Below are 112998 nucleotides of genomic sequence, written 5' to 3' on the forward strand. Positions count from 1 at the left end.
CGGCCGCGGGCGGGATCTGGCTGAGCACGATGCCCTCGTTGTACTCGGGCCGGTACTGCCGCACCAGGACGGGGTAGGACGCCCAGGCCTCCCGGTAGGTGCCGACCGCGTAGGGGACGTCGGCGCCGCGCGAGAACCGCCGCCTCTGCCACCACCGCCCGATCGCCTCCGCCACCCTCCGCACGCTACGCGCGACCACCGACGCGGAAGCGGCGCCCGCGTGCGCAGGCGAGATCTCGAGACGCCCTCCGGGCTGCTCCATCAGCATGCGCGGCGGAAGGGACTATCCGCCCGCGCGGCGTGCTCCCGGTCGACTGGGAGCGGCGGAGCCGTCCCTCGCCTAGTGTGCGGAGTCCTGCTCGTCGATGTCCGCGATCTCGGCCTCGTCCGGCTTGAAGGTCAGCGAGAACATGGCGATCGCGACGAGCACGACGATGAAGGCGACGCCGAACGAGATGAGCGCGACGACCGGCTCGCGGGTCGAGAGCATGACGACCAGGCCGACGAAGGCCGCCATCACCGCGGAGAAGCCGATGAGCTCGAGCGGGCGCAGGCGGTCCTTGCGGGTCGGCTGGAACGTGCGGGGCGTGAACTCGCCGGGGTCGCGCGTCGGGGCGGAGTCGGCCGCCGAGGCGCGGTCGGCGGGCGAGGCGGGGTCGGGCTGCTGGCCTTCGGCGGTCATCGGTCTCCTCCGGAGGTCGGTGTCGTGGGGGCGACGGGATCGTGTCCGGTGGCTGCGTCGGCGCCGGCGGCCCATTTGAGCGAGAACGCCGCGATGGCGAGGAACACGGCGACCATCACGGCGTAGGCGCCGAGGAGGCCGACGGTGACGACGGGGTGGGGCGGGAGGAGTCCGAAGGCGGCGCCGAGGAGCATCGTGCCGACGCCGACGATCACGGAGTCGCGGGCGGCGAGGCCCTGACCGCGGTGGCCGCTCGAGAACTCGAGGAAGCCGGAGAGCAGCGCCCAGCCGGCGACGAGGGCGACGAAGGAGAGCAGGTTGGCGACCGGCAGTGCGACGAGCGCCGCGACTCCGGCGACCAGGGTGAGCACCGCGGAGCCGACGGCGAGCGGGCGGGCCCGGCCGCTCCAGCTGCGGAGCCCGAGGGCGAGCGAGACGGCGCCGGTCGCGATCGCGAAGCCGCCGAAGACGGCGAGGCCGAAGGCGGGCCCGTGGTCGGGCGAGAAGGTGACGACGCAGCCGGCGACCGCCGCGATCACGGCGCGCGCGAGGGGCAGGGTCCACAGGCGGCGGTCGGAGTCGGCGGCGATGGCCACGGTCGAGCCTCTCTGGGATGGAGGGAGAAGGCGTCCGGGAGCGGACGGCTGGGCGCGCGACGGCACGGCGACGCGGACTCCAGCGATTTTACGCTCCCGCGGCTCCGCCCAGGCCCGGAGCGGGGCCGGGGGCGCGATCCGGGGCGAAGTCGCAGGCGGCTCAGCCGAGCCAGACCTCCTCGACCCGCGGGAACACGGCGTCGGCGGAGAAGCGCTCGCGGAAGCGCGCCCCGGCCTTCTCGACGACCTCGGCCCGCGCGTCCTCGTCGGTGATGAGCTCGGTCAGTGCGGCGGCGAGGCCTTCCACGTCTCCGGGCGCGACCACGCGGCCGCAGCCGTCGCCGAGGACCTCGGGGATGCCGCCGACCGCGGTCGAGACGACGGCCGCATCGCGGGCGAGGGCCTCGAGGATGAAGATCGGCATCGCCTCGTCGCGCGAGGGCAGGACGGCGATGGACGCCTCGTCGAGCAGGGCGAGCAGGCGGGCGTTCTCGAGCGAGCCGAGGAACTCGATCCCCGGGACGCCGCGGTCGACGACCTCCGGCTCGCGGATCGGACCGGCGACCAGCAGGCGCCAGCCCTCCTTGCCCTCGACCTGCGCCCACGCCTTCTGCAGCACGTCGACGCCCTTGCGGTGGCTGACGACGCCGCCGAAGACGACGGTGCGGGTCTTCTCGCGCGGGGTGCCCTGCTCGAGCGCGTTCGGCACGAGGTGCACGCGCTCGGCGGGGACGTAGCGGCGGCAGATCGCCGAGGTCTCCTCCGAGAGCGAGATGATCTCGTCCGCGCTGCGCAGCACGTCCTTCACCAGGCGCGGGTGCGCGGCGGTGAAGGCGGCGAACTCGCTGCCGTGCAGGTGGGCGACCGTGCGCAGGCCCAGGCGGTGCGCGAGGCGGAGGAGGGACCCCTCGCGGAGGAACGAGCCGCGCTCCGAGAGGTGGACGACGATCACGGCGCCGGGCTCCCGGCGCGCGATCGCGACGATGCGGGCGGCGGCGCCGGCGGCCAGGCGGGCCGCGGCGACGTGCTCGCCCGGAGCGGTGCGGGAGGAGATGACCCGGACGTCCGAGCGCTCGAACGGCCAGCGCAGGTACCCGTTGACGACCTGCGTCATGCCTCCGGGGACCTCTCCGCTGCGGCCGACGTGGTACACCCGCGTCTTCGGGCCGGCAGGGGCTGCCGCGGCGGCCGGGCGGCTGCGGGGCGGCACGGCGAGCAGCGCCTGGATGTCGTCGCGGACGCCGCGGAGGCGCCCGCGGGCGACGAGCAGCTTCTCGAGCAGCTCGCTCCGGCGGGCGACGACGGCGGAGAAGGTCTCGACGCCGGCGGCCGGGGTCGTCCGGGACATGTCGACCGTGACGTCGTGGATCCCGATGGTCTCGAAGTGGCGCGAGGCCTTCGTCGATCCGTCCATCTGCAGGCTCACCGGGGCCGCGCCCTCGGTGAACGCCATGATGATCACGTGCAGCCGGTCGCTCATCGCGACGCGGGCCGTGCGGTAGAGCTCGCGCAGCAGGATCTCGTGCTCGTCGTGGGTGTGCGCCGGATCCCAGTCGAGGATGTCCGCGTCGAGGTCGGCGGCGAGACGGCGGGAGCGCTCGGCGTCGACGGCGACCTGCGTGACGACGACGATGTCGAGGTCCTCGCGCTCGGCGAAGCCCTTGATCGCGGCCAGCCACTCCTGCTCGGGGTAGGGGCGGGCGTCCACCTCGTGGTCCTCGCGGAGGGAGAGGACCAGAACGCGCCGCTCCTCGTCGGGCTGCGCGGCGAACGCGGTCAGCTCCGCGTCGCTCGAGCCCTCGCCGTAGCCGAGGTCGGGCATGGCGGCGCCGACGCGCATGTAGCCGGCCGTCTTGTCGTCGCGCCAGCGGGTGTAGCTCGAGAGCGCCATCGAGGGCCACATGATCGCGCGGGGCAGCGGGGCGAAGTTGCGGGTGCCCACGCCGGCGCGGATCACGCGGCCGCCGCCGAGGCGCACGAGGGCGATGCCCGGGAGCATCACGAGGTGCTCCTTCATCCCGATCAGGGTCAGCTGGATCTCTCCCGGCTTGAACACCGAGTTCGCCCGGCCGGCGAGGGCCTCGCGGGCGAGCGCCGCGTACCAGCGCAGGAGCGAGCGGTACACCGTGTCGTCCGGGCCCAGGCGCAGGCCGTCGTCGTAGCCCCACGGCGAGTGGCCCACGTAGACGTGGAGCGGACCCGACTCGCGGAGCCAGTCGAGGAGCTGGCGACGCAGGATGATGTCGCCGATGTTCTCGTACTGGCCGCGGCCGACGGCGAAGATCGATCGGGCAGGTGTCACGGGCGGGCCTTTCGGAGGGGTTCGCGTGGGGGTGACCGGTGCGGAGCGGGGAGCGTCGCGGGTCTCCCCGGTCGATCCTCCTGCCGCGCTGCCGTCGTGGGCCGGGCCGGCCGGGCTCCGCAGGAGCGGGCTCGGGGCCGATGGCGCCCCGGGCAGACTAGCGCAGGCGGGCTCGGCGGCTCGAGGAGGAGTGCTCGCGTCAACAGCCGTTGGTGACCAGGAAGGCCTTGAGGAAGGCGCCGGTCTGGTAGACGTACTGGTTCACCAGGTAGTCCAGGCCCATCGGCTCGCCCGAGGGCACCATCGAGAGCTCGCCGGAGTAGCAGCGCTCGATGATCATCTCGGCGCGCACGAGGTGGGAGGCGTTGGTGATCACGATGACGTGGTCCCAGCCGTACTGCTCGGCCATGTCGCGCAGCTGCCGGGCCTCTCCCTGGGTCGTGAGCGGGTCGGCGGAGTAGCAGAGGACGTCGCCGCCGGGCTCGTTGCACTTCTTGTACTTCTTGGCCTCGTAGGGAGCGTTCATCTCGCCGGGGCCGACCGAGAGCACCATCGTGTCCGTCGCCCCGGAGGTGATGATCCGGCGGGCGAACTCGACGCGTGCCCTCGTGGAGGGGCCCAGCACGAAGACCGCGTCCGCCTGCTCAGGGATCGGGTCGATCGGGGGCGTGACGTAGAGCGGGATCCCGGCGCCGAAGAGGGCGAGCACCACGAGGGGGACGAGCAGGAGCCGTCCGATCACGGTGCGAGCGCGGACCCGGGGGCATCTCGGGCGCTCCCGGGACGGCGGGGTGGACGGGCGGTCGCCGGTCGCGGTCGTGGCCGTGTCCATCGCGTCCTCCCTCTCGTCGGGACCGCCGCTCGCCCGCGGCGGGTGATCCGCGACGCGGGTGCGACGGCGATCACCAGTGGAGAGCCCATCATCGCAGTGTTTCGGCGAGGGGTCGGCCCGGTGAACGCCCGGTCAATTCTCTCGCCCAGCGGCCCGGCCCGGGGCCGTGTCCAGAGTCGCCGGGTAGGGTCGCCGTTCCTCGACCGAGCAGCACTCCCCCTCGTCCATTCCGCGGACGGGCATTCCCGGAGTCCCCTCCCGATCCGACATCCGCCCTCCGATCCGTCGTCGACAGCGCGTGTGACCGTTCCGTATACACGCATGCGCGGCGGTCCGCCAGTCCTTCAGCGGAATCGCTGATATAACCCCGACCACCACGCCCGAATGGGGTACTACAACCTGAATCCGTCTCATCCAGCCATCAGTCGCAAGGCCCGTCTATAGCGTCGGGAGGACCAGCACCACCCCCTTGAGCAGCCCCCTCGAACCGCCCCCGACGCCCCCTCGAAGACCCGGAGCCGATCGTGAATCCTCAGACGACGCCAGACCCGACCCGCCCTCGCCGACGACGCGCACGCCTCTCCCTCACCACCGCTCTGATCGCCGCTCTCGGCATCCTGGTCGCCCCCCTCACGGCGCCCGCCGCCTCCGCGGCCACTCTCGACCCGGGCGCCGGGCAGAGCACGCGGATCCAGGAGACGAACTCCTCGCTGACCTACAGCGGCTCGTGGCGCACGATGACGGGCGGCGACAGCGGCGGCGGGATCAAGTTCCTCAACAGCACCGGCTCCGTCTCGTTCAGCTTCCGCGGCACCGGCTTCAGCTGGGTCAGCCGCACCACCGCCTCCGCCGGCATCGCCACCGTCACGGTCGACGGCGCGAGCACCTCGGTCGACCGGTACACGAAGACCACGGCGTACCAGGTCCCGGTGTTCACGAAGAAGGACCTCGCCGACACCGTCCACACGGTCAAGATCGCCTGGAGCGGCACGGCCAACAGCTCCGCGAGCGACAAGAACCTGGTCATCGACGCGTTCGACATCACCCGCGCGACTCCCGCCACCGAGGAGCCGACCGACGAGACCGGCGGCGGCGAGGACGACGGCCCCGTGCTCGACCCCTCCGGAGCGACCAGCCTCCTCGTGCAGGAGACCGACCCCGCGCTGCAGTACACCGGCTCGTGGAGATCGATGGCCGGCGGCGACAGCGGCGGCGGGATGAAGTACCTGACCTCCGCCGGCTCGGTGAAGTTCACGTTCGTCGGCACGTCGTGGCGCTGGATCAGCCGGAAGACCTCCTCCTCCGGCATCGCCGCGGTCTCGGTCGACGGCGGACCGGTCACCAAGGTCGACCGCTACAGCTCGACCGCGCAGTACCAGGTGCCGGTCTACGAGACGACCGACCTCGCCGCGGGCACGCACACCGTGACCATCTCCTACACGGGGACGAAGAACTCCAAGTCGACCGACAAGAACCTGATCATCGACGCGTTCGTCCTCGCCGAGGACGGCCTCGCGACCGACGCCGTGGAGCTCTCCCCCCTGACCGACGGCTACACCGTCGCCTGGGACGCGCCCTTCAGCTCCCGGGTCGTCTCGTACGACGTGCACCGCTCGAACGAGGACGGCTCCGGCGACACGGTCGTCGGCACCGTCGCCGACCCGGTGCGCCAGTACCGCGACGAGACCGCCGAGGCGGGACGCGCCTACACGTACACCGTCACGGCGACCGACGACGCCGGCCGCGACTCGCGGCTGAAGGAGTCGGCCACCACCACGGCCGACCTCCTCGCCTCCCGCGCCTCGCTGCTCGCGGCCTTCGACTGCCCCGCCGCCACCAAGACGGTGTCGACCTCGGCGCAGCTCGTCACGGCCCTGACCAACCCCTCCTCCGGCGACGTCATCCGCCTGGCGGACGGCGTCTACACCGGCAAGTTCGCCCTCCGCGGCACCGCCGCCCAGCCCGGCTCGATCTGGATCTGCGGCTCGCCCAACGCGGTCCTCACCTCCGGGTCCACCTCGAGCGGTACCGCGCTCATCCTGAACACGGTGAGCGACGTGCACCTCGTGGGCTTCTCGGTCCGCAGCTCCTTCCAGGGCATCCAGGTGCTCGCCAGCAAGGGCGTCCAGATGGCCGGCCTGACGGTGAGCGAGATCGGCTACGAGGCGGTCCACTTCCGCAGCCAGACCACCGACTCCCTGATCGTCGGCAGCACCATCCGCCGCACCGGCCTCGTCTCCGCCAAGTACGGCGAGGGCGTCTACGTCGGCACCTCCGACCGCAACTGGTGCGAGTACAACAGCTGCAACCCTGACCGCACGGCCCGCATCGCGGTCGTGGACAACGCGATCAGCGACACCGGCGCCGAGCCGATCGAGGCCAAGGAGGGCACCCTCGACGGCGACATCATCGGGAACACGGTCCTCGGCGGATCGCGGCTCGCCTCGGACGTCGTCTCGCTGATCCTGGTCTCGGGCAACAGCTGGCTGGCCGCGGGCAACTCCGCCGCGGGCACCACCACCTACGGCTACCAGGTGATCACCCGCGCCGACGGCTCGGGCAACGACAACACCATCAGCGGCAACCTCGCGCTGAAGACCAGCAACGCGGTGGTCTACCTCCACCAGCCGTCCAACTGGTCCACCAGCGGCAACACGCTGAGCTGCTCCAACTCCGGGAAGGACCTGATCGGGAACGTGGCCTGCACGCCGTGACCTGATCCGCTCCCCGCGCGCAGAACCGCCGCCGTCGTCCCCTCGACGGCGGCGGTTCTGCGTGTGCCCGCCTCCCGCCGACTACGCGGGAGCCGGCGGGGTCGCGCGCGACGACCGCGACCACCGCGGACTCGCGAGGGCGCGGGCGGGCGCTCGGCGTCTCCGGGGCCGCAGGAGTGGGCCGGTCGGACGGTGACGCGATCAGAGCCCGGCTGACGCGCCCGCGCCTCTCCAGCACGCAGAAGTGGGCGGAGGAGGTCCGGAGGGGCCGGCCATGCCCTGGAGAGCCCGCACGGGCCCGCCCCGGAGAGCCCGCTGGCCTAGGACGGGGACGCCGCCTCCTCTCGAGTCCGCGGAAGTCGGCGTGCTCGCGCGCGACTACCGCGACTCGTGCGGACTCGCGGGGTGAGCGGGCTCGCGGGGGACGGAGAAGGGTCCGGTCCGGCCACGGCGGGCGTTGGAGAGGCTGGGAGGGCGGATGCGCCGGCCAGGCCTCGCAGAGCCCGCACGGGCCTGCCCCGGACAAGCGGCGCAGTCCCCGGACGCAGAAGAGCGCACCGCGGCCGGGGCCGGGGTGCGCTCTTCCGCAGCGTGCGAGGACGCGATCAGACGATCGCGGGGGCCTTCTGCAGCTTGTGGCGGGCCAGGACGACCGCGCCGACCACGGGGGTGCCGGCGGTCTCGATCCAGTGCACGTCGGCGGCGGCCTGGGGCGAGTCGACCTTGCCCTCGATCAGGACGAGGACGGCGCCGTCGGCCACGCCGCGGAAGGTCGGCGACTGCTCGGTCGCGCCGAGAGTGCCGGTGACGATCAGGACGATGTCGTAGACCTTCTCGAGCTCCTCGACCAGCGCGCGGAGGGCGTCGGTCGGCATCGGCGTGCCGGCCTGGGCGCCGCCCGCGGGGAGCAGGTCGACGCGGTCGGTCGAGCGCTTGATGATCGCGTCGTCGAGCGAGGCGGCTCCGGCGAGCACCTCGCGCAGGCCCGGGCGTCCGCCCGAGGCGGAAGCGAGAGCCGAGCCCTCGGCGGTGCCGTCCACGATCACGACGGACGAGCCGAGCACGGCCAGCGCCTTGGCGAGCAGCACCGCGCTGGCGGTGTGCGGGGTCTTCTCGGACGCCGGGGCGATCGCGAAGGAGGAGTACGAGCGGGTGCGCGCGATGGCGGAGAGCTCGAACGCGACGGCCGAGTAGCGGGCCGGGATCTCGGTCGAGTTCAGCATCTCGTCGAGCTTGGTGGCCTTGACCGGGACGATGCCCAGCAGCGGCCGGTCGATCGCGGAGCGGACGTCGTCGCCGCTGCGGAGGCGGCGGTCGAGGGCGGTCATCACGATCGCCACTCCCACGCCGACCACGGCGCCGCCGAGGATGCCGAGCGCGAGCAGGACGAGGATGCCACCGGTGACCGGCAGCTCCGGCGGGAGCGCCTGGCTGAGCACCTGGAGCTGGATCTGCGGGACGGCGACGCCGTTCGTGGTGGTCGCCGGATCGGCGCCCTTCACGGCCGCGTCGAGCTGGGCGGCGACCGCGTTGGCGATGACCGCGGCCTGCTCGGGCGAGGGGTCGGTGGCCGAGATCGTGATGACCACGGACTCCGGCTCGGCGAGGACGGTCACGCGCTTGGCGAATTCCTCGATGGGCTCGTCGATGCCGAGGCCGTCGATGACGCCCTGCAGGACGGTGTCCGAGGTGCCGAGGGCGACGGAGGTGACCGTGGCCTGGGAGGCGGCGCTGTTGGCCGCGACCCGGTCCGCGGTCGAGAGGACTCCGGACGAGGAGACCGCGACGTACACGCGTGCGTCCGCCTTGTACTGCGGGAGGAGGACGGCGTTGAGTACCAGGGCCGCCACGGCGCCGAGCAGAGCGAAGGCGACGATGTAGACCCACCTCCGGCCGATGCCGGCGAACAGTCCGTTCAAGGTCATGGTGTGTGGTGTCCCTTTCGTCGACTGCACCGGAGTGCAGGGGGTCTGACTGTAGCGTCGTGATGTGTCGTCCGCGTTGCGCGGACCCGGCCGCGAGGTTTCGCGCGGGAGCGGTGGATCAGAGGTGGGCCTGCAGGAAGGCGAGGATCGCCTTCTTGTTGTTCGGGGTGTTGTTCTGGAGCCCGTGGTGGCCGGAGCCGTCCACGCCGACCTCGGACGCCACTCCGGCGTCCTGCAGGGCGACCTGCATCGCGTCGGCCTGCTCGACCGGGACGAGCTCGTCCTCGGAGGTCAGCCAGATCTGCGGGGCGTCCGTGGAGTCGACCGAGGTGATCGGCGACGCGGGGATGCTCTGCGGGCAGGTCGTCGAGTCGATCTCGTCGCAGTCCAGGTAGGAGAGGATCTGCTCCTTCGCCTCGGGCACCGGCGTGCCCAGCGACATCCCGGTCTCGGTCATGTCGGCGACCGCCGAGAAGGCGACGACCGTCTTGACCCGCGAGCCCTCGGTGAGGGAGCCCTCGCCGAGCGTGCCCATGGTCGCTCCGATGATCGCTCCGGCGGAGCTGCCCATCACGCCGATGCGGGCGGGGTCGAGGCCGAAGCGCGTGACCTGCGCGGGCTCGCGCAGCCACTCCACGGCGGCCTGCGCGTCCTCGATCTGGCCGGGGTACCGGCTGTCCTGGAGGAGGCGGTAGTCGACGGAGACCGAGACGAAGCCGCGCTCGGCGTAGTACTCGCAGAGCTCGGTCATCCCGCCCTCGTCGCGGGCGCCGTCGACGAACCCTCCGCCGTGCAGCATCAGCAGCGCGGGGCGGTCGGTGCCGCCCGCGGTGGGGAGGCAGGCGTCGGCCTTCAGCGAGACGCCGTCGACCGAGCGGTACTCGATCGCCTTCTCCGTCGTGAAGCCGTCGGGCGTGCGGACGGGCTCGGGCTGCGAGGAGCAGCCGGCCAGCCCGAGGGCGACGGCCACGACGGCCGCCAGGACTCCGGCTCTGCGTGCTCGTGTCGTCTTCACTCGTGGGACTCCGCTCTCTTCTTCTCGTAACTGGGGGAGGTGCCGGGCTCATCGGCCGGGACCGCGACGGGATCGGAGACGACTCCGGGGCCGCGCGCAGGGACGGGCACGGGCTTGCGCCGCTTGCCGGGGCCGCCGAGGGCGGCCGGGGGGACGTAGATCCACTTGACCTTCGAGAGGTAGCGGGTCACGAAGAGCGAGAGGACGACCGCGAGCACCATCACGACCAGCAGCAGCGGCACCTCGAAGCCGCCGATCTCGGAGCGGTCCTCGGGGAGGATCACCCGCAGGATCGTGATGGCGATCACGATGAAGTAGAGGTGCAGCAGGTAGATGTGCAGGCTGCGCTCGCCGCAGATCGTGAAGAAGTTCAGGAATCGCACTCGGGAGAGGGCCCGCGACACGAGGATGCCCATCGCGACGGCGGCCATCTGGCCGGCGAGGGCGAGGAACGGCACCCAGCGGATCGGGAAGAGGAAGAGCACCGCGCTCAGCACGACGAAGACCGGAGTGACGTAGAGGAACGCGCGGCTCCCCTTCTGCTCGACGAAGTCGATGATCCTCTTCGAGTAGAGCGTGCCCACCAGGAAGAAGACGAACAGGGCGCCGATGCGGTTCCAGCCCACGTTGGTCGTGTTGAGGAGACCGGTGGTGAACATCGTCCCCATCACCGCGGCGAGGGCGACCTGCACGCGGTGGTCGACCTTGCGCAGGAGCCACGCGCCGAGCGTGAAGAGCACGAGGCCGTAGATGAACCAGTAGCTGCTGCTGGGCCAGAAGAACAGCAGGAGCAGGTTGAGCGGGTCGGTCGCGGGGAGCTCGCCGAGTCCGCCGTTCGCGAGCGGCACGACCAGGTAGAAGGCCATGCGGATCACGGACCAGACCACGTAGAGCCAGAGCAGCGGGTACAGCCTGCGGCGCCAGAGGTCGCCGAAGCTCCAGGTGCGGATGCGCGAGCCGAAGAGACCGGACACCAGGAAGAAGAGGGGCATCGGGAACAGCTCGAACACGACCTTGATGCGGCCGAGAGTGTTCTCGACCCCGATGTCACCGAGGTACAACGACGTGTGGTAGTACACGACCATCAAGATGGCGGCACCCTTGGCGAAATCCACCCATTCGCGTCGGGCCCCGCCCGCAGGCTTCAGCAGCTTCATTCTCTCCCCCTTGTGCCCGGTCGTACCGCTCGTGAATTCCATCCGAGGTGAACAAGGCTCAGAGAAGGACGCAGGCTCGGTCGCAGAATGCGACCGAGGATCAAGACTAAGGGTGTATCGTCCGCGCCGCACATTCGACGGAATAGTGACGAGGACTCGATTGCCGGGAAGCGCACTCCGGCGACTCCGCTCACCATGGAGACGACGGTCACCGGCGTCCGTTCCCGGCGCTCATCGCCGCTCGGTAGAGCGCGGGCGCCGCGGCGGCGAGCCCGAAGAGGACGGAGCGCTTGAGGTCGCGCCGGCGCACGAGCGCGACCAGGTGCCGGAGCCCCGCCTCGTCGTGCGCGGCCCGCCAGAGCCGGTCGGCCTCCTCGGGGCTGTGCGCGCCCGAGGTGGCGTCCTTGAAGCGGGAGAGCAGGGAGAAGCGCGCGCGGTAGTAGGAGTAGTCCTGCGAGTCGAGGAGGCGCGGGTCGAGCCCGCGGGCCGTCCGCTCGATCACGGCGGCGAGCCCGGCGAGCGAGTCGGCGCGCTTCGCGCCCGAGCGGATGATCGAGCCGGAGCGGAGGCGGTACTCGTAGACGGAGTCGGGGACGACGACGACCTCGTCGGCCGCGGCGAGCAGCTGCGCGACCTGCGCCTGGTCCGAGTGCTGGCGGATCCGCGTGAAGTCGATGCCGTCGAACAGCTCGCGGCGGAACAACTTGTTCCAGAGGTGCCCGGTCAGCTCCCCGACCAGGAGCGCGGTGAAGGCGCCCCGGCCCGAGAGCGCGAGCGGGCCGCGCAGGGAGCCGACGGGCGTGGATCCGGTGGCGTCGACCGTGACCGCCTGGGCGACCACCACGTCGGCGGGGCCCGCCTCCCCCGCGGTGAGCATGGCCTCGACCGCGGTCTCCGGCCACTCGTCGTCGGCGTCGACCAGCCAGACCCATTCGCCGGCGGCCTGGCCGACAGCGCGCTCGCGAACGGCCGCGACGCCCTGGTTCTCGTCCTGGCGGAGGTAGCGGATCCGTTCGTGCTCCTCGGCGAACGCGCGGCCGATCGCCTCGGTCCCGTCGGTCGAGGCGTCGTCGACCACGAGGATCTCGAGCTCGGCGTGGGTCTGCCGCAGCAGGCGCTCCAGGGCCGAGGCGAGGTGCGCCTCCTCCTGGTGCGCCGGGACCACCACCGAGACGAGGGTCACTTCTGCCCCACGACCCGGCGGAGCACCGTCTCGAGGTCGCGGCCGCTGGACTCCAGCGAGAAGCGGTCGAGCCAGCGGTCGATGCCGGTGATCTCGAGCTCGCTCGCGCGGATCAGCGCGTCGGCGAGGTCGGAGGCGGAGGGGGTGAGCGCGAGCTCGCCGGTCAGGCCGGGGACGATCGCGTCCGCGACTCCGAGCGCCCCGGACACGGCGACCGAGGGGACGCCGGCGGCGGCCGCCTCGACCAGCACGTTGCCGAAGCCCTCGCGCAGCGACGGGAGCAGCACGACGGCGTTCTCGTCGAAGTGGTGGAACCAGTCCTCGACCCAGCCCATGTCCTGGAAGTCCACGCCGCGCGCGGTCGCCTCCGCCTTCATGCTGCCGAGCAGCGGGCCGCCGCCGAAGGAGACGACCTTCGCGGGGATGCCGCGGCGCTCCAGCTCCTCGGCCGCGAGGATCGCGAGCTCGGGTCGCTTCTGGACGACGAGGCGGCAGGGCAGCACGATCTGCAGGCCCGCCGCAGTGCCGGGGGTGCGCGAGACCTGGCGGGAGCGGTCGACCTTGGCGGTCGCCGGGTTCGGCACGACGGTGCAGCGCTCGCCCGAGACGCCGAAGCCGGCGACGAGCTCGCCCGCGACGGGGTGCGAGATCGCGATGACGTGGTCGGCGCGGCGGTAGAGCGTCTTGGCGAGCCCGAGCTGCACCTTCTGGGTCCTCGAGAAGCCCGGGATGCCGAGCGAGACGAGGTTGCGCTCGCTCACGATGGTCTTCGGGCGGTCCGCCTTCGCGGTCATCTCGGCCGAGGCCAGGAGCACGATGTTCGGGTAGCCCTGCAGGGCGACCGCGACGTCGGGGGTGCGGCGGCGGAACAGCTCCTTGAGCATCCGCGCCTTGCCGACGTGGCCCTTGCCCTCGCCGATGCGGTGCAGCACCGCGCCCTCGGGGAGGTACTCGTCGGTGCCCTTCACCGAGGTGGTGACCACGTCGACGTGGTGGCCCTGCTCGAGGAGCCAGCCCATCCAGGTGCGGGCGACGAACTCGGCCCCGCCGCCGTGCAGCGACGTGACGACGAACATGATCCGCATGCGCGGTCCCTTCTCCTGCGCCGCGCTCATCGCACGACCTCCGCGCCGAGGCCGCGGGTGTTGAGCGCCGAGAGGCGGCGCACCTCGGGCATGGCCGCGTCGATGGTGGCGCGCACGCCGCCGTCGCCCGGCTCCGCGAGGATGCGGTCGATCACCGGGAGGACGCGGTCGGCGAAGCCGGGGACCGGCTCGACGCACAGCTGCGGCAGGCCGATGAGGCGCATGATGCCCTCGACCTTGCCCTGGGTGGCGAGGGTGATCGCGGGGACGCCGAGCGAGAGCGACATGATCGCGAGGTGCATCCGCCCGGTGACGGTCAGCAGGGCGTCCTCGGCGAGGCCGCGGATCTCGGCGGGCATGAGCACGCGGTCGACGACGGTGACGCCCTCGGTTCCCACGCGCTCGGCGACCGCGCGGACGGCCACCTTGTCGTCGCCGATGGGGCGGGAGACGTGCGGGAGGAGCACGACGTGAACGCCGGCCGCGCGCAGGCGGTCGACGATGCGCTCGTACTCCGGCACCTGGTCGACCATGCCGGCGACGAGGGCGCTCGCGTTCACGAGCGCGAAGGGGACGCCCTCGGGCAGTCCCAGATCCTCGCGGAAGCTGCGGTCGCGGGTGCGCGCCGAGAAGACGATGTCGGTGACCTCCTCGACGCGCTGCACGCCGATGCTCCGGGCGCGCTCCGCCGAGAGCGGGTCGCGGAGCATCGGGACGACGCCGGCGCGGGAGGCGGCGATCAGGGAGCGGCGGGCGGCGAGGCGGGCCGCCGCGTTCCAGGAGAAGCCGAGGACGCGCGTGGGCACCCCTGCCTCGGCGGCGGCCTGCGCGAGCAGGGAGCGGCGGACCGAGCCGCGGAGGCTGTACTTGCCGTCCATCATGTCGGCGCCGACGACCGAGACCGAGCGGGCGCGGCGGATCAGCGCGGCGTAGGCGCGGAGATCGGCGGCGTGCGCGTCGCCCACTCCGTAGACCAGGTGCGGGAGCTCGACGACCTCGACCCGGTCGGCCTGCTCCTCGGGGATCACGACGTCGCCGGCGTAGCGCTGGACGACCACGACGGGGCCGGTGGTGTTCTCGAGGAACGCCTCCAGCATGGCCTGGTCGCCGATGTTGCCGCTGCCGGGAGCGGCGATCACGAGGTGAGACTCGGGCTCGGGTCGGAGGTCCGCGAGGGCGGCGCGGAGCACCGCCGCGTCGCGTCGGGCGGGCAGGCGGGTCGTCGTGACGAAGTCCTTCTTCCAGGACTTGACGACGCCGAGCTTGAGTTTCATCGATCTCTTTCGGTGGGAGGAACGGCGGCGGGAGGCCGCTCGGAGTCGGGGATGCCGGCCGTGACGGCTCCGTCGACCAGCGCGCTGTCGCCGGTGGGGCTGATGGCGTCGACCGTGGCCGGGGCCGGAGCGGCGGCCGGGCGGCTGCGGCGGAAGTGGCGGCGCAGGTCGGCGAGGCTGAGGATCTGGCGGCGGAACGCGGGGAGGATCAGCATCCAGAGCCCGACCCCGACCAGGACGGCGGCGCCGCCCAGGAGGAGGCGGAGGACGGGCTGGTCGGCGGCGATCCAGACGGTGGAGAAGTAGGCGCCCACCGTGATCGATCCGAACGTGATGCCGCTGCGGAGGCCGTTGGTGAACATCTCGCGGACGGGGGCATCGGAGGTGCGGCCGATCCAGATCAGCGCGGTCGGCCAGGTGAGGGCGAGCGAGCCGGCGTACGCGACCGCGACGCCCGTCACTCCCCAGTTGGAGCCGAGCAGGATCAGGACGACCATCAGCGGGCGGGTCGCCAGGCTGTACCAGACGCTCTGGCGCACGAGACCCTTGGCGAGGAACACCCAGTTGGAGCAGTACGCCGTGGCCTGGAAGAACCCGGCCACGAGCAGGATCTGGAAGATCGGGACCGAGGCGAGCCAGCGCTCCCCCACCAGGATCCGGATGACCGAGTCGGACTGGGAGCCGAGGACGGCGAGCACGAGGCCCATCGCCGTCAGCATCGCCGACTGGCCGAAGAGGATGAACGTGCGGAACCGCTCGCGCTCGTCCTGCAGCTTGGACAGCACGGGCAGTGCCACGCGCTGCACCGGAGAGTTCAACTGCTGCAGCGGCAGCATCATCAGCTGGAACGCGCGGTTGTAGAGGCCGAGGTCGACCGGGCCGAAGCGCGCGCCGATGATGACGGAGTCGACGTTCTTGCTCACGTAGGTCAGCGCCTGGGTCGCGAAGACGCCGCCTCCGTAGCGGAGGAAGTGGCCCATCGCCTCGCCGCGGCGGTAGCGGCCGGGACGCCAGCCCGTGATGAAGACCAGCATCAGCACGCTGATGAGCGGCTGCACGATCTGGCTCCCGGCCAGCGCCCAGTAGCCGGCGCCGCCGAGCGCCATCAGCACGCCGACCACGAGGCCCAGCACCTGGGCGACGATGTCGACCAGGGTGATCTTCACGAAGCGGAGGTGACGGGCGAGGTCGGCGCGGAACTGCGTCGAGATTCCGTTGAGGAGGAACGTCGAGGAGAGCACGACGGTCAGCAGCTGGAGCCGGTCGTCGCCGTAGAGGGCGGCGATCGGCCAGGAGGCCGCGATGACCACCAGGGTGAGGGTGAGGCCGATGCCCGAGTTCATCCAGAACAGGTTGCTCTTCTGGCCCGGCGTGATCTCCTTCGCCTGGATGGCGGCGGAGGAGAGGCCGAAGTCGCGGAAGATCTCGCCGATGCCGATGATCGCCGTGACCATCGCGAGCAGGCCGTAGTCGGCCGGCGAGAGCAGGCGCGCGAGGATGACGATGCCGCCCAGCTGGACGGCGATGCGGATCGCCTGCCCGCCGATGGTGACGGCGGCGCCGCGGCTCGCCGAGCGGCTGAGGCTCGGTGACGGCTTCTGCGTGGTCCCGGTCATCGGGTCGAGCCCTTCTTGGTGGCGATCGCGCCCTCGTAGGCCTTCTTGAGCTGGAGTCCGAGCACGTCCCAGTCTCGACCGGAGAGGGCGGGGAGCCCCTCCGGCGGCCGGGTGCGCGTGCGCTCGAGAGCGGCGGTGATCAGCTCGGGGGTGAGCTCGCCGTCGTACTCGATCACCCAGTCGCTGCCGACCTCCTCGGCCAGGGCCGTGTTGGTGGGCGTGCGAGGCACCAGGATCGGCCGGCCGAGCGACAGGGCGACCAGGATCGAGCCGGAGTTGTGCATCTCGCGGTAGGGAAGGACGATCAGCTCGGCCCGGCCGATCTCGTCGACCATCTCGGCGTCGTCGACCCGGCGGAGCGTGGTGCGCACCCGGGTGTCGCGGGCGGCCCGCTCCTCGACCAGCTCGCGCTGGCCCGGGCTGGGGCTGCCGACCACGTGCAGGGAGAGGGAGTCGTCCTCCACGCCGCGGAACACGTCCATCAGCTCGACGACGCCCTTGTACGGGCGGATGATGCCGAAGTAGAGGACGCGGCCGTGCTCGCGCTCGGGCAGCGGGTGCTGCGCGAACTGGTCGCGGTAGTGGCCGTGCAGCACGGTGACGGCGGGCGCCCGGCCGGGAGCGACGGTCGTCGGGTTCAGGCGGACGAACAGGTCGGTCGCGCGGTCGACCCGGGCCAGCGAGCGGCGCTCGGCGGCGGGACCGAGCTCGTGCGGGTGCAGGTTGTGCACCGTCCGCACGAGCGGGATGCGCTGGAGCGCGAGGCGCACCAGCAGCACGTCGAGGGCGCGGCGGCGGAGGAAGCGGTGCAGCGGGCTGCGGCCGCGGATCATCAGCTCGGGCCAGTGCACGTGCAGCACGTCGTAGTCGGCGAGCAGGGCGCTGCGCCAGGAGAAGAACAGCAGCTCGACGCCGGGCGCCAGGCCGTCGACGATCGAGTCGACGTACTGCGTGGTCGAGTCCGGCGGCGCGAGCGACTGCTGGACGACGAGCGCGGCCGGCGACGAGTCGTTCCTGCGGGCGAGGCGGCTCATCGCTCGCCCCGCATCCCGACGGCCATCGGCGCGTCGAAGATCCTCGCCCCGAGGGGCTGGCGCATCCGGATGCCCTTCGAGAAGTCGGGGACGTGCACCGGGTTGAGGCAGATGATGACGAGGAATCCCAGGAGCAGGTGGCTGGGGCGGACCGCGTCGATGGCGTTGTAGCCGGCGAGGCAGACCATGAAGCCGAGCAGGCCCGCCGCAGGACCGACGTCGCGACGGCTGAGCGTGGCGCCGAACATCGCGGCCACCATGATCACGAAGAGCAGCAGGCCGGGGATGCCGACGCTGATCAGCAGCTGCAGGAACGAGTTCTCGATGACGACGTCCGAGAACCGCCTGCCGCTGATGCCGGACGTCGCCGCTCCGGAGCCGAGCCAGTGCGTGAGCTCGGCCGCCTTCAGCGACACGGTCACCGCGAGGTCGCGGGCGCCGGCCGAGATGGAGGCGTCGAGGTTGTTGTTGCGGGCGGTGACGGGCTCGAAGTTCAGGACTCCGACACCCGCGACGAGCCCGGCGATCAGGATCGAGCCGGGCCGGAGCAGCGAGCGGTTCGGGTTGAGGAAGCCCACGGCGACGAGCGCGACGACGACCGCGACGGCGATGGCCGCCATCGGTCCGCGCGAGACGGTCGCGACGACGCCGCCCGAGGCCAGGATGCCCAGCAGCAGGTCCGACTTGCGGGAGCCCTGGAGCCAGGAGCCGAACGCGAGACCGGCGCCCACCGTGAGGAAGGTGCCGGCGAGCAGCGGGTGGCCGAAGGTGATCTCGGCGCGGTAGAGCGACCAGTGCTGGTCCTGCTCGTAGCCGAGGGCGCCGTAGACGGCACCGAGGATCGGGGAGCTCTGCGCGACCAGCTCGAGGGCGGCGTAGAGGGCGAGCAGCCCCGAGAGGATCACCCACGTCTTGCGCAGCAGCACGGCCTCGCGCTGGGCGTCGAAGACGAGCATCGGCACGCCCACGCAGATCGCGAAGCTGAACATCCACGAGACGCCCTCGGTCGCGTAGGAGCTGCGCACCGTCGCCAGGGCCGACCAGAGCATGAGGGCGATGAACGCGAGGATCACCACGGCCCGCCACGGGGAGAGCACGAGCTCGCGGGTCCACGCCTTGACGGGGGCGCGCCACAGCTCGGGAGCGAGCCCGCGTCGGATCGCCCAGATCACGAGGATGACGGCCCAGAGCGTCATGCGGAACGTCAGGGTCGAGGGGGTCAGCGGCGTCGGGACGAGCGCGAAGAACGCGAGCGCCATCGCCGGCAGCCAGTGCGCGGGGACCCGCAGCAGCACCCAGGCCCCGACGATGCCGCCGACTCCGGCGGCGATCACCAGGAGGCCGGTGGCCGGCTCCCGGGTCGAGAAGATGTACCCCATCCCGAGGACGATCACCAGGGCGACCGAGAAGAGCGCGCCGACGAGGAGTCGTCGCGGGAGGATGTCGATCACGTCAGGGAGTCCTTCTGGCGTCGGAGCGGAGTGGTGGAGGAGGGGGCGGGCGGTGCGGCACTCACGGGAGTGGTCCCGTCGGCCTCGATGAGGATCGCGATGCCCTCGCGAGCCGCCTCTCGGCGGCTGGGACGCCTGCGATGCCGTGCCCTCCTCCTCCACTGCTCGACCCTGGCGCCGACCCCCGGGGAGGAGGGGTCGCGTCGGTCCTGCCGCGGATCAGGCGGGGCCCTCCTGGAGCCAGCGGCGGAAGGTCCCGACCGAGTCCTTGTTGGTGAACTCCGGTACGACGTGACCATTATCGAATTCGGCGCCGCTGTGGTACGCGATCGTCGCCTCCTTGGCGACGGGGAGCGCCAGGCGACGCAGGCGTCCGCCGTGGAGCTCGGCGGGAGCGAGCTTGTCGGCCGTGCCGGCGCTGACGCGCAGACGCATGCCCTTCCACGCGTCCTGCGGCAGCCGGGCGGGGTTGGTCGCGCGCATCAGCGCCCGGTCTCCCCCGTACACGGCGAGAACGCGGTTCGACGGACTGGTATCGCGCGCCGCGAGGTCCTCGACGTCGAAGACGCTGCTGGCGTGGTACGCCCCGTAGATGTTCGGCACCATCTTCTTCGCGTAGGCCCAGCACATCATCGCTCCGCCGCCGGAGTTCGAGCGGAGGAAGCTCGCGCGGACGTCCCAGAGGTTCTGCACCCAGGCCGTGGCGGCCGTCTGCACGGCGAGCGCCGTGGGGTTGGTGTAGTTGCTCGGACCGCCGAAGTCCGGGCAGATGCTGACGAAGCCCAGGTCGACGAGTGGATCGGCCGAGTACCTGTAGGCGAAGTAGAGCGACGTGTAGTCGCTGCCGCTGGCGTGGTAGAACCAGGCGACCGGCACCGAGGAGCCTGATTTCGGCTTCGCCGAGTGCGGGACGAAGAGGCGGGTGGAGTCGCCGCCGATCTTCACATCGATGATCTCGTAAGGCTTCCTGCCGTTCTTCGAGAACGCGGTGTCGAGGCGCGAGACCTCGCCCGGAAGCTTCGGGATCACGCTGTAGTTCGGCGCGGCGAGCGCCGGGGTCGCTACGAGAGCGGAGGCGGTCGCGGCGGCTCCGACAGCGGAGGCGGCGAGCAGGAGGCGGCGCGAGAGGCCGCGCGGGGTGTCAGTCATATCGAGAATCCTTCGGAGCTTTCGCCATCAGTGTCGAGTCGGCCGACCATTCCGAATTCGACGCACATGAAGTGACGTCCGGCCCCCCAACCCATTCGAGAGTGTACGGGCCGCGGATGACGCGTGGATGTCGTTCTCATCACGTCTGGTCGCTCGGGCGGGGATCAGCGGGAGGAGGGGAAGAGACGGCGGGAGAGGCCCGAGGACTTCTCGGCCGTCTCATGCACCACGAAGGGCACGGCGGAATCGGCGGAGACGACCCGCCTCGCCGCGGCGAGTTCGAGCGTCTCGCGGGAGAGGCCCTCGATGTCGACGGTGACCGCGAGGCCGGAGTCGGCCAGGCGGGTGGCGATCTGCACCTGGTGGTCGTCGACGTGCTCGCCGAACGAGGCGCGGCGCGGAACCAGGATCGGCACCCGGCCCTGCTCGATGGCGCTGAGCGCGGTGCCCACTCCCCCGTGCGCGATGACGACGTCGGCCGCCTTCATCGCGGCGTTGAGCTCGTCGTGCGGCACGGAGTGGCGGCCGTCGATCCCGAGCCCGGAGACGTCGTTCGCTCCGGTCTGCCAGAGCACCTCCACGCCCTCGAGCAGCGGCGCGAGCGCGGCGAAGAAGCGGGGGAACGGGTAGCCGTCCTGCGTGCCGACCGAGACCACGGCGCGGCGGATCGGCTGCGGGACGACGTCCTCGACGCGGTAGGTGTCGAAGATCGAGCCGCCGAAGCTCCAGCGGTCGTCGGCCCAGGAGCGGTACTGGGTGTAGGTCGAGACGGCGGGGACCCGGGCGAGGATCCGACCGGTCATCGACGGGCCGAGCACGCGGGCGGCGCTCTCGATGTAGTGCGCGGGGATGCCGCGCGAGGCCGCGAGCGGCAGGAAGGAGAGGGCGGGGCTGGCGCCGGTGCTGAAGACGGCGTCGAAGGACCCGCGGGCCAGCAGGGAGCGGCCGATCATCGCGTTGCGGAGCACCGGCACCACGGCGCGGGGCGGCGGATCGGCGAGGTGGGTCACGCGCCGGTCGGCGAGGAGGGTGCGGCTGAGGGCGCTGTCGACAGTCGCCCAGTGCTGCTCCTCCGGGTCGACTCCGAGGAGCCCCGAGAGCGCGAACATCTCCTTGAGATGCCCGCCGCCGGAGCAGACGAAGAGATACGAAGCCATACGCGCCTTCACTGGTGATGATCGAGATAACAGGCGTGTGGATGATCGATCGTCCGCCGAGAACGACCCCCCGGTCCCTGGTGCAGAAGTCGCCCGATCATAGCAGGGAGGGTCTCCGAGGGGCACTTCTCTGAGAGAACTGTTCACCTCGCTGGAAAGCGATAGGGGCTCATTCGACAGGCGATATCCGCTCACTTCTCCGGAGGGTGGAAAGCGATATCCGCTCGACTCGGGGATGACCGGGAACGTCGCTCGGCACCCCGATAGCGGACCGGCCGATTCCCGTCGATCACCTGCACCGCACGGGCCGCGCGCGTAGCGTCGGACCACCGGCGCAGAGGCCGGTCGACCCAGGAGGAGCGCCATGAGCGACAACGAGCAGAACAGCCCCGTGATGGACGGAGCCGAGGACGCCAGCAACGACGAGAAGCTCGGCGGCCTGATCGACCAGGTCGAGCACGACCACGGAGCCGAGGGCGCCGGCGCGATGGCCGACGCGCTCCGCGACCGCGCCGACGAGACCGACACCGAGATCACCGAGGAGTCGGACGCGTCCGGCCCGGTCGAGGACAGCGGCACCGCCCAGGTCTGAGCGACGGGGCCCGGAGGACGACTCCGGGCCCCGCTCCCTGATCGCTGGGGAGAGCGGTGGGCCCTCCGGATCGCTCGTCAGAGCGGCCCGGCGAGCGCCGCCGATGTGCACCGGAGCGGCCCGGTGAGCGCCGCCCGACCCCCAAAGCCCTGTTTGACGGTGCGGGAGCCGCCGGTCACCATGGCCGCATGTCCTCTCTCGACGAGCTGCGCGCCACCGCGCATCCGATCCGCCTCCGCCTGCTGTCCCTGGTGACGGGAGCGGCGATGAGCGCCGCGGAGGCCGCCCGCGAGCTGCAGCTGTCGCAGGCGACGGCGAGCTACCACTTCCGCGTGCTGGAGCGCGCCGGGCTCGTGGCCGTCGTCGAGACCGTGCGCCTGCGGGGCGGCGAGGCGAAGAGGTACCGGCACGAGGCCTCCGGAAGGCCCTTCGACGTGACCGCGTCAGTGGACGCCGGGCCGGAGGAGGAGCGGGACCTGCACCTCGAGGCCCTGATCGAGGAGCTCCGGCGGCGCTCGTCGAGCCGGGCGGACGGTCCTCAGCTCTCGACGGACGCGGAGCTCTGGGTCGACCCCGAGGTCTGGCGGCGGGTGGTGCGGCACGTCGGGGAGGCGTCCGCGCTGCTGCACGCGGCGGCCCGGCCGCCGAGGACGCCCGGTACCTCGCCGGTGTCGATGACGACCGCCATGTTCCCGCTCCGCCGGCCGTGACCCGCGACGGGCGCGGGCCGCTGGCGCACGGTCCTCTCGCGCACGGCCCCTTCCGCTGGCTCCTCGCCGCCCGCACGACCGGGGTCCTCGGCAACGCCGTCGCTCCGATCGCCCTGGCCTTCGCCGTGCTGGACCTGACGGGCTCGCCGACGGACCTCGGACTCGTCGTCGCCGCGCGCTCCCTCGCCAACGTCGCCGTCCTGCTGCTCGGCGGCGTCCTCGCCGACCGGCTCCCCCGCTCCGTGATCCTCGTCGGCACCTCGCTCGCGGCGGCGGCCACTCAGGCCGCGGTCGCCGTGACGGTGATCACGGGGACAGCGACCGTCGCGGCCCTGGTCGTGCTCAGCGTGCTCAACGGCGCCGTCGCGGCGATGAGCCTGCCCGCCGCGGCCGCCCTCGTCCCCGAGACGGTGCCGGTCGGCGAGCTCCGCCCGGCCAACGCCCTGCTCCGCCTGGGCCTGAACGCCGGGAGCATCGTCGGCGCCTCGGGCGGGGCCGCGCTCGTCGCACTGGTGGGTCCCGGGTGGGGGCTGGCGGTCGACGCCGCGGGCTTCGCCCTGGCCGCGGTCCTCTACTCCCGTGTGCGGCTGCCGCGGACGGTCCGCTCGGGCCCGGGCGCCTCCGTCCTCGCCGACCTCCGCGAGGGGTGGCGGGAGTTCACGAGCCGGCGCTGGGTGTGGATCGTCGTGGCGCAGTTCACCGCCGTCAACGCCGCGTTCGTCGGCGCGACCACGGTCCTCGGCCCGGTCGTCGCCGACCGGTCCTTCGGCCGAGCGGCATGGGGACTCGTGATCGCCGCGCAGACCGTCGGCCTGGTGATCGGGGCCGTGATCGCGCTGCGCTGGCGGCCCCGCCGGGCGCTCGGGGCGGGCGTCGCCCTCATGGCGGTGACGGCCGTCCCGGTCGCCGCCCTCGGGATCCTCCCGGCGCTCCCCGCCCTCCTCCTCGCCTTCGCCCTCGGCGGAGTCGCGCTCGAGATCTTCGCCATCGCCTGGGACCAGTCGCTGCAGACCCACGTCCCCCGCGAGGCGCTCGCCCGGGTCTACTCCTACGACATGGTCGGCTCCTTCCTCGCCGTGCCGCTCGGGGAGGCGCTCGTGGGCCCGCTCGCCGACCTCGTCGGGCTCGACCGCACCCTGCTCGGCTGCGCCGCGGTCGTCCTCGTCGCCTCGCTCCTCGCGGCCTCCAGCAGGAGCGTCCGCGGGGTGGGCACGGACCGTCCGCGGCCGGAGACGCTCTAGCGCGTCACCGGAGGCGCGGGTGCGCAGGAAGGGGCGCACCACCCGGAGCCCGGGGGGAAGCAGCTCCAGGACGCCGTCCCAGGTGGCGGGGACGTCGGGGAAGCCGTGCACGAGCACGAGCGGAGTGCCGTCCTCCGGTCCCTCGTCGAGATAGTGGACGTCGGTGAAGCGCGTGGACAGGACGCGCGCACCCGTCCCCTCCCGCTCCGGCCCGTCCGAACGGGAGTGCCGCGGCCCGCTCACGGGCGGTAGAGGGAGTCGACGGGGACCTCGCGGCTCGAGCCGTCCCGGGTGGTGATCGTGACCGTGCCGGCGGGCCCGGCGGCGAGACCGTCGGACGAGGGCCACCAGGCGGTCCAGGAGCCGCCCTCGAGGGTCGCGACGACCGGCTCGACGCCGGCCTCGTTCAGCACCACCGATTCCACGTCCGCGCCCGCGAAGCCGACCGCGTAGATCAGAGCGGCGTCCCCCTCTCCGAAGGTGCCGGCCGAGCTGAGCTGGACGGCGTCCGCGGCGAGGGGGCCGACCGGTGCGGCGTCCGCCACCTCCCACATCCCCGCGCCGTTCCCGGCGCTGAGGCAGTAGTAGAGGGAGTCGTCGAAGCGGTAGATCATCGAGGCGGCGTCGCCGCGCGCGTCGAGGTGCGAGACCTCCGCCGGCCCGGCCTCGCCGTTGGGGCTCTGCAGGTTCGTCGCGCACCACTGCGTCGCCGACTGCCCGAGCTCGGAGCTCGGCAGGAGGCGCTCGGGGATCGCGGTCCAGGAGGCGAGCACCGCGCGGTTCAGCCCGACGGAGCCGGTGCCGGGGATGAGACCCGGGACCACGACGATCACCGCGGCTGCGGCTGCGGCGGCCAGGAGCACGGTCGCCGCGCCGGCGACGGCCCAGTCGCGGGGGCGGAAGAAACGGGGAGCGGCCGCGTCCTCGCTGACCAGGATCTCGCCGAGGAGCGCGTCCCGACGTGCGGCCTCGCCAGCGGTGAGGGGGGTGCGGGGCTCGGCGTCGTGGGCGCGGAGCAGGTCGAGGAGCTGGTCGGTCATGAGAGGGTCCGTTCTGCCGTGCCGGAGAGGAGGGTGGAGTCGAGGGGGGCGAGCAGCGCCGCCAGCCGCCGCTTCGCGCGGGTGAGCCGCATCGCGTAGGCGGCCCGGGAGCAGCCGAGCACCTGCGCCGCCTCGGCCTGCGGGAGGTCCTCCCACACGTGGAGGGCCAGAGCCTCCTGCTCGGCGAGGGGCAGCCGCTTCCACGCGCTCTCCAGGTCGAGGCGGTCGCCGACCGACGGGTCGGCCTGCTCCTCCGGGGCGAGGGTCCCGATCCGCACGGCCAGCGCCTGCCGGCGGTTCTCGCCGCGGGCGGCGTTGAGGATCGCGTGCCGGGCGGTGCCGAACAGCCAGGGCCGCACGTTCTCCGGCAGGTCCTGCCGGCGACGCCAGGCGGCGAGGAAGGTCTCGCCGACGATGTCGTCGACCGTCGCGGCGGGAGCGCGGCGGCGGACGAAGCGGAGCAGGTCGTCGAAGTGGGCGCGGTACAGCTCGGAGAAGTCGTCTCGGGAGCGGATGCTCATGGTTCCCCTTTCGCGGAGTCACAGGTACATGTCCGGCTGCGGCGGCGATGCAACATCCGTGTCGGCGGGAGTCCCGCTGGGGCGGTGGCCGCGGCGTCCTGCGCGGCGCTCCGTGTCCGGGCAGGATCCACCGCGCGGGGGAGGTCCTGCGAGCGGCAGGCGGCGATCCGCATCGACCGCACGCCGGAGAGGAGGGGCCCTCGGCGGGTGGCGGGCTGTCGGAGGGAGCAGCGGACGCGCGGTCATCCCCGAGGCGCACCGGACGCGACTCCCGGACGACGCACCGGACTCCTCCGGCCCGGGACTCTGGCAGAACGCCGCCGAGCCTCTGCTCCCGGCGCCCGTCCCGCCCAAGGAGACCTTCGTGAACCGCGCCCTCGCTTCCGCCGCCGCCTCAGCCCTCGTCGTCGTCGACGTCGTCGCCGCCGACCAGCGCGCCGCTGACGCCCGATGACCGGCTCCGGGAAGCCGGCCGGCGATCAGGCTCCGCTCCGCCTCGCGCTCGTGCACGTCGACTTCTGGTCGGCCGTGAAGCTCTCGTTCCTGCTCGGCCTCGCGATCGCGCTGCTCGGCCTCGTCGCCGTCCTGGTCGCCCATCCGCTGCTCGTGCACTCGGACCTCTTCACCCAGGCCGACACGCTCCTCGGGCAGGTCGTCGGCGATCAGGTCCACCTCGCCGCGATCCTCTCGCTGCCGAACGTGCTGGGCTTCGCGCTCGTCGGAGCCGTGCTGAACACCGTCGTCGCCACCGCCCTCGGCGGGGTGGGGGCGCTGATCTTCGGATCCGCCGCCGCCCTCGCGGGCGGGCTCCCGGTCGGCCTCGCCCGGCAGTGAGGGGCTCCGCTCCGACTAGGCCGCGAGCCCTCCCTCGGGAACCGGGGACGGACGGTCGTCACCGAGGAGCGGCGCCTGCTCGGGCTCGGCGGCGACGCCCATGTCGCGCCCGGACGCGGGGGTGAGGAGCTCGCGCAGCCAGAGGCGGTTCACGGCGTGCAGACGGGGACGATCGAATCGGTACTCCAGCACCGCGTTCGGCTGCACGAGGATCGCGTGCGAGCGCGGCTCCGACTCCTGCAGCGTCCTCCAGGTCAAGCGGAACGGCTGTCCCTGCTCCATCCGCGCGCGCACGGCGATCCGCACGTGCGCGAGCGTCCGGTCCTCGAACTCGATCCGGCGCCGCCAGGCGCCGAAGATCAGCACTCCCACGGGGGCTCTCCTCATCGTGTCGGTCGAGCAGCCCGCAGAACGGCGGGGGCGGCGGGCGCGAGGCTCGCAGGGCCGGACCGCCATCGGACGGTCCGGTCGTGGGGACCGGAGTAGAGGTGGGTCCGAGGCTGGTCCCTTCCCGGAGGTGTGCGGACGGAGTGCGCTCCCGCGTCAGTCGGCGAAGATCGCGCCGACCGGCTCGCGCTTCTCGGCCTGGAAGCGGTCCTCGGCGCGGCCGAGAGCCCAGTAGGCCGAGAGCGAGAGCGCCCGGCGCTCCACGCCCCACTCGTCCTGCAGGAGGGCGCGCAGCTGCTTCATCGCGGTGCGCTCGCCGTGCGCGAAGACCTCGAGCACGCCCTCGGGCCTCGGCTCGGCCCGGACGGCCGCGACCAGCGCCCGGCCGGCCTCGAGACCGCCGCGGTGCAGCCAGCGCACCTCCACTCCGGCCGGAGCGGGAAGATCGAGCTCGTCGGCGGCCGAGTCGACCTCGATCAGGACCAGGCCGCGCGCGTGCGCGGACATCCCCTCGAGGGCGGAGGCGATCGCCGGCAGAGCGGAGTCGTCGCCGAGCAGCAGGTGCACGGCCTCGGCGCTCGGCGACCAGGCGCCGCCGGGCGCGGAGAGGGCGATCCGGTCGCCGGGAGCCGCGGCGAGCGCCCACGGTCCCGCCACCCCTTCGTCGCCGTGCACGACGAAGTCGACGGCGATCGAGCGCCGCTCGAGGTCGACCGAGCGGACGGTGTAGGTGCGGCGCACGGGCAGCTGCTCGGGGGCGACGCTCGCCCGGAGCGCGTCGAGGTCGAAGGGCGGCTGGAGGTCGGAGCCGCGCGGCGGGAGCAGGAGCTTCACGTAGCGGTCGGTCGCGGCGAGGCGCTCGGGGTCGGACTCGGCGAGGAACGCGTCGAGCCCGTCGCCGCCGAGGTGCACGCGGACGAGGTGGCCGGTGAGGCGCTCGGTCCGCAGCACGGTGAGCACGTGCTGGCTGCGGGCACGGCGCGGGCGGTCGGGGGACGGGGCGGCGTCGGTCATCCGTCCAGCATGCCTGGTCGTGCTCGGTGGGGGCCGAGCGCAGGCCGCTCGCGCGCGGGCGGGCGCCGAGGGGTCACGAACGGTCGCTTCGGGAGGACGGAAGGAGCCGTTCGTGACGCATCGGAGCAGGCCGGGGCGAGGCCGGGGCATCGCGGCGGGGATCCGCGCGAGGCGGCGGCGCGGGCGGGCGTACGGACGAGCGGGCACCGAGGGGTCACGAACGGTCGCTTCGGGAGGACGGAAGGAGCCGTTCGCGACGCATCGGAGCAGGCCGGGACGTCGCGGCGGCGCCGAGCGCGAGGCGGCGGCGCGGGCGCGCGTACGGACGAGCGGGCACCGAGGGGTCACGAACGGTCGCTTCGGGAGGACGGAAGGAGCCGTTCGTGACGCATCGGAGCAGGCCGAGGGCACGGACGGGGCATCGCGGCGGGGATCCGCGCGAGGCGGCGGCGCGGGCGGGCGCTGATCCATCGCTCACGGCCCGCGGAGGAGCGCAGGACGGGCCGTCCGCGACGGATCGGAGCGGGCCGGGCGCGCCTGGGCGCCGCATGCGGAGCGAGCGCGGGCCTGCCGGAGGGCGCCGGGCGTCGATCCGTCACGAACGGCCCGTGCGGGGGGACGGAACGGGCCGTCAGCGACGGATCGGAGCGGGCGGCCGGAGGCCGGGCCGACGGAGCGGAGCGGACAGCAGCGCGCGTGGGCGGGGGCGGGCGGCGCCGCGCCCGGTCAGCGACGGCTGGGAGCGAGCGGCCGGAGGCCGGGCCGACGGAGCGGAGCGGACAGCAGCGCACGTCGGCGGGGCGGGCGGCGCCGCGGCCGACGGCCCGGCGGACGGCCGGTGGCGCGAGGTGCGCTCGCGCGGGGCGCGGCGGCGGGGCCGCGCCTACTCTCGCGGGATGACTGCGACGGCTCCGCGACTCCGGCACGACCGACTGGTCGCCCCCGATGTGCTGCGCGGAGTGGCGGTGGCGGCCATGCTCGTCGCGCACGCGATGCCGCTCGTGCCGAGCGCCCGCACGGGGGTCGTCGGGTTCCTGGCGTGGAACGTCAACGATCTCGCGTCGCCGCTGTTCGCGCTGGTGATGGGGATGTCGGCGGCCCTGGTGCTCGCGCGGCCCGGTGCCTCGCCAGGGCGGGTGCTGCTGCGGAACGCGATCCGCAGCGCGGTGCTCGTGGCGCTCGGCGTCTGGCTCGAGACCTGGGGCAGCTGGATCGCGATCGTGCTGCAGTACCTCGGCGTCGTGCTCGTGCTCGGCACGCCGCTGCTCCTCCTCCGCTCCCGGACGATCGCCGCGCTGGCCGCCGTGATCGCGCTCGCCGCCGGGCCCGCGAACGCCGCGGTCGCCGCCGCCGCATCCGGCTCTCCGCTCGCCCTCTGGCTCTTCACCGGGCCGAGCTACCGCGCGACCAACCTGCTCCCCTTCTTCCTCCTCGGAGCCCTGCTGCTGCGGCACGGCGCGCAGCGGGACCGGCTGCTGCCGGTGCTCGCGACGGTCGCGGTCGTCGCGTATCCGGTGCGGCCGCTGGTCGCGCTCCTGCTCGGCGTGGAGTCGCCCTCCGGCAGCCTCCCGGACACCCTGCACGACCTCGGGCTCGTGCTCCTGGCCTACGTGGCGGTGGTGCTGCTGACCACGTCGCGCTCCACCGCGGTCCAGCGGCTGCTGGTGCCGCTCCGGGCGATCGGCACGCTCGCGCTCTCGGTCTACGTGCTGCAGGTCGCTCTCGTCGCGGCGCTCGCGCGGGCGGGCCTCGGCTACTCCGCCGACACTCCGCTCGCCGCTCTCGCCCTCGTGCTCGGGCTGTGCGCGGCCGCCGTGCTGTGGTGGCGGCTCCTCGGTGTGGGCCCCGTCGAGCGGCTGACGGCGCGGCTCACCGGGCTCGTGCCGCGCTGAACCGCCGGCCGCCCCGACGAGCCCGCGGCGAGTACCTGAGCCCGCGGCGGCCCGCGGCGAGTTCGCCTGAGCTCGCGAGGTCCGCGGCGACCTCGGCTGAGCCCCCGACGCCCGACGGCCCGTACACGGGCGCAGGCCGCCGGGCGTCCCCTCCCTCAGCGCGCGAGCGCCGACGCCTCCTTCGCGAGGGCCGGGCCGTGCGCCGCGAGCACCAGGTCGCGCATCGCGGTGGCCGGGAGCGACGCGGCTCCGGCCGGCAGCAGGTCCGCGTCCGAGGCCAGCACGAGCGGAGTGTCCGCCGACGAGGACGGCAGCCTCCCGTGCGTGCCGCGCACGAGCGACGCGTCCAGGGGAACCAGGTTCATCGCGTAGCGCAGCCCCAGCGCCTTCTTGGCGAGGTTGCCCGCCGCCTTCGCCTTCACCAGCGGGTCGGCCGGGTCGAAGAAGAGCTCGGCCGGGTCGTAGCCGGGCTTGCGGTGGATGTCGACGCCGCGGGCGAAGTCGGGCGCGCGGTCGTCGTCGAGCCAGTAGTAGTAGGTGAACCACGCCCCCGGCCGGGCGACCACGACGAACTCGCCCGAGCGCTCGTGGTCGAGGCCGTAGCGGGCCTGCGCCTCCCGGTCGAGCACCTCGTCGACGCCGTCGAGCCCCTCGAGGATCGAGCGCACCCGCGGCAGGTCCGCCGCGTCCTGCACGTAGACGTGGGCGACCTGGTGGTCGGCGACGGCGAACGCGCGCGACGTCCACGGGTCCAGCTGCTCCCGGCCGTCCTGCACGTAGACCTCGAGCAGGCCCTCGCGGCGGAGCGCCCGGTTCACGTCGACCGGGGTGTCGGCGTCGGCGATCCCGTACTCGGCGACCACGATCACCGACGCGCCCAGCGCCTCCGCGTCGTCGAGCAGCGGAGCGAGCACCACGTCGAGCTCCGACGCGGCCCGGCGCGCCTCGGGCGAGTCCGGACCGAAGCGCTGGAGGTCGTAGTCGAGGTGCGGCAGGTACGCCGTGGTCAGCTCGGGCGGTCCGGAGCCGTCTCCGGCCAGCACGTGCCGGGTCGCGTCGACCATCCACTGGGTCGAGCGGAGCGACGCGGTCGGCCCCCAGTACTGGAACAGCGGGAAGGCGCCGAAGCGCGAGACCAGCTCGTCGTGCAGCGCCGGCGGGCGCACGTACGCGTCCGGCGACTTGCGGCCGTCGGCGTGGTAGATCGGGCGCGGAGTGACGGTGACGTCGGTCGTCGCCCCCATCGCGTACCACCAGCCGATGTTGGCCGCGCGGTACGGCTCCCCGCTCAGCCGGCGCGCGGTCTCCCAGACCTTCTCCCCCGTGACCAGGCGGTTGTGCTGGCGCCACAGGTGCACCTCGCCGAGGTCGCGGAAGTACCAGCCGTTGCCGACGATCCCGTGCTGCGCGGGCATCGAGCCGGTGAGCATGGTCGACTGCACGCTGCAGGTGACCGCGGGCAGGACCGTGTCCAGCGGCAGGCGCCCGCCCGCGCGGGCCAGCCGCGAGAGGCGGGGCATGTCGGCGAGCGCCGTCGAGGTCAGCCCGACCACGTCGAGCAGCAGCACGGGCCTCACAGCGCCGCCGCCTGCGGGAGGAGGGGCGCCAGCAGCGCCTCTCGGGAGGCGGGCGTGAGCAGGTGCGCGGCCGCCCAGGCGAGCTCGGCGCCGATGCCCGTCGAGAGGTCGCTCGGGGCGTCGGCGAGCACCGACCAGGTGTAGGTCTCGACGTCGAGGTGGATCTCGTCGTACGGCCAGGCGGCGTCGACCGCCGAGACCGCCTCCGCCAGGACGGCCGTGGTCGCCGAGAGCGGCGCCTCCGGCCGGTGGTGCAGCGGCACGTGGAAGTGCACGCGCCACGGGCCGGTGCCGGGGAGCGTGTCCAGCGCCTCAGGCAGGTCGTCGACGCGGAGCACTCCGTCGATCCCGTTCTCGCGGGTCTGGTGCAGGTAGCGCTTCTCGACGAACGGGGTGAGCGCGGCGCGGCCCGAGGGGTCCTCCAGGTGGAGCGCGGCCGAGGCCTGCACCTTGACCACGCGCAGGCCCGCGTCGCGGATGCGGCGGACGGCCGAGGCCGGGTCGGCGAAGGAGACGGCGAGGTGGCAGGTGTCGAGGCACACGCCCACGTACGCCGGGTCGACCACTCCGATCCGCGGGTGCAGCCAGTCGACGACGTCGTCCACGGTGTCGAGGATGCAGCCGGGCTCGGGCTCGATCGCCAGGCGGATCGCGTGGCCCGTGGAGCGGCGCAGGTCGCGCAGCTCCTCGACGAGTCGGGCGAGGTTCCGGCAGGCGGCCTCGTCCTGCTCCCGCCCCCAGCCCTCGCGCCAGCCCAGCGGCAGCGTCGAGATGCTGCCGTCGGCGCCGGCGGGCAGCAGGTCGGCCAGGATCCGCGCGCAGTCGATCGTGTACTGCAGGCGCTCCGGCGTGGTCCAGTCGGGGCGGTAGACGTCGAGCTTCACGACCTCGGCGTGGAACGCGGCGTACGGGAACGCGTTGAGCGTGCGCACCTCCAGGCCGTTGCGCTGCAGGGCCGCGCGGAGGACGGCGCGGTCCTCGGCGCTGGCGACCAGGCGGGCCGCGAGGTCGCGCGGGATCCACAGGCCGACTCCGACCAGGGCGAGCCCGGCGGCCACGCGCGCGGGTCCGGCGTAGACGTCGAGCTGGCGGACGACTCCGGCCAGGTCCTCGGCGGGATGGACGTTGGTGCAGTAGGAGAGGTGCATCACACGACCTCCGCCACGCGCGGCGCGCCCCGGAGCACGGAGTTGCCCTCGAAGGTGCGGCCGGCCGACTCCTGCACGTCGAAGCCCGCGACGGGCGAGAGGTCCAGGCGTCCGCTCTGCCCGTAGAACTCGACCGGGTTCTGCCAGAGCAGCCGGTCCACGTCGCCCGCGCTGAAGCCGGCGACGAGGAGGAGGCGGCCGGTCTTCGCGGTCGTGAGCGGGTCGGAGCGGCCCCAGTCGGCGGCGGAGTTGACCAGGACGCGGTCCAGCCCGATCCGCTCGACCAGCGTCACCAGGCGGGTCTCGTCCATCTTCGTGTCGGGGTAGATGGAGAAGCCCATCCAGCAGCCGGAGTCGCGGACCGCGTCGACGGTGACCTCGTTGAGGTGGTCGACGAGGACCCGCCCGGGCTCGAGCCCCGAGTCGGCGACGACCTCGAGGGTCCGGCGGGTGCCCGACTCCTTGTCGCGGTGCGGGGTGTGCACCATCGCGGGGAGGCCGTGCTCGCCGGCGAGCTCGAGCTGCTGGCGGAAGACCTGGTCCTCCTCGGGGGTGAGCGAGTCGTAGCCGGTCTCGCCGACCGCGACGACGCCGTCCTTGGCGAGGTAGCGGTCGAGCTCGGGCAGGACGGCCCGGCAGCGCGGGTCGTTCGCCTCCTTCGGGTTGAGCCCGATGGTGCAGTGGTGGCGGATGCCGAACTGCGCGGCGCGGAAGCGCTCCCAGCCGATCAGGGCGTCGAAGTAGTCCGTGAACGAGCCGACGTTCGTGCGCGGCTGGCCGAGCCAGAAGGAGGGTTCGACGACCGCGCGGACGCCGGCGTCGAACATCGCCTGGTAGTCGTCGGTGGTGCGGGAGGTCATGTGGATGTGCGGGTCGAAGATGCGCATCGTCGCGCCTTTCTCATCGGTGGTGGTGCCCCGTGGTCGGGGCGGCGTTCGGGGGCGGTCAGCTCGGCAGGAGCACCGCCAGATCGTCCGGGAGCGGGCGCCCGGCCGCGCGGCGCTCGTCGGCGAAGCGGCCGGCCATCGCGCGCAGCTCGGCGTCGCTGCGCTCCTCCAGCCCGGCGACCGCCGCGAGCGGGACGCCGAGGAAGACGAGCTTGAGCACCCCGTGCCGCCAGGCGTGCGCGTCGAGGTGGCGGCGGGCGAAGGAGCCCATCGCCGCGGCGACGAGCCGGGTGTCGTTGGCGCGCAGGGCGTCGGCGGTCAGCTCGAGGCCGGCGAGGGTCGTCGCCGGTCCCGGGTCGCCGAGGGCGTTCAGCCCGGCCAGCACTCCGCGGCGCTCGGCGCCGTCCCCGCCGCGGTAGAGGCGGAGGAGGAGAGCGGCCAGGTCGTCGTCGCCGAGCGCCTGCGCCGCGGCCTGCACCAGGGCGGCGCGGGCCGCGTCGTCGTGCGTGCCGTGGACGAGGCCGTGCGGGTCCTCGGCGGGCCGGAGCGGCTCGCGTCCGGCCTCGCGGCCCGCGGCGGGGAAGAAGCGCTCGATCCGCGACGGGCGCTCGAGGACGGCGGAACGGGCGGCCGCGGTCCACGGGTGCCCGGCGTGCGACGAGGCGCCGCCGAGCGCCTCCTCCATCGCCGCGAGGCTCGCCACAGCCAGGCGGGGCGCGTCGTGCGAGTGCCGGGGCAGCTCGACGGCGGCGATCCCGCGGTAGCCGATCTCGGCGAGGGTCGCGAAGGCGGCCGCGAGGTCGAGCGATCCGGTGCCGAGCTCGAGGTGCTCGTGCCGCTCCGGGAGCATGTCGTCGACCTGCACGTTCAGCAGCAGGTCCCCGGCGCTGCGGAGGGCTCCGACCACGCCGTCCGGCTCCACCACGACGCAGTGGCCGAGGTCGACCGTCAGCCCGACCGACTCCGGGTCGCCGAGCTCGCGGCGCAGCAGCAGCGCGTCGGCGACCGTCTCCACCAGCATCCCCGGCTCGGGCTCGACGGCCAGCCGCACGCCGTGGCGCTCGGCCGTCGCGACGACGCCGCGCATCCGCTCGACGAGCAGCCGCCAGGCCGCGGCCGCATCGACGCCCGCCGGCACGACCCCCGACCAGAGGGAGACGGCGTCGGCGCCCAGCAGCGCGGCGATCTCGATCGCGCGCTCGAGGAAGCGGACCCGGGGGCCGGCCTCCTCGTCGACCAGCGTGGGGCGGTGCTTCGCGAACGGGTCGAGCAGGTACCGCGCGCCCGTCTCGACGACCACGCGCAGGCCCAGCTCGTCGAGCCGCGACCGGAGCGCCAGCGTCCGCTCGCGCCAGTCGGCTGCGAAGGGATCGAGGTGCGGGTGCCCGAGGGTGAGCGCGACGGCGCGGTACCCCGCGGCGTGGATCACCGTGAGCGCGTCGTCGAGGGTGTGGTCGGCGAAGCCGTTGGTGCCGTAGCCGAGGACGGGTCCGGTGGCGCTCATGTGATGTCCGCCGTCCGCGGGCGGCGGAGCAGGAGGGAGCCGAGCGCGTCGAGCGCGAGCAGCGCCGCCCCCAGCTCGGGACGCTTCAGACCGGCGAGCGCGGCCTGCAGCGGGATCATCCCGGTGATGCCCGCGCGGGTGGCCGTCCGCGCGGCCGCGGCCGTCGGCGTCCGCACGGCCTGCAGCTGCGCGGTGAGCACGAGCAGGAGCCAGCGCCCGAGGCCCGCGGCGACGACCGCGGCGGGGGCGGCCCGGCGCTCGGCCAGAGCGCCGGCCGCGGTGGACAGCGCGATCGCCGCGGTGCCGGCCGAGACCGCTCCCGCCGCGACCGGGGTGGTGCCGTGCACCTCGCCGCGCGAGAGCACGGTGACGCCGAGCGTGTGCGCGGCCACGGCGGCGGAGGCGGGGGCCGCCGCGCGCACGCCGTCGACGCCCGCGCCGAGCAGCACGTCGAGACCGCGGCAGGCCGCCATCACGACCGGGCCCAGCGGAGTCGGCTTCGCGAGCAGGTCGTACGACCAGATCCCGGCCGCGAGCGGCAGCGAGAGCGCGAGCGAGCGCCGCCCGTCCACGACGGCCGCCACGACGATCCCCGCCGCGGTCAGCGCGGCCGCCGTGCCCAGCGCCGCCGAGCGCTGGATGCGCCCCGAGGGGATCGGCCGCTCGGGCCGCTCCCGGGCGTCGAGCTCGGCGTCCGCGTAGTCGTTGAGCGCCATGCCCGCCGAGTAGAGCAGCGCCGAGGACAGCGGGAGCGCGACCGTGCGCGCTCCCACTCCGCGGCCCGCCCACGCTCCGCCCGCGACGGTGTCGCCGATCACGGTGAGCGCGGCCTTCGCGCGGACGAGCTCGAGGTAGTCGCGCAGCTCAGCCATCGCTCCGCGTCCCGCTCGTCACCGGGGTGCGGCGCTCGGCGACGAGCGCGCCGGTGCGGGCGGACCAGGCCACCAGCTCCGCGGTCTGCTCGGCGAAGCCGTGCACGTCGCTGCCCCACGGGTCCTTGAAGAAGAAGCCGAGCTCGCCGACCGGGCCCGAGACGCCGGCCTCGTCCGCGAGCGCCAGCAGGCGGGCGAGGTCGAGGATCAGCGGCGCCGCGAGGGCCGAGTCGTACGCCGACCAGATCGTCTGCACCGTGATCCGCGAGCCGAGGAAGCCCTCCGCGTGCACGTGGTCCCAGGCGGTCTTGACGTCGCCGAGGTCCGGGACGTTGTCGATGTGGAGCGGAGTGACGACGTCGTCGCCGAGGAGGCTGCGGAGTCCGCGGTTCTTCGAGACGAGCTTCGAGCGCACCGCCTCCGGGTCGGCGAGGGTCTGCCCGTCGCCGCCGCCGAGGAGGTTCGCCCCCGCCCACGAGAGCACGCGCATCCCGCGCGCCGTGAACATCGGCGCGAGCACGCTGCGGAGCAGGGTCTCCCCCGTCTTGCCGTCCTGGCCGGCGATCGGGATCCCGGCCTCGGCGGCCCACTCCTCCAGGGCCGGCAGGGCCAGCGCGGTCGAGGGAGTGAAGCAGGCGTAGGCCGCGCCCGCGACGACGGCCGAGAGGGCGGCGATCGAGCTCGGCGGCAGGAGGCGCTCGCCCGGACGCGCCAGGGCGGCGCGCAGAGCGGCGAGGTCGTGGAACTCGGGACGGTCGGCCGGCAGCACCTCGGTCGAGGCGACGTCGATCACGACGACCCGGGCGAGGCCGTGGCGCTCGCGGAAGACGACGATGTCGGCGGCCCGGCGGTCGATCTCCTCCTGCTGCGACGCGGCGTCGGAGGGGGCGAGGCGGATCTCGGCGTCGGTCGCGTCGATCCGGTCGGCCACCTCGGCGACGACCGAGGTCGGGAACATGCCGCCGGCCGCGAGGCCCGTGGCCCTCTCGAGCAGCGGGGTCGGCGAGACGTCGTGGCCGCCGATGACGATGTCGGCGAACCCGGCGAGCGGGACGTCCTCGAAGGCGGGGGTCGCGGTGGCGCAGCCCGAGCTGGGCGCGGCTCCGGCGGCGATGGCGTGCAGGCCCACGGCGGCCGTGGTGGCGACGCTGCCCCGGGCCCCGATCAGCCAGAGGCCGATGCGCCCGCTCGATCGGGGGGCGCCTGTGGTGGTGGTGTCGGACGAGGTCATCGTTCTCTCCTGTCTGGAAGGGCTGGCTGAGCGGCGATCGTCGGGGCGCACCCGGGCGATCGGAGTGGGGAGGGGCCTCGGCCGGGCGCGCGTCGCGCCTCCGGCCGGCCGTGTTGCGCAGGAACCGCACGCAGGGCCCGCCGAGATTGCGCGACCGTGCGTCGACTGGTTTCCTCAGGTGTGCTGTCCCCCGAACCCGTCCTCCGGGCCGAGAGAAGGAGCTGAGCGTGGCCGAGCGCGCGGGTACCGCGACCGGCGACATGCTGAGGCTGTTCGCCGACGGTCGGCCGCGCACCCGCGCCGAGCTGGTCGAGGAGACGGGTCTCGCGCGGACCGCAGTGATGACGCGCCTGGAGCAGTTCTTCGAGCTCGGACTGATCGCGCACCTCGACCGCGCTCCGTCGACCGGGGGCCGCCCGTCCGCGCGCCTCGTCTTCGACCCGGCCGTCCGCTCGCTCCTGGCCATCGACCTGGGCGCGGCGCACTCGACCATCGCGCTGACCGACTTCGACGGCCGCATCATCGCCGAGCGCCGCGAGGAGCTCGACATCGCGCAGGGCCCCGTGGCGGTGCTCGGGCACGCGCTCGACGTCTGCGACGGGATCCTCGCCGCGGCCGGGGTCGACCGCACCGCCCTCGCGGGCATCGGGGTCGGCGTGCCCGGCCCGGTGGAGCACGCGAGCGGCCGCCCGGTGCGCCCGCCGATCATGCCCGGCTGGGACGGCTTCGACATCCCCGCCTTCGTGCGCCGGCGCTACGACACCACGGTGCTCGTCGACAACGACGTGAACCTGCTGGCGCTCGGCGAGCGGGCCTCGCGGTTCCCGCACGCCCTCGATCTGATGTTCGTGAAGGTCGGCACCGGCATCGGCGCGGGCATCGTCTCGTCCGGGCTGCTCCAGCGCGGAGCCCTCGGCTCCGCCGGTGATCTCGGCCACGTCCAGGTGCCGCGCACGGCCCCGGCCGCGGCGGGCGGTCAGGAGGGGGACCTCGAGGCGGTCGCGGGCGGCTCCGCTCTGGCCGCCGGGCTCGCCCGGGCGGGCCGCGACGTGCAGTCGGTGCGCGAGCTGATCGACCTGCTGAAGGCGCGCGATCCCGAGGCCGTGGAGGCGGCGCGGATCGCGGGACTCCAGCTCGGCGAGGTGCTGGCCACCTGCGTGAGCCTGCTGAACCCCTCCGTCATCGTGCTGGGCGGCGCGGTCGCCCTCGCCAGCCCGGAGATCCTGACGGCCGTGCGCTCGGTGATCGACGAGCGCTCCCTCCCCCTCGCGACGCAGCGGCTCGACGTGGTGACCGCCGAGCTGGGCGGCAGCGGGGGCGTGCGCGGTGCCGCGCTGATGCTGCGCGGGCACCTGCTCAGCCCCGCCGTGGTGGACGGCTTCCTCGAGCAGCTGCGCGCCGAGGGGCGGGCGGTCCGCTAGAGCGGCGGCCGCGCGCCCGGAGATGGCGGGCCGCGCCGGCGCGATCCCTCGCGGACCGCGTCGGCCGCACCCGGTCAGGAGCGGACCTCCGCGCGGTCGGCGTCCTCCGGCTGGGCGCCGAGAGCGGCGGCGACGGCGGCGTCGATGCGCGCCTGCTCCCCCGCGGCCCGGCGGCGGCGGCGGACGACGGTCAGCACGATGAGCCCGATGAGCAGGGCGAGGAGGAGCACGGCGCTCCACGGCACGGCCGCGGCCGAGGTCTCGGCGGTGGCGACCGGCACGTCGGGGACGACGACGGCGGAGTCGGCCTGCGCGGCCTGGTCGGCGGTGACGACGGTGCCCGAGAGCGCGGCGCGGGCGGTCGCGACGAAGAGCGGCCAGACTCCGGCGACGGTCACGGTGCGCGAGACGGAGGTTCCGGGGAGGAGCTCGGGCAGCGGCTCCGGGTCGGTCGCGGACACCGGCGCGAGGCCGAAGAGGCCGGCGACGCTGATCTCGGCGCCCGGCGCGATACGGGTGTTGCCCGCGTTGGTCACGGTGTAGTCGACGGTCGCGGAGCCGGGGGCGAAGGGGTTCCAGCCGCCCTGGTACGAGACGGCGAGGCCGTCGATCGACAGGCGCGGGGCGAGCTCGCCGCCGACGCGGAGGTACATGCGCGAGCCCAGGCGCCGGTCGACCGAGACTCCGGTCTCGCCCTGCACCAGGATCGAGGAGACGACGCCCGCGGCGTAGTCGCCCGGGGTCACGTCGTCGGGGACGACGACCTCGAACGGGACCTGCACGCTCTCGCCGGCGGGCACGGTGACCTCGGGCTCGGGGAACGCGATCCAGCTGCCGAGCTGCGTCGAGGGCTCCGCGGCGGGGAGCAGGTCGAGCTGGCCGGCCTCGGTGATGAAGCCGTCGGAGCCGTAGACGCGGAACGTCTGCTCCTCGTCGTCGTAGTTGGAGACGATCAGGGCGTCGCTGAGGCGTCCGCCGGGATCGAGGGCGTACGCGTAGTTCGGCCGCTCGCTGCCCTGCTCGGTGTCGGCGGGGCGCACCCCCCAGGTGACCGGCGTGGAGGCGGGGTCCGCCTCCTGGGCACCCGCCTGAGCCGAGAGGCCGCCGGCTGCGAGGAGCGTCATCAGCAGCAGGGCGGCGGTGGTGCGGGAGGTGCGTGGCATGAGCGACATCGATCAGGCTTCCGTTGCAAGGGGGGATGCCTCCCCGCGGGACGCCGCTCCGGTACGCGGCACGCCGAGCGGGGCGGACCGGAGTGGCGTCTCGCGGGGAGACGGGGGGAGGGTGGGGCGGCCCGGAGGCCGCCCCACCGGTGCTAGCCGAGCGCGGTGAGCGTCAGCGTCGCGGTGTAGGTGCCGGTTCCGACCGAGAGCGGGAGCTTCAGGTCGAGGTCGGCGCCCAGGACCGAGGATCCGGTCGGGTGCTGCGCCGCGGCGGAGCCGAGGACGCGGGGCGTGGCGAGGCCGTTGCCCGAGTCGAACCCGGAGGGGACGGCTGCGCCGGCGACGGCACCGCCCGTGTTCTCCAGGACCTCGGGGGTCCAGCCGAGGTGCTTGCCCGAGAACGTCTTCTCGCCGGAGCGGAAGTCGCTCAGCTGGCCGGTGACCGACCAGGCCGGGCCGTTGAGGCGGGTGTCGGTCACGCGGACCGGCACGAGCTCACCGGAGGCGGCGAAGTGGTCGCCCTGCTCCTCGGCGACGCCGAGGTTCACCAGGTTGCTGGTGCCCTCGAGCGTCCAGGTCAGCTCGCCCTTGTTGGCCTCGGGGACGATGACGGCCACGGCCTGGTCGCCGGCCGCCGCAGCGCCCGCCGCCGTTCCCGTGAAGGTGCCGTCGACTCCGGCGGCGGTGTTGCCCGCGCCGAAGTTGACCGCCGGCGCGTTGTCGGCGAGCGCGATGCGCCCGCCGACCGTCGAGCCCGCGAGCTGGACGTTGCCGGAGTTGCCCGAGAGCGTGAGGTTCCCGCCCACCGTGTTGCCGAGGGCCGAGGCCGAGCCGTCCTCGTTCGCGCCCAGGAGGACGCCGCGCGAGGAGCCGGTGACGGCGAGCGAGCCGCCGACGATGGCGCCCTGCACGTTCACGCCGAAGTCGCTGCCGGCGAAGGTGGCGTCGCCGCCGACGCTGGTGCGGTCGACGTCGACGTAGTTCGCCGCGTCGGTGCTGACCGAGCCGTCGACCGAGAGGTCGCTGAACTCGACGTCGATCCCGCCGGCCTCGACCATGCCGCCGACCGTGAGGTCGCGCAGGTAGAGGAAGCCGTTGCGGCTGCCGTCCGAGAACGACACGACGTCTCCGCCGACGCTGGTGCCGTCGATCGAGATGCCGTACGCGTCGGTGCCGATCACGTCGCCGCCGATGGTCGCCGAGGTGGCGTCCAGCCAGGCGTCGTCGCCGACGATGACGTTGCCGGTGACGGTCACGTTGCCGAGCACGCAGGTCTGGCCCGCGCCGACGTTGAGATCTCCGGTGATCGTCTGGTTCCCGAGCTCGGTGGTGCAGTCCGTCGTCGCCGCGAAGGCGGACGGCGCGGCGACCATCGCGAGGGAGGCGGCCGCGAGGACCGCCGTGGGCGTCTTCCACTTCATGGGGGTTCTCCTCGGTGCGCTCGTGCGCGTCGTGCTGGTGGTGGTGCTGTCGGTGCGGCGCGCGCGGCGCGGGGTGCGCTCAGCCACGGAGCGCAGCGATCGCGGAGTAGCTGCGGGAAGCGGCCTCGAGGGAGTTCCCCGTGCTCGGCGGCGTCGCCAGCGTGGGAGCGGTGTCCTGCTCCCAGACGCCGAAGCGCTGGCCGCGGTCGCGCAGCTCCGAGAGGAACGCCTGGTAGGGCAGGTTGCCCGCGCCGAACTCGACGATGTCGTAGCCGTTGGTGTTGGCGTTGTTCGTCTTGCCGTCCTTGAGGTGCAGGATCGGGTAGCGGCGCGGGTTGCGCTTGATGTAGTCGAGCGGCTCGAAGCCCGGGTAGAGCTTCTTGCCGACGTACGCCCAGTAGACGTCCATCTCGAGGTACACGTGACGCGGGTCGGTGTTGTCGTAGAAGAGGTCGTACAGGCGGGTCTTGGGGTCGTCCGTGGCGAACCCGAACTCACCGGCGTGGTTGTGCTGGTAGAGCTTCATGCCCGCGGCCGAGACCTGCTGGCCCCACTTGTTCCACTCCTCCGCCGCGGCGAGGTAGCCCGCCTTGGTGTTGACGTTGGTGGGCGCGTTGCCGGTGCCGAGGTGCGGCGTGCCGAGGATCTGCGCGATCTCGATCTGCTTGCCCAGCTCCGAGCGGAGGAGGTTGGTGCCGACGTGCGAGCCGACGGCGCGGAGGCCGTTGTCGTCGAGCAGCTGGCGGATCTGCTGCGGGGTGATCGCTCCGACGTTGCCCTGGGTGTACCCGGCGAACTCGATCTCGCTGTAGCCGATGCGGCCGAGCTCCTCGAAGACGGCCCGGAAGCCGAGCGACGAGACCTTGTCGCGGACGCTGAAGAGCTGGATGCCGATGCGGTTGATCGGGACCAGGCGCGTGGATCCGGACGAGGGCGCGGGGGCGGCCGTGGCGGGTGCCGCGAGGGCTCCCGCTCCGACGCCGACCGCGACGGTCGATGCGGCCAGGGCCGTCATCAGCGAGCGCCGGCTCATCGGCTTGGCCGTGATGGATGCGTGGTGGTGGTGCATCATTTCTCCTTCGAAATGGCAGATGGTGCAGGGGGTGGGGGGCCGGCCGGCCCGGTCGAGCCGGCCGGCCCCTGCGCGGGGGCTACTGCTGGACGGTGAGGTTCAGCAGCGCCGACGCGGCGTTGGTGTCCGCCGTGGCGGTGTGGGTGACGGTCAGCTTGTAGCTGCCCGCCGCGAGCTTCGGGAGCGTCACCACGACGTGCCCGTTCTCGTCGAGGGTCCCGGTGAGCATCGCGACGGTGGAGAGGTTCCTCTTCACCATCACGCTCACCTGACCGGTGCCGGCGACACCCGTCGAGGACGTCGCGTCGACCGTGACCTGCGCGCTGGCGCCCGGCTTGACCGGGTTGGGCGAGACGGTCGCGGTGAGCTCCGAGGCGGCCTTCGAGACGATCAGGCGGGCGGTGCCCTCCGAGGCCTTGAAGGTGGCGTCCGAGCCGTACGCCGCACGGAGGGTGTGGGTGCCGGCGCCGAGGGTCTTCGGCAGGGCGAAGGTCGCCTTGCCGTCGTTCAGCGTCGCGCGGCCCAGCTCGGTGGCGCCCTCGTAGAGGACGACCTCTCCGCCGGGGTTCCCCCCCTGACCGGTGACCGTGACGGTCGCCTCGCCCGGTGCCCCGAAGGTCACGCGGGGAGCCGAGAGCGCCACGGTGGTGGTCGACGCGGCGGTCGGGGCGTTCGCCGCGGCCAGGTCGATCGTGAACTTCACCGTGCCGACCGCCGAGACGTTGCCGCCGGTGTCGGTGGCGCGGTACTGGATCGTCCGGGCGCCGTTCGTGGTGAACGGGACCGTGTACGCGCCGTTGACGGCGCGGACCGTGGTCCACGTCGTGCCGTTGTCGGCGGAGTACTGGACGGTGGAGAGCGCTCCGTTGTCCGTGGCGGTGAGGCCGAGGGTCACGGGCTTGTTGTAGACGCCGCCGACGCCCGCAGGCGCTGCCGGGTCGAGGGTCGCCGCGACGGTCGGAGCCGTCTTGTCACCGGCGCCGACACCCTGGAAGGTGAGGGAGTCGAGCGACAGGCCGCTGGGCGAGGTCACGTAGAGCGAGCCGGTGCCGCGGGGGACGTTGGTGCCGAAGGGGACGAGGACGTCCTTCCAGCCGGCTCCCGCGGGGATGGTCGCCGTTCCGAAGGGCGCTGCGTCGGCAGCGTTCCAGCGGAGGTCGACGGTGCCCTCACCGGTGGCGCGGACCACGACGCCGGTCAGGTTGGCGAAGTTCACCGGGTCCCAGCGCAGGAAGGATCCCGCACCGAGTCCGCTGACGGCGTTGCCGCCGCTGGCGGTGGTGTCCGCGTAGGGCAGGACGCCCTCACGGGCGGCGTGCTCCGCCTCCTGCGTCTTCGGGTTCAGCCGCAGCGTCGCCTCGGCCGCAGCCGGGGGCAGGCCGTTGAAGCCGCCGTCCGTGTAGGTCACGACGACGGTGCCGTACAGCAGCGCGCCGGGGCCGTGCTCGGGCGAGTCCTTGGACGTCGGGAACGCTCCCTTGGCACCGGTGCCGGTGACCTCGGGGTGGGCGTGCTCGTCGTGGCCGAGGCCGTAGGTCCAGCCCACGCGGCTGCTGACGATCTGGTCGCCGTCCTCAGCGTCCTTGCCGGTCACCTGGTAGGGGATCGCGTCGCCCCAGCTGAAGAACGAGCCGTTGCCGGGCGTCTGGATCTGGATCTGCGGCGCCTGGTTGCCGACCGAGATGACCCGCGAGGTCAGGCTGAACTTGCCCTTGGCGTCGGTGACGCGCAGACGGGCCGTGAACTGTCCGAGCTCGGTGTAGGTCTTCTTGACGGACACTCCGGTGGCGTCGAAGGTGCCGTCGCCGTCGAAGTCCCAGTCGTAGGTGAGCGCGTCGCCCTCGGGGTCGGTCGATCCCTTGGCGTCGAACGTGACCTCGAGCGGGGTCTGCGAGGCGGACAGGGGGGTCGCGGTGAAGCGGGCCTGCGGCGCCTTGTTGCCCTCGGCGTAGTCGATCCGGTACAGGCCCGCGTCGGGGTTGGCGCGGAAGAATCCGTCGCCGTACTCGATCACGTACATCGACCCGTCGGGGCCGAACTCCATGTCCATCGGGTTGTCGTGGATCGGCTGCGCGGCCTGGCTGAGCGCCGCGTTGGGGAGGAAGTCCTCGATGTGCGTGACCGCGCGGTCCTCATCGAGCGTGAACGCCGCGATGTAGTCCTGCGAGAACTCGCCGAAGAAGGTCTTCTTGTCCCAGTACTCCGGGAACTTCGACGTCGAGGTGTTGTCCGCGTCGAAGTGGTACACCGGTCCGCCCATGGGGCCCTGGCCGGTGCTGGTCCCGAAGTTGACGAGCTCGTCGAACGGCTGGTCGCCGGGGTTGTCGCCGTAGTAGACGGTCGCCGCCTTGGCGTCCGGGATGTCGACGAGGCCGGTGTTCCAGCGCGAGTTGTTCTTCAGGTTCTCCGGGTCGAAGAAGCCGCGGGGCGTCGACGTCTCGAAGTTCCACTCGTTGTACGGCGCGTTCGGTCCGTGGACGTAGGGCCAGCCGGAGTTGTGCGGCTCGTCCAGTCCGGTCGCGTTCCACTCGACGAGGCCCATCGGGCCGCGGACGCCGTCGGCCGCAGCGGCCTTCGTGGCGTCGGGGCCGTAGTCGCCCCAGGAGAGGGTGTTCGTCTCGGCGTCGACGTCGATCTTGAACGGGTTGCGGACGCCCATCACGAAGATCTCGGGGCGGGTCTTCTCGGTTCCCACCGGGAAGAGGTTGCCGTCGGGGATCGTGTACGAGCCGTCCTCCTGCACGGTGATCCGGAGGATCTTGCCGCGGAGGTCGTTCGTGTTGCCGGCGCCGCGACGCGAGTCGAAGCCCGGGTTCATGCGGGGCGCGTCGTTGTTCGGCGCGAAGCCCGCGGCACCCGGAGCGCTCGCTGGCGTGTTGTCGCCGGTGGAGAGGTACAGGTTGCCGTCGGCGTCCCAGTCGAAGTCGGCACCCACGTGGCAGCACTGCCCGCGCTGGGTCTCGATGTCGATGATCTTCTGCTCGCTCGCGAGATCGAGGCCCGAGCCGGTCCACTTGAACCGGGAGAGGCGGTTGATGCCCTTCCACTGGTCCCAGTAGCTGTCGGTCGCGCCCTCGGGCAGCATGTTCGGGGCCGCGCCGGTCGGGGTGTTCCCGGGGGGCGCGTAGACGAGGTAGACCCACTTGTTCTCGGCGAAGTCGGGGTCGATGCCGACGGACTGCAGCCCGTCCTCCGAGTTCTGGTACACGGGGATCGTGTTGACGACACGGGTGGTGCCGGTCTTGGGGTCGGTGTGGCGGATCTCGCCGTTCCGAGCGGTGTGGAGGACCGACTTGTCCGGGAGGACGGCCAGGTCGAGGGGCTCGCCGACGTTCTTCGTCAGCAGGACCTTCTCGTAGTTGCTCCAGTCGAGAGCGGATGCTCCGCCCTCGGAACCGTGGTCCACTCCGTCGTGGGCCGAGGCGGGCAGGCCGAGGGCGGTGAGTCCGGAGACCGTCACCATCCCGGCGATGCCGAGTGCGAGAAGACGCCTGATGCTTCTTCTCGAGGATCGCTTACCATTCATGCGTGATGTGATTCCTTCAATGAGGTGTTCATCGCAGAGGCCGGGTCCGTCGCTGTCCGCACGACTGAGCGGATCCGGTCTCCTCCTGTCCGGCCCTGGGGCCGGTGTCTTGCACTCCTCCTCCTCTCGCGGATGCCGGTGGCGCTGCGCTGCGGGTCGTCAGTGATCCCGGGGCGGCGCCGAGGTGGGGGCCGGCGCGGGATGGTTCCCGCGCCGACCCGGGCTGGTGGGGCCGATCAGGACTCGAAGGCCGAGGGCAGGTACTCGGAGACGTTGTCCTTGGTGACGACCGGCGCGAAGAGCTGGATCTGGCGCGGGACGCCGAGCGAGCTGGTGTCGGCCATCGACTTGTTCTGCTCGACGAGGCGGGCGAGCTTGATGCCGTCCGCGGCCTGGGTCGAGGGGTAGACGACCGTGGCCTTGACGACGGAGTCGTCGGCCTCGATCGCGCGCATCACGTTGGCCGATCCGGCGCCGCCGACGAAGAGGAACTCGTCGCGTCCGGCGGTGTCGATCGCCGCGAGGACGCCGACGCCCTGGTCGTCGTCGTGGTTCCAGATGGCGTCGATCTTCGGCGCGGCCTGGAGGAGGTTGGCCGCGGCCTGCTCTCCGCCCTGGACGGTGAAGTCGGCGGCGACGCGGTTGTCCACGTCGAGTCCGCAGCCCTCGAGCGCGTCCGAGAAGCCCTGGCTGCGCTCCTGGGTCAGCGGGAGGGAGTCGATGCCGGCGATCTCGGCGACGACGGCGTCGGGGTTGTCGCCGAGCTCCTCGCAGATGTAGGTGCCGGCGCTGACGCCCATGCCGTAGTTGTCGCCGAGGATGGTCGACCGGGCGGCGAAGGGGCTGGAGAACTCGCGGTCCACGTTGATGACGGTGATGCCCGCCTCCATCGCCTGGGTGGCGACCTGCGTGAGCGCCGCTCCGTCGATCGGCAGGAGCACGATCGCGTCGACGCCGTCGTTGATGAAGGTCTCGACCTGGCTGATCTGGAGGTTGACGTCGTTGGTGCCCTCCGCGGTGCGGAGCTCCACGTCGTCGTACTTCTCGGCCTCGGCGATGGCGGCGCGGCTGACCGCGCCCATCCAGCCGTGGTCGGCGGCGGGAGCGGTGAAGCCGATGACGACGTTGTCGCCGGAGGCGTCGTTGTCCGAGGCGGCCACGGCGGCGGCGGTCCCGCCGGAGGCGGCGTTGCCGGTCTCGACCGGGGCGTTCGAGATGCAGCCGGTGAGCATCAGCGCGACGGCGCCGAAGGCGACGCCGGCCGAGCCGAGTCGGGCGGTGCGGGAGAGGCGGCTGCGGGTGAAGGGGCGTGCGGGCATGGAAGTGATCTCCTTCGATCGATCCGAGGGGTCCGAGGGCACACGTGTCCTGCGGAGAGGTGACCTGAGTGGTCGGGTGGGTTGCTGTGTATGGAGGAGCGGGGCCGGAGCCCCGGGGTCAGGACTTCCTGCCGCGGGCGGCGAACCGCTGCTGCAGCAGGACGGCGGCGACGATGATCGCGCCCTTCGCGACGGCCTGAGTCGAGGTCGACATGTTGTTCTGCGTGAACACGTTGGTCAGGGTCGTGAAGATGAGGACGCCGAACACGGTGCCGACGATGGTGCCGCGGCCGCCGGCCAGCAGCGTGCCTCCGACGACGACCGCCGCGATGGCGTCGAGCTCGTAGAGGAGGCCGTTGGTCGAGCTGCCGGCGGTGGTGCGGGCGAGCATCATGACGGCGGCGATGCCGGCGGTGAGCCCGGCGAGGCCGTAGACGTACATGGTGTGGCGGCGGACCTTGATGCCGGCGAGGCGGGCGGCCTCGGGGTTGCCGCCGACCGCGATGGTGCGACGGCCGAAGGTGGTGCGGTTGAGCAGGATCCAGCCGGCGACGGCGACGACCACGAAGATCAGCACGAGCACCGGGATGCCGAGCACGTCGGCGCGGAAGAAGTCGAGGAACGGCGTGACCGTGACGACCTGCGTCTGGCGGTTCGAGATCAGCTCGGCGAAGCCGCGGGCGGCGACGAGCATCGCCAGCGTGGCCATGAACGCGACGACCCGGCCGTAGGCGATCAGCGCGCCGTTGATGAGGCCGCAGACGAGGCCGACGACGACCGCGGTGAGCACGATCACCAGCCAGGAGGTGTTGGCCGCGTAGTACTGGGTCGAGACCGTGCTCGCCCAGACCGTCGCGAGCCCCATCACGGAGCCGACCGAGAGGTCGATGCCGCCGGAGGTGATGACGAAGGTCATGCCGATGCTCAGCACGCCGATGACGGCGGCGAGGCGGAGGATCGTGAGCACGTTGTCGACGCTGGCGAAGCGCTCCCCCGCGGTCGCGAATCCGACGATGCAGAGGATCACCAGCGCGAGCAGCAGCCCGACGTTGCGGCCGAGGGAGCCCTGCATGAGGCGGGCGATCCCGGAGCGGGAGTCCTTCGAGGGCACGCCCCCGGAGGAGCCTCCCGTCGCGGCCGACGCGTGACGGGCGGCGTCCTCCTGCGGACCGCCGATCGACGGCGACGCGGTGTCGAGCTGTCCGCTCACGCTGCACTTCCTTCCATGACGAGATCGAGCACGCGGTGCTCGTCGATCGAATCGGCCGGGCCCTCGTGGACCACGGCGCCGTCGGAGATCACGAGCACTCGGTCGGAGAGTCCGAGGACCTCGCCGATCTCGCTGGAGACCACGAGCACGGCGGCGCCGTTGGTCGCGAGGTCCCTGATCAGGGTGTAGATCTCGGCCCGTGCGCCGACGTCGACCCCGCGGGTCGGCTCGTCGAGCAGCAGGACGCGGCAGCCGCGCACGAGCCAGCGGGCGAGGAGCGCCTTCTGCTGGTTGCCTCCGGAGAGGGTGCGGGCGTCGCGGTCGACCCCGGAGGGCCGCAGGTCGAGGGAGACCGCCTGCTCGGCCGCCGCCGCGCGCTCGGAGCGCTCGTCGAGGAAGCCGCGCTTGGCGAAGCGGTCGAAGGTCGAGAGGGTGATGTTGCGGTAGACCGGCTCGTCCAGGAGCAGGCCCTGGCTCTTGCGCTCCTCCGGGCAGAGGCCGATGCCGGCGTCGACCGCCGAGGTGACGGATCCGGCGCGCAGGCGCTTGCCCGCCACGCTGACCGTCCCGGTGCTGGCGCGGCGCGCCCCGTAGATGGTCTCGAGGATCTCGGAGCGGCCGGAGCCGACCAGCCCCGCGAGGCCGACGACCTCGCCGGCGCGGATCTCGAGGGAGACGTCCGAGAAGGAGCCCTGCAGGCCCAGCTTCTCGACCTTCAGCAGCGTCTCGGCCTCGACGTCGAGCTCCTGGCGGTCCGGGAAGACGTACTCGACGGCGCGGCCGGTCATCAGGGTGATGAGCTTCGAGGTGGGGGTGTCGGCGACCGCGAGGTTCTGCGCGACGGTGGCGCCGTCCTTGATCACGGTGATCCGGTCGCCGATGGCGCGGATCTCGTCGAGGCGGTGCGAGATGTAGACGATGGCGACGCCGGAGGCGGTGAGCTGGCGCACCACGTGGAAGAGGTTCTCCACCTCCTCGGAGTCGAGCACCGCGGAGGGCTCGTCCATGATGATGACCCGCGCGTCGTGCGAGAGGGCACGGGCCATCTGCACGATCTGCTTGCCGGCGGCGGAGAGCGTGCCGACCTCGCGGTTCGGCGAGATCTCGGAGTGGCCGAGGCGCTCCATCAGCTCGCGGGTGATCCTCGTGGCCTTCGCCCGGGCGGTGAAGCCGCCGCGGGAGAGCTCGTGGCCGAGGAAGATGTTCTCGGCGACGGAGAGGCCGTCGACGACGTCGAGCTCCTGGTACATCGTCGCGATGCCCAGGGCGAGGGCCGCCGTCGGGGACGGGATCGTGACGACGTTCCCGTCGACGAGGATCTCGCCCTCGGTGGGCTGGTGGGCCCCGGCGAGGGTCTTGATGAGGGTGGACTTGCCGGCGCCGTTCTGGCCGAGGAGGCAGTGCACCTCACCGGGTCGGACATCGAGGTCGACGCCGTCGAGAGCACGGGCGCCGGGGAAGACCTTCACGATGCCGCGCATCTGCAGAAGCAGCTGCTGAGACTCGTCGGAGGTGCGGGGAAGAGGCTGTGCAGCAGTGCTGCGGGGGTCTGCGGTGACCATGCGGATGAAGCTACTTCCACTTACGTCGCGGGTCAAGCAAAAGTTCTGAACCGATTCGAAGGCGGTTCGAGTGATCGCCCAGTCGCCCCAAGGGCTTCCTGCCACCGCGTCAGGGCTGGGATCCGCGGGATTACGCGACATCTGACGGCGGCGGTTGAGACATTCCGTCCGTGATAGAGCGCTCTCCGAACCCTATGAACGCGCTCATGTCCGTGCAGCCCGGGCGCGTCGCCCCGGAGGCGGCCTCGCCGAGCGCGGTAGCGCCCGCGCCCCGACCCGTGGCAGGGTCGTACGGCCGACGAAAGGACGACGATGTCGAACGACCGAGCCCTGCGCGTCGCGATGGTGGGGACCGCCTTCATGGGCCGCACCCACTCGCACGCCTGGCGCACCGCCTCCCGCTTCTTCCCCCTCCCCCTCCGCCCCGAGCTCGCCGTGCTCGTGGGGAGCAACCCCGACTCGACCGCCGAGCGCGCCGAGCGGCTGGGCTGGAGCGAGGCCTCCACCGACTGGCGGGCCGTCATCGCCCGCGACGACATCGACCTCGTCGACATCTGCACGCCGGGCGACACCCACGCCGAGATCGCCATCGCGGCCCTCGAGGCCGGCAAGCACGTGCTGTGCGAGAAGCCCCTCGCCAACTCCGTCGAGGAGGCGGAGCGGATGGTCGCCGCGGCCGCCGCCTCCGGCAAGGTGGCGATGTGCGGCTTCAGCTACCGCCGCACCCCGGCCCTCGCCCTCGCGAAGCGCTTCATCGAGGAGGGCCGCCTCGGCGACATCCGCCACGTGCGCGCCCAGTACCTGCAGGACTGGCTGTCCGACTCCGAGGCGCCGCTGACCTGGCGCCTGCAGAAGGAGCGCGCGGGCTCGGGCGCCCTCGGCGACATCGGCGCGCACAGCATCGACACCGCCCAGTGGCTGACCGGCCGCGGCATCACCTCGGTCTCGGCGACGCTGCGCACCTTCACCACCGAGCGCCCCGTGCTCAGCGAGCAGGTCGGCCTCGGCGGCCGCGCCGGTGCCGACGCCCCGCGCGGCGCCGTGACCGTCGACGACGCCGCGGCCTTCACCGCCTCCTTCGAGGGCGGCGCCCTGGGCGTCTTCGAGGCGACCCGCGTCGCGACCGGCCGCCGCAACGCCAACCGGATCGAGGTGAACGGCGAGCTCGGCTCGATCGCGTTCGACTTCGAGCGGATGAACGAGCTCGAGTACTACGACGCCCGCGACCCCGAGGAGGCGCAGGGCTTCCGGCGCATCCAGGTCACCGAGCCGGCGCACCCGTACATGGCGGCCTGGTGGCCGACCGGGCACGGCATCGGCTACGAGCACCTCTTCACGCACCAGGTCGTCGACCTCGTCGAGGCGATCGCCGGAGGCACGGCGGTCACGCCCACATTCGCCGACGCCCTCGACGTGCAGCGCGTCCTCGACGCGGTCGCCACCAGCGCGGGCGCGTCGTCCGTCTCCACGCCGGTCGCCCGCTGACCCGACCGTCCCCTCCCCACGAGGTGCCGCTCCGGTACGCCTCCCCCGGCGTGTCGCGTGCCGAAGCGGCGTCTCACGGAAGGTGGCGACGGGCGCGGGGAGTCACAGTCGGCGCCGTGCGCCGATCCTGCGCCATAATGCGCCTATGAGCAAGAAGATTGACGCCGCGCATCGCGCGCTGGTAGACGCCCTCGACAAGCACGCCCGACTCGTCTCGGACAAGGAGTCGAAGCCGCGGAAGGTCGAACGGGCCGGAGCCGAGCTCCGCGCCGCGACGAAGGCGTACGCCGCGCTCGTGTCCGCGCGCACCGGCGCCGCGAGCCCCTTCGCCGACCTGGCCGACCCCCGCCTGGACAAGCCGACCATCGCGTCGCTCCGGGCCGAGCGCGACGCGATCGCGAAGCGGATCGCCAAGCACGAGGCGTCGGCGGGCGAGGACGGCGCGCTCGCGAGCTGAGCCTCCGGCGCGGCGCGGTCAGGCGCTGAGCGCGCAGCCGCAGCGCGATCCCGCGCTGAGCGGCGCTGTGGCGCGCTCTCAAGCTGAGCGCGCCCCACGGCGGGACCCCGCGCCGAGCAGCCGCGACGGCGCGCTCGCGCGGTGAGCGCGCGCCTCCTCTGCCTCCGAGTCGCCGTGTTACGCGCGGGTTCCGCGCGGGTCCGAACGCCTTCGTAAGGTGATCCCCGGGATCCGCGCAGTCGCGGCGCCGAGCGACCGGAGGCCGGTCGCAGCGCCGGCGGTGACCAGCACCGCTCGGTCGGCGCCGAGTGCCCGGATCCTCTCCACGGAAGGATCCCCACAGCCATGACCCTGCGCACCCGACTCCTCGCGACCTCCGCGATCGCCGCCTCCGCCGCCCTCCTCCTCGCCGGCTGCTCCGGCGCGGGCGGCGGCGACGACACCGTCCGCATCGGCGTGGTCGGCGCGAGCGACCCCTACTGGGCCACCTACGAGAAGGCCGCCGCCGACGCCGGGATCGACGTCGAGATCGTCGACTTCAGCGACTACAACCAGCCCAACCCCGCCCTCACCGAGGGCGAGATCGACCTCAACCAGTTCCAGCACATCGCCTACCTGGCGCAGTACAACACCTCGGCCGACGCCGACCTCGTGCCGATCGGCGCGACCGCGATCTACCCGCTCGGCCTCTACTCCTCGCAGTACGACGACGTCGCGGACATCCCCGCCGGCTCCACCGTCGCGATCCCCAACGACGAGACCAACCAGGCGCGCGCGCTGCTGGTGCTGCAGTCGGCCGGGCTCGTCGAGCTGAAGGACGGCGGCGGAGTGCTCTCGAACGTCGACGACGTCGAGTCCTCCTCGAAGGTGGAGGTCACCGCGCTGGAGGCCTCCCTCACCCCGACGTCGCTCCCGGACGTGGCCGCCGCGATCATCAACAACGACTTCATCGAGAACGCGGGCCTGAAGGCCTCGGACGCGATCGCCCAGGACGACCCGAGCGACCCCGCCTCCCTGCTCTACACGAACATCTTCGCCGCCCGGGCCGACGACGCCGGGAACGAGACCTACACGAAGCTCGTCTCGGTCTACCAGGACAGCCAGGACGTGCTCGACGGCGTCTCGGAGCAGTCCGGCGGCACCGCGGTCTTCCTGAAGACCCCCGCCTCCGAGCTGGAGACCTCGCTCGAGTCCGCCGAGACCGACATCTCCGCCGCCTCCTGACTCCGGCACCCGCGGCACCGCGCCGGTCGGGTCCTCCGCTCGCGGAGCTCCCCACCGGCGCGGTCCCGCGCCTCCCCCGCAACAGAAAGGGCGCCCCGTGCCGCTCATCCGCATGACCGACGTGCGCAAGGTGTACCCCGGCGCAGGGCGCGGCGCCGCCCCGACCGCGGCCGTCGACGGCGTGAGCCTCGAGATCGAGGCGGGCGACGTCTACGGCGTGATCGGCTACTCCGGCGCCGGCAAGAGCACGCTCGCGCGCCTCGTCAACGCCCTCGAGCCCGCGACCAGCGGCAGCATCGAGATCGACGGCCGCGAGACCATGGGGCTGCCCGAGCGCGAGCTGCGTCGGCTGCGCCTGGGCATCGGGATGATCTTCCAGCAGTTCAACCTGTTCGGCTCGAAGACCGTGGGGCAGAACGTCGCCTACCCGCTGCAGGTCGCGGGCGTCCCGCGGGCGGAGCAGCGCGCCCGCGTCGACGAGATGCTCCGCTTCGTCGGCCTGAGCGACAAGGCGCGCAGCCACCCGGAGCAGCTCTCGGGCGGGCAGAAGCAGCGCGTCGGCATCGCCCGCGCCCTCGCCGCCTCCCCGCGCATCCTGCTGGCCGACGAGGCCACCAGCGCGCTCGACCCGGACACCACCGGCGAGGTGCTCGCCCTCCTCCGCCGCATCAACGAGGAGCTGGGCGTCACCATCGTCGTGATCACCCACGAGATGGACGTGGTCCAGCAGCTCGCGACGAAGGTCGCGGTGATGGAGTCGGGCCGCATCGTGGAGCGCGGGCCCGTCTTCGACGTGTTCTCGGCCCCGCGCGAGCCGGTCACCCGCCGCTTCGTCTCCACGGTCGTCCGCTCGGTGCCCTCGCCCGCGGAGGCGGCCGTGCTGCGCACGCGCCACCGCGGCCGGCTGGTCACGCTCTCGTTCTCGGACGACTCCGCCTCCCAGGGCGACGTCTTCGCCGAGGTCGCGGCGGCCGGCGTGCCGCTCGAGCTCGTCTACGGCGGCATCACCGACGTCCGCGGACGGGCCTTCGGCCACCTCACGGTCGCCCTCGACGCGCCGGACGGCGTCGTCGCCCCCCTCCTCGCCCGCCTCGGCGGACGCGTCGCCCTCACGGAGGTGCCCCGATGAACGAGCTGATCCCGCTCCTGCCCAAGCTCGTCCAGGCGACCGGCGAGACGCTCTACATCGTCGCGCTGAGCCTCCTCTTCGGCGGGCTCGGCGGACTGCTGATCGGGCTGGGCCTCGCGCTCACCCGCGGCGGCGCCCTCTACGCGAACCGGGTGGTCTACGGACTGCTCAACGTGATCGTGAACGTGTTCCGGCCGATCCCGTTCATCATCTTCATCGCCGCGGCCCAGCCGCTGGCCCGGCTGGTGGTCGGCTCCGGCATCGGCACGGACGCCATCGTCTTCACCCTCTCGCTCGGCGCCGCCTTCGGCATCGGGCGGATCGTGGAGCAGAACCTGCTGACCGTGCAGCCCGGCGTGATCGAGGCGGCGCGGTCGGTCGGAGCGAGCCGGTTCCGGATCGTCCGCACGGTGCTGCTGCCGGAGGCGCTCGGTCCGCTGATCCTCGGCTACACGTTCGTGTTCGTCGCCGTGATCGACATGTCGGCGGTCGCCGGCTACATCGGCGCCGGCGGGCTCGGCAACTTCGCGATCCAGTACGGCTACCGGCAGTTCGAGCCGGTCGTCACCTGGGCCGCGGTGCTCGTGATCATCGTGATCGTGCAGCTGGTGCAGCTGCTCGGCAACGTGCTGGCCCGGCGCGTCCTGCGCCGCTGAGGCCGCCCCCCGCACGAACGCGAGACGCCACTCCGGTACGCGACACGCGAGGGTCGCTGTACCGGAGTGGCGTCTCGTGGAGGCCCGTCCGCCGGGGCGGGAGGCGTCAGTAGCGCGGCTTGCGCTCCGGGCGCTCGCTCGAGCGGCTCGGGCCGCTGGGGCGTGCGCCGCGGTCGGCGCCGGCGCGGCTCGGACGGCGGTCCGGCTTCAGCTCGATCAGCTGGCCGCTGATGCGGGTGTCGGCGAGGCGGTCGAGCACGTCCTGGGGCAGGTCGGCCGGCAGCTCCACGATCGAGAAGTCCGGGCGGATGTCGATGTGCCCGAAGTCGCCGCGGTTGAGGCCGCCCTCGTTCGCGAGCGCGCCCACGATCTGGCGGGGCTCGACGCGCTGGCGGCGGCCGACCTCGATCCGGTACGAGGCGAGGTTGCTGTTCGCCGGGCGCTGACGGCGCTCGGGACGCTCGCCCCGGTCGCCGCCGCGGTCGAAGCGGTCGCCGCGCTCGGGGCGGTCGCCGCGGTCGGGCCGGGAGTCGCGGTCCTCGCGCTCGCGACGGGCGAAGCGGGGGTCGTCGGGCGAGAGCAGCAGCGGCTCCTCGCCCTGCGCGACGATGGCCAGCGCGGCGGCGACGTCCGACTCGACCACGTCGTGGTGCTCGACGTAGTGGCCGATGATGTCGCGGAAGCGCTGCAAGCGCTCGGTGTCGGCGAGCGCCGCGGTGATCGCGTCGTCGAAGCGCGAGAGGCGGGTGACGTTGACGTCCTCGACGCTCGGCATCCGCATCTCGGTCAGCGGCTGGCGGGTGGCCTTCTCGATGGCGGCGAGGAGGCGGCGCTCGCGCGGCGTGACGAAGCTGATCGCCGCTCCGCTGCGCCCCGCGCGACCGGTGCGGCCGATGCGGTGGACGTACGACTCGGTGTCGATCGGGATGTCGTAGTTGACGACGTGGCTGATGCGCTCGACGTCGAGGCCGCGGGCGGCGACGTCGGTCGCGACGAGGATGTCGAGCTTGCCCGACTTCAGCTGCTCGACCGTGCGCTCGCGCTGGGCCTGGGCCACGTCTCCGCTGATCGCCGCCGCGGTGTAGCCGCGGGCGCGCAGCTTCTCGGCCAGCGTCTCCGTCTCGCTCTTCGTGCGGACGAACACGATCATGCCCTCGAAGTTCTCGACCTCGAGGATGCGGGTGAGGGCGTCGACCTTCTGCGGGTACGACACCATCAGGTAGCGCTGGGTGGTGTTGACGGAGGTCGTGGTCTTGTTCTTGACCGTGATCTCCTCCGGCTCCTTCAGGTACTTGCCGGAGATGCGGCGGATCTGCGCGGGCATCGTCGCCGAGAACAGCGCGATCTGCTTCTCGACGGGGGTGTCGGCGAGGATCGTCTCGACGTCCTCCGCGAAGCCCATCTTGAGCATCTCGTCGGCCTCGTCGAGAACCAGGAACTTCAGCTGCGAGAGGTCGAGGGTGCCCTTCTCGAGGTGGTCCATGATGCGGCCGGGCGTGCCGACGACGACGTGGACGCCGCGGCGGAGCGCGGAGAGCTGGGTGCCGTAGCCCTGGCCGCCGTAGACGGGGAGGACGTGGACGCCGCGGAGGCCGGACGCGTAGCGCTCGAACGCCTCGCACACCTGCAGCGCGAGCTCGCGGGTCGGGGCCAGCACGAGGGCCTGCGGCGTCTTCTGCGAGACGTCGAGGCGCGAGAGGATCGGCAGCGCGAACGCCGCGGTCTTGCCGGTGCCGGTCTGGGCGACGCCGAGGACGTCGCGGCCGGAGAGGAGGGACGGGATCGTCGCGGCCTGGATGGCCGAGGGCGTCTCGTAGCCGACCTCCTTGAGGGCCTTGAGGACCGGGTCGGAGAGACCGAGGTCGGAGAAGGTGAGCGTGGGGGCGCTCTCGGAAGCGGTGTCGGCTTCGGGGGCGGAATCGGGGGTATCGGTGGACGCCATGGTGCAACGGTAGTGCTCCGGCGGCGCCGCCGTCCGAGGGAACTCCGAACGCTCGGGCGATCCCGACCCTCCGGAGGCGCCTCGAGCGCCCGTCACGGGGTGAAGTCGAGCAGCACCTTGCTCGAGCGCGAGGCGTCGCGGGCGAGCTCGAAGGCCTCGAGCGCGCGCTCCAGCGGCACCACCTGCGTGACCACCGGCGCCACCGCGAGGCTCCCGTCGGCGAGCGCCGCCAGCACCTCGTCGATCTCGTCGACGAAGCGGAAGGAGCCGATCAGGCGCAGCTCCCGCGTGATCGCGAGCGAGATCAGGGCCGGCTGCTCGCCCGAGGGGAGGAGTCCCACCATCACGACGGTGCCGCCGCGGGCGGCGCCCCGGACGGCCGAGCCGAGGCCGCGCGGGCTGCCCGAGGACTCGAAGACGACGTCGGCGGCGACCTCGGCGATCGCGGCTGCGTCGGTCGCGCGGATCGTCCGGGTCGCGCCGACCGCCCGGGCGATCGCGAGGGGCTCCTCGGCCGGGTCGACGGCGACGATCTCGGCCGCCCCCGCCCGCTTCAGCACGGCGACGATCAGCGCCCCGATCGGGCCGCTGCCGATCACCAGCGCGCGCCGTCCCGACACCTCCCCGCGCGGGACACCGCGTGCCAGGCGACGCTCGCCGGCTCCGCGAGCGCCGCCTCCCGGAGCCCGAGGTCGGCGGGCAGCTCGCGGAGCATGCGCGCCGGCAGCACCGCGTGGCGGGCGAACGCACCCTGGGTGTGGGGCATCCGCGCGGCGCTGCCCAGGTAGGTGCCCTCGGTCGCGAGGTTGGGGCGCCCGTCGGGCCACTCGCCGCGAGCGGTCGCGGGGTGCACGGCGACGGCCGCGCCGACCGGGGGTCCCGAGCCGTCCACCGCTGCCTCGACGACCGTGCCGACCACCTCGTGGCCGAGCGTCAGCGGCTCGCGGAGGATCGACTCGCCCGCGGCGCCGTGCGTCCAGTAGTGCAGATCGGAGCCGCAGATCCCGCCGTACGCGACGGCGACGAGGGCCTCGCCGGAGCCGCGCGGCGCGAGCGGCGCCTCCTCGACGCGGAGGTCGCCGGCGGCGTGGACGACGACGCGGGTGGTGGAGGCGGGGACGAGCGCGGTCATGCGGGTTCCGTTCGGTGGGTCGAGGGGTGGCTCAGACGACGACGGTCATGCCGCCGTCGATGAAGACGACCTGCCCGTCGACGTAGTCCGAGCCGTCGGAGGCGAGCCAGACGGCGGGGCCGATCAGGTCCTCGACGCGGCCCCAGCGCGCGGCGGGCGTGCGGCCGAGGATCCAGCTGTTGAACGCCACGTCGTCGACGAGGCCCTGCGTCATCTCGGTGTGGATGTACCCCGGAGCGATCGCGTTGACCTGGATGCCGTGCTGCGCCCACTCCGCCGTCATCGCGCGCGTGAGGTTGCGGATCCCGCCCTTCGAGGCGGTGTAGGGCGCGATCGTCGGCCGCGCGAGATCGGCCTGCACCGAGGCGACGTTGACGATCTTCCCGGCGCCGCGCGGGATCATCCGCTTCGCCGCCGCCCGGCCGACCACGAAGGCGCTGGTGAGGTTCGTGCGCAGCACCCGCTCCCAGTCGGCGACCTCGAGCTCGAGCAGGGGCACGCGGTGCTGGACGCCGGCGTTGTTGACCACGATGCGCAGCGGGCCCACCGCCTCCTCGATCCAGGCGACGCCCGCCTCGGCGGCCGCGTCGTCGGTGACGTCGGCGGGGAGCGCTCGCGCGCGGAGGCCGGGCCGAGACGTCCCGCTGCGCGCCGGGACGCCGGCGAGGGGCGGTGTCTCGGCGAGGGGCGGTGTCTCGGCACTGACGGGCAGCGGGAAGCCGGCGCCTCACCGCTGCCGGGCGCGTGAGCACGGCAGCTCGGCGGAGAGGCGCCGCGCGAGAGCAGCCTCCGCGCGTCGGCGCAAGGGCCCCCGCTCCGGGCGTCCCCGACCTAGCGTCGGTGGAACGGCATCATCGAGCGAAGGAGCACGACATGGCATCAGGAGTCGCAACGGTCTGGGTCCCCGTCACGGACATGGAGCGGGCGGTCGCGTTCTACCGCGACACGCTCGGCCTCGAGGTCAAGGACACCTCGGACGACTGGTCGGAGCTGGACGCCGGCGGGCTGATGATCGGCCTGAACGCCCGCGAGTCGGCCACGGTCGCGGAGCAGGGCGGGGCGGTCATCTCGTTCCAGCCCGAGGGCTCGATCGAGGACGAGCTGGAGCGCCTCACGGCGCGGGGCGCGTCGATCGAGGGCGAGATCAGCGACCACGAGTGGGGCCGCATCCTCCCCTTCAAGGACTCGGAGGGCAACGACCTCCAGTTCTACTCGCCGCCGCAGAGCTGAGCGGAGGGCCGCCGTCGAGGCGGCCGCGACGAGCGGCGGGCGGGCCGGAGCCGGAGGGCTGCGGTCCGCCCGCCGCTGTGCGTCGCGCGGGCGGTCGTTCCCCGCGCAGGTGCATCGCCCGGCCGGTCCGGTCCTCGGATCGTCTCTCCGCTGTATGTGAGGCCCTCCTTCCAGCCCGCCTCCGCACCTGAGGTCCTAGGATCAGCTGTCCGCCGCATCTGCGGACTCCAGATCCGGAGGTCCCCGTGCGTCGTCACCTGCTCCCCCTCGTCCCGGCCGCTGCCGCGCTCCTCCTGCTCGCCGGCTGCTCCGCTCCGTCGACCCCCGCCGGCGATACGGCCACCGGCGATGCGGCCACCGGCGGCGCGACGTCCTCGGTCGGCGGCTCCATCACGGTCTTCGCCGCCGCCTCGCTGAAGGGCGCGTTCACCGAGCTCGCCACGGGGTTCGAGGCCGCCGAGCCCGGCGCGCAGGTCGAGCTCTCCTTCGCCGGCTCCTCCGACCTCGCGACGCAGATCGTCAACGGCGCCCCGGCCGACGTCTTCGCCTCCGCCGACGAGCGCACGATGTCCACCGTCGCCGAGGCCGGGCTCGTCGACGGGAACCCGGTCGACATCGCCACGAACACGCTCGAGATCGCCGTGCCTCCCGGCAACCCGGCGCAGGTCGCCTCGCTCGCCGACCTCGCCCGGCCCGGGACCGCCACCGTCGTCTGCGCGCCGCAGGTGCCGTGCGGAGCGGCGGCCGCCGCGGTCGAGCAGGCCGCCGGGGTCGACATCTCTCCCGTGAGCGAGGAGTCGTCGGTCACCGACGTGCTCGGCAAGGTGTCCTCGGGCGAGGCGGACGCCGGGCTCGTCTACGCGACCGACGTCCGCGGGGCTGCGGGCTCGGTCACCGGCATCCCCTTCGCCGAGGCCTCGGAGGCGGTGAACACGTACCCGATCGCGGCGCTGAGCGGAGCGGGCGACCCGGCCACGGCGGCGGCCTTCGTCGCGTACGTCGCCTCCGACGCCGGGCGCGCGGTGCTCGCGGCGGCCGGGTTCGGAGCGCCGTGAGGAGCGTCGCGGCGTCGGACGAGGGGTGCAGGACGGTCAGCGGGTCGGTCATAGGAGGGTCGTAGGACGGTCATCGGAGGCGCAGAGCCCCGGCCGCCAGGGTTGCTCGCGACGGACACCACGACCGACGAGGAGCACGACCATGACCCGCATCCCGGAGCCCCGCAGCACGCCCGACGGACCGGCCTACGAGGGCCGCCGGCTCGACCGCCCCGAGGAGGAGGTGGTCGACCAGGGCCTCCCGTTCGACGTGGGCACCCTCTTCTCGCGGCGCGGCGTGCTGACGCTGGTCGGCGCGGGGGCGGCGACCCTCGGGCTCGCAGCATGCGCCACCGGAGGATCGGGATCCGCCTCCTCCGCCGCCGCGACCGCCACCGCGACCGCCACGGCCGGGGCCGGCACCGCGGTCGCCGGCGAGATCCCCGACGAGACGGCCGGCCCCTACCCGGGCGACGGCTCGAACGGGGTCGACGTCCTCGAGCGCTCCGGGATCGTCCGCAGCGACCTGCGCACCAGCATCGGCGGCGGCGCGACGGCCGACGGGGTCCCCCTGGCGCTCACTCTGACGATCCTCGACGCGGCGAGCGGGGGCGTGCCGTTCGCCGGAGCCGCCGTGTACGTCTGGCACTGCGACGCGCACGGGGACTACTCGATGTACTCCCGCGGCGTCGAGGACGAGACGTACCTCCGCGGCGTGCAGGTCGCCGACGCGTCGGGCGTCGTCTCCTTCGCCTCGATCGTCCCGGCCTGCTACTCCGGCCGCTGGCCGCACATCCACTTCGAGGTGTACCCGGGAGCGGACTCGATCACCGACGCGTCGAACGCGATCGCGACCTCGCAGGTCGCCCTGCAGGAGGAGGCGTGCACCGCGGTCTACGCCCTCGAGTCGTATGCGGGCTCGGCCGCGAACCTCGCCCGGGTCGGCCTGGAATCCGACTCCGTCTTCGGCGACGACGGCGGAGCCCTGCAGCTCGCGACGATGTCCGGCAGCCCGGCGTCCGGCTACTCCGCGGCACTCACGGCGAGCGTCGACACCCGCACCGCGCCGACCGCGGGCGCCGCGCCCCGCAGCCGCTGACCCCCGTCCTCCTCCGCGGGACGCGGCTCCGGTCCGCGACACGCCGACGGAGGCGTACCGGAGCGGCCTCTCGCGAGAGGGGAACGGGCGTCAGCGCAGGAGGCGGCGGGCGACGGCCACGGCGCCGAGGGCGGCGAGGACCCAGGGGCCGCCGACGAGCAGCGGGTCGAGGATCTGGTGGCGCACGTCGGTCCGGCCGCGGCGCGAGGCGATCGGGTGCGCGTGCGCCTCGGCCAGCACACCGGTCTCGGTGATCGGATCGTCCGGCCGTGTCGTGAGCAGCGAGCGGAGGTGCGCCCCGGTCGACTCCACCCGGTCGCCCAGCACGAGCAGCAGCCAGTGCGCGTGGCGCCCCTCGCTGAACCGGTCGTAGGCGTAGCGGCGGATCGCGCCCGAGAGGCCGTGGAGGGGCTGCGCCGTGCCGAAGACGGCGGGCAGCTCGAGGTGCTCGATGCTCTTCTCGCGACGGCCGTGCGTCCGCATCCTCTCCGGGCGCTCCCAGTGCGCGCCCGACACGAGGTCGCTGCGCTCGCGGGGGAAGGCGGGCCGGTCGGCGGGATCGAGGTCGGCGCCCCAGCCCGGGATGCGGGCGCGCAGCTCCTCGGCGGTCGGCACGCGGACGGGGCGGTCGGCGGTGTACGGCACGGGATCCTCCTACGGGACGACGACGGTCTTGATGCAGCCGTCGAGCTTGGACGAGAACAGGTGGTACCCCTCGGCGATGTGCTCGAGCGGGATGCGGTGCGTGATCAGGTCGCTGGGCGTGATGTGCCCGGCACGGATGTGCTCGAACAGGCGCGGCCACTGGCGGGTGACGGGGGCCTGGTTCATCCGCAGCGTGAGGCCCTTGTTGACGGCGTCGCCGAACTTGACGGCGCTCGCGAGCGGACCGTAGGCGCCCATCACCGAGACGGTGCCGCCCTTGCGGACGCCGTCGATCGCCCAGTTGAGCGCGATCGGCGAGCCGCCCTGCAGCTTGAGCTTGGCGCCGGTGACGTGCTGGAGGAGGTTCCCGTCGGCCTCCGCCCCGACCGCGTCGATCACGACGTCGGCGCCGAGACCGCCGGTGGTCTTCTTGAGGGTGACGATGAGGTCGTCCTCCTCGGTGTAGTCGATGGTCTCCGCGAAGGCGAACTCGCGGGCCTTGGCGAGGCGGTAGTCGATCTGGTCGACGACGATGACGCGGCCGGCGCCCATCAGCCAGGCGGAGCGCGCGGCGGCCAGGCCGACCGGTCCGGCTCCGAGCACCACGACCGTGTCGCCCTCGACGATGTCGCCGAGCTGCGCGCCGAAGTAGCCGGTCGAGAAGGCGTCGGTGAGCATCAGGGCGTCCTCGTGCGGCAGCCACTCGGGGATCCTCGTCGGGCCCACGTCGGCGAACGGGACGCGCACGTACTCCGCCTGCCCGCCGTCGTAGCCGCCCGCCGAGTGCGAGTAGCCGTAGATGCCGCCGATCGCGGTGGCGTTCGGATTCACGTTGTGGCAGTTGGAGTAGAGGCCGCGGGAGCAGAACCAGCAGGAGCCGCAGTAGATGGTGAAGGGGACCATCACCGTGTCGCCGACGCTGAGGTTCTGCACCGACGAGCCGACCTCGTCGACCACGCCGATGAACTCGTGGCCGAAGGTGTGGCCGATCCGGGTGTCCGGGAGCAGCCCGTGGTAGAGGTGCAGGTCGGATCCGCAGATCGCCGCCATCGTCACCCGGACGATCGCGTCGTTCGGGTGCTCGATCCTCGGCCGGTCCTTCTCCTCCACGCGGACCTTGTAGGGGCCCCGGTAGACCATCGCGCGCATGCCGCCTCCTGTGTCGTCGTCCCTTCAGCGTGCGTCGTGCTCCCGCCGGTCCTCCAGGGGGTTGCGCGCGCGGCCCGGGATCCCCAGCGCCCGTTCCTCCGCGTTCCTCCTCTCCGCGAGATGCCGTGCGGGTACGCGGCGCGCCGGAGGAGGCGCACCGCGGCGGCGCCTCGTGGAGAGGAGACGGACACGGCACAGCCTCAGCCGCGGACGTAGAATCGACCCCATGCCGCAGATACGGATCAGGGACGCCGCCGCCGCGCTCGGCGTGAGCGACGACACGCTGCGGCGCTGGATCGAGAACGGGACGCTCGAGAGCGCGAAGGACGCGTCCGGGAGACGCGTCGTCGACGGCCTCGAGGTCGCCCGGCTCGCCCGCGCGAACGCCGTGCTGCCGGAGGATCCGTCCCCGGTCGCGCGCTCGGCCCGCAACCGCTTCGTCGGGATCGTCACCGGCATCGTGATGGACACCGTGATGGCGCAGGTCGAGCTGCAGTGCGGTCCCCACCGCGTGGTCTCGCTGATGAGCAGCGAAGCGGTCCGCGAGCTCGGGCTCGAGCCCGGGTCTCCCGCGGTGGCGGTGGTCAAGGCGACCACGGTCATCGTCGAGACGCCGCTCGCCCGCGGCTGATGCGCACCGGGTCCGGCCTGCCGCGCTGGGTCGTGGCCGTCGCCGCGCTCGGCGCCCTGCTGGTGCTGCTCCCGCTCGCCGCGATCCTCGCCCGCGTCGACTGGCCGCAGTTCCTGCCGCTGATCACCTCCGACTCCTCCGTCGCCGCGCTCCTGCTGAGCCTGCGCACCTCCGCCGTCGCGACCCTGCTGTGCCTGCTGCTCGGCACCCCGATGGCCCTCGTGCTCGCCCGCACGGCCTTCCCCGGCCAGCGCCTGCTCCGCTCGCTGGTGCTGCTGCCGCTGGTGCTCCCGCCGGTGGTCGGCGGGCTGGCGCTGCTCTTCACCTTCGGGCGGATGGGCCTGCTCGGCGGCGCACTGGAGGCCCTCGGCGTCCGCATCGCGTTCTCGACCACCGCCGTCGTGATCGCGCAGACCTTCGTGGCCCTGCCGTTCCTGGTGCTGACGCTCGAGGGCGCGCTGCGCAGCGCCGGCGCGCGGTACGAGTCGGTCGCAGCGACGCTCGGCGCCTCCCCCGGGACAGTGCTCCGCCGGATCACGCTGCCGCTGATCCTGCCGGGCCTCGCCTCGGGCGCGATCCTCTCGTTCGCGCGGGCGCTCGGCGAGTTCGGGGCGACGCTGACCTTCGCCGGCAGCCTCGAGGGCACGACGCGCACCCTCCCGCTCGAGATCTACCTGCAGCGGGAGAGCGATCCGGACGCGGCGGTCGCCCTCGCGCTGGTGCTCGTGGTGGTCGCGGTGCTCGTGATCGGTCTCGCGCACGGCCGCTCAGCCCGGGGGGTGCCGCGGTGAGCCTGCTGCTGGAGGCGCGGCTCGCGGCGCGCGGGATCGACGTGCGGATCGACGTGGCCGAGGGCGAGACGATCGCGCTGCTCGGGCCCAACGGCGCGGGCAAGTCGACCGTGCTCGAGCTGATCGCCGGCCTCGTCCGCGCCGACTCCGGGCGGGCGACCGCCGGCGGCGACCTGCTCTTCGACGACCGCCGGTGGACTCCTCCGCACCGCCGCGCCGTCGCCCTGCTGGCGCAGGACCCGCTGCTGTTCCCGCACCTCAGCGTGCGCGAGAACGCGGCGTTCGGTCCGCGCAGCGCCGGCACCGGACGGGCGCGGTCCCGCGAGCGGGCCGAGCGCGAGCTGGCCGCCGCGGGCGTGGCCGACCTGGCCGACCGGCGCCCGGGGAGCCTCTCCGGCGGTCAGGCTCAGCGGGTCGCCCTCGCCCGGGCCCTCGCGACCGACCCGCGCCTCCTGCTGCTCGACGAGCCGCTGGCCGCGGTCGACGCCCGGACCGCCCCGGTCCTCCGCCGGATGCTCCGCGAGGTGCTCGCCGACCGCTCGGCGATCGTGGTCACCCACGACGTGCTCGACGCCTGGACCCTCGCCGACCGGGTATTGGTGCTGCACGGCGGCCGGGTGGTGGAGGAGGGGCCGACCGCCCGGGTCCTCACGCGCCCGCGCACCGCGTTCACCGCCGAGCTCGCCGGGCTCGAGCTGCTCGAGGGCGTCCGCACCGCGACGGGTCTGCGCACCGCCGGCGGGCACGAGCTGTCCGGAGTCGCGGCCGAGCCGGTCGCGGTCGGCGCCGCGGTGCTCGCCGCGGTCCGCCCCTCCGCCGTCTCCGTCGGAGAGGGAGGCCTCCGCGCCGTGATCACCGATGTGGAGCAGCGGGGAGACGCGGTGCGGGTGCGCAGCGCGCTCCTGACCGCCGACGTCCCGGCGGCCGACGCGGCGCGCCTCGACCTCGCGCCCGGACGCGAGGCAGGCTTCACCGTCGCTCCAGAGGATCTGCTGGTCTACCCGGCGTGAGGGGCGGGCACGAGGAGACGGCTCGCCACCCGGCATGAATCCGTCCCTCGGACCGCCCTGTGCTCGACGCGAGGGACGGCGGGAGCGCCCGTCCCGTTACTCCGCCCCGCCGCCGTCCGCGTCGGACAGCGGGAGCCGCGCCCTCAGCCGCGCCCCCGCCAGCACGGGCGAGTCCGAGAGCTCCAACGAGCCCCCGTAGACCGCGAGCTGCCGCTCCAGCCGCGCCAGGCCCGAGCGCGTCGACCCCTCGACGAGTCCGCGGCCGTCGTCGTCGAGGGTGAGCACCACGACGCCCGCCTCCTCGTCGCCGCGCACCCGCAGCGAGGAGGCGCCGCCGTGCTTCATCGCGTTGGTGACCGCCTCCTCCAGGAACCGGACCAGGAGCATCCGCTGGTCGAGCGGCGGCTCGGCGCCCTCGGCGGCGAGCGCCGGGATGCGGCCGAGGTCGAGGTCGACGGCGATCTCGGGAGGGAGGCGCGCGACGAGGTCGCGGACGGCGGGGACCAGGCCGTGGTCGATCTCGACCGGGTAGAGGGCGTGGCCGACCGCGCGCACCTCGTCCTCGCGGAGCCGGTCGAGCCGGGCGGCGATGGCGAGCAGCCGCTCCGAGGCCGCCTCGTCGGATGCGCTAGCGACCGCGTGCAGCTCGGCGGTCAGCACCACGAGTCCGTTCTGGAGGCCGCCGTGCAGGCTCTGCGCGACGTCGCGCCGCACCCGCAGCTCCTCCCGCTGCAGGGCCTGCACCGCCTCGAGCGCCTGCACGGAGGCGCGGGCGTGCTCCCGCTCCTTCTCGCGCACCCGCCGCGCCGCGCGCACGAGCAGGTAGCCGTAGGCGGTGATCAGCGCGATCACCGTGCATCCCACGACCAGCTCGACCGCGAGAGCGGGGAGGGCCGAGAGCGGGTAGACGCCGGTCAGCACCTGGAGGCAGCAGCGGACGAGTCCCATCCCCACGGCGATGACCGCCGTCCGGGCCACGCGGGCGCCGCCGGTCGCGCGCTCGGGACGCAGCACCGCGACCAGGGCGATCGCGAGCCCGATCGTCGACACGTTGACCAGGACGCGCGTCGTCACATCGAGCAGCGGCCCCGGATCGACGCCCCGCAGCGTCCGCGACAGCATCCCGAGCGCGAAGACGGCCTGGAGCGCGGCCAGCAGCGAGAGGACGCCGCCGAGGAGGGCCATCGCTCCGAGGACGATGCGGTTGTCCTCGCGCGTGTCGCTCGGGCCGGCGCTCATCCGGTGTGCTCGAGGAAGAGGAGCGTCGCGTCGACCCGCGGGTTGCGCTCGCCGTCCGACCGCACGCCGAGGCCCGCGTAGACGGCGTTGACGTGGTTGTCGACCGAGCGGACCGCGATGCCGAGGCGCTCGCCGATCGCGGCGTTGGTCAGCCCCGATGCGAGACCCGAGAGCACCTCGTACTGGCGCGGGCTCAGCGCGGCGACCGGGGAGTCGCGGCGGGCCGCGCGGGCGGCGACCAGCGCCGGATCGAGCACGGTGCGGCCGTCCGCCGTCGCGCGGACGGAGGCGAGCAGCGCGGGGGCGGAGAGGAGGAGGTCTTCGAGAGGTAGCTCCAGCCGCGGGCCTCGGCGCGGTCGAGGCGGAGGAAGCGGTGCATCGCGTCGACGGCCGAGAGCAGGACGATGCCCAGCCCCGGCGCGGTGGACCGCAGCCGGCGCCCGAGCTCGATGCCGTCCCCGTCGCCGAGCTCGATGTCGAGGATCGCCACGTCGAGCTCCGCGGGCCGCAGCACCGACCGCGCCTCCGTGGCGGATCCGGCCTCCACGACGCTCCGCACGCCCGGCACCGCGCGCAGCAGCGACGACAGCATGTGCCGGTAGAGGGGCTGGTCGTCGACGACGGCCAGCCTGAGCTCCGGAACGCCCTCCACGGATGTCATCCGCCCATCTTCACCCATGCTCCGGAGGTCGAGGCGTCCCTCGACCGGGGGTCACCGCGCGAGGATCCGCGTCGGCTCGCGGGCGGCGGCGGGCGCCTGCCCCGTGAGCGGGGGGATCAGGAGTGACGGGGCGGGGTCGATGAGGCGGGTGCGGAGGGGCGTGGGGTGGGCTCCGGGAAGGGCGGTGAGGAGCAGAGCCGCACGCCGCTCCGGTTCGCCCGCCGCGCCGCGTCGGAGTGCCCACCGCGCCGCTCAAGACAGCCGGACGCCCGTCAGGGCGAGGCCCGCGGCGGCCGCCGCGACGGCGAGCGCAGCCGTGCCGACGCCGTACCCCAGGCCGGCCCGGCGAGCGTCGCGACCGGCACGACGCCCAACGGGGGAAGTGCGGCGCCGATCGCGGCGCGGGCAGCCGTGCCGACGGCTCCGCCCGCCGCGACGAGGAGGATCGCGGAGGGGCGCAGGTGGAGGGGTCGCGTCACTCCGCGAGGTCCCAGGGCGCCGGGCGCGACGGGTCGCGGTCGGCGCGCGGGACGACGAGCACGGGGCGGTGCTGACGGTGCGCGAGGTGGGCGGCGACGCTCCCGCTGAGGAACTCGGCGATGCTCGCGAGCACGCCCGCGTCGCGGGTGCCGACCACGATCATCCGCGCGTCGACCTCCTCGGCGACCTCGGCGAGCGCCAGGGCGGGCTCGCCCCGCGCCGCGCGGAGCGACCACTGCACGGTGCTGCCGTCCAGCTCGTGCTCGACCGTCTCGCGGAGCCCGGGCGGGAGGGACGGGCCCTCGCCGCGGTCGGCCGCGGCGCCGACGAAGCCGAGCGGGATGCCGCCGGTCATCGGATCGACGTACTCGCCGACGAGGTACGGATCGGCCGAGACCGACACGAGCAGCAGGGCGGCTCCGGCGTCGGCGGCGACGCGGGCGGCGGTGCGCAGGACCTCGGGTCGCTGGCCGTCGACGATGCCGACGAGGACGGGCCCGGTGGGGGTGGGTGCGGTCATGAGGAGCTCCTTCCCGGTTGCGCCCCATCCTGGCACCGCGCGGGCGCGAGCGGTCGGAGCATCCGTGCCGGATCCGTCGTGATCGTTCCGTTATGCGCGGGCCTCGGGCTAGAGTGGCTCGTCGCCGGATCCCCACCGGCCCCCGACCCCCGTCACCACCGTCATCCGAGGAGAACGCACGCGTGTCGAAGCCAGGCATTCCCATCCCTGAGGAGAGTGCCGGCACCCCGACCACTGCACCCCTGACCCGGCGCGAGGCCCGCGAGGCCGAGCGCCGTGCGGCCCGGGCCGAGACGGAGACGGGCGCGGCGACCGCCGGCACCGCGGTCGAGGGCAGCGGATCGGACGACTCCGCCGCTTCCGCAGGCGCTGGCGACTCCGCGCCCACCGCCGTCGACGCCGCAACGGCCGTGGCGACCGCTCCGACCGTCTCGGTCGAGGTCCCCGCCGTCGCCTCCCCCGCCTCCCGGTCGATCCCGGCCTCACCGCGCCGCGCGTCCGCCTTCCGCCCCGTCGCTCCCCGCGCCGCCGAGCCCGCCCGGGCCCGCGGCCTCAGCCGCCGCGCCCTGGCCTTCGGCACCTTCTCGGTGGTCGGCGGCCTCTTCGCCACGGCCGCGATCCCCGCGTACGGCGCCCGCAGCTCCTCCGCCACCACGACCGGCCGCGCCGCCGCGAACCGGGTCGGCCTCCAGAACCTCACCGTCTCCTCCGACGCCGCCGGCCAGACCGCCGTCCGCGACGCCTTCGCCGCACCGACCCAGGCGCAGCTCGACGAGGCCAGCCGCCAGGCGGCCGTGCTCTCCGGATCCAACGGCGGAGAGTTCTCGACCGTGCAGACCCGCGCGGTCGGCGACGACTACCCGTGGCCCTACGAGACCATCGACGACGACGGCGGCGGACTCTCGCCCCTCGGCTACTACTACCGCGAGTGCGTCGACTTCGTGGCCTGGCGCCTCAACCGCGACGCCGGCCGCACCTCCGCGCCGTGGAAGTACACGTGGGGGAACATCACCCCGCTCGGCGGCAGCGCCTACGAGTGGCCGGACAACTGGGCCGCGAAGGGCTGGGCGACCAGCAGCGTCCCGATCGTCGGCTGCGTCGCGTGGTGGACCTACAACCACGTCTCGTACGTGCAGAAGGTCAACGACGACGGCACCGTGCTCCTCGAGGAGTACAACTACGGCGGCAAGCACAGCTACGTCACCCGCACCTTCCCCACCGCGCAGGTCCCGCTCTTCCTGTACCCGCCGGCCCTGTAGGGGGCCTGTTCCCGTCGCGCCTCGGCGGGCGGAGCGTCGCAGTCCCGCTCCCGGCGCGCGTCAGCCGAGCGCGGCGAGGAGGATCGCGAAGGCTGCCGTCGTCGGATCGACGAGCGCCATGTGGTCGGCGTCGGCGAGCTCGTGCAGCTGCACGGCGAGATGCCGGTCGGCGTATCGGCGGCTGTAGGCGACGGGGACGTCCTCGTCGAGTAGGCCGTGGATCAGCGTGGTCGGCTGCGGCGGCGTGGGCAGCTGCGCGGGGTCGGCGCCCGGGAGCAGCGCGAGGTCGCCGCCGAGGAGCTCCCCCACGGCGTCGTCGCTGAGGCGGTCGGCGGAGGCGGCGGCCAGGTCGAGCACGCCCGCCAGCGCCACCACAGCGGCGACGTGCGGCGACGGACGGGCGGCCTGCGACCAGACAGCGAGGTGGCCGCCGGCGGAGTGGCCGACGAGGGTGACCGGTCCGGCGCCGGGCAGCAGCGCCGGGAGCGCCGCGAGCACGGCCAGGACGTCGTCGCCGGTGCCCGGCCAGCCGCCTCCCGTGTCGCCCGTGCGCCGGTACTCGGGGAGGAGCACGTCGTGCCCGCGGTCGGCCAGCGCCGCCGCGAGCGGCCGGGCGTGCCGCCGGTCCCACCGCGCCCGCCAGAACCCGCCGTGCACGAGCACGACCGGCCGGCGCGCCCCGCCGGGCGCCCCGCGGAAGACGTCCGCGATCTGCTCCGGAGCCTCCCCGTACCGGCGCACCTCGTCCGGCTCGCGCCCCTCCGACTGCTGCATCCCCCCAGTACCTCCCCGCGAGACGCCACGTCGGTGCGCCCGGCACGGCGTGTCGCGTACCGGAGCGGCATCTCGCGGAGAGGGAGGGGAGGGCGCGGGAGCTCGCGTCAGGACTCGAACCAGCCCCGGGGGTGGTGGTCGGCCGTGAGGGGCGTGCGCGGCCGGGTCGGGCGGGCCCAGCGGACGGCGTTCGCCAGCACGCGCCGGATGTCCGGGTGGTGGTAGACAGGGTAGTCCTGGTCGCCGGGCGAGAAGTAGAAGACCTTCCCGAGGCCGCGGGTGTAGGTCACGCCGGAGCGGAACACCTCGCCGCCGGTGAACGTCGACAGGAACACCGTCTCCTCCGGCACCGGGATGTCGAAGTACTCGCCGTACATCTCCTGCTCGGGGATGATCAGCGGGCTGGGCACGCCCTCGGCGATCGGATGCGTGGGCGCGATCGTCCAGACCAGCTCGCGGTCGCGGTCGTTGCGCCACTTCAGCGAGCAGGTCGTGCCCATGAGCGCCTTGAAGATCGACGAGTAGTGGCCCGAGTGCAGGACCAGGATCCCCATCCCCTCCTGCACGTGCCGCTGAACCCGCTGGACGACCTCGTCCGACACCTCCTCGTGCGCGATGTGCCCCCACCACAGCAGCACGTCCGTCGTCGCGAGCGCCTCCTCGGTGAGCCCGTGCTCGGGCTCGGGGAGCGTCGCGGTGCGCACCGAGACGGCGTCGCCGAGCGACTCCGCGAGTCCGTCCGCGATGACGCGGTGGATGCCGTCCGGGTAGTGGCGCAGCACGGTCTCGTCGCCGCGGGTCTCGTGGCGGAACTCGTTCCAGACGAGGACCTCGATCGGGGCGCTCATGCGACCGCCACCTCCTGCTTCTCGGCGGCGGAGCGGTAGATCGCGTCGACCACCCGGCTGCGGTGCAGCGCGTACTCGCCGTAGTGGCCGGAGTAGCGGGGGCCGCCCGCGGGCGCGTCGGCTCCCGAGGCGATCGCCTCCAGGAACTCGGCGATGACCGAGCGGTGGTGCCCGGCGGGGACCTTCACGTCGGGGTGCGAGGCGGTCGGCGCTCCGGCGACCTCGGAGTAGAGCGTCAGAGTCCCCTCCGTGGCGTAGTCGGCGATGTGGAGGCGCGCGCCCCCGGCCGAGCCGAGCAGCTCGACCTCGATGTCCTCGTCGACCTTCGAGTAGCTGGCCCAGGAGGCGTCGAGCTGGAGCGAGCGGCCGTTGTCGAGGCGCAGCAGGGCGCTCGAGAAGTCCTCCACCTCGAACGCGTGCGTGCCGGTGGCGGCGACGCCGTGCGGGCGCCCTCCGCGGCCGGAGCGGCCGATCTCGCCGTACGCGACCGCCGAGACGCTGGTCACGCGCGGCTCGTCGAGCAGGTGCAGCGCGATGTCGAGCACGTGGGAGCCGAGGTCGATGAGCGGGCCGCCGCCGGCGAGCTCCTTGCTGGTGAACCAGGAGCCGATGCCGGGGATGCCGGTGCGCCGCTGCCAGCTCGCGCGGGCGTGGTAGACGTCGCCCAGCGGCGCGTCGTCGAGGTAGTCGCGGAGGAAGGCGACGTCGGCGCGGCGGCGGTGGTTGTACGCGATCTCGAGCACCCGGTCGTTCGTGCGGGCGGCCTCGACCATCTCGGCCGCCAGCTCGGCGGTGGTGGCGAGCGGCTTCTCGCAGAAGACGTGCTTGCCGCTCTCGAGCGCGGCCACGGCGATCGGGTGGTGCAGGTGGTTCGGGACGCCGATGGAGACGACGTCGAGGTCGTCGCGGGCGACGAGCTCCTCCCAGTCGGCGTAGAGGTCGGGGACGCCGCGGGTCGCGCCGAGTTCGTGCAGGCGCGCCTCCTCCTGGCCGGCGAGCGCGACGACGCGGGCGCCGGGCAGGGACTGGAAGGCGTCGAGGTGGGTGGTGCCGGCGAAGCCGAGGCCGACGACCCCCACGCGCAGCTCAGTGGTGTTCTCTGTCATGCGCCGAGCCTACTCGAATCGATTCGAGCACTCCTCGGGCGGCGTGGCTTCCTGGAGCGCCGGGCAGGCCGAGCGTCAGGCCGCGAGACGCGCCTCGAGCGCGGCGAGCGACGCGCGCAGGGCCGGCGCCTCGAGGGCGTCGCCGTCGGCGGCGGCGTGCGCGGCGGCGAACGCCTGGACCTGGCGGTGCAGCTCGACGCGGGTCCCGCCGCGGGCGACGACCGCGAGCCGCTCGGCGAGGCGCACGCCGGCGCGGACGACGAGCGGCTGCTCCATCGCGTACGAGCGCAGGGCGAGGAACACGTCGGCCAGAAGCTCGCCCGCTCGAGGCCACGGGACGACCAGGCGGACGACTCCGTCGGCGTTGGAGTAGCGGCCGCGCGCCTCCGGCCGGCCGCAGAGGTCGACGAGCGCGCTGGTCAGGGCCTCGACGGCGCCGACCGCGGTGTACGGGTCGTTGGTGCCGGTCGCGAGCCCGCGGACTCCGATCTCGACCACCTGCTGGACGGCGTAGCGGAGGTCCTGGTGCGGGGTGCGCGCGTCGGCGACGACGACCGCGGCGACCGCCTCCTCCTGGGCGACGGACCCCTCCAGGACCTCGAGCACCGGGTCGCCGACGAGGACGTGGTCGCCGGGCAGCGCGAGCACCCGGAGCCGCGCGTCGCCGCGGCGGGCCAGGGCGACCAGCCGCTCGACCTCGAGCTGCTCGACGTAGCCGCCCCGCACCGCCCGCAGGACGACCGGCTCGCGCCCCGCCGGCGGCAGGGCCTCCTCCGCGTCCGTCGGCTCCTCCCCGCTCTCCGGGTGCAGCCGCTCGATGACGTCGAAGAGCTCGCCGAGCACCCGCTGCTGCAGCGTCGTCACCTGCACCGACAGCGCGATGTGGTGGATGAAGTAGACGAGCACCGCTACGTCGCCCACCGCGAGCAGCACCGAGAACGAGACGGCCACCACCGGCACGAACGTCAGCGACGCGTCCTCCTCCGTGTGCACCGCGCGCAGCACGATCAGGGAGTACAGGAACGTGGACGTGAGCACCGCCAGGACGACCTGGTTGCCGCGGTCGGCCATGAAGTTGCGGACCAGCCGGGGCCCGTAGGCGGAGGACGTGGTCGCCAGCACCGAGATCGTGATCGAGAACGAGGTCGCGGCGACGCCCAGCATCGTCCCGCCGATCGCCGAGAGGATCGCCCGGCCGCCGGTCGGCGACAGGTCCTCGATCAGGGGGATGTCACTGACGCCGGCGCGGACCAGCAGGTGGTCGACCTCGACCAGCCCCAGCGCCAGCCCGACGGCGAGGACGCCGAACAGGGCCGGGAGGAACCAGAAGGATTCGCGGAGGTGGAGGAGCCGGGAGCGCATCCTCGAAGGCTAGAGCGGCGCCTCCTCGCGGGCCGCGCCGCCGCGGAGGCTTGCGCGCCGGGCCGGGACGTGCCGCGGTGCCCGCCGCGGAGGCGTCGTCGCGTCGAGGGCCGTCCGCACCGCGGGAGCGTCCTCGCGACGGACGCCGGACGCACCGGAGGCGCCGACCCACGGGGATCGGCGCCTCCGCCGGGCGTCAGGTGACGTTGATGAGCGTGCGCTGCCAGCCGGAGGATCCGTCGGGCGCGACCGGCGCGCGGTCCTCGATCTGGACCATGCCGTTCTTGTCGACCGCGCGGACCGCGACGTAGTGCGAGCCGGGCTGGGCGTCCCAGTCGACGAACCACTGCACCCAGGTGTCGAGGTTGACCGGGGTCGAGAGCGTCGCCTCCTGCCAGTCGCCGTTGTCGATGCTCACCTCGACCTTCTCGATGCCGATGCTCTGCGCCCAGGCGACGCCCGCGATCTTGAGAGCGCCCGAGGTGACGGGGACGCCGATCCGCGGGGTGTCGATCCGCGAGGACATCTTGATGGGGGCCTCGGCGGAGTAGCCGCGCGGGGTCCAGTAGGCCTGGTCGGCCTCGAAGGTGGTGACCTTGAGCTCGGTGAGCCACTTGGTGGCCGAGACGTAGCCGTAGAGGCCGGGCACGATCATCCGCACCGGGAAGCCGTGCTCGAACGGGAGGGGCTCGCCGTTCATGCCGACGGCGAGGATCGCGTCGAGGTTCTCGTCCGTGACCGCGGTGATCGGGGTGGACGCCGTGTAGCCGTCGCTGCTGGTGGAGAGGAGCATGTCGGCTCCGCTCTGCACGCCGGCCATCTTCAGCACGTCGCGCAGGGGGACGCCGAGCCACTTGGCGTTGCCGACGAGGTTGCCGCCGACCTGGTTCGAGACGCAGGTGAGGGTGATGCCGTACTCGTCGAGGCCCATGTCGAAGATCTGCTGGAGGTTCAGCGTCACCTCGCGGTCGACCATGCCGGTGATCTTCAGCGACCAGGCCGACGGGTCCAGGTTGGGCACGGTGAGGGCGGTGTCGACGCGGTAGAAGTCGGCGTTCGGCGTGTAGAGCGGGGTGATGCCCTCGATGTCGAGCTCGGCGCCCGCGGGGACCGAGACGGTGCTGCGCGGGGACGGCAGGCGCAGGGCGTCGCGGACACCGGCGAGGGAGGAGGTCGCCGCGTTGACCAGGCGGGCACCGGTGCCGACGACGGCCGCGCCGACGGCGGAGATCAGCGCGATGCGGAAGAAGCCGCGGCGCTCGAGGGCGCCCGGACGGGCCTCGGAGGATGTTCCCCTGGCCTCCGAGGCCCGGGCCGCACGCCAGCCGCGCAGGCGCGTGAAGAGGAGGTGCATGACGACGACGGCGACGACGAGTCCGACCAGCGTGGGCACCGCAGCGAGCGGCGACGCTCCGGTGCGGGTCACGATGGCGGCGATCGAGAGGCCGCCGGCGATCACGAGCAGCACCTGGCCGAGCGGCGGGCGGACCAGCTGGAGCACTCCGGCGATCGCGGCGGCGACGACGACCGCGGCGCCCACGCTGCCGAGCAGGAAGGTCTTGTCGTTCTCGCCGAACGTCTCGATCGCGAACTCCTTGAGCGGGCGCGGGACGATGTCGACGATGAAGGCGCCGAGCGCGAGCACGGGGCTCGCGGTGCGGGCGACCGCGAGGGCGATGAGCTCGGCGACGGCGAGGAGGACTCCGCCCGTGACGATGCCCGCGAGGGCGGCGAGCAGGAAGTAGAGAGCTCGATGCTCGCGCACGGGTGCCGCTGTCTGGTTCATGGAGGAGAGTTTTCTCCCGCGACCTGCCGTTTCCCAGGGTGTCCCTGGTTTGGTCGTGTAGGCGCCTTTTTCATAACGAACAGGTAACGCACAGCGGCGGCATCTCGACGGGATCACCTCTCGCTCGGCCCGCCGCCGGGCCTCACCGCGCGCGACGCCCCCGCCGGAGGACCGCCGCGTTCGCGGTGACGATGAGGGCGATGCCGATCCATCCGGCCGCGCCGACGTCCTGCCCGAGCACGACCGCGCCGATGAGGGCGGCCAGGACGGGGTTGGCGCTCATGAGCGTCCCGAACACGCTCGCCGGGAGCCTCCGGAGCGCGATCACGTCGGCCACGAACGGGACGGCCGTCGCCAGGACGCCGGCGCCGACCGCCAGGAGCACGGTGCCCGCGTCGGGGCGGGTCGAGACGAGCGTCCAGACGGCGACGGGCAGGAAGACGGCGGCGGAGATCCCGGTCGCCGTGGCGGTCCCCTGCGCTCCGGGCAGACGGAGTCCGATGATCCGGTTGAGCAGGATGTACGCGGCCCAGCAGCACGCGGCCGCGAGACCGAGCGCGATCCCCACCTGGTCGGACGATGGCCTCGGCCCGGCGATCGCGACGACGCCTGCTCCGGCGACGAGGGCGCAGAGCGCGCTGGTCCTGCTCCGGGAGCCGAGGAGCGCGACCGCCAGCGGCCCGCAGAACTCCAGGGTCACCGCCAGCCCCAGCCCGATGCGGTCGATGGCCGCGTAGAGCGTGAGGTTCATCGCTCCGAACACCACGGCGAGGAGCAGGACGGGCCACCACTGCGCGCGGGTCAGGTCGCGGATCCGCGGCCGGACGACCGGGAGGAGGATCAGCGCGGCGACGATCTGCCGGACGGCGACCACTCCGACGGATCCCAGGACCGGGAAGGCCAGAGTCCCGGAGGCCGCCCCGAGCTGATTCGAGAGGGCGCTCGCGAGGGCGGTCGCGACGCCGACGGTCCGGCCGTCGCCGGGGAGCTGCTTCGTCATTCCGGAAGTCTGCGAGCCGTCCGGCCCCGGCTCACAATGCGTCATCGGCCCGATCGATGCGGGAACCGCATGAATAGGATGCGGTCATGGAACTGGAACTGCGCCACCTCCGGTCGTTCGTCGGCGTCGTGGACGCCGGGACCTTCACCGACGCGGGGATCGACCTCGGCATCTCCCAGACGGCGGTCTCCCGCAACGTCGCGGCGCTCGAGTCCGTCCTCGGACGAAGGCTCCTCCACCGGACGACCCGCAGCGTCGAGCTCGCGCCGGCGGGCGAGCGGGTGCTGCGGCACGCCCGCCGCGTCCTGGCCGTCGTCGACGACCTTCGCGAGGAGGCGGCGGCCGGGACGGACACGATCCGGATCGGCTACGCCTGGTCGGCTCTCGGCGAGCACACCCAGGAGTTCCAGCGCCGCTGGGCCGCGGCGCTCCCCCGCCACGAGCTGCGGCTGATCCGCTCCAACACCCCCACCGCGGGGCTCGCCGAGGGCCTCAGCGATCTGGCGATCCTCCGGCGCGGATCCCCGGCTGCGGACGTCGAGTCGGCTCTGATCGGCACCGAGAAGCGCTACTGCGCGCTGTCCGCCGACGACCCGCTCGCCGCGAAGCGCACGGTCACCCTCGCCCAGGTGGCGACCGCTCCGCTGGCGCTCGACGACCGGACCGGAAGCACCCGGCTCGACCTCTGGCCCGAGCACGACCGGCCGCGGATCACCGTCCCGACGACCGACGTCGACGACTGGCTCACGGTGATCAGCAGCGGCTCCGCCCGCGGAGTGACCGCGGAATCGACGGTGAGCCAGTACCGACGGCAGGGCCTCGCCTACCGGGTCATCCGCGACGCCCCGCCGGTCCCCGTGCACGCCGCGTGGATCCGGAGCGACCCGCCGCCCGTCCTGGGCGACGTCATCGGGCTGCTCCAGGGCCTCTACCGCACCTCCGACTGACGACGACGGCCGCCGGGGGCGATCCCCGGCGGCCGTCGTCGTCACGTCACTTGCAGGTGAGAGCGGAGTACGCGGCCTGCTTCGTGGTGGTCACCGATGCTCCGTCCACGGTCGCCGTCGCGGTCACCGTCGCCGAGCCCGCGGCCACCGAGGCGGTGCGGGTGGTGAAGGCGTGCGAGGCGCTCGACCCGGGAGCGATCCCGGTGAACGCCTTCGAGCCCCAGGCGGAGCCGAGGGTGATCGCCGCCGGGACCTTCGCGTCGTTCCGAGCGGAGACCGTCACCACGACCTTGCCCGCCACGCAGCGGCTGGTGGCCGTCACGGTGGTCGGCACCGTCGCCGCGGAGGCGCGGACGATGGAGAGGCGGTAGGTCGCTGTCGTCGTGTGGTCCTGCGCCGACGACTCGACGACCACGCTCGTCGTCCCCGAGGCCGCGAGCGGCACGGTGCGGCGGACGGTGTCGTCGATCAGCACGCCGTCGACCTTCACCAGGCCGCTGGGCACGGCCGGGTCCAGGTCGAGCGAGACGCTCGTCGTGCCGGCCGGCACCGTGAGCGTGTGGTCCCTGACCCCGGCGGCGAGAGCCGGCGAGAGCGTCCCGACGTCGGAGGAGAGCTTCGTCAGCTCCGGGTCCGCAGCGTAGGTGGTCGACTCGGTCGTGTAGACCCCGAAGACACCGCCGACGTAGCTGGATCCGGTGCCCTGGAAGCGCACCGTGACGACGGGGATCTTCTGCCCCTTCGCGTCGAGCACGTACTTCCCGCTCTGGTCGCGCTTGTAGCTGTCCTTCGCGGCGAGACCGCTGAGGATCGACGCCGGGATCCGGTCGTACTGGACGTACCAGCTCGTCGCTCCGGCCGCTCCCGAGACCACCTCGGTCTTGAGCTTCACGTCGTTGAGGTAGACGTCGAAGGTGCGTCCCGCGTCGCCGCCGTAGTAGCGGACCCCGAGGTAGTTCGCCGGCAGAGCCGGGTCGACGATCATGTCGTACTGGAAGTACGCCTCCGCCGAGCGCTCGCCGTCGCGGTACCCCTCGCCGCGCCAGGTCCCCACCGAGGACCGCGCGGTCTTGTAGTTCTTGTCGGCCTCGCTGTTGTTGTTGTCGAAGGAGGTGAGGGAGTCGATCGTCGTCTCGTCGACGCGCAGCTGCTCCTTCTGCGTCCGGATCAGCTCCTGGGCCGCGGCCGAGTCGGGCTCGATCAGGGTCATGTAGGTCGCGTAGCGGGCGTTGTAGAGGCTGTAGTACGGAGTGAACACCCGGGCGGCGGACGCGGCGTCGACGTTCTTCATGCCGAAGCGCATCGTCGTGCGGCCGTTGCCGTCCGCGCCGTCGGGCAGGCGGACCAGGTTGCCGCGGACCGCGGACTTCCAGGCCGCGGAGTCCGCGACGACGACGTTCGAGTTCACGGACTTGTCGGCCGTGCCCATGCGCACCAGGACGCCGGCGACGTAGGACGCCTCGACGTTCGAGCGGTTGAGCTCGGTCGCCAGCAGCACCGGTCCGTAGCGGAACGCGGTCCAGTCGGGGTTCTCCGTGTCCGCGACCGCGCTGACCGCGGCGGGCAGCTTCCAGGTCAGCACGTCACCGGCGGCGACGGCGACCGAGACGTATCCGGCCTGGGCCGTGACGGCACGGACGGCACCGTTCACGGTGAGCGTCGGCGCTCCGTCGATCCAGGACGGCACGCGCAGCTTGAGGGTCGTGTCCGCGGCCACGGCTCCTCCGGCCAGCGCTTCGACCCTCAGGGTCGCCGTGTCCGTGCTCGGGATGTCCGCCGTCTGGGTCAGCCGGAGGTTGTTCGCGGAGGAGCGGAGGACCGAGGAGCGGAACTGGTTCACGAAGACGGTCTTCGGCTTCTCGAAGTAGATCGAGTCGCCGAGCTTGGTGAAGCTCTCGATACCCGAGCCGTGGTCGCACCAGAACTCGTCGAGCTCGTGCCCGAAGACCTTGGCGTAGCCCGCGGTCTGCGGCTGGAAGTAGGTCACCATGCCGGTGTCCGGGTTCTGCACCGAGAGGACGCCGTTGATGAACGTCTCCTCGTAGAAGTCGGCGTACTTCACGTCCTCGGTCACCTGGAACAGCGCCCGGGTGAGCTTGAGCATGTTGTAGATGTTGCAGCCCTCGGAGGTCGAGTTCTCGCCGTAGCCGGTGGTCTGGCCGTTCGTGGCGTACTCGTACAGGGTGCCGGGTGCGTGGAAGTGCTCGGACTGGCTGTTGCCGCCGTTGGCGTAGGTGTGGGTCTCGTCGACCATGCGCCAGAAGTTCTCGGCGGCACGGCGGTACATGTCGAGATCCGACTTCTCCGCGGCGGTGAGCGTGGCGTAGAGCGCCGGGTCGTCGGTGAAGACGCGGTAGCGCTTCAGCGCGCCGATCAGCTTCGGGACGGTCGTGTTCGCGTGCAGCCCGTTGAGGACGTCCTCGTTGTTCGCGAGCTTCTGGAACAGCGCGGTCTCGTCGAAGTACTCGGCCGCGCGCTTGTGCGCCGGGTCGTGCGTGGTCTCGTACAGGCGGTAGAGCGCCTCGTTCATTCCGCCGTACTCCGTGTTCAGGAGCTGCCCGGGGTTGGCCTGGCGGCCCGCCCAGGCGGTGATCCAGCTGCCGAAGCCGCCGGCGACGGTGAGCGCCTTCTGCGAGACGGCGTCGGGCGCCTGGTCGTGGGCGTCGAGGAGGCCTGCGAGCACCTTGTGCAGGTTGTAGAAGGGGACGAGCAGGCCGTCGCCGCCTGAGGGGAGGTAGCGGGTCGGGAACGGCGAGACGTAGCCGGCGTTCGCGGGGTCCTTCAGCGCGTAGGCGTCCTGGACCTTCTTCAGACCGTCGACGGAAGCGGTGAGCTTCGCGAGCAGAGCCGCCTTGGTGGCCGCGTCCTCCTCGGTCGCGTAGGCCTGCGAGAGCGCCGAGAGGTAGTGGCCGAAGAAGTGGCCCTGGAACCGGGTGCCGTTCTCGCGCTCCCAACCCCCGTATCCGCCGCTGGTGGTCGGTGTGAGCCCGGCCTCGCGGTAGAAGGAGTAGAGGAACATCTCGGGGTCGAGGCTCAGCAGGTACTCGACGGTCTGCTGCTCCCCGTTCTCGAGGTAGGGGTCCTGCACGGAGACGTCGGACAGGCCGGCCTCCAGAAGGTAGTTCGACGTCTTCACTCCCCGGGGCTGCACCTGGAGAGTGTAGGTCTTCGTGACCGCGGTGCTGCCCCCGTAGGTGGCGGAGCCGGTGAGGACGACCTGCGTCGCGGAGCCGGTGGGCGGCGTGACCGCGGCCGTGCCTCCGCTGATCGCGACGGTCGCCGGGTCGGAGGAGGTCCAGCTGAGGGCGGACCCCTTCGCGCCGACGGTGGGCAGGGTGAAGCCGGTGCTGGTGCTCGCGGGCGGGGCGACCAGCTCGAGGTCGGCCCGGGCGATGCTCGCGGGGTCGAAGGAGGGGTTCCCGGCCTTCGTCAGGGCGACGACGTCGGTGGTGGTGGCGACGCCGTTGTAGAGCGCGTAGTCGTCGAGCAGGCCGCGCAGGTGCGCGCCGTTGTACTGGGGGCCGTTGAAGCCGAGGGTCTTCGTCGACGTGCTCTCGGAGCCGAGGACGCCGGACGCGGAGGAGGACGGCGCGGTCTTGACGACGGCGGTCTGCTTCACCCCGTTGCGGTAGAAGGCGACGGCCTTGGTGCTCTTGTCGTACGTGGCGACCACGTGCGTCCACTCCCCCGCGGGGAAGAAGCTGGAGCGCGCGGTCTCGACGGCGACCTTGTACGGCTGACCGCCGGACGGGCCGATCGAGAGCGCGAGCGGGGTGCCGTCGCCCTCGGAGGTGAGGTACCAGCCGTCGGAGTTGTAGGCGGTCTTGTTCCAGGTGAAGACCTGCTCACCGGTCATCGCGCTGGTCGGCTTGTACCAGAACGAGACGGTGAGGTCGGCGGGCTGCAGCGCCGCCGCAGTGCCGAGCGAGATCGCGTTCGATCCGGTGAACTCGAACGCCCGGCCGTTCAGGCCGGTGCCGTAGGAGGCGGTGCCCTTCTGCATCCCGAGGGCGGTACCACGACCGCTGGTGTCGGCGAGCGACCCGTCGAACGGGAGCTCGAGCACCTTCGCGGCGTCGAGCGAGGTGGTGGGGGCGGCCTGAGCCGTGGGGCCGACCGACAGGAGACCCGCCGTCAGCGCCATCACCGCCACGGTGGCCAGGGGGAGTCGTCGTCGCATTCGTGAGGCCTCTCGTCGTTGAGAAATCCGGCCCAGGGGGGCGGGCCGCCTCGAATGTTACCGTTAACAACTGTTTTCGGTGAGGTTTCGGTGAGAGGACTGACAGGGTCCTCGGGTGCTCAGCGGCGCCGGTCCAGAGCCGCCCGGAGGTACGGAGCGGTGCGGCTGCCCGCGGCCTCGGCGACCTCCTCCGGAGTGCCCGTCGCGACCACCGAGCCGCCGGCCCGGCCCGCTCCCGGGCCGAGGTCCACGACCCAGTCCGCGTCGGCGACGACACGCATGTCGTGCTCGACGACGATCACCGTGTTGCCCGCGTCGACCAGGTGCTGCAGGTGCTCGAGCAGGCGGTCGGCGTCGGCGGGGTGCAGGCCCGACGTCGGCTCGTCGAGCAGGTAGAGCGTGTCCCCGCGCTGGGCGCGACGCAGCTCCGAGGCGAGCTTCACCCGCTGCGCCTCTCCCCCGGACAGCTCGGGCGCCGGCTGGCCGAGCGAGACGTAGCCGAGCCCCACGTCCACCAGCGCGTCGAGGTGGCGGGCGACCTCGCGGTCCTCGGCGAAGGCCTCGCGCGCATCGGCGACGCTCAGCGCGAGGACGTCGGCGATCGTCCGGCCGCCCAGGGTGACCTCGAGGGTCTCGTCGTTGTACCGGGTGCCGCCGCACGCCGTGCAGGGCGCCTCGACGGTCGGGAGGAACAGCAGCTCCACCTCCACGGAGCCCTCGCCCTTGCAGACGGGGCAGCGCCCGCTGGGCAGGTTGAAGGAGAAGCGGCTCGCCGAGAAGCGGCGGCGCTTCGCCTCCGGTGTGGCCGCGAAGAGCGTCCGCACCCGGTCGAACAGGCCCGTGTAGGTCGCGACGTTCGAGCGCGAGGTCCGGCCGATCGGGGTCTGGGTCACCTGCACCACCCGGCGCAGGCGGTCCGCGGGCCCGGAGGCGGTGCCGCGGGTCGCCGCCGCAGCCGCGTCGAGCAGCGGGTCCGCCTCCCCACCCTCCTCGGCCGGCGCGTCCTCGGCGACGTCGGCGCGGAGCGAGGCGCGCAGCAGATCGGGCAGCGCCTGGTTCACGAGCGTCGACTTGCCCGATCCGGAGACGCCGGTGACCGCGGTGAGAACCCCGACCGGGAACGCGACGGAGAGGTCGTCGAGCGTGTGCCGCGAGACTCCGGCGAGCTCGATCCACTGCTCCGCGGTGCGGCGGGAGCGCAGCGGCGCCGGGTCGCCCTCGGGGAAGAGGTAGCGGCGGGTGACGGAGTCGCGGGCGCCCGGCAGGCCGTCGAGCGGGCCGGAGTAGACGACGGTGCCGCCCCCCGACCCCGCGCCCGGGCCGATGTCGACGATCCAGTCGGCCTCGCGGATGACGTCGAGGGAGTGCTCGACGAAGAAGACGGTGTTGCCGGTCGCCCGCAGGGTCCGCAGGATGCCGAGCAGCGCCTCCGTGTCGGCGGGGTGCAGGCCCGTGGACGGCTCGTCGAGCACGAAGACGACGCCGAAGAGGCGCGAGAGCACCTGCGTTGCGAGGCGCATCCGCTGGAGCTCCCCCGAGGAGAGCGTCGGCGTGGAGCGGTCGAGCGAGAGGTGGCCGAGGCCCAGGTCGACGATCGGCGCGAGGCGGGCGACGAGGTCCTCGACCAGCCGCTGCGCGGCCAGGCGGGTCTGCGGAGCGCCGTCGGCCGGGGTCCAGCCGGGCTCCAGCACGCGCCGCGCGACGACGACCAGCTCCTCGAGCGGGAGCGCTGACAGCTCGGTGATGTCGAGCCCCTCGAAGGTGACGGCGAGCGCGTCGGGCTTCAGCCTCTGGCCGCCGCACACCGGGCAGGCGACGCTGACGACGAACGAGGCCGCGCGCTCGCGCATCCGGGCGCTCTTCGAGCCGGCGAAGGTGTCGAGCACGTAGCGGCGCACCCCGAGGAACGTGCTCATGTAGCGCGGCTCGTCACCGGCCGCCACGGCCGCGCGCACCTCCGCGGGAGAGCGGTCGGTCCACACGGGAACCTGCGGGGAGTCGGGAGTGTGCAGGATCCAGTCGCGGTCCTCCGCGGGCAGGTCGCGCCACGGAGCGTCGATGTCGTGTCCGAGCGAGATCAGGCTGTCGCGCAGCTGCTTGCCGTGCCAGGCGGTCGGCCAGGCGGCGAGCGCCCCGTCGCGGATCGAGAGCGAGTCGTCCGGCACCATCAGCTCGTCGGGGACGTCGTAGACCCGGCCGATGCCGTGGCAGCTCGGGCAGGCGCCCTGCACGGTGTTGGCCGAGAAGTCCTCCGCGAGCAGCATCGGCGCGCCCTCGGGGTAGGCGCCGATGCGCGAGAACACCATCCGCACCACGCTCGAGAGCGTCGTCGCACTGCCGACCGTGGAGCGGGCCGAGCCTCCGGAGCGCCGCTGCGGGAGGGCGACGGCCGGCGGCAGGCCCTCGATAGAGTCGACGTCCGGCACGCCGACCTGGTCGATCAGCCGCCGCGCGTAGGGGGCGACCGACTCGAAGTAGCGGCGCTGCGCCTCCGCGTAGAGCGTGCCGAAGGCGAGCGAGCTCTTGCCCGATCCGGAGACCCCCGTGAAGGCGACGAGGGCGTCGCGCGGCACGTCGACGTCGATGCTCCGGAGGTTGTTCTCGCGGGCGCCGCGCACGCGGACGTGGTCGAGGGGGTCGGTGGTTCCAGGCGCGCTCATCCGTACAGCCTGCCGTGCCGGGATGTGGGGCGGCCGCCGCGGAGCTCCGAGGCGCTCGACGCCGAGACGGCCCGCTCCCGGCCGAGGCACCGCGGTGGGGCGGTGTCTCGGCGGGGGCGGGCCGTCTCGGCGTCAGCGGCGCGCGTGCGTCAGCAGGTGCGCGCCGGGTAGGCCGCGGTCAGGGCGCCCGCGGTGAGCGAGGCGGCCGGGACCGAGGCCTGACGGGTGGTGAAGGCGGCCGAGGCGCTGGCGCCGGGGGCGGCGGTCAGCGTCTGCGAGGCGCCGAACGGCGAGCGGATGACGACCGAGAGGGGCGTCGTGCCCGTGTTCTTCACCACTCCGGTGAGGACGACCTTGCCCGCGACGCAGCGGGTGGACGCGGTGAGCGTCGAGGTCGGTGCCGTCACCACCACGGTCGCGGTGACCGTGACGGCCGTGGAGCTCGAGAGCCGACGGTCGGCGGCGTTGTAGGCCGTCGATCCGTTCGCGCCCACCCACTGGTTGTCGTTCGCACCGATCGTGCGGACGACTCCGGTGACGGAGTAGCGGCCGGGCGCCGTCGCCACCGCGGAGGTGTTCCAGGTGACCGGCTGCGAGGCGGTGCCCCGGTTGTAGGCGAGCACGACGTCGGCGCGGGCGGGCAGAGCCGCCGCGGCGTCGGTGCCGGAGGCGACCGTCACCTCGCCGAGGTCCGAGCGGACCGCGGAGGCGGCGTCGGCCGAGCGGACCTCGGCGTACTGCCCCGCGGTCAGCGAGACGATGCCGCCGTGCTTGGTCGACGAGGCGAGCGAGAAGCCCGGGTCGGTGAGCTGGGTCCAGCCCGTGTCGAGGTCGTTCGTCACCATCGGCTTGTAGCCGGTCGCGGGGATCACGTCGACGTACAGGTACCAGGTGTCCTCGCCGTGGTCCTTGAACACCGCGGGGCCCTCGACCCCACCGGGGTTGCCGCCGGACCACACCGCGCCGATGCGCGACTGGATCTGCGTCCACGAGGTCGTCGGCAGCCACCAGGTCGCCGAGGTGGTCGACTCCATGTAGATGCCCTTGCCGGTGCCGTTGTCCTTCGAGATCCGGTAGGTCGTGCCGGAGTCCTGGATCAGCGTGGTGTCGATCGTGTCGGCCCCGGTGTCGATGAAGGTGCCGCCGTACGAGTAGGTGGCCTGCGTGAAGTCCGTGGTCGCTCCCCAGAGCACGCGGGAGGATCCGGTGCCCGGCGTGTGCGCCGCGGTCGGGTAGACCGTCGAGGACCAGTAGACGACGAACGCGCCCTTGCCGGGTCCCGCGTAGTCCGGCACCCACGTGGCCTCGGGAGCCCACATCATGCCGGCCTCGAGCTTCTTCGTCCCCGCGGCGTCGAGCGCCACGTCGAACTGGCGGACGTCGCTCCACGACACGAGGTCGCTCGACTCCCAGACGTTCATCTTCGTGCTGCCCTTGGTGGTCCAGTAGCACCAGGTGTCGCAGGTGCTGGGGCCCCGGTCGCCGCCGAAGACGCGGAGGTCCGTGGCGATGATGTAGTACTTCTTCGTGTCGGGGTTGTAGGTCAGGTACGGGTCGCGGACACCGGTGGTGCCGAGGTCGGAGGCCAGGATCGGCTTCGCGCCGTTGAGCGGGTCCCACTTCTCCGGGTCGTCGCCGCGGGAGACGTCGAGGTAGATCTTCTCGGCGTAGCCCTGGGAGTCCTCGACGAAGTGGACCATCAGGTAGCCGTAGGGGGTGTCGACGCCGACCTGCGGCTCGACCGTCACGGCGATCGAGCGGGTCTGCACGATTCCGCGGATCGACGCCGTCGCGGTGAGCGACGAGGTGCGCGCGGCCTGGCCCACGGCGGGGCGGTCGGCGCTGAGGGTGCGGCCGTCGGCCGAGACGCGCAGGGTCGGGTCGCTGGAGGACCAGGTCACCGCTCCTCCGTAGTCGGGCAGGTTCGTGGTCGAGTCGTCGACGGTGAGCGGGGCGACCCCGGCCAGCACGGCGGCGGCGATCGGGGAGAACGTGGAGGCGTGAGGCTTCGCGTCGACGCTCGACACGGCCACCACCTCCGCCCCGGTGAGCGCGCGGTCGTAGACGCGGAACGCCGAGACCTCGCCCGTGTAGAACGGGTCGGGGTACGGTGCGCGGCCGATCGTGTTGAGCGACTGGTCGGCCACCGACGAGGGGCGCAGGGCGGTGGGCGCCGAGGCGACCTGGACGCCGTCGACGAAGAACGAGATCGTGCCGGCGCTGCCGTCGATCACCGACGTGAGGCTGTACCAGCGGTCGGCGGTGAGGGCGGAGGCGCTGCGGGCGTTGTTCTCGCCGTTCCCTCCGCTGGTCGTGATCGCGGTGCGCACGCGATCGCGGACGGACGCGAACCAGTACTGGTTCGTACTGTCGCTGCCGATGTTCCACAGGAAGTGGAAGTTCGAGAGCATCGACGCGTCGGCGCGGGTCTCGATCGTGACGGTGGCCGACGAGCGGCCGGTCAGCAGGTTCGCGGGCAGCTGCACCCAGGGGGCCGTGGTGCTGCTCTTGGGGCCGCCGGTGAGGCGGAGCGACGTGCCGGTCCAGAGCGCGTCGGTCGCGTTGCGGACGGTGGCGGCTCCCACGCCTCCGCTCACGGTGTTCGGGACCGTGCTGCCGGTGGTCTGCGTGAACCGGTAGTCGGCGAGGAGGCCCTGCTGCGGGATCACGGCATCGGCCGCCTGCGCGGCCGGAGCCGGGGCGACGAGGCCCGAGAGCAGCACTGCTCCGAGGCCGAGCGCGGCGAGCGCTGCGCGCAGCGGCGCTCGCCGCGCGGGTGTGGTGGTGGGGGGCATGGTGCTCCTTCAGTGGAGTGGTGCGGTTCAGGGAGGGGGAGAGGATCTCGGGGTGCCGAGCCCTGCTGGGTCGAGCAGCGCCGTCAGGGGCGTGTCGGAGCCTGTGTGCGGAGCACGAAGGGCTCGATGCGCCGCCGGGCGGCTGCTCGACCGGCAGGGAGGGGCAGCTGCTCGACCGGCACGAGGGATCAGCCGCCGGGGTTCGTGTCGGTGTACCCGGTGGTCGGGGCGGTGGTGCCGAGTGCCGCGAGGGTGGGCGCCTTCCGCTTCACGACGGGGTTGCCCGGGCTGTCGCGACCATGGAGCAGTCGCCGTCGTGGAACTCGATCGCGGGGTCGGCGGTGTCCGGAGCGATCGGGTCGGTGGAGGTCGGCTCGCCGAGGGCGACGGCCGGGGAGGCGGCGGTGAAGGGCAGCGGAGCCACCGCGGCGAGGAGGATCAGCAGCCCGGCCGTGTGGCGGCGCCGGAGCCCCGCGGATCGGGGGAGCTCGGCGTCGACGGGCGTCGATGCGGTCGTCATCGTGACTCCATCGTCAGGGGCGGCGTGGGGCCCGGAGGCGCACCGTGAGCGGCGCGCCCCCGGGGGCGGGGGGGGCTGCGGAGAGGCCCCGGAGGGCGCCAAGGGGAGAGGCCCGGTGGACCTCGGACAAGAACTCGCCGTGACTCGCAGGATCCGGGGGACCTCCACCTCGAGGCCTCCGACGCCGCCAGCTGCACGGTTTGTTCACGGTAACAGGGCGTCTGCGCAAACTCAACGGCCCCCGTGAGCGGGGGTGGCATCACTTCACGGCGCCTGCGGTCCGCGCGGTCGCTTTCGTCACGGAGGAAGGATCCGCGGCGCCCCGTGGAACGGCGCAGGCGACGTGGGCCGGATCGGACGTTCGTCGTGAGTCGTGATCAGCACCGCCGTCCCGAGCCGCCGTCCTCTTTCTTCCACCGCCGCTCGCGCCTCCGCCGCCGCTGTCAAGAGGGGAGAGACGGTCCGCGCCCCTCGCCTAGGGTGCCGGGATGCCCCGCACCCGGACGTCCCGCGCCGCCCTCGCCTGGCGGGAGGCGGTCACCGGCTCGCGCTTGATGCTCGCTCTCAAGACGGCGCTGGCAGTCGGCATCGCCTGGGCCGTCGCGCCGCTCGCTCCCGGAGTCGCGGAGCAGTACCCGTACTACGCGCCGCTCGGCGCCCTGGTCAGCATGTACCCGACCCTGATGGGCTCGGTCCGCACCGGACTGCAGACCCTGCTCGGCCTGGCGGCGGGGATCGGGCTCGCCGCCCTCGTGGTGGTCACCGTCGGCCCGACCTGGTGGACGATCCCGCTCGTCGTCGGGATCGGCGTGGTCCTCTCGGGGACGGGGTGGTTCGGCGCGGGCCGCGAGTACGTGCCGATGGCGGCCCTCTTCGTGCTGATCATCGGCGGGGCCGACGCCGAGGACTACTCCCTCGGCTACCTCGTGCAGATGGCGGTGGGCGTGGTGGTGGGGCTGCTGGTGAACGTGGTCGTCGCCCCCGGGCTCACCGTCGAGGCGGCGTCCGCCCGGGTCGACGCGTTCCAGCGCGAGCTCGCGGAGCACCTGCGCCAGCTGGCCGCCGCGCTCGAGGAGACGTGGCCGCCCGAGCACGAGGCGTGGGCGCGCAACGGCGAGGAGCTGGCCCGGACGGCGGAGGAGGTCCGCGCGGCCCTCGCGGACGCGGACGAGAGCCGCAAGGGCAACCCGCGCGCACTGCTGCACCGGCGCGACTCCCGACCCGACCACCTCCGCCTCGAGACGCTCGACGCGATCCTCTTCCACGTCCGGGATCTGAGCGGCGCCCTCGCGGACACCATCTGGGAGCGGCCGGGCGCGCTCCCGTTCGATCCGGCGCTCGGCCCGCCGCTGAGCGAGGCCTGCCGGGCGGTCGCCGACGCGATCGACCGCGACGACGCCGGCTCCCCCGCCGCGCACCGGGCGATCGGGGGCGCGGCCCGCGCGATCCGGCACCTCGTGCAGGTCGTCGACGAGCGGACCGCCGCGACCTCCCGGACCCTCGGGCCCGGCGTCCTCGCGGCGATGCACCTCCGCCGCGTCCTGGTGCGCCTGCAGCACGACGGCGCGGAGCCGCAGGAGGAGTGAGGGCTGGCGCCTCCCGTCCCATACTGATATGGTGATGGGACATCAGGAGGACGGGGACGACGTGGAGCGGACGGTGACGACGACGAGCCTCCGTGGTCGCACGCCGGAGCGGGCGACCACGGAGGCTCACCTGGCCTTCGGGCAGGCGCTACTCGCAGACGAAGAAGGCGACCTCCACGTAGCCCATCGTCTGCGAACGGGTGTCGACGTCGGAGTTCTCGACGGTCACGCCGGACGCGGCGAAGCTGCTGCCTCCTGCGCCCGTCGACGCGTTGGCCGCGTAGGAGCCGCCACCGCGCACCCACAGGGAGGTGCCGCCGCCGGCACCGCCGAAGTAGCCGCCGCCGCCGCCACCGGACGCATAGGTCACCTGGCGGCTCGCGTTCGTCCTCGGTGCGCCGGCACCGCCGTCGCGCCCGGAGCCCGGGCTGCCGAGAACCGACTCGGTCACGTTCACCGTCGTCACACCGGGCTGCCCCGGCCCGGTCTGGCTTCCGCCGGTGCTCGGAGCCTGCTCGGTGGAGCCGGTGCTGCTGTCCGCGCGCGAGACGGCGCTCTCGTAGCCGGAGCCGCCGACGGGGCCGCCGGACCCCGCGTTCGGCCCGACGCGGGCGGACCGGGTGAAGTCGTTCGAGGTGAAGCCGGCTGCGCTACCGCCGCCGCCGCCCGCGATGACGAGCAGGGAGCCCGCGGCGGTGATCCCGCTGGCCCCGCCCCCTCCTCCGGAGCCGATGTAGCCCGGAGTGCCCGGAGCCCCGCCGTTGCCGAGCCCCCGGCCGCCGGCCTGGTTGCTGCCGCCCGAGCCCGCGGTGATGACGATCTCGGACGCTCCGCCGAGCGCGTCGACGGGGATGGTGCCCGTCACCCGCGCACCGGCGCTGGTGACGTCCGACCCGGTGCGGACGCCGCCGCCGTCTCCGCCGACCGCCGTGAAGCGGACCCACTGGGTTCCCGCGGGCACGGGGATCGTCCGGGCCGCGAGCGCGGTGGTCGAGGTGGCGTCGATGCGCTGCGCGTCCTGCAGGGCGCACTGGGGGGCGGTCGAGGCCGACGCCATCGGAGCGGCGATCGAGGCGGCCACAACAGGAATCGCCCATGCGGCGCCCTTCACCACGGTTCGGCGCTGGGTCAGACGATCGGGGGCGCCGCTCGGCGTGCTGGTGTCTTCGTTCTGCATCGGAGTCCTTCTGTCATCGTGCACCCCTGGGTATCGGGGGCAGAGTCGGGTGAGAGGCGCGGGAGGATGCCCGTGCCGCTCCGACAGAGTCGCCTGCTCCGCGACGGGGCACGCCGCTCGAGGCCGCTCTGGCGCGAACCTGCCCTGAGGCGGCGCGCCGCGCCTCCCGCGCCTCATCCTCAGCAGCTTCTCCGCACCGCCGACCAGTCGTGCACGACGTCGCAGATGCCCCGTCGGACTCGCCGATACGGACCCTCCGAGCGGGCGGCCCGACTCGCGAGCACCCTGGACCGAGCGGCCCGGAGAGCCCGCGACGGGCGAGCGCAGCACCCGACGTCAGTCCGGCGCCGGCCCGCGACGGCCGAACGGGCAGCCCGGCGTCAACCCGGCGTCACGCCCCGACGGCCGAACGGCCAGCCCGGCATCAGCCCGGCGTCAGCCCGGCGTCAGCCCGCGTCGGCGAGCAGCGCCTCGCGGTCGAGCCGCTTCGCGTAGCAGCGCGCGCTCGGCTCGTCGCCCCAGTAGCCGTAGCCCGCGATCGGGTCGTAGCCGGCGCTCGCGTAGAGCGCCATCGCCTCCGGCTGCTCCGTGCCGGTGACCAGTCGGAGCAGCTCCACGCCCTCGCGGGCCGCCAGCCGCTCGACGCCGGCGAGCAGCACGCGGCTGAGCCCGCGGCCCCGCGCGGCGCTCACCACGAACATCCGCTTGATCTCGCCGATCCCGTCCTCGACCGCGAGCGCCACGCAGCCGACGAGCCCGCCGTCGACCTCGAGCAGCAGGGTCGGAGCGTCGGCGGGAGGGCGCGGACCGGTGTCGTCGCCGCCGTAGCGGGCGAGGAGGTCGGCCTCCTGCAGGGCGAAGAGGTCCGTGGCGGCCGGGTCTCCGGCCGTGGTCTCGATCAGGCGGTGCACGGCACGATGCTACGGCGCGGCGGCGAGCCCCGCGGCGATCCCGGTCAGCTGCTCGAGCACGGCCCGCACGGCCGAGCGCTCCAGCGTCTCGGGCCGGGCGAGGCAGTCGATGTGGCGGCCTAGCCCCGGGATCCCGAGCGGCCGCAGCACCACCTCCGGCGTGCGCCGCAGGTCGGTCGTGTACCGCGGCAGCAGCGCCACGCCGTCGCCCGCCGACACGACCGCCGCCGCGACCAGGAAGTCGTTGATCCGGTGCGGGATGCGCGCGTCGCCGCCCGCGAGGACCGCGATGGCGTCGATCGCCCGCTCCAGGGGGAAGCCCTCGTGCACCGCGACCCACTCCTCGTCGCGGAGGTCGGCGGGGCGGACGACGTCCTTCGCGGCGAGCGGATGGTCGCGCCGCAGCGCGAGGTCGAGCGGCTCGAAGAGGAGGGGCGTGGAGCGCACGGTCCCGGGCCACTCGGCGCTGCCGGCGAGCCGGTGCGCGACGACCAGGTCGTGATCCGCGGTCAGCCCGGCGAAGGCGCTCTGCGCCACGTCGAAGTCGGCGAGCGCGACGCCCGGCCGACCCGGTGCGCGCAGCGCCTCCAGCAGCGGGCCGAACATCGCCAGCCCCGCGCTGTGGAACGCGGCGACCGAGACCGTGCCGCTCGGCTCCCCCTCGAAGTCCGCGACCGCCCGGGCCGCGCGCTCGAGCGCCACCTCCACCTCGACCACGGCCGCCGCGAGAGCGCGGCCGGCGGGGGTCAGCGCGGTCCGGCGCCCGTCGCGGAAGGTCAGGGCCGTCGGAGTGCGGCGCTGCAGCGCGCTGATCTGCTGCGAGACGGAGGAGGGGGACACCCGCATCGCGGCGGCGACGGCGGCGATGCTCCCGCGCTCGCCGAGCTCCCGCAGAGCCCTGAGCTGTCCGAGTTCCATGAGTTCCAACTTACGCGTCGGCGAAGAAGATGCAGTCTTGTCCTTCGGGTCTCCGTGCCGCCACGATGAGCCGTGCACGCTCTCCTCTCCCGCTTCCGGGTCGACCTCCTCCTGCTCGTGGTCGCCGCCTCCTGGGGCTCGACCTACTTCGCGGCGAAGGAGCTCGTCACCGACTCGAGCGTGATGGCGCTGCTCGGCTCGCGGATGACCCTCGCCGCCCTGTGCCTGGCCGTGATCGTCGCGGCGCGGCGGCACCGGATCACCGCGGCGGAGTGGCGGGTCGGCGTGACCATCGGGGCGCTGCTCGCGACGATCTTCGCGCTCGAGACCTACGGCATCGCCGGCACCTCCGCCACCAACGCGGGCCTCATCATCAGCCTGACGATCGTGATCACGCCGATCCTCGACTCCGCCGTCTCGAAGCGCCGACTCCCGGGCCGCTTCCTGCTCGCATGCCTCGTCGCGGTCGTCGGGGTCGCGCTGCTCGCGGGCAACGGCTCCCTCCGCCCGCTCTCCCCCGGCGACCTGCTGATCCTCGGCGCCGCCGTCGTGCGGGCCGTGCACGTCACGTCGATGCACCGCCTCTCGGCGCGGGCGCCGATGGACTCCCTCCGCCTGACCACGGTGCAGCTCGGCACCTGCGCCGTCGTCTTCAGCGCCGCGTCGCTCGTCGTCGGCGTGCCGATCCCCGAGTACGTCGCGGGGCTCGACCCCGTGGGCGCCGGCCTGTTCCTCTACCTCGTCCTGGTCTGCACCGTCTTCGGCTTCCTCGTGCAGACGTGGGCGGTCCGCCGCACCTCGCCCTCCCGCGTCAGCCTGCTGGTGGGCACCGAGCCGGTGTGGGCCGCGGTCGTCGGAGTCGCGCTCGCCCGCGACCCGATCGCGCCGGTCGGCTTCCTCGGCATCGCGCTGATCCTCGCGGGCACGGCCTGGGGGCGCTCCCTCGAGCAGCGGACGGCACCCGACGTGCCGACCGCGGCGGCCGCTCCGGAGGCGCTGCTCGCCCCCGAGCCGGAGGACGAGCAACGGCGTCCCGTCGAGCGGTAGCCGGGTCAAGGGACTCGCGTGCGGCGTCCCGATGTGGGGGAATCGGGTCGGGAGGCGTCCGCCGCGGGCGCCGCCGGAGGAGGATCCATGTCGCTCAGCGTGCTGTTCATCGGCGGGACGGGCATCATCAGCGCCGCCTGCGTCCGCGAGGCGCTGCGGCTCGGCCACGACGTGACCGTGCTGAACCGGGGGCGGACGTCGCTCCGCCCGCTGCCCGAGGGCGTCCGCGAGGTGCAGGCCGACGGCCGCGACCGCGACTCCGTCACCGCCGCCCTCGGCGACAAGACCTTCGACGCCGTGATCGACTTCGTCGCCTTCACGCCCGAGCACGTGCAGCAGGACATCGACCTGTTCGCCGGCCGCACGGGCCAGTACGTCTTCATCAGCTCGGCCTCGGCCTACCAGAAGCCGCCGCGCAGCCTCCCGGTCACCGAGTCGACTCCGCTCCGGAACCCCTACTGGCAGTACTCCCGCGACAAGATCGCGTGCGAGGACCTGCTCGTGGCCGAGCACCGCGCGAGCGGCTTCCCGGTCACGATCGTCCGCCCCTCGCACACCTACGACCGCACCGCGCTGCCCGTCGACGGAGGCTGGACCGTCGTCGACCGGATGCGCCGCGGCCAGGAGGTGGTCGTCCTCGGCGACGGCACCTCGCTCTGGACGCTCACGCACGCCGACGACGTCGCTGTCGGCCTGGTCGGTCTTCTCGGCGCCTCCGCCGCGATCGGCGAGGCGTTCCACATCACCGGCGACGAGACGCCGACCTGGGACGAGATCCACCGCGACCTCGCCGCGGCGGCCGGAGTCGAGCCGCGCCTCGTGCACGTCGCCTCCGACGCGATCGCCGCGGCCGACCCCGAGCTCGGTGCCGGGATCGTCGGCGACAAGGCGCACTCGATGGTGTTCGACAACGCGAAGATCCGCCGCCTCGTCCCGGCCTACTCCCCCTCGGTGCGCTTCAGCAACGGCGCCCGCGAGATCGTGGAGTGGTACGACGCCGACGAGTCGCGCCGCCTGGTCGACGAGCGGATGAACGGCCTGTTCGACGCGCTGATCGAGCGGTACCGGCCGCGCCCGCTGTGAGGGTCGGGCGGGGGGTGCGAGTCCGCCCCTCCCGGCCGCTGCACCCCGCTCGGCTCCTCCGCCCGCGCCGGCGCCCCCGCTCAGCCGATCGGCTCGAGCCGCACCAGGAACCCGCCCGGCACTCCCGGCTGCAGCTCCTGGTACTCGGACGGCACGCGGTAGGCGCCCTCGCCGACCGCGGTCACGGTGAAGGCGTCGTCCGTGCGCGTGCCCGCGAGGAAGACGGTGTAGACGTCGGTGCCGTCCTCGGTGGTGCGCTTCCCGGCCGCCGCGCCGACCCAGCGGTGCCCGCCCGGATCGGCCGTCGCCGTCTCCCCGAGGGTCGCGTCGATCGCGGCCGGGTCGACGCCCACGGTGCGGATCCCGTCCTGGCACTCGCGCCAGACGCCCGTGAATCCCGGGTCGGGGTCGGAGTAGCAGAACATCATCGACCCGTCGGGCGCGACGTGCAGGTCGCCGTAGCCGCCGACCACCGGCCCGGAGACGGGGGCGGCCGTGGGCCCGGTCGTCGGCTCGGGGTCGGCCGGCGCGGTGCACCCGGCGAGCGCGAGGACGAGCACCGCCACCGCTCCCGCTCGCCACCTCATGTGCGCAACCTACTGGAGCCGCGCCCCCGCCCGTCCGTGTGCCGAGCCGGGAGTCCGCCGGGAGCCGGCCCGCCCTCAGACCAGCCGGCGGCCGCTGAAGCGGTCGACGGGGGCGTCGTGGCGCATCGCCCGCTCGTACATCCGCCGGAACGGCTCGGTGAGCACGCCGTTCGTGCGGTCCAGCGAGTCCTGCCAGGCCACGATCTCCCCCAGCTGCGCGGCGAGATCCGCGCGGAGGGCCGCCTCGTCGACGGTGGTCGAGACGCCCTTCGAGACGACGATCCGGCCCGCGACGATCACGGTGTCGATCGACGAGCCGTTCTCGGAGTAGACGAGCTGGTTCTCGAGCCGCTGGCGCGGGGTGAAGTTCAGCGTCTCGAGGTCGTAGACGACGAGGTCGGCCTGCTTGCCGACCTCGATGCTGCCGGTGACGCCGTCGAGCACGGCGCTGCGCGCGCCTCCGATCGTTCCGGCCGTGAGCACCTCGGACACGGTCGGCCAGGTGGCGATGTCCGGATCCGTGACCTTGTGCAGGAGCGCCGCGGCCTTCACGACGTCGAGCATGCGCGGCGAGTCGCTGCTCGAGCAGCCGTCGGTGCCGAGGCCGAGGTTCACGCCCGCGTCGTGCAGCGCGCGCCACGGGGCGATGCCCGAGCCGAGCTTGAGGTTCGAGATCGGGTTGTGCGAGACGGACGTGCCGGCGGCGGCGATCCGCTCCATGTCGGAGTCGGTGAGCCAGATCCCGTGGGCGAAGGTCGTGTTCGGCGAGAGCGCGCCGATCCGCTCCATGTACTCGACCAGGGTCGAGCCGTAGGACAGCTCGCCGGTCACCAGCTGCGTCTTCGTCTCGAGGACGTGGATGTGGCACTCCGCCCCGTGCTCGAGCGCCAGCTCGGTCGCCCCCACGAGCAGCTCGGGCCCGCACCGCTGAGGAGCGGACGGGGCGACCATGTAGCGCAGCCGCCCGCCTCCCCTCCCGTGCTGGGTCGCGAACGCCTCGCGGCTGAAGGCGAGGTAGCCCTCCGTCGTCGGGCGCGACGCCGACCGCGCCTGGTCGAGGATCTCCGCGGGCACGTACTCCTCGAGGAACGGCATCGTCTCGTGGAAGGGCCTGCTGATCACGTGGCCCGAGATGTTGGCGCGGACTCCGATCTCGTCGTACGCGTCGAAGACCGCGGCGAGCTGCTCAGCATCCTGGTCCGGGTTCTCGAGCACGTCGTCGACCAGGGTCGTGACCCCGGCCTTCAGCGATTCGAGGGCGAAGAGCGACGAGCGCAGCCGCACCAGATCCGGAGCGACGCGGCTGTTCCCGAGGATCGGGTACGACAGCAGCATCCACAGCTCGAGCGGCAGATTGTCGTAGCGGCCCTTGTAGAGGTACTCCCACGAGTGGGTGTGGGCGTTGACGAAGCCGGGGACGACCAGGCGGTCGCGCCCGTCGATCACCTCGTCGCCCGGCTCGGGAACGAGGCCCGGGCCGATCGCGACGATCAGCTCGTCGACGATGCGGATGCTCGCCGTGATCGGGACGGCGCCCGAGACCGGGTCCATGGTGATCACGGCGGCGTCGGAGAGGAAGAGGGGCATGGCGGTTCCGTTCGTGGTGCGGGGTGGGACGGGGCGGGCCGGCTCGCGAGGGGGCCGGCCCGCGGAGGGGCTCGGGCTCAGCCGCGGACGGGCTCGGGCTCCGCGGCGACCGGCGCGGCCGACTCCCGGCGCTCGACCCAGGCGGGAGCGTCCCGGCCGAGCAGGAGGTAGGCGATGCCGGCCGAGACTCCGCCCGCGAGCCACGAGACGTCGACGCCGCCGAGGGCGGTCGCGGCCGGACCCTGCAGGGCGGGCACCGAGCCGTTCATGAACAGCCAGGTCAGGGTCGCGCCGATCGCGAAGGAGAGCAGCGCCCGCCAGCGGACGTCCGGCAGCAGCGGCGAGCCGACCGGGGCGAACAGGTGCCCGAAGGAGCGGACGCGCGGCTCGAACACGGTGTAGTGCACCAGCACGATCGCACCCCAGGGGGCGACCCAGCCGACGAGGCCGACCAGCCACGCGTCGAGCGTGGTGGCGAGGTCGTCCTGGAAGACGAAGAACACCGCGGCCGCGAAGGCCAGCACGCCGACGATGAGGCTGAGCGCGCGGCGCCCGAGCCGGATGTCGAGGGCCTGGGTCGCCATGCCGAACGAGTAGATGTTGAGGACGTTGGTCGCGATCGGGCCGTGCACCACCAGGAGCAGCACGGGGATCGCGAGGGCGCCGAAGTTCTCGACGATCAGCTCCCCGGGGTCCACGGAGCCGTTCTTCGTCGCGAGGGTCGCGCCGAGGACGCCGAGCCAGACCACCGGGATGAACTGGCCGAGGACGCTGGCCAGGTAGAGCCCCCGCTTCGAGGAGCGGGGCCCGACGAAGCGGGAGTAGTCGCCGGCGTAGGCGAGCCAGGTGAGGCCCCAGCCGATGCCGATGGCGGTCATCACGATGGACATGGCCGCGATGCGGTCGCCTCCGGTGAGCGCGCCCTCCGCGGGGCCGGCGTAGGACCAGTCGATGTCGAGGAAGAACCAGGCGACGACCGACATGATCGCCAGCACCAGGAGGGTCGGCGGGACGGTCCAGCGCTCGAAGGCGGCGATCGCGCGGTAGCCGAGGAAGGAGATCGCGACCTGCACCGCCATGATCACCGCCGCCACCGCGATCTTCCAGCCGACGTTCGCCTGCTCCGGGTCGACGACGCCGACGGAGCCGAGGAGCGCGATGACGAGGTCGAGGACGATCCAGGTGTTGATGGCGCACCAGCCGATCACGACCACGGCCTGGATGGCGGCCGGGACGTAGTTGCCGCGCCGGCCGAAGATCGCCCGTCCCACGAGCATCCCGGTCGCCCCCGTCCGCTGGCCGAGGAGGACGAAGAAGCCGAACACCGCCATCCCGACGACGTTGCCGAGCACGAGGACGGTGACGGTGTCCGCCAGGCCGAGGCCCATGTTCACGCCGAGGGCGCCGAGCACCCAGTTGATGGGGGCGATGTTGGCGCCGGCCCAGATCCAGAACTGCCCGTCGAGCCGGGCGGTGCGTCGGGAGTCGGGCAGGGGACTCAGCGCGTCCTCGGCGTCGGCGGTGCCGTGCAGGGTGTCGGTGCTCATGGCGGATCCTCTCGGGGAGGGAGATGAAGGGGAGGGCGGGGCGCCCGGTGAGGCTCCACTCTCGTGCGGACCCGTTTCGGGCGGCGCGTCCGCGTGTAAATTCGCCGTGACGCGAGAGGACGTTCTGTATGGCCTACCTGCTGTCGGACGCGATGCGGGATCCGCGCCTCGCCGCCATGCTCCCGGTGGTGGCCGCCGGGCACGCGGCCGCCGAGCGCGCCGTGATCCGCTGGGCCCACACGAGCGAGCAGCTCGACATCGCGCCCCTCCTCCTCGGAGGCGAGCTGCTCCTGATGGAGGGCGCGCTCCTCTCGACCGACCAGGACCCGGCGGAGTGCCGCGAGTACGTGCGGTCTCTGGTGGATGCGGGAGTCGGCGCCCTCGCTCTCGAGCTCTCGCCGCGCCTGCCCGCGGTGCCGCCGCCGATCGTCGCGGCGGCCGACGAGCTCGGCCTCCCCGTGCTCGCCCTGCCCCGGCGCGTCCCCTTCGTGCAGGTCTGCGAGAGCATCAACACCCACCTCACCGAGCAGAAGTTCCGGAGCATCCGACTGGCGGACAGAGTGTCCGGTCTGCTGGCCGACGCGGCCTCCGGGGACGCCGGCGTCGACGAGCTCCTGCAGGTCGTCGCCTCCGCGACGGGCGCCTCCGCCTCGCTCGTCTCGCTCACGGGCGACGAGATCGCCCGCGCCTCGCCCGGGCCGGGCGTCGACACGGAGCCGACGGCCGGGACGTTCTCGAACGTGCTGCACGCGGGCGACTCCCTCCTGGGCACCCTGCATCTGCGGGCCCACGCCGACGCCGACCTCCACGCCGTCGCCGTCGCGCTCGACCGGGCGCCGGACGTCCTCGCGATCGCCGTGCTCCGGCACCGCCCGCCGTCGGTCACCGAGCGGCTGACCGCCCAGCTCTTCGCGATCGCATCCGTCGAGCGCGCGGACCCGGCGGCCGACCTCCAGATCGACGCCTTCCTCGGCCGCCTCGGCGCCGGCTCCCGGGAGCGCTACCTCGGCGTCCGGGCCGACACCGGTCACGACGACCGGCGGCTCCGCGCTCTGCTCCGCCTCCTGACGGGTGCAGGAGCGGATCCCGGCCCGGTGCTCTGCGTGGTCGGCTCCGAGCTGCTGGCGCTGCTGCCGTTCGCCACCGCCGCCGCGATGGAGGAGGGCCGCGCGGAGCTGCTGCGCCTCGGCGCCGCCCTCGACTCGGACGCTCTGCTCTGCGTCGGCAGCGGGCTCGGCGGGCAGGAGCGGGTGCCGCGGGAGCTGGCGGAGGTGCGCGGCGCGCGCGAGTGGGCGCCCGCAGGCGGAGTCGTCGACTCGCGCCAGTACCGCCTGGAGCGGTTCGCGAGCTCCCTGCAGGACGATCCGGAGGCGGACGACCTCGTCGAGGAGGTGCTCGGGCCCCTGCGCGCCCAGCGCGGCGAGCTGCTCGCCACCCTCGAGGCCTTCGCGTCGCTGTGGGGGAGCAAGACGGCGACGGCGGCCGCGCTCGGCATCGGCCGGCAGACCCTCTACGACCGCCTCGCGCGGATCGAGGAGCTGATCGGCCCGCTCGACTCGTCGCCGGCCCGCGCCCGGGTCGTCATGACCGCCGTCTTCCTGCACCGGGCGCGCGCGGCGCTCCCGGCGGGCTCGCCTCCGGTCGGGCGGACGTTCCCGCCTCCCGCCGAACGCTGACGCGGCCGGACGGGATCGACCGGCTCAGGCGGGCAGCAGCTCCGCGACGAGCGCCTGCACGCGGGCCCTGATGTCGTCGCGGATCGAGCGGACCTCCTCGAGCGGTCGGCCCTTCGGGTCGGCGAGATCCCAGTCCTCGTAGCGCTTGCCGGGGAAGACGGGGCAGACGTCGCCGCAGCCCATCGTGATCACGACGTCGGAGGCCTGGACCTGCTCGGTGGTCATCAGCTGCGGGACGGCCTGCGAGATGTCGATGCCCTCCTCCGCCATCGCCTCGATCGCGATCGGGTTGATGCTGTCGCCGGGCTCGGAGCCGCCGGAGCGGACCTCGACGGCGCCGCCGGAGAGGGCGCGGAGGTAGCCGGCGGCCATCTGCGAGCGGCCGGCGTTGTGGATGCAGACGAAGAGGACGGTGGGGGCGGCCATCGGGGCTCCTGGTGTCGAGGGGCGGTGCTCGGAGGAGCACGGGGCGAGGGTAGCGCGCCCGGGCGAACGGCTCGCGCGCCTGCAGAGCCGGAGGAGACTCCGACGGCCGGATCGGGAATATACCCCCCGGGGGTATATTGCACTCCCCTGGACCGAACCGGAGGAGACACCATGACCGACCACGCCCACCACCACCCGACCACCTGGCGCGCCGCCGCCCTCGCGACCCTGCACTGCCTGACCGGCTGCGCGATCGGCGAGGTCCTCGGCATGGTGATCGGCTCCGCCCTGGGTCTGCCCGCCCTGGCGACGGTCGCCCTCTCGATCGTCCTCGCCTTCGTGTTCGGCTACGCGCTCACGCTGCGGGGCGTGCTCCGCTCCGGAGTGACGTGGCGCGCCGCCGTCGGCATCGCGCTGGCGGCCGACACCGTCTCGATCGCCGTGATGGAGGTCGTCGACAACACGGTGGTGCTCGCGATCCCCGGAGCGATGGACGCGGGCCTCTCGTCCGGCCTCTTCTGGGGCTCGCTCGCCGGCGCCCTGGCCCTGGCCTTCGTCGTCACGACCCCGGTGAACCGCCTGCTCATCTCCCGCGGCCGCGGCCACGCGGTCGTCCACGGCCTGCACGGCTGAGCCGCGCGGGTCTCGACAGGGCGCCTGCGGCGGCTGCTCGACCAGCAGGAGGCGCGTGCCGATCGAGCAGCGGGCGCCGCGAGATCCCGCCGGGCGTCAGCCCTGCAGACGGCGGTAGTGGCGGTTGCGGACCGAGAGGATCGCGCCTCCGATCACCGCCGCGAGGAACGAGCCGGCCAGGACGCCGACCTTCACATGGTCGTCGGACTCGCTGCCCGCGCCGAACGACAGCTCGCCGACGAGCAGCGACACCGTGAATCCGATGCCGGCCACGAACGCCATGCCGATCACGTCCACCCAGCGCAGCGACGGATCCAGGCCGATGCCGCGGAACCGGGTCAGGAGGAAGGTGCTCCCGGCGATGCCGAGCGGCTTGCCGAGCACGAGGCCCGCGATGATGCCCACGGCGATCGAGTCCTGGAACGAGTCGACCAGGCCCGCGACTCCGCCGACCGTCACTCCGGCCGAGAAGAACGCGAAGACCGGCACCGCGACCGCGGTCGAGAGGACGCTCCAGCGGTCGGCGAAGTGCGCGGCGAGGCCGTCGTAGACCGGGCGCCCCTCCGCATCCGACCCCACCTGCACCCGGGCGCGCTTCGTCGCGACGACCGGCACGGTGAAGCCGAGCAGCACGCCCGCGACCGTGGCGTGGATGCCCGAGGCGTGCACGAGCGCCCACGTCGCCACTCCGAGCGGGATCAGCACCCACCAGGCGCGCACGCCGCGCTGCACGCAGACCGCGAAGACCGCCAGCGGCACCAGCGCGAGCAGGAGCATCAGCACGTCGATGCCGGCGGTGTAGAAGACGGCGATGATCGTGATCGCGATGAGGTCGTCCACCACGGCGAGCGTGAGGAGGAACGTCCGCAGCGCCGGCGGGAGGAAGCGGCCGACCACGGCGATCACCGCGACGGCGAAGGCGATGTCGGTGGCGGCGGGGATCGCCCAGCCGTCCAGCGCGGCTCCTCCGCGGGGCAGGTTCACCGCGGTGAAGATCAGGGCGGGGACGGCCACGCCGCCGACGGCCGCGACGATCGGCACGAGCGCCGTCTTCGGGTCGCGGAGCTTGCCGGCGACGAACTCCTCCTTGAGCTCGAGCCCGACGACGAAGAAGAAGATCGCGAGCAGGCCGTCGGCCGCCCACGACCCGACGCTCAGCTCGAGGTGCAGGGCCTCGGGGCCGAAGCGGAAGTCGCGGACCGCGCTGTAGAGCGCGGACGCGGGGCTGTTGGCAACGATCAGGGCGAGGAGGGTCGCGGTGAGCAGGAACGCTCCGCCGACCGTGTCCTTCTGGAGGGTCTGGCGGAGTCCCCGCCAGATCGAGTGGGGGGCCTGATCGGCGGGCAGGGGCTGGTGCGGCATGAGGGGTTCCGTCCGGAGGGGTGGGCGTGCGCGGGGACGCGGCCGCGGGCTCCGGAGGAGGGGCGGTCGCGGGTCAGCCGCGCGGCGGGGGGCAGCCGGCGATCTCGCCGTGCGCGTTCGTCCCCCACGAGCTGAGCCATCCGTTCGTGCCCGAGGCGCGCTTGGTCAGCAGCTGCCGGGTCGGGTACGCCGCGGCGGCGCGCGCGCGGGCGCGGCTCAGCGGAGGGAGGGTCAGGGGCACCTGTCAAGGGTACCGGTGGCGCCCGTGAGGGGGCAGGGTGCGGACGAGCGCGCGGAGATGGGGAGCCGCTCTCCGCATGCTGAGAGAGCCGCGCATGCCGACGCCCGCGCCGATCCCGCCGCCGTCCGGCACCGCGGGCGCCCGGAGCTCGCCTTCGCGGCCGGCGCGGAGGCGCCCGTCGCAGCTCCCTGCTCCTCGGGCGGGAGTAGCCGCGACCCCTGCACGCTCCACTCGGCACCGGTACCCCTACCCGCGGATCCGCCGCAGGCGCATCGTGGAGCCATGAAGCAGATCCAGTACGCCGGCGCGACCTTCCAGGTGGGGGACGCGGTCGCCGACGCACTCGTCTCCTACGCCTCCGGGCTCGCCGCTCACGGCCGCACCGACAGTGTCGAGCTCCCCGTGCTCGGCGGCGACGGCCACGCGACGGTCGTGACGCTGCTGCTCAACTCCGCGACGAGCCTCTTCGTCTCCGGCGCCGCAGGCCTCCTGCCCGGGCTCGACGAGAAGGCCGTCGCCGCCGACCTCCGCCAGCGGACCCAGTGGCTGGACGCGGTCCCGGCGGTCACCGCCGTGGAGCCGAGCGCTCCGGAGGACCTGATCTGGCTCGAGTTCCCGGAGGTCGCGGCCCTGATGGACCCCGAAGCCGGCGCCCGCTCCCCCGCGACGCTCCACCTCGTCGAGCACTCGCCTCGGCGCGACTCCCTCGTCTTCACCGTCGTCTACGTCAGCACGCTCGACCGCGACCTGGGCTCGGGGGAGATCCGCCGGCTGCTCGAGACGAGCCGCCGCAACAACGTCGAGCACGGCGTCTCGGGGATGCTCGTCTTCCGCGGCCGCCGCGTGATGCAGCTGCTCGAGGGCGAGGAGTCTGACGTGCGCTCGCTCTACGCGCGGATCCTCGCCGACCCGCGGCACGAGGGAGTGGTCACCGTCTGGACCAGCGTGCACGAGCAGCGCCGGTTCCCGGACTGGTCGATGGGCTTCGACGAGCTCGACCTGCCCGTCGAGCGGCCCGCCTCCTGGCCCGAGCCGGACCTCCCCGAGCAGTCGATCGACGCCGTGGCGGACGACTACCTCCGCCGCCGGTCGGAGGCGCTGCGGAGCGCGCTGGTGAGCAGCGACCCCCTCGTCGCGAGCCTCGCCGTCATCCTGCACGGGCACCGCCCGGAGCGCGTCCTCGAGGGCGGCGCCGGAGTGCGGCTGCGCTGCGCCGAGTGCCGCGCCTTCGACGCCCACGACGGGTACGACTCCTACCCCTGCGCGACCGCGAGGACCGCGATCCAGGCGCTCGAGGCGGCATGACGCGAGCCGGGCGGCCGTGCGGGATCACCGTCCCGGGGCACTCCGAGCGCACCCCCCTTCCGCGGGTCTGCGCAAGCCCGTCCGCTCGCCCCGGCGCGCCCCTAGGGTGAGGCCATGACCGATCCCGGCGCGGCCCGCCACGACGTCCTCATCATCGGCGGCGGCAACGCCGGACTCTCGACCGCGGGACGGCTGCGGCGCTCCGGAGTGGACGACGTCGCGGTGATCGAGCCCCGGTGGACCCACGTCTACCAGCCGATGCTCTCCCACGTCGCGGGCGGCACCGCACCCGCCTCCGCGGCGACGAGGCCCCAGGGCTCGGTGACGCCGAAGGGGGTCGTCTGGATCCAGGACCGCGTCGAGACGCTCGACCCGGTCGCGCACACGGTCACCCTCCTCTCCGGCCGCACCGTCGGCTACGGGCAGCTCGTCGTCTGCCCCGGGATCCAGAAGGACTGGGCCGCGGTCCCCGGGCTCCAGGAGGCGATGGACTCGCCGTTCGGAGTGTCCAACTACGAGTACGAGTACGCCCGCAAGGCGTCGCAGGTGCTCCGCGAGGTCCGCTCCGGCACCGTCGTCTTCACGCAGCCCGGCGGCCCCGGCACCTGCTCCGGCGCCTCGCAGAAGCCGATGTACCTCGCCTGCGACTACTGGCGCGCGACCGGCGTCCTCGACCGCATCCGCGTCGTGCTCGTCGTGCCGACCCCCACCCTGTTCGGGATGCCGCTGATCGACTCCGAGCTCGAGCGGAAGGTGGCGGAGTACGGGATCGAGGTCCGCTACGGCCGCGAGCTGGTCGAGGTCGACGCGGCCGAGCGGCGGGTCGTCCTCGCCGTCGACGAGCGCGCGACCGCCCTCCCCGGCCCCGACCGCGCGCGGCGCTCGACCGACGGCCCGCGCGAGACGCTGTCGTACGACGTGCTGCACGCCGTGCCCCCGCAGTCGGCCCCCGACTGGCTGGCCGGCACCGGACTGGCCGCCGAGGGCGACGAGGGCGGCTTCGTCGAGGTCGACCCGCTGACCCTGCGGCACCCGCGGTTCCCCGACGTCTGGGCGCTCGGCGACGCGGCGGCCACGGTCAACTCGAAGTCCGGAGGAGCGCTGCGCCAGCAGACCACCACGCTCGCGAAGAACCTCGTCGCCGCGCAGAAGGGCCGCCCGCTCCCCCGCGTGTACAACGGCTACTCCGTCTGCCCCTTCGTGGTCTCGCGGTCGAGCGTGGTGTTCGCCGAGTTCGACGACCGCTACCGCCCGAAGCCGACCGTCCCCTTCTGGACGGGCCTGGCGAAGGAGCGGCGCCTCACCTACCTCGCCGACCGCCGCGTCCTGCCGTGGGTGTACTGGAATCTGATCCTGCAGGGACGGGCCTGAGCGTCCTCTTCCGGACATGTCCGGAAGAGGCGCTTGCCGCTGCCGGACGCGCTCCCGAGACTGAGGGGTCGGCACCACCGTCCGACGCGCCCCCTCGTCTCCTGGAGGACCCGATGCGGCCCAGCCCGACTCCCGACCGCTCCGGCACCGCGCGATGACGACCGCGCAGGACTGGGGTCCCTCGACCGACGCGGACTCCGCCGGCGGTCCGCCCGCCTCGCGGAGGCAGCGCGTGCGCGCCTGGATGCGCGGCGGCTCCTTCGGGCCGACCGGCCTCACCCGGCGCGGCTGCCTCCTGGTGCTGGCGTCGATGCTCGTGGTGGCGGTGCCGGTCGTCGCGCTGACGCTCGCGCACGTCGACCCGCACGCGTCGCTCAAGGTCTGGATCCTGGCGATCACGCTGATCGCGCTGGTCGGAGCGCTGCTCCGGGTCGTCGCCGACGCCGGTCCGGACCCGCAGGCCGACCTCGACCGCGCGGGCAAGGCGGTCGGAGCGGTGGCCGCGGCCTACACGGCGCTGGCCGTGATCATCGACTGGGGGATGCTGCACCTCTGAGGCGCGGTCAGCGGGCCTCGTCGCGCGGGTCGTCCGTGCCGTCGGGAGCGCTGCCGATCACGTCCGGTGTGCCGCCGGTGCCGCCCTGCGCGCTCCCGGTCCCGCCCTGCGCCGCTCGCTCGTCCTCGCGCCGGCTGAGCCAGCCCGGGCCCTCGCGCCGCAGCCGCTCCGCCTCCGGACTCGGGACGGGCGGCGCCGCCGGCCGCCGCAGGAGCCGCACCTGCCGGACCGCACCGAGCACCACTCCGGCGCCGAACAGCGGCAGGCCGAGCAGGAGCACCAGCCACAGCGGCGCGTGCCGGCGTCCGCCGCCGACGACCGCGCCGAGATCCCAGCCCGCGTCCGCCGCCAGCCAGAGCATCCCCGCCACGAAGACGGCGCTCACCAGCGAGAGCGCCCAGGGCTGCGCGAGGAGGAGCGCCTGCGTGCGCTCCGTGCGGAAACCCTTCGCCATGCGCCGATCCTAGGCGGGCGTCAGCCGGCGAGGATCCGGTCGACCAGCCCCTGCGCGTCGCCCTCCGCGGGAACGATCTGCACGGTGTCGCCCTCGATCGGCTGCATCACGGAGAGCGCCGACTCGACCCGGTCGCCCACGCGGAGGAGGAGCCGGGCGTCGGCCCCCTCGTCGATGGCCGCCTGCGAGCCGCGGCGCAGGAGGGCGGCGCCCGCCTCGTCGAACCGGACGTCGACGACTCCCGTGCTCGGATCGGCCTCGACCGCGGCGACGCCCGCGCGGGTGAAGTCCTCGGGATCGACGAGGACGTCCTGCCCGCCGACCGGGACGCACTGCGGATCGGAGCCGGGCTCGCAGAGCGCCGAGACGGCGACCCCGAGGCCGCCGACGGGCTCCGGAGTGGCGGACGGGGACGCCGCGGGCGACGACCCGGCGGAGCAGCCGGTCAGGGCGAGCAGGAGGAGCGCAGCGGCTCCGGGGGCGGTGCGGCGGATCACGGGATCTCCTCGGGTCGCGTCGGAGCGCGCCACGATACCGAGGCTCCGGCGCTGCGGCCACTCGGCGGCACGGCTCGGGCGGAGCAGCTGCGGGCGGAGCGGCCGGTCCGCGGCACGGCGGGGCAGGCGGCGGCGGCCCGCCCTCAGAGCCGGACGACCAGCTTCACCGCCGACACACCCTCGTGCAGCCGGTCGAGGGCGGGCTGCAGCGCGGCGAGCCCCTCACCCACCACCTCGGGCGCCGGGGCGCAGACGTGACGGCCCTCGGCGAGCGCCGCCGGCAGGTGGTCGCGCCACAGCATCGGCCCCACCTCGTTCGTCATCAGCGAGCCGCCCCAGACGAAGCGGGCGCGGATGCCGCGGCGACGGGCCGCGATCTGCAGCGCCGCGGTGCCGCCGACCAGGCGCAGCATCGTCCGCACGAAGGCGGCGCTGACACCGCGCCGGCGCGGGAGCGAGCCGAACGAGACGGAGGGGCTGGCCAGGGCGACGCGTCGCGCTCCGGTGCCCGCGGCCACCGCCACCGACGGGGCACCGGAGCCCGTCCCGATCGCGAGTACCCCCGCGACCTCGTGGCCCGCGAGCGCCGCCACCAGGTCGGCGACGACGGTGGGGCTGCGGTAGTCGAGCACGATCTCGGCGCCCAGCTCGCGCATCCGATCGTGGTTGCGGGGCGACGCGGTCGTCGCCACGCGGTGCCCGGAGGCGACGGCGAGCTGGATCGCGTTGCTCCCCACGCTCGTCGTCCCGCCCCAGACCACGACCGTCCTGCCCGTCGGCCGGACCGGGACGCTCGGGTGCGGCAGGGCGAGGTGGTCCCGCTGGAACAGCGCCGTCGCCGCCGTCGAGACCGCGAGCGGCAGCACCGCCGCCTCCTCGAAGCCCAGCCGGTCGGGGATCGGCGCCGCCAGGTCCTCGCGCACGACCGTGTACTCCTGGAAGGCGCCCTCGTCGCGGTTCCGCCGCCCGCGCTCCATCCCGACCGCGTAGGCGACGACCCGGTCGCCGACGGCGAAGCGCGTCACTCCAGGGCCGACCGCCTCGACCACTCCGGCCACGTCCTCCCCGAGCACCGCCGGGTACGGCACCCACCGGAACATCAGATCGCCCGTCCACTGCTTCATCTCGTCGACCGGATTCACGGCCAGGGCGCGGTTGCGCAGCAGGACCTCCCCCGGACCGGGGACGGGCATAGGAGCGGGGCGGACGACGAGGTCGGCCCGCGGGGCGGTCAGCAGGGCGGCGGCGTTCTCGGGCACGGGCGGCTCCAGTCGGAAGTGATGGCAGGACGTGTCGTCACACTACTCCTGATGACACGTCGTGTCGTCAGCTATCCTGGGCGGATGTCACGCTGGGCCCCCGACGCCGCCCTCCGCCTCGAGCAGGCGGCGATGGAGCTCTTCGCCGAGCACGGCTACGCGGGCACCACCGTCCCCGCGATCGCGGAGCGCGCCGGGCTCACCACCCGCACCTTCTTCCGCCACTTCGCCGACAAGCGCGACGTCCTCTTCCTCCGCGAGCGCGAGTTCCCCGAGATCGTCGGCCGCCTGCTCGCCGGCGCCCCCGCCGGCCTCGCGCCGATGGACCTCGTGATGCACGGCCTCGAGGCGGCCGCCTCGGGCGACCTCCAGACCTGGCGCGCTCCGATCGCCGCCCGCCGTGCCGTCGTGCGCTCCGAGCCGCAGCTGCGCGAGCGCGAGCTCCTGAAGTCGGCCGCCCTCGCCGAGAGCATGCGCGCCGCCCTCGTCGACGCCGGAGTCGCGCCGGAGGACGCGGCCCTCGCCGCCCTCGCGGCCTCCGCCCTCTTCGACCTCGCCCTGGAGCGCTGGCTCGCCGCACGCGAGGGGTCCCTCCTGGTCGACGTCCTCCGCGCCGAGCGCGCACGCCTCGGCGCGCTGCTCGCGCGCTGACCCGCACGACGCTGTCGAGGCGTCGCGAACGGTCGTCCTCCGCGGCGGGAGGCGACCGTTCGCGACGCCTCGGACCGGCGAGCGGGGGACGATCCGCTCAGAGCGCCCAGGGGAAGGCGGGGGCGTTCGAGCGGGCGCCCTGCGCGGCCTTCGAGCGGCCGGGCTCGCCGAGCTCGGCGAGCAGCGCCTCCGACTCGCCGACGAGGACCGCGAGCGCGCCGGGCGTGAACCAGTCGGGGCGCAGGGCGAACAGGAGGTCCTCGGTCGCCGTGTTGCCGCTGGCGCCCGGTGCGAAGGGGCAGCCGCCGAGGCCGCCGAGCGCGCCGTCGACCACCGCGGCCCCGGCCTGCACGGCGGCGATCGCGTTCGCGACGCCCGAGCCCCAGGTGTCGTGGCCGTGGAACACGATCTCGCGGGGCGGGGTCTCCGCGGCCACGCGTGAGACGAGCGACGCCACCTGGCCGGCGTGCGCCTGACCGAGCGTGTCGCAGACGACCACGTCGGCCGCTCCCTCCGCTCGCGTGTCGCGCGCGATCGCGAGCACGCGCTCCGGGTCGACCGGGCCCTCGAACGGGCAGGTGAAGGAGGTGGCGATGCACAGCTGGATCCGCCCGCCGACGCTCTCGGCGAGCGCGACCGCCTCCGGCATCGCGGCCATGCTCGCCTCGGTCGGCCTGCCGACGTTGGCGAGGTTGTGCGAGTCGGACGCCGAGAAGCAGTACTGGAAGCGGCGCGCCCCCGCGGCGGCCGCGCGCTCGACGTGGCGCGGAGTCGCGACCCACACCCAGCACCGCTCCAGCTCCTCGGGAGTGAGCGCGGCGATCACGTCGAGGGTGTCGGCCATCGGAGGGACGAGGTCGCCGCGCGCGAGCGAGCCGATCTCGAGCTCGGGCACTCCCGCGGCGAGCAGCGTGCGCGCGAGGTCGACCTTGCGCTCGGTCGTCAGGAGCTTGCCGGTGAGCTGCAGGCCGTCGCGGAGGGTGACGTCGCGCAGGCGCGCGGAGGCGAGCGCGGTCACCGGCCGGCCTCCTCGGCAGCGGCGGCGGAGGGAGCGGCAGGAGCGGCCGGAGCTGCAGCAGCAGCCCCGCCGGCGGAGGGAGCAGCGGGACCGGTGCGCCGGAGCATCCCCAGCACCTCCTCGGTGTCCTGGCCCAGGTCGGGCGCGAGCGAGCGGATGGGGAGGGAGCGGCCGCCGAGCACCGGCACGATCCCCGGGAAGCCCACGCCGCGCAGGGTGCCGCCGGCGTCCTCGACGTCGAAGGCCTGGATCATGTCGCGCGCCGCGTACTGCTCGCTCGCGCTGATGTCGGCGGCCGTGTAGATCGGGCCGGAGGGGACGCCCTCGTCGTCGAGGACCGCGAGCGCCTCGGCGGCGGTGCGGCCCGCCGTCCACGCGCCGATCGCCGCGTCCAGCTCGTCGCGCCGGGCCCAGCGCTGCTCGTTCGAGGCGAGCGCCGGGTCCTCGCCCAGGTCGGCGCGGCCGATCACCGCCATCAGCCGCTGGAAGATCGCGTCCGCGTTCCCCGCGATCACGATGCTCGCCCCGTCGGCGCAGGTGTAGGCGTTGGTCGGGGCGATGCCCTCCATCCGCCCGCCGACGCGCTCCCGGACGATGCCGTGCGCCTGGAAGTCGGGGATCAGCGACTCCGTCATCGAGAACATCGCCTCGTGCAGCGCCACGTCGACGACCCGCTCCGCCAGCGGTGCCGGATCCAGCCCGGCGGAGCGGCGGGTCTCGCGCTGGAACAGCGCCATCATCACTCCGTAGCCCGCGTACAGCCCGGCGATCGAGTCGCCGATCGAGACGCCGACGCGCACGGGCGGCCGGTCCGGGTCGCCGACCAGCTCGCGGAACCCGCCCATCGCCTCCGCGACCGCCGCGAACCCGGGCCGGGCCGACAGCGGGCCGGTCTGCCCGAACGCGGAGATGCGGCCGATCACGATGCCGGGCCGGGCCTCGTCGAGCACGTCCGGCCCGATCCCCCAGCGCTCGAGCGTGCCGGGCCGGAAGTTCTCGAGCACCACGTCGCACTCGGCGACCAGGCGGCGGACGGCGTCCCGCCCCTCGTCCGTGCGCAGGTCGAGCGCGATCGAGCGCTTGTTGCGGTTGATCGTGTGGAAGAGGAGCGAGGTCTCGGACCCCTCGTGCAGCCGCCAGCGGCGCAGCTCGTCCCCCGTGCCGGGCCGCTCCACCTTGATCACCTCGGCGCCGAAGTCGGCGAGCAGTCGGCCTGCCGTGGGCGCCGCGATGAAGTTGCCGAGCTCGAGGACGCGGACGCCCGCGAGCGGGAGGGGTGCGGTCATGGCACGGCCTTTCGCTCCCGTCGAGGCTAGCGCGGAGGACGGCGCCACCCCCTGCCCTCACGCGGACGCCCGACCTACACTTGCCGGACATCATGCGCAGACACACCCTCACTCCGCGACCGGACTGGCGAGCCCGCTGCGACGAGATCGGCTTCAGCTTCTACGACCTCCCCTCCGAGGGCGGCCGCCCCTACTGGAACGAGTCCGCGGCGTACTCCTTCGAGCCCGCCGAGATCGACCTGCTCGAGCGCACGACCTCGGAGCTCTTCGACCTCTGCATGGAGGCGTGCGAGCTCGTGGTGCGGAAGGGCCGCTTCGCCGAGTTCGGCATCCCGCCCCGCTTCCACGAGCTGGTGCGCACCTCGTGGGACGAGGACGACCCCACGGTCTACGGCCGCTTCGACCTCGCCTACGACGGCGCGGGCGCGGTGAAGCTGCTCGAGTTCAACGCCGACACCCCGACCTCGCTGGTCGAGACCGCCGCGGCTCAGTGGCAGTGGCTCGTCGAGACGAAGGGTCCCGACGCCGACCAGTTCAACAGCCTGCACGAGCAGCTCGTCGAGCAGTGGCGCCACCTCCGCCTCGAGCGCTGGAGCCTCGACGAGGGCGCCCGGCTGCACCTCGCGTCGCTGCACGACTCCGGAGACGGCGAGCTGATCGTCGAGGACGCCGACACCGTCGCCTACATGGCCGAGACCGCGGCGCAGGCCGGCTTCGACCCCAAGCTGATCTTCGTCGAGGACATCCGCTACGAGCTCGACGGCGCCGGCTTCCTCGACGGCGACGGCGAGCCGATCCGCCACGTCTTCAAGCTGTACCCGTGGGAGTGGATGCTCGGCGAGCAGTTCGGCGGCCTCCTCCTCGACCGGCGCGAGCGCACCCGCTGGGTCGAGCCGGCGTGGAAGCTCCTGCTCAGCAACAAGCAGCTGCTGGTGGTGCTGTGGGAGATGTTCCGCGGCCACCCGAACCTGCTGCCCGCCTCCGTGCATCCGCTACCCGGCACCGCGCAGGTGCGCAAGCCGCGCCTGGGCCGGGAGGGCGCGAACGTGACGGTCCTCGACGCCGACGGCTCGGTCGTCGCCGAGAACGGCGGGAGCTACGGCGCCGAGGGCTTCATCCACCAGGAGCGCGCCGAACTGGCCCGGGTCGACGGGAAGACCGTCGTCATCGGCAGCTGGATCGTCGGCGAGACCCCGGCCGGCATCGACGTGCGCGAGACGAGCGGCCTGATCACCGGCGACCTGGCGGAGTTCGTGCCCCACTACATCGAGGGCGGACGGAGCGACGGGGCCGCGGACGCCGCGTCGGCCGCCTCCCGCCCCGGGCACGGCGCCGCCCCCGCCTACGGCGCTCCCGCGCCCGGCACCCCCGCGCCCGAGTACGGCGCCCCCGAGCACGACCGGCCGCAGGACACCCGCGCGGCCCGCCCGCAGGACGAGGAGACCCGATGACGGACGACGACCGCACCCCCGGCGATTCCGGGACGCCGAGCTCCGGGAACGACTGGGGCAGCCGCGAGCCCGCGGCGGGCTCCGGCACGCCGAGCGGAGGCTCGAGCGGCGGCACCGGCCGCGGCGACGGCCCCACCCGCACCGCTCCCCACCGCTCCCGGAGCGTCGGCATCAGCGGCATCGCGAAGAACCGCCGCGGCCTGCTCATCGGCGGCGCGGTCGCGGTCGGCGCGGTCGGCCTCGCCGTCGCCCTCGCGAACGGCGGCCCCTCGACCGACGGCGTCGTCGCCACGGGAGCCGACGGCCAGGACTACGTCATCCCCGAGAACGCCGAGCGCCCCGTCTACGCGAGCCGTGAGGACTGCCTCGCCGACGTGCGGGAGCAGATCGCCCAGCTCCAGGCGCAGGGCGAGGAGGTCGGCGACGACCCCGAGCAGCTGTGCGAGGCGACCGACGAGTACCGCGGGCACTACGCCGGCGGCTTCTGGCTCGGCCCGCTGATCTTCGCGTCCTCGCGCTGGAACTCGACGCGGGCGACCAGCTGGGCGCCCGTCGCGTCCGGTGGCTTCGCGGCCCGCGGAGCGACCCAGCCCGACGTCGTGCAGCGCGCGCCGGCGGGCTCGACCGTCGGCTCGAAGGCGACCCTCTCCGGCGGCTTCGGCTCCTCCGGCAAGTCCGGCTTCGGCTCCACCGTCGGCGGCTGACCGCGGCGCACCTCGGCCCTCGCGCCCGAGACGCGCCGAGGCGTCCGCGCGCCGCCGGGACACCGCTCGCAGGCCGGCGTCTCGACGATCACGGGGACGGCTCGCCGCCGCTCCCTCTCTCAGGAGGAGGGCGTCGCGCTCGGGAAGAAGTGCCGCTCGACGGGATCGCCGTCGGCGTGGGTCAGCGCCGCCGCGCGGATCTCGCGGTCGCGGCCGGTGAGCCGCTGGGTCTCCTGCCGCCGGAACTCGCCCCACGAGGGCACCATGAACGTCTCCAGCTGCACGTCGGCCTCCTCCCCGCTCCGGTAGAGCGCCCACCGCGAGGCGCCGGTCCGGCGGCGGGAGCTCTCCAGCAGCCGCATGGCCGATCGGAAGTCCGCGAGGGAGTCGGGGCGGACCGTCCACGAGATCTGCACCATCACCGGCCCGTCCGTCGGCTCCGGCTCGAACACCAGCGTGGGCGTCGGCCACGACATCGAGATGCTGCGGTCGACGGTGCCCGTCCCCGGCAGCAGCGGCAGTACCCGCACGCTGGCCGCCACGAGGAGGAGCAGAGCGGCCGCCGCGGCGTACGCGGGCGCGGTGCCGAGCACCTGCG

The 112998-nt window shown here is 73.5% G+C and carries 97 protein-coding genes and 1 pseudogene (1 of these 98 only partly in view); 31 read left to right on the plus strand and 67 right to left on the minus strand.

What is annotated here, in order from left to right; genetic code table 11:
* Window positions 1-340: 340 nt before the first annotated feature.
* From C5C36_RS17955 to C5C36_RS03205, 4 genes are all read right to left on the minus strand, one after another.
* The gene (locus tag C5C36_RS17955) at window positions 341-682 is read right to left on the minus strand and encodes a hypothetical protein (protein ID WP_258069348.1); all 342 of its coding nucleotides are present in this window, start codon (window positions 680-682) and stop codon (window positions 341-343) included.
* Window positions 679-1278, minus strand: coding sequence for an HdeD family acid-resistance protein (locus C5C36_RS03195; protein ID WP_104309250.1), 600 nt, complete (start codon window positions 1276-1278; stop codon window positions 679-681). The genes C5C36_RS17955 and C5C36_RS03195 overlap by 4 nt, the downstream gene beginning before the upstream one ends.
* A gap of 160 nt (window positions 1279-1438) precedes the next feature.
* Window positions 1439-3580: a glycosyltransferase family 4 protein gene (locus C5C36_RS03200; RefSeq protein ID WP_104226626.1), complete on the minus strand. Its 2142-nt coding sequence runs from the start codon at window positions 3578-3580 to the stop codon at window positions 1439-1441.
* A gap of 199 nt (window positions 3581-3779) precedes the next feature.
* A complete protein-coding gene (locus tag C5C36_RS03205; RefSeq protein ID WP_104247644.1) occupies window positions 3780-4412 on the minus strand; it encodes a YdcF family protein in 633 nt (210 codons plus the stop codon).
* A gap of 524 nt (window positions 4413-4936) precedes the next feature.
* Here C5C36_RS03205 and C5C36_RS03210 point away from each other — a divergent pair.
* Window positions 4937-7126, plus strand: a complete 2190-nt coding sequence (locus C5C36_RS03210; protein WP_104309251.1) for a hypothetical protein — start codon at window positions 4937-4939, stop codon at window positions 7124-7126.
* Between the two features lie 605 nt (window positions 7127-7731).
* Here the strand turns inward: C5C36_RS03210 and C5C36_RS03215 are convergent.
* The 11 genes from C5C36_RS03215 to C5C36_RS03265 form a co-directional block, all read right to left on the minus strand.
* Window positions 7732-9051 carry a Wzz/FepE/Etk N-terminal domain-containing protein gene (locus C5C36_RS03215; RefSeq protein ID WP_104233544.1) on the minus strand — a complete coding sequence of 440 codons (1320 nt, stop codon included), beginning with the start codon at window positions 9049-9051 and terminating at the stop codon, window positions 7732-7734.
* A 118-nt stretch (window positions 9052-9169) separates the two neighbouring features.
* Complete coding sequence (locus tag C5C36_RS03220) at window positions 9170-10066, minus strand: alpha/beta hydrolase (RefSeq protein ID WP_104247646.1); 897 nt, start codon at window positions 10064-10066, stop codon at window positions 9170-9172.
* On the minus strand, window positions 10063-11223 hold the full coding sequence (locus C5C36_RS03225) for an acyltransferase family protein (RefSeq protein WP_181027202.1): 1161 nt from the start codon (window positions 11221-11223) through the stop codon (window positions 10063-10065). The genes C5C36_RS03220 and C5C36_RS03225 overlap by 4 nt, the downstream gene beginning before the upstream one ends.
* 208 nt (window positions 11224-11431) lie before the next feature.
* Window positions 11432-12406 (minus strand): glycosyltransferase family 2 protein, encoded by a 975-nt coding sequence (locus C5C36_RS03230; protein ID WP_104309252.1) that lies wholly within the window; start codon window positions 12404-12406, stop codon window positions 11432-11434.
* Window positions 12403-13521 (minus strand): glycosyltransferase, encoded by a 1119-nt coding sequence (locus C5C36_RS03235; RefSeq protein WP_104222481.1) that lies wholly within the window; start codon window positions 13519-13521, stop codon window positions 12403-12405. Before C5C36_RS03235 ends, C5C36_RS03230 begins: the two co-directional genes overlap by 4 nt.
* On the minus strand, window positions 13518-14765 hold the full coding sequence (locus C5C36_RS03240; RefSeq protein WP_104288120.1) for a polysaccharide pyruvyl transferase family protein: 1248 nt from the start codon (window positions 14763-14765) through the stop codon (window positions 13518-13520). The genes C5C36_RS03235 and C5C36_RS03240 overlap by 4 nt, the downstream gene beginning before the upstream one ends.
* Complete coding sequence (locus C5C36_RS03245) at window positions 14762-16381, minus strand: lipopolysaccharide biosynthesis protein (protein ID WP_104288121.1); 1620 nt, start codon at window positions 16379-16381, stop codon at window positions 14762-14764. The genes C5C36_RS03240 and C5C36_RS03245 overlap by 4 nt, the downstream gene beginning before the upstream one ends.
* Window positions 16378-17415 (minus strand): glycosyltransferase, encoded by a 1038-nt coding sequence (locus C5C36_RS03250; protein WP_104267447.1) that lies wholly within the window; start codon window positions 17413-17415, stop codon window positions 16378-16380. Before C5C36_RS03250 ends, C5C36_RS03245 begins: the two co-directional genes overlap by 4 nt.
* Window positions 17412-18866, minus strand: a complete 1455-nt coding sequence (locus C5C36_RS03255) for an O-antigen ligase (RefSeq protein ID WP_104269486.1) — start codon at window positions 18864-18866, stop codon at window positions 17412-17414. Before C5C36_RS03255 ends, C5C36_RS03250 begins: the two co-directional genes overlap by 4 nt.
* 219 nt (window positions 18867-19085) lie before the next feature.
* A complete protein-coding gene (locus C5C36_RS03260) occupies window positions 19086-20015 on the minus strand; it encodes a S9 family peptidase (RefSeq protein ID WP_104309253.1) in 930 nt (309 codons plus the stop codon).
* Window positions 20016-20179: 164 nt separating this feature from the next.
* The gene (locus C5C36_RS03265; RefSeq protein ID WP_104260670.1) at window positions 20180-21172 is read right to left on the minus strand and encodes a glycosyltransferase; all 993 of its coding nucleotides are present in this window, start codon (window positions 21170-21172) and stop codon (window positions 20180-20182) included.
* A 364-nt stretch (window positions 21173-21536) separates the two neighbouring features.
* On the opposite strand from C5C36_RS03265, the gene C5C36_RS03270 reads away from it, so the two are divergent.
* The 3 genes from C5C36_RS03270 (at window position 21537) to C5C36_RS03280 (ending at window position 23715) form a co-directional block, all read left to right on the plus strand.
* The gene (locus C5C36_RS03270; protein WP_104222474.1) at window positions 21537-21764 is read left to right on the plus strand and encodes a hypothetical protein; all 228 of its coding nucleotides are present in this window, start codon (window positions 21537-21539) and stop codon (window positions 21762-21764) included.
* A 188-nt stretch (window positions 21765-21952) separates the two neighbouring features.
* A complete protein-coding gene (locus tag C5C36_RS03275; protein WP_104260669.1) occupies window positions 21953-22474 on the plus strand; it encodes a helix-turn-helix domain-containing protein in 522 nt (173 codons plus the stop codon).
* A complete protein-coding gene (locus C5C36_RS03280) occupies window positions 22471-23715 on the plus strand; it encodes an MFS transporter (protein ID WP_258069188.1) in 1245 nt (414 codons plus the stop codon). Before C5C36_RS03275 ends, C5C36_RS03280 begins: the two co-directional genes overlap by 4 nt.
* A 239-nt stretch (window positions 23716-23954) precedes the next feature.
* Here the strand turns inward: C5C36_RS03280 and C5C36_RS03285 are convergent, their stop codons facing one another.
* Both C5C36_RS03285 and C5C36_RS03290 read right to left on the minus strand, forming a co-directional pair.
* Window positions 23955-24755: a hypothetical protein gene (locus C5C36_RS03285; protein WP_104309255.1), complete on the minus strand. Its 801-nt coding sequence runs from the start codon at window positions 24753-24755 to the stop codon at window positions 23955-23957.
* Entirely contained in the window at window positions 24752-25276 is a 525-nt protein-coding gene (locus C5C36_RS03290) for an RNA polymerase sigma factor (RefSeq protein ID WP_104263229.1), read from the minus strand. Before C5C36_RS03290 ends, C5C36_RS03285 begins: the two co-directional genes overlap by 4 nt.
* A gap of 450 nt (window positions 25277-25726) precedes the next feature.
* On the opposite strand from C5C36_RS03290, the gene C5C36_RS03295 reads away from it, so the two are divergent.
* On the plus strand, window positions 25727-26110 hold the full coding sequence (locus C5C36_RS03295) for a DUF3566 domain-containing protein (protein WP_104273268.1): 384 nt from the start codon (window positions 25727-25729) through the stop codon (window positions 26108-26110).
* A gap of 15 nt (window positions 26111-26125) precedes the next feature.
* Here the strand turns inward: C5C36_RS03295 and C5C36_RS03300 are convergent, their stop codons facing one another.
* Both C5C36_RS03300 and C5C36_RS03305 read right to left on the minus strand, forming a co-directional pair.
* Complete coding sequence (locus C5C36_RS03300; RefSeq protein ID WP_104273269.1) at window positions 26126-26482, minus strand: hypothetical protein; 357 nt, start codon at window positions 26480-26482, stop codon at window positions 26126-26128.
* Window positions 26483-26653: 171 nt separating this feature from the next.
* Window positions 26654-27511 (minus strand): siderophore-interacting protein, encoded by an 858-nt coding sequence (locus C5C36_RS03305; protein ID WP_104309256.1) that lies wholly within the window; start codon window positions 27509-27511, stop codon window positions 26654-26656.
* Between the two features lie 896 nt (window positions 27512-28407).
* Between C5C36_RS03305 and C5C36_RS03310 the strand changes: the two genes are divergently transcribed.
* Entirely contained in the window at window positions 28408-29403 is a 996-nt protein-coding gene (locus C5C36_RS03310; protein WP_146085298.1) for a DUF418 domain-containing protein, read from the plus strand.
* A 155-nt stretch (window positions 29404-29558) separates the two neighbouring features.
* Here the strand turns inward: C5C36_RS03310 and C5C36_RS03315 are convergent, their stop codons facing one another.
* The 6 genes from C5C36_RS03315 to C5C36_RS03340 are packed head-to-tail and all read right to left on the minus strand — an operon-like array spanning window position 29559 to window position 36622.
* Window positions 29559-30980, minus strand: coding sequence for an alkaline phosphatase family protein (locus tag C5C36_RS03315; RefSeq protein ID WP_104309258.1), 1422 nt, complete (start codon window positions 30978-30980; stop codon window positions 29559-29561).
* Window positions 30977-32128: a metabolite traffic protein EboE gene (gene eboE / locus C5C36_RS03320; RefSeq protein WP_104226604.1), complete on the minus strand. Its 1152-nt coding sequence runs from the start codon at window positions 32126-32128 to the stop codon at window positions 30977-30979. Before eboE ends, C5C36_RS03315 begins: the two co-directional genes overlap by 4 nt.
* Window positions 32128-33015: a TatD family hydrolase gene (locus tag C5C36_RS03325; RefSeq protein ID WP_104222466.1), complete on the minus strand. Its 888-nt coding sequence runs from the start codon at window positions 33013-33015 to the stop codon at window positions 32128-32130. Before C5C36_RS03325 ends, eboE begins: the two co-directional genes overlap by 1 nt.
* Before the next feature lie 58 nt (window positions 33016-33073).
* Window positions 33074-34519 carry an EboA domain-containing protein gene (locus tag C5C36_RS17960; RefSeq protein WP_104309259.1) on the minus strand — a complete coding sequence of 482 codons (1446 nt, stop codon included), beginning with the start codon at window positions 34517-34519 and terminating at the stop codon, window positions 33074-33076.
* Window positions 34516-35391, minus strand: coding sequence for an SCO3242 family prenyltransferase (locus tag C5C36_RS03335; protein ID WP_219814878.1), 876 nt, complete (start codon window positions 35389-35391; stop codon window positions 34516-34518). Before C5C36_RS03335 ends, C5C36_RS17960 begins: the two co-directional genes overlap by 4 nt.
* A complete protein-coding gene (locus C5C36_RS03340; protein ID WP_104288125.1) occupies window positions 35384-36622 on the minus strand; it encodes an inositol-3-phosphate synthase in 1239 nt (412 codons plus the stop codon). The genes C5C36_RS03335 and C5C36_RS03340 overlap by 8 nt, the downstream gene beginning before the upstream one ends.
* Before the next feature lie 227 nt (window positions 36623-36849).
* Here C5C36_RS03340 and C5C36_RS03345 point away from each other — a divergent pair, with 227 nt between their 5' ends.
* The gene (locus C5C36_RS03345; protein WP_258062157.1) at window positions 36850-38043 is read left to right on the plus strand and encodes an ROK family protein; all 1194 of its coding nucleotides are present in this window, start codon (window positions 36850-36852) and stop codon (window positions 38041-38043) included.
* 74 nt (window positions 38044-38117) lie between these two features.
* Here C5C36_RS03345 and C5C36_RS03350 read toward each other — a convergent pair whose 3' ends face one another.
* The 7 genes from C5C36_RS03350 to C5C36_RS03380 all read right to left on the minus strand — a co-directional run bounded on the left by C5C36_RS03350 (window position 38118) and on the right by C5C36_RS03380 (window position 49235).
* Window positions 38118-39206, minus strand: coding sequence for a hypothetical protein (locus tag C5C36_RS03350; protein ID WP_146078976.1), 1089 nt, complete (start codon window positions 39204-39206; stop codon window positions 38118-38120).
* A gap of 152 nt (window positions 39207-39358) precedes the next feature.
* Entirely contained in the window at window positions 39359-40714 is a 1356-nt protein-coding gene (locus tag C5C36_RS03355) for a hypothetical protein (RefSeq protein ID WP_146085299.1), read from the minus strand.
* The gene (locus C5C36_RS03360) at window positions 40707-41696 is read right to left on the minus strand and encodes a sugar phosphate isomerase/epimerase (protein ID WP_219813837.1); all 990 of its coding nucleotides are present in this window, start codon (window positions 41694-41696) and stop codon (window positions 40707-40709) included. Before C5C36_RS03360 ends, C5C36_RS03355 begins: the two co-directional genes overlap by 8 nt.
* Before the next feature lie 82 nt (window positions 41697-41778).
* Window positions 41779-45225: a PQQ-dependent sugar dehydrogenase gene (locus C5C36_RS03365; RefSeq protein ID WP_146085300.1), complete on the minus strand. Its 3447-nt coding sequence runs from the start codon at window positions 45223-45225 to the stop codon at window positions 41779-41781.
* 236 nt (window positions 45226-45461) lie between these two features.
* On the minus strand, window positions 45462-46544 hold the full coding sequence (locus tag C5C36_RS03370) for a substrate-binding domain-containing protein (protein ID WP_104222461.1): 1083 nt from the start codon (window positions 46542-46544) through the stop codon (window positions 45462-45464).
* A gap of 118 nt (window positions 46545-46662) precedes the next feature.
* Window positions 46663-47616 carry an ABC transporter permease gene (locus tag C5C36_RS03375; protein ID WP_068256795.1) on the minus strand — a complete coding sequence of 318 codons (954 nt, stop codon included), beginning with the start codon at window positions 47614-47616 and terminating at the stop codon, window positions 46663-46665.
* 134 nt (window positions 47617-47750) lie between these two features.
* Window positions 47751-49235, minus strand: a complete 1485-nt coding sequence (locus C5C36_RS03380) for a sugar ABC transporter ATP-binding protein (RefSeq protein ID WP_208543410.1) — start codon at window positions 49233-49235, stop codon at window positions 47751-47753.
* A 393-nt stretch (window positions 49236-49628) separates the two neighbouring features.
* Between C5C36_RS03380 and C5C36_RS03385 the strand changes: the two genes are divergently transcribed.
* The 5 genes from C5C36_RS03385 (at window position 49629) to C5C36_RS03405 (ending at window position 54267) form a co-directional block, all read left to right on the plus strand.
* Window positions 49629-50801: a Gfo/Idh/MocA family protein gene (locus C5C36_RS03385; protein WP_104226598.1), complete on the plus strand. Its 1173-nt coding sequence runs from the start codon at window positions 49629-49631 to the stop codon at window positions 50799-50801.
* A gap of 145 nt (window positions 50802-50946) precedes the next feature.
* Window positions 50947-51258, plus strand: coding sequence for a hypothetical protein (locus tag C5C36_RS03390; protein WP_104233529.1), 312 nt, complete (start codon window positions 50947-50949; stop codon window positions 51256-51258).
* Window positions 51259-51603: 345 nt separating this feature from the next.
* A complete protein-coding gene (locus C5C36_RS03395) occupies window positions 51604-52482 on the plus strand; it encodes a MetQ/NlpA family ABC transporter substrate-binding protein (protein WP_104309261.1) in 879 nt (292 codons plus the stop codon).
* 97 nt (window positions 52483-52579) lie between these two features.
* Window positions 52580-53611, plus strand: a complete 1032-nt coding sequence (locus C5C36_RS03400) for a methionine ABC transporter ATP-binding protein (RefSeq protein WP_258072177.1) — start codon at window positions 52580-52582, stop codon at window positions 53609-53611.
* Window positions 53608-54267 carry a methionine ABC transporter permease gene (locus tag C5C36_RS03405; protein WP_104237942.1) on the plus strand — a complete coding sequence of 220 codons (660 nt, stop codon included), beginning with the start codon at window positions 53608-53610 and terminating at the stop codon, window positions 54265-54267. Before C5C36_RS03400 ends, C5C36_RS03405 begins: the two co-directional genes overlap by 4 nt.
* 106 nt (window positions 54268-54373) lie before the next feature.
* On the opposite strand, the gene C5C36_RS03410 is transcribed toward C5C36_RS03405, so the two are convergent.
* From C5C36_RS03410 to C5C36_RS03420, 3 genes and pseudogenes are all read right to left on the minus strand, one after another.
* A complete protein-coding gene (locus C5C36_RS03410) occupies window positions 54374-56209 on the minus strand; it encodes a DEAD/DEAH box helicase (RefSeq protein WP_104237941.1) in 1836 nt (611 codons plus the stop codon).
* Window positions 56210-56301: 92 nt separating this feature from the next.
* Window positions 56302-57341: pseudogene (locus tag C5C36_RS03415) on the minus strand (L-idonate 5-dehydrogenase).
* Window positions 57342-57372: 31 nt separating this feature from the next.
* Entirely contained in the window at window positions 57373-58053 is a 681-nt protein-coding gene (locus tag C5C36_RS03420; RefSeq protein WP_104309262.1) for an SDR family oxidoreductase, read from the minus strand.
* Window positions 58054-58214: 161 nt separating this feature from the next.
* Here C5C36_RS03420 and C5C36_RS03425 point away from each other — a divergent pair, with 161 nt between their 5' ends.
* The 3 genes from C5C36_RS03425 (at window position 58215) to C5C36_RS03435 (ending at window position 60704) form a co-directional block, all read left to right on the plus strand.
* Entirely contained in the window at window positions 58215-58571 is a 357-nt protein-coding gene (locus C5C36_RS03425) for a VOC family protein (RefSeq protein WP_104226592.1), read from the plus strand.
* A gap of 245 nt (window positions 58572-58816) precedes the next feature.
* The gene (gene modA / locus C5C36_RS03430) at window positions 58817-59626 is read left to right on the plus strand and encodes a molybdate ABC transporter substrate-binding protein (RefSeq protein WP_104309263.1); all 810 of its coding nucleotides are present in this window, start codon (window positions 58817-58819) and stop codon (window positions 59624-59626) included.
* Between the two features lie 142 nt (window positions 59627-59768).
* On the plus strand, window positions 59769-60704 hold the full coding sequence (locus tag C5C36_RS03435; RefSeq protein ID WP_104288132.1) for an intradiol ring-cleavage dioxygenase: 936 nt from the start codon (window positions 59769-59771) through the stop codon (window positions 60702-60704).
* Window positions 60705-60794: 90 nt separating this feature from the next.
* On the opposite strand, the gene C5C36_RS03440 is transcribed toward C5C36_RS03435, so the two are convergent.
* Both C5C36_RS03440 and C5C36_RS03445 read right to left on the minus strand, forming a co-directional pair.
* A complete protein-coding gene (locus tag C5C36_RS03440) occupies window positions 60795-61349 on the minus strand; it encodes a hypothetical protein (protein WP_104233517.1) in 555 nt (184 codons plus the stop codon).
* A gap of 9 nt (window positions 61350-61358) precedes the next feature.
* Window positions 61359-62498 carry a zinc-dependent alcohol dehydrogenase gene (locus C5C36_RS03445; protein WP_104288134.1) on the minus strand — a complete coding sequence of 380 codons (1140 nt, stop codon included), beginning with the start codon at window positions 62496-62498 and terminating at the stop codon, window positions 61359-61361.
* Between the two features lie 226 nt (window positions 62499-62724).
* Here C5C36_RS03445 and C5C36_RS03450 point away from each other — a divergent pair, with 226 nt between their 5' ends.
* The 3 genes from C5C36_RS03450 to C5C36_RS03460 are packed head-to-tail and all read left to right on the plus strand — an operon-like array spanning window position 62725 to window position 64930.
* Window positions 62725-63129 (plus strand): molybdopterin-binding protein, encoded by a 405-nt coding sequence (locus C5C36_RS03450; protein WP_104222447.1) that lies wholly within the window; start codon window positions 62725-62727, stop codon window positions 63127-63129.
* Complete coding sequence (locus C5C36_RS03455; RefSeq protein ID WP_104222446.1) at window positions 63129-63920, plus strand: ABC transporter permease; 792 nt, start codon at window positions 63129-63131, stop codon at window positions 63918-63920. The genes C5C36_RS03450 and C5C36_RS03455 overlap by 1 nt, the downstream gene beginning before the upstream one ends.
* Entirely contained in the window at window positions 63917-64930 is a 1014-nt protein-coding gene (locus C5C36_RS03460) for a sulfate/molybdate ABC transporter ATP-binding protein (RefSeq protein WP_104309264.1), read from the plus strand. The genes C5C36_RS03455 and C5C36_RS03460 overlap by 4 nt, the downstream gene beginning before the upstream one ends.
* A 96-nt stretch (window positions 64931-65026) precedes the next feature.
* On the opposite strand, the gene C5C36_RS03465 is transcribed toward C5C36_RS03460, so the two are convergent.
* From C5C36_RS03465 to C5C36_RS03475, 5 genes are all read right to left on the minus strand, one after another.
* Window positions 65027-66169: a sensor histidine kinase gene (locus C5C36_RS03465; RefSeq protein WP_104309265.1), complete on the minus strand. Its 1143-nt coding sequence runs from the start codon at window positions 66167-66169 to the stop codon at window positions 65027-65029.
* Window positions 66166-66426 carry a helix-turn-helix transcriptional regulator gene (locus C5C36_RS17970; protein ID WP_258063275.1) on the minus strand — a complete coding sequence of 87 codons (261 nt, stop codon included), beginning with the start codon at window positions 66424-66426 and terminating at the stop codon, window positions 66166-66168. The genes C5C36_RS03465 and C5C36_RS17970 overlap by 4 nt, the downstream gene beginning before the upstream one ends.
* Window positions 66363-66830, minus strand: coding sequence for a response regulator transcription factor (locus C5C36_RS03470; RefSeq protein WP_258072178.1), 468 nt, complete (start codon window positions 66828-66830; stop codon window positions 66363-66365). The genes C5C36_RS17970 and C5C36_RS03470 overlap by 64 nt, the downstream gene beginning before the upstream one ends.
* A gap of 272 nt (window positions 66831-67102) precedes the next feature.
* Window positions 67103-67309: a hypothetical protein gene (locus C5C36_RS17260; protein ID WP_104247674.1), complete on the minus strand. Its 207-nt coding sequence runs from the start codon at window positions 67307-67309 to the stop codon at window positions 67103-67105.
* A complete protein-coding gene (locus C5C36_RS03475) occupies window positions 67306-67830 on the minus strand; it encodes a universal stress protein (protein ID WP_104239244.1) in 525 nt (174 codons plus the stop codon). Before C5C36_RS03475 ends, C5C36_RS17260 begins: the two co-directional genes overlap by 4 nt.
* A gap of 182 nt (window positions 67831-68012) precedes the next feature.
* On the opposite strand from C5C36_RS03475, the gene C5C36_RS03480 reads away from it, so the two are divergent.
* Window positions 68013-69089 carry a CHAP domain-containing protein gene (locus C5C36_RS03480; protein WP_104309266.1) on the plus strand — a complete coding sequence of 359 codons (1077 nt, stop codon included), beginning with the start codon at window positions 68013-68015 and terminating at the stop codon, window positions 69087-69089.
* Between the two features lie 60 nt (window positions 69090-69149).
* Here the strand turns inward: C5C36_RS03480 and C5C36_RS17265 are convergent, their stop codons facing one another.
* From C5C36_RS17265 to C5C36_RS03510, 6 genes are all read right to left on the minus strand, one after another.
* The gene (locus C5C36_RS17265; RefSeq protein ID WP_146085301.1) at window positions 69150-69863 is read right to left on the minus strand and encodes an alpha/beta hydrolase; all 714 of its coding nucleotides are present in this window, start codon (window positions 69861-69863) and stop codon (window positions 69150-69152) included.
* Window positions 69864-69970: 107 nt separating this feature from the next.
* Complete coding sequence (locus tag C5C36_RS03490; RefSeq protein WP_104269312.1) at window positions 69971-70711, minus strand: ThuA domain-containing protein; 741 nt, start codon at window positions 70709-70711, stop codon at window positions 69971-69973.
* On the minus strand, window positions 70708-71817 hold the full coding sequence (locus C5C36_RS03495) for a Gfo/Idh/MocA family protein (protein WP_104309267.1): 1110 nt from the start codon (window positions 71815-71817) through the stop codon (window positions 70708-70710). The genes C5C36_RS03490 and C5C36_RS03495 overlap by 4 nt, the downstream gene beginning before the upstream one ends.
* A 75-nt stretch (window positions 71818-71892) precedes the next feature.
* The gene (locus C5C36_RS03500) at window positions 71893-73179 is read right to left on the minus strand and encodes a DUF2254 domain-containing protein (RefSeq protein WP_104309268.1); all 1287 of its coding nucleotides are present in this window, start codon (window positions 73177-73179) and stop codon (window positions 71893-71895) included.
* Between the two features lie 196 nt (window positions 73180-73375).
* Entirely contained in the window at window positions 73376-74965 is a 1590-nt protein-coding gene (locus C5C36_RS03505) for a molybdopterin-dependent oxidoreductase (protein WP_104226578.1), read from the minus strand.
* A 142-nt stretch (window positions 74966-75107) separates the two neighbouring features.
* On the minus strand, window positions 75108-75965 hold the full coding sequence (locus C5C36_RS03510; RefSeq protein ID WP_104269307.1) for a DMT family transporter: 858 nt from the start codon (window positions 75963-75965) through the stop codon (window positions 75108-75110).
* Between the two features lie 86 nt (window positions 75966-76051).
* Between C5C36_RS03510 and C5C36_RS03515 the strand changes: the two genes are divergently transcribed.
* Entirely contained in the window at window positions 76052-76912 is an 861-nt protein-coding gene (locus C5C36_RS03515) for a LysR family transcriptional regulator (RefSeq protein WP_104309269.1), read from the plus strand.
* A gap of 46 nt (window positions 76913-76958) precedes the next feature.
* On the opposite strand, the gene C5C36_RS03520 is transcribed toward C5C36_RS03515, so the two are convergent.
* The 4 genes from C5C36_RS03520 to C5C36_RS03535 form a co-directional block, all read right to left on the minus strand.
* Window positions 76959-81092, minus strand: coding sequence for a beta-L-arabinofuranosidase domain-containing protein (locus tag C5C36_RS03520; protein ID WP_104309270.1), 4134 nt, complete (start codon window positions 81090-81092; stop codon window positions 76959-76961).
* A gap of 119 nt (window positions 81093-81211) precedes the next feature.
* Window positions 81212-83752, minus strand: a complete 2541-nt coding sequence (locus C5C36_RS03525) for an excinuclease ABC subunit UvrA (protein ID WP_104260640.1) — start codon at window positions 83750-83752, stop codon at window positions 81212-81214.
* A gap of 149 nt (window positions 83753-83901) precedes the next feature.
* On the minus strand, window positions 83902-86547 hold the full coding sequence (locus tag C5C36_RS03530; protein ID WP_104248202.1) for a LamG-like jellyroll fold domain-containing protein: 2646 nt from the start codon (window positions 86545-86547) through the stop codon (window positions 83902-83904).
* Between the two features lie 268 nt (window positions 86548-86815).
* The gene (locus C5C36_RS03535) at window positions 86816-87067 is read right to left on the minus strand and encodes a hypothetical protein (RefSeq protein ID WP_104226573.1); all 252 of its coding nucleotides are present in this window, start codon (window positions 87065-87067) and stop codon (window positions 86816-86818) included.
* A gap of 488 nt (window positions 87068-87555) precedes the next feature.
* On the opposite strand from C5C36_RS03535, the gene C5C36_RS03540 reads away from it, so the two are divergent.
* Window positions 87556-88653 carry an aromatic acid exporter family protein gene (locus C5C36_RS03540; RefSeq protein WP_104283006.1) on the plus strand — a complete coding sequence of 366 codons (1098 nt, stop codon included), beginning with the start codon at window positions 87556-87558 and terminating at the stop codon, window positions 88651-88653.
* Between the two features lie 148 nt (window positions 88654-88801).
* On the opposite strand, the gene C5C36_RS03545 is transcribed toward C5C36_RS03540, so the two are convergent.
* The 3 genes from C5C36_RS03545 to C5C36_RS03555 all read right to left on the minus strand — a co-directional run bounded on the left by C5C36_RS03545 (window position 88802) and on the right by C5C36_RS03555 (window position 91659).
* A complete protein-coding gene (locus C5C36_RS03545) occupies window positions 88802-89830 on the minus strand; it encodes a hypothetical protein (protein ID WP_146085302.1) in 1029 nt (342 codons plus the stop codon).
* Between the two features lie 446 nt (window positions 89831-90276).
* Window positions 90277-90741, minus strand: a complete 465-nt coding sequence (locus C5C36_RS03550) for a GNAT family N-acetyltransferase (protein WP_104226986.1) — start codon at window positions 90739-90741, stop codon at window positions 90277-90279.
* A gap of 9 nt (window positions 90742-90750) precedes the next feature.
* Window positions 90751-91659, minus strand: a complete 909-nt coding sequence (locus C5C36_RS03555) for a LysR family transcriptional regulator (RefSeq protein ID WP_104222489.1) — start codon at window positions 91657-91659, stop codon at window positions 90751-90753.
* Between the two features lie 72 nt (window positions 91660-91731).
* On the opposite strand from C5C36_RS03555, the gene C5C36_RS03560 reads away from it, so the two are divergent.
* Both C5C36_RS03560 and C5C36_RS03565 read left to right on the plus strand, forming a co-directional pair.
* Complete coding sequence (locus tag C5C36_RS03560) at window positions 91732-92706, plus strand: DMT family transporter (protein ID WP_219814879.1); 975 nt, start codon at window positions 91732-91734, stop codon at window positions 92704-92706.
* Between the two features lie 87 nt (window positions 92707-92793).
* On the plus strand, window positions 92794-93789 hold the full coding sequence (locus tag C5C36_RS03565) for an SDR family oxidoreductase (protein ID WP_104309271.1): 996 nt from the start codon (window positions 92794-92796) through the stop codon (window positions 93787-93789).
* 80 nt (window positions 93790-93869) lie between these two features.
* On the opposite strand, the gene C5C36_RS03570 is transcribed toward C5C36_RS03565, so the two are convergent.
* The 3 genes from C5C36_RS03570 to C5C36_RS03580 form a co-directional block, all read right to left on the minus strand.
* Window positions 93870-94376, minus strand: a complete 507-nt coding sequence (locus tag C5C36_RS03570) for a hypothetical protein (RefSeq protein WP_146085303.1) — start codon at window positions 94374-94376, stop codon at window positions 93870-93872.
* Between the two features lie 75 nt (window positions 94377-94451).
* Window positions 94452-95963 (minus strand): amidohydrolase family protein, encoded by a 1512-nt coding sequence (locus C5C36_RS03575; RefSeq protein ID WP_104309273.1) that lies wholly within the window; start codon window positions 95961-95963, stop codon window positions 94452-94454.
* 77 nt (window positions 95964-96040) lie between these two features.
* Window positions 96041-97510 (minus strand): cytosine permease, encoded by a 1470-nt coding sequence (locus tag C5C36_RS03580; RefSeq protein WP_104234359.1) that lies wholly within the window; start codon window positions 97508-97510, stop codon window positions 96041-96043.
* A 128-nt stretch (window positions 97511-97638) separates the two neighbouring features.
* On the opposite strand from C5C36_RS03580, the gene C5C36_RS03585 reads away from it, so the two are divergent.
* The gene (locus C5C36_RS03585) at window positions 97639-99186 is read left to right on the plus strand and encodes a PucR family transcriptional regulator (RefSeq protein WP_104273778.1); all 1548 of its coding nucleotides are present in this window, start codon (window positions 97639-97641) and stop codon (window positions 99184-99186) included.
* 24 nt (window positions 99187-99210) lie between these two features.
* On the opposite strand, the gene C5C36_RS03590 is transcribed toward C5C36_RS03585, so the two are convergent.
* Window positions 99211-99612 carry an arsenate reductase ArsC gene (locus C5C36_RS03590; RefSeq protein WP_104222419.1) on the minus strand — a complete coding sequence of 134 codons (402 nt, stop codon included), beginning with the start codon at window positions 99610-99612 and terminating at the stop codon, window positions 99211-99213.
* 171 nt (window positions 99613-99783) lie between these two features.
* Here C5C36_RS03590 and C5C36_RS03595 point away from each other — a divergent pair, with 171 nt between their 5' ends.
* Complete coding sequence (locus tag C5C36_RS03595; RefSeq protein ID WP_104234357.1) at window positions 99784-100245, plus strand: DUF4396 domain-containing protein; 462 nt, start codon at window positions 99784-99786, stop codon at window positions 100243-100245.
* 96 nt (window positions 100246-100341) lie between these two features.
* On the opposite strand, the gene nhaA is transcribed toward C5C36_RS03595, so the two are convergent.
* Together nhaA and C5C36_RS17455 are read right to left on the minus strand one after the other, a co-directional pair.
* Window positions 100342-101607 carry a Na+/H+ antiporter NhaA gene (gene nhaA / locus C5C36_RS03600; protein ID WP_104250015.1) on the minus strand — a complete coding sequence of 422 codons (1266 nt, stop codon included), beginning with the start codon at window positions 101605-101607 and terminating at the stop codon, window positions 100342-100344.
* A 73-nt stretch (window positions 101608-101680) separates the two neighbouring features.
* Complete coding sequence (locus C5C36_RS17455) at window positions 101681-101848, minus strand: hypothetical protein (protein WP_181027217.1); 168 nt, start codon at window positions 101846-101848, stop codon at window positions 101681-101683.
* Window positions 101849-102130: 282 nt separating this feature from the next.
* Here C5C36_RS17455 and C5C36_RS03605 point away from each other — a divergent pair, with 282 nt between their 5' ends.
* The 3 genes from C5C36_RS03605 (at window position 102131) to C5C36_RS03615 (ending at window position 105080) form a co-directional block, all read left to right on the plus strand.
* A complete protein-coding gene (locus C5C36_RS03605) occupies window positions 102131-103153 on the plus strand; it encodes a BLUF domain-containing protein (RefSeq protein WP_104222414.1) in 1023 nt (340 codons plus the stop codon).
* A 114-nt stretch (window positions 103154-103267) separates the two neighbouring features.
* Window positions 103268-104524: an NAD(P)/FAD-dependent oxidoreductase gene (locus C5C36_RS03610; protein ID WP_104309275.1), complete on the plus strand. Its 1257-nt coding sequence runs from the start codon at window positions 103268-103270 to the stop codon at window positions 104522-104524.
* A gap of 154 nt (window positions 104525-104678) precedes the next feature.
* The gene (locus C5C36_RS03615; protein WP_104309276.1) at window positions 104679-105080 is read left to right on the plus strand and encodes a hypothetical protein; all 402 of its coding nucleotides are present in this window, start codon (window positions 104679-104681) and stop codon (window positions 105078-105080) included.
* 7 nt (window positions 105081-105087) lie between these two features.
* Here C5C36_RS03615 and C5C36_RS03620 read toward each other — a convergent pair whose 3' ends face one another.
* The 3 genes from C5C36_RS03620 to C5C36_RS03630 all read right to left on the minus strand — a co-directional run bounded on the left by C5C36_RS03620 (window position 105088) and on the right by C5C36_RS03630 (window position 107290).
* Window positions 105088-105534: a hypothetical protein gene (locus tag C5C36_RS03620; RefSeq protein WP_104247793.1), complete on the minus strand. Its 447-nt coding sequence runs from the start codon at window positions 105532-105534 to the stop codon at window positions 105088-105090.
* Between the two features lie 20 nt (window positions 105535-105554).
* Window positions 105555-106031 carry a hypothetical protein gene (locus C5C36_RS03625; RefSeq protein WP_104234350.1) on the minus strand — a complete coding sequence of 159 codons (477 nt, stop codon included), beginning with the start codon at window positions 106029-106031 and terminating at the stop codon, window positions 105555-105557.
* A gap of 143 nt (window positions 106032-106174) precedes the next feature.
* Window positions 106175-107290: a zinc-binding alcohol dehydrogenase family protein gene (locus C5C36_RS03630; RefSeq protein ID WP_104261080.1), complete on the minus strand. Its 1116-nt coding sequence runs from the start codon at window positions 107288-107290 to the stop codon at window positions 106175-106177.
* Between the two features lie 84 nt (window positions 107291-107374).
* Between C5C36_RS03630 and C5C36_RS03635 the strand changes: the two genes are divergently transcribed.
* A complete protein-coding gene (locus C5C36_RS03635; RefSeq protein ID WP_181133766.1) occupies window positions 107375-107941 on the plus strand; it encodes a TetR/AcrR family transcriptional regulator in 567 nt (188 codons plus the stop codon).
* Window positions 107942-108038: 97 nt separating this feature from the next.
* On the opposite strand, the gene C5C36_RS03640 is transcribed toward C5C36_RS03635, so the two are convergent.
* Both C5C36_RS03640 and C5C36_RS03645 read right to left on the minus strand, forming a co-directional pair.
* A complete protein-coding gene (locus tag C5C36_RS03640) occupies window positions 108039-108959 on the minus strand; it encodes a hydroxymethylglutaryl-CoA lyase (protein ID WP_181133767.1) in 921 nt (306 codons plus the stop codon).
* Window positions 108956-110245 (minus strand): CaiB/BaiF CoA-transferase family protein, encoded by a 1290-nt coding sequence (locus C5C36_RS03645; protein ID WP_104309278.1) that lies wholly within the window; start codon window positions 110243-110245, stop codon window positions 108956-108958. Before C5C36_RS03645 ends, C5C36_RS03640 begins: the two co-directional genes overlap by 4 nt.
* A gap of 92 nt (window positions 110246-110337) precedes the next feature.
* Between C5C36_RS03645 and C5C36_RS03650 the strand changes: the two genes are divergently transcribed.
* Both C5C36_RS03650 and C5C36_RS03655 read left to right on the plus strand, forming a co-directional pair.
* The gene (locus C5C36_RS03650) at window positions 110338-111696 is read left to right on the plus strand and encodes a glutathionylspermidine synthase family protein (protein WP_181133768.1); all 1359 of its coding nucleotides are present in this window, start codon (window positions 110338-110340) and stop codon (window positions 111694-111696) included.
* A complete protein-coding gene (locus C5C36_RS03655; protein WP_104309279.1) occupies window positions 111693-112400 on the plus strand; it encodes a hypothetical protein in 708 nt (235 codons plus the stop codon). The genes C5C36_RS03650 and C5C36_RS03655 overlap by 4 nt, the downstream gene beginning before the upstream one ends.
* A gap of 119 nt (window positions 112401-112519) precedes the next feature.
* Here C5C36_RS03655 and C5C36_RS03660 read toward each other — a convergent pair whose 3' ends face one another.
* Window positions 112520-112998, minus strand: partial view of an MFS transporter gene (locus C5C36_RS03660; RefSeq protein WP_258072179.1) — the end only. It continues 1153 nt past the right edge of the window; 479 of the gene's 1632 nt are visible here — the last part of the coding sequence; its start codon lies beyond the right edge, outside the window; its stop codon occupies window positions 112520-112522.

Origin of the sequence: Rathayibacter sp. AY1G1 (assembly GCF_002932095.1) — a bacterium.
Lineage (GTDB): Bacteria > Actinomycetota > Actinomycetes > Actinomycetales > Microbacteriaceae > Rathayibacter.

Bases quoted from the DNA above. Each gene is read 5' to 3' on its own strand.
- C5C36_RS17955 (WP_258069348.1), bottom strand. From the start codon at position 682: ATGACCGCCGAAGGCCAGCAGCCCGACCCCGCCTCGCCCGCCGACCGC.
- C5C36_RS03205 (WP_104247644.1), bottom strand. From the start codon at position 4,412: ATGGACACGGCCACGACCGCGACCGGCGACCGCCCGTCCACCCCGCCG.
- C5C36_RS03215 (WP_104233544.1), bottom strand. From the start codon at position 9,051: ATGACCTTGAACGGACTGTTCGCCGGCATCGGCCGGAGGTGGGTCTAC.
- C5C36_RS03225 (WP_181027202.1), bottom strand. From the start codon at position 11,223: ATGAAGCTGCTGAAGCCTGCGGGCGGGGCCCGACGCGAATGGGTGGAT.
- C5C36_RS03235 (WP_104222481.1), bottom strand. From the start codon at position 13,521: ATGAGCGCGGCGCAGGAGAAGGGACCGCGCATGCGGATCATGTTCGTC.
- C5C36_RS03240 (WP_104288120.1), bottom strand. From the start codon at position 14,765: ATGAAACTCAAGCTCGGCGTCGTCAAGTCCTGGAAGAAGGACTTCGTC.
- C5C36_RS03245 (WP_104288121.1), bottom strand. From the start codon at position 16,381: ATGACCGGGACCACGCAGAAGCCGTCACCGAGCCTCAGCCGCTCGGCG.
- C5C36_RS03250 (WP_104267447.1), bottom strand. From the start codon at position 17,415: ATGAGCCGCCTCGCCCGCAGGAACGACTCGTCGCCGGCCGCGCTCGTC.
- C5C36_RS03260 (WP_104309253.1), bottom strand. From the start codon at position 20,015: ATGACTGACACCCCGCGCGGCCTCTCGCGCCGCCTCCTGCTCGCCGCC.
- C5C36_RS03265 (WP_104260670.1), bottom strand. From the start codon at position 21,172: ATGGCTTCGTATCTCTTCGTCTGCTCCGGCGGCGGGCATCTCAAGGAG.
- C5C36_RS03270 (WP_104222474.1), top strand. From the start codon at position 21,537: ATGAGCGACAACGAGCAGAACAGCCCCGTGATGGACGGAGCCGAGGAC.
- C5C36_RS03275 (WP_104260669.1), top strand. From the start codon at position 21,953: ATGTCCTCTCTCGACGAGCTGCGCGCCACCGCGCATCCGATCCGCCTC.
- C5C36_RS03285 (WP_104309255.1), bottom strand. From the start codon at position 24,755: ATGACCGACCAGCTCCTCGACCTGCTCCGCGCCCACGACGCCGAGCCC.
- C5C36_RS03290 (WP_104263229.1), bottom strand. From the start codon at position 25,276: ATGAGCATCCGCTCCCGAGACGACTTCTCCGAGCTGTACCGCGCCCAC.
- C5C36_RS03295 (WP_104273268.1), top strand. From the start codon at position 25,727: ATGACCGGCTCCGGGAAGCCGGCCGGCGATCAGGCTCCGCTCCGCCTC.
- C5C36_RS03305 (WP_104309256.1), bottom strand. From the start codon at position 27,511: ATGACCGACGCCGCCCCGTCCCCCGACCGCCCGCGCCGTGCCCGCAGC.
- C5C36_RS03310 (WP_146085298.1), top strand. From the start codon at position 28,408: ATGACTGCGACGGCTCCGCGACTCCGGCACGACCGACTGGTCGCCCCC.
- eboE (WP_104226604.1), bottom strand. From the start codon at position 32,128: ATGCACCTCTCCTACTGCACCAACGTCCATCCCGCCGAGGACCTGGCC.
- C5C36_RS03325 (WP_104222466.1), bottom strand. From the start codon at position 33,015: ATGCGCATCTTCGACCCGCACATCCACATGACCTCCCGCACCACCGAC.
- C5C36_RS17960 (WP_104309259.1), bottom strand. From the start codon at position 34,519: ATGAGCGCCACCGGACCCGTCCTCGGCTACGGCACCAACGGCTTCGCC.
- C5C36_RS03335 (WP_219814878.1), bottom strand. From the start codon at position 35,391: ATGGCTGAGCTGCGCGACTACCTCGAGCTCGTCCGCGCGAAGGCCGCG.
- C5C36_RS03340 (WP_104288125.1), bottom strand. From the start codon at position 36,622: ATGACCTCGTCCGACACCACCACCACAGGCGCCCCCCGATCGAGCGGG.
- C5C36_RS03350 (WP_146078976.1), bottom strand. From the start codon at position 39,206: ATGCCACGCACCTCCCGCACCACCGCCGCCCTGCTGCTGATGACGCTC.
- C5C36_RS03360 (WP_219813837.1), bottom strand. From the start codon at position 41,696: ATGCACCACCACCACGCATCCATCACGGCCAAGCCGATGAGCCGGCGC.
- C5C36_RS03365 (WP_146085300.1), bottom strand. From the start codon at position 45,225: ATGAATGGTAAGCGATCCTCGAGAAGAAGCATCAGGCGTCTTCTCGCA.
- C5C36_RS03370 (WP_104222461.1), bottom strand. From the start codon at position 46,544: ATGCCCGCACGCCCCTTCACCCGCAGCCGCCTCTCCCGCACCGCCCGA.
- C5C36_RS03375 (WP_068256795.1), bottom strand. From the start codon at position 47,616: ATGCAGGGCTCCCTCGGCCGCAACGTCGGGCTGCTGCTCGCGCTGGTG.
- C5C36_RS03380 (WP_208543410.1), bottom strand. From the start codon at position 49,235: ATGCGCGGCATCGTGAAGGTCTTCCCCGGCGCCCGTGCTCTCGACGGC.
- C5C36_RS03385 (WP_104226598.1), top strand. From the start codon at position 49,629: ATGTCGAACGACCGAGCCCTGCGCGTCGCGATGGTGGGGACCGCCTTC.
- C5C36_RS03390 (WP_104233529.1), top strand. From the start codon at position 50,947: ATGAGCAAGAAGATTGACGCCGCGCATCGCGCGCTGGTAGACGCCCTC.
- C5C36_RS03395 (WP_104309261.1), top strand. From the start codon at position 51,604: ATGACCCTGCGCACCCGACTCCTCGCGACCTCCGCGATCGCCGCCTCC.
- C5C36_RS03405 (WP_104237942.1), top strand. From the start codon at position 53,608: ATGAACGAGCTGATCCCGCTCCTGCCCAAGCTCGTCCAGGCGACCGGC.
- C5C36_RS03410 (WP_104237941.1), bottom strand. From the start codon at position 56,209: ATGGCGTCCACCGATACCCCCGATTCCGCCCCCGAAGCCGACACCGCT.
- C5C36_RS03425 (WP_104226592.1), top strand. From the start codon at position 58,215: ATGGCATCAGGAGTCGCAACGGTCTGGGTCCCCGTCACGGACATGGAG.
- C5C36_RS03435 (WP_104288132.1), top strand. From the start codon at position 59,769: ATGACCCGCATCCCGGAGCCCCGCAGCACGCCCGACGGACCGGCCTAC.
- C5C36_RS03445 (WP_104288134.1), bottom strand. From the start codon at position 62,498: ATGCGCGCGATGGTCTACCGGGGCCCCTACAAGGTCCGCGTGGAGGAG.
- C5C36_RS03450 (WP_104222447.1), top strand. From the start codon at position 62,725: ATGCCGCAGATACGGATCAGGGACGCCGCCGCCGCGCTCGGCGTGAGC.
- C5C36_RS03455 (WP_104222446.1), top strand. From the start codon at position 63,129: ATGCGCACCGGGTCCGGCCTGCCGCGCTGGGTCGTGGCCGTCGCCGCG.
- C5C36_RS03465 (WP_104309265.1), bottom strand. From the start codon at position 66,169: ATGAGCGCCGGCCCGAGCGACACGCGCGAGGACAACCGCATCGTCCTC.
- C5C36_RS03470 (WP_258072178.1), bottom strand. From the start codon at position 66,830: ATGACATCCGTGGAGGGCGTTCCGGAGCTCAGGCTGGCCGTCGTCGAC.
- C5C36_RS03475 (WP_104239244.1), bottom strand. From the start codon at position 67,830: ATGACCGCACCCACCCCCACCGGGCCCGTCCTCGTCGGCATCGTCGAC.
- C5C36_RS17265 (WP_146085301.1), bottom strand. From the start codon at position 69,863: ATGCAGCAGTCGGAGGGGCGCGAGCCGGACGAGGTGCGCCGGTACGGG.
- C5C36_RS03490 (WP_104269312.1), bottom strand. From the start codon at position 70,711: ATGAGCGCCCCGATCGAGGTCCTCGTCTGGAACGAGTTCCGCCACGAG.
- C5C36_RS03495 (WP_104309267.1), bottom strand. From the start codon at position 71,817: ATGACAGAGAACACCACTGAGCTGCGCGTGGGGGTCGTCGGCCTCGGC.
- C5C36_RS03500 (WP_104309268.1), bottom strand. From the start codon at position 73,179: ATGCGCTCCCGGCTCCTCCACCTCCGCGAATCCTTCTGGTTCCTCCCG.
- C5C36_RS03505 (WP_104226578.1), bottom strand. From the start codon at position 74,965: ATGAACCAGACAGCGGCACCCGTGCGCGAGCATCGAGCTCTCTACTTC.
- C5C36_RS03510 (WP_104269307.1), bottom strand. From the start codon at position 75,965: ATGACGAAGCAGCTCCCCGGCGACGGCCGGACCGTCGGCGTCGCGACC.
- C5C36_RS03515 (WP_104309269.1), top strand. From the start codon at position 76,052: ATGGAACTGGAACTGCGCCACCTCCGGTCGTTCGTCGGCGTCGTGGAC.
- C5C36_RS03520 (WP_104309270.1), bottom strand. From the start codon at position 81,092: ATGCGACGACGACTCCCCCTGGCCACCGTGGCGGTGATGGCGCTGACG.
- C5C36_RS03525 (WP_104260640.1), bottom strand. From the start codon at position 83,752: ATGAGCGCGCCTGGAACCACCGACCCCCTCGACCACGTCCGCGTGCGC.
- C5C36_RS03530 (WP_104248202.1), bottom strand. From the start codon at position 86,547: ATGCCCCCCACCACCACACCCGCGCGGCGAGCGCCGCTGCGCGCAGCG.
- C5C36_RS03535 (WP_104226573.1), bottom strand. From the start codon at position 87,067: ATGACGACCGCATCGACGCCCGTCGACGCCGAGCTCCCCCGATCCGCG.
- C5C36_RS03540 (WP_104283006.1), top strand. From the start codon at position 87,556: ATGCCCCGCACCCGGACGTCCCGCGCCGCCCTCGCCTGGCGGGAGGCG.
- C5C36_RS03545 (WP_146085302.1), bottom strand. From the start codon at position 89,830: ATGCAGAACGAAGACACCAGCACGCCGAGCGGCGCCCCCGATCGTCTG.
- C5C36_RS03555 (WP_104222489.1), bottom strand. From the start codon at position 91,659: ATGGAACTCGGACAGCTCAGGGCTCTGCGGGAGCTCGGCGAGCGCGGG.
- C5C36_RS03565 (WP_104309271.1), top strand. From the start codon at position 92,794: ATGTCGCTCAGCGTGCTGTTCATCGGCGGGACGGGCATCATCAGCGCC.
- C5C36_RS03570 (WP_146085303.1), bottom strand. From the start codon at position 94,376: ATGAGGTGGCGAGCGGGAGCGGTGGCGGTGCTCGTCCTCGCGCTCGCC.
- C5C36_RS03575 (WP_104309273.1), bottom strand. From the start codon at position 95,963: ATGCCCCTCTTCCTCTCCGACGCCGCCGTGATCACCATGGACCCGGTC.
- C5C36_RS03580 (WP_104234359.1), bottom strand. From the start codon at position 97,510: ATGAGCACCGACACCCTGCACGGCACCGCCGACGCCGAGGACGCGCTG.
- C5C36_RS03585 (WP_104273778.1), top strand. From the start codon at position 97,639: ATGGCCTACCTGCTGTCGGACGCGATGCGGGATCCGCGCCTCGCCGCC.
- C5C36_RS03590 (WP_104222419.1), bottom strand. From the start codon at position 99,612: ATGGCCGCCCCCACCGTCCTCTTCGTCTGCATCCACAACGCCGGCCGC.
- C5C36_RS03595 (WP_104234357.1), top strand. From the start codon at position 99,784: ATGACCGACCACGCCCACCACCACCCGACCACCTGGCGCGCCGCCGCC.
- nhaA (WP_104250015.1), bottom strand. From the start codon at position 101,607: ATGCCGCACCAGCCCCTGCCCGCCGATCAGGCCCCCCACTCGATCTGG.
- C5C36_RS03605 (WP_104222414.1), top strand. From the start codon at position 102,131: ATGAAGCAGATCCAGTACGCCGGCGCGACCTTCCAGGTGGGGGACGCG.
- C5C36_RS03610 (WP_104309275.1), top strand. From the start codon at position 103,268: ATGACCGATCCCGGCGCGGCCCGCCACGACGTCCTCATCATCGGCGGC.
- C5C36_RS03615 (WP_104309276.1), top strand. From the start codon at position 104,679: ATGACGACCGCGCAGGACTGGGGTCCCTCGACCGACGCGGACTCCGCC.
- C5C36_RS03620 (WP_104247793.1), bottom strand. From the start codon at position 105,534: ATGGCGAAGGGTTTCCGCACGGAGCGCACGCAGGCGCTCCTCCTCGCG.
- C5C36_RS03635 (WP_181133766.1), top strand. From the start codon at position 107,375: ATGTCACGCTGGGCCCCCGACGCCGCCCTCCGCCTCGAGCAGGCGGCG.
- C5C36_RS03645 (WP_104309278.1), bottom strand. From the start codon at position 110,245: ATGACCGCACCCCTCCCGCTCGCGGGCGTCCGCGTCCTCGAGCTCGGC.
- C5C36_RS03650 (WP_181133768.1), top strand. From the start codon at position 110,338: ATGCGCAGACACACCCTCACTCCGCGACCGGACTGGCGAGCCCGCTGC.
- C5C36_RS03655 (WP_104309279.1), top strand. From the start codon at position 111,693: ATGACGGACGACGACCGCACCCCCGGCGATTCCGGGACGCCGAGCTCC.